A 113,970-nucleotide genomic window follows, 5' to 3' on the forward strand; every position below is an offset into this window, starting at 1 on the left:
TGAGCCTGCAGGACGTCCACGACGCGAAGCTGATCGTGATCGCCGGGCAGAACCCGGGCACCAACCACCCGCGGATGCTCATCGCGCTCGAGGAGGCCAAGCGCAAGGGCGCGAAGATCCTCGCGATCAACCCGCTGCGCGAGGCCGGTCTGGTGCGGTTCAAGAACCCGCAGAAGCCCCGCGGCCTCACCGGCAAGGGCACCGAGCTCGCCGACCTCTACCTCCCGGTCCGGATCAACGGCGACCTCGCGCTGTTCCAGGCGATCGGCTCGCTGCTGCTCGAGTGGGGCGCGGTGGACCGCGACTTCGTCGAGCGGTACACGACCGGCTTCGACGCGTGGGCCGCACACGTGCAGGACCTCGACTGGGACCTGGTGCTCGAGGCCACCGGCCTGACGCGCGCGCAGATCGAGGAGGCCGCAGCGATGTTCCGTGACTCCGACGCCACGGTGCTCTGCTGGGCGATGGGCATCACCCAGCACCGCAACGCGGTCGCGACGATCAAGGAGTTCGCGAACGTTGCGTTCCTGCAGGGCAACATCGGCAAGCCCGGTGCCGGACTCTGCCCGGTGCGCGGCCACTCCAACGTCCAGGGCGACCGCACCATGGGCATCTGGGAGCGCCCGCCCGGGCACTTCCTCGACCGGCTGCGTGACGAGTTCGGCTTCGAGCCGCCACGTGAGCACGGCCTCGACACCGTCGCGTCGATCAAGGCGCTCCACGACGGCGACGCGACGGTCTTCTTCGCGATGGGCGGCAACTTCGTCTCCGCGGCCCCCGACACCGAGGTCACCGAGGACGCGATGCGTCGCTCGGCCCTCACCGTGCACGTCTCGACCAAGCTCAACCGCTCGCACGTCGTGCACGGCCGGGAGGCGCTGATCCTGCCGGTGCTCGGCCGCAGCGAGAAGGACCGCACCGGCGGTCGCGACCAGCGGGTGACCGTCGAGGACTCGATGTCGGCGGTGCACGCCTCCCGCGGACCGCTCGACCCGGCGTCGCCGTACCTGAAGTCCGAGGTCGACATCGTCTGCTCGCTCGCCGAGGCGACGCTCGGCGACCGCCACGCCATCCCGTGGGCGGCGTTCCGCAGCGACTACACCGAGATCCGGCGCCGGATCGCGCGGGTGGTCCCCGGATGCGACGCGTACGACGAGAAGGTCGACCGCCCGGGTGGCTTCGTGCTGCCGCACCCGCCGCGCGACAGCCGGACGTTCCCGACCACGCTCGACAAGGCGATCTTCACGGTCAGCCCCACCGACGTCCTGCAGGTGCCGGACGGCCGGCTGCTGCTGCAGACCATCCGCTCGCACGACCAGTTCAACACCACGATCTACGGCCTCGACGACCGCTACCGCGGCATCTCCAACGGCCGTCGGGTGGTGTTCGTGCACCCCGACGACATCACGGCGCTCGGCTTCGCGGAGGGCGAGCACGTCGACCTGGTCAGCGAGTGGGACGGCACCGAGCGCCAGGCGACCTCGTTCCGGATCGTCGCGTACGACCAGCCGCGCGGGTGCGCGGCGGCGTACTACCCGGAGACGAACCCGCTGGTGCCGCTCGAGTCGACGGCCGAGGGCAGCAACTGCCCGACCTCGAAGTCCGTGATCATCCGGCTCGAGAAGGCCGACGGCGGCGGCAGCGGTGGCGGCGAGACCCCGCCCGGTCGCGGTGACGAGGCGAAGCGACACGTGGAACCGGAGCACCTGGCGTGAGGGGTGAGGCATGAGCAACCTGGAGGACCGGCCCGACGAGGTCGAGTGCACCGCGACGGCGGCGTCGGACGTGGAGATCATGACGCCCCGCGACGTCCCGCTCGGCGGACCCCGCGCGATGCGGGTACGCCGCACGCTGCCGCAACGGCACCGGTCGCTGATCGGCGCCTGGTGCTTCGTCGACCACTACGGTCCGGACGAGGTGGCGGACTCCGGTGGGATGAAGGTCGCCCCGCACCCGCACACCGGGCTGCAGACGGTGAGCTGGCTGTTCACCGGCGAGATCGAGCACCGCGACAGCGCCGGCAACCACGCGATGGTGCGGCCCGGCGAGGTGAACCTGATGACCGCGGGACGCGGCATCAGCCACTCCGAGGTCTCGACCGCCGCGACGAGCACGCTGCACGGCGCGCAGCTGTGGGTCGCCCTGCCCGACGCCCACCGGCACACCGACCCCGGCTTCACCCACCACGCGCCGACGCCGGTCACCGGTACGGGCTGGGAGGTGCGGGTGTTCCTCGGCTCGCTGCTCGGCGACACCTCCCCGGTGCCGACGTACTCCCCGCTGCTCGGCGCGGAGCTGCTGCTCGAGCCGGGCACCGCGCTCACCTTGGACGTCGATGCGACGTACGAGCACGGGGTCCTCGTCGACAGCGGCGTGGTCGGCGTCGACGGCACCGACGCGAAGAAGGACGACCTCGCCTACGTCCCGCCCGGCCGCTCGACGCTCGCGCTCAGGACGTACGACGCGCCCGCGCGGCTGCTGCTCCTGGGCGGACCGCCGTTCGGCGAGAGCATCGTGATGTGGTGGAACTTCGTCGGCCGCTCGCACGACGAGATCGCCGGCTACCGCACCGAGTGGCAGGGCCAGATCACCGACACCGGCCTGGTCGAGGGCCGCTTCGGCATCCCCGTCGGCGACGAGCTGCCGCCGATCCCCGCACCTCCGCTGCCCAACGCGCGGCTGAAGGAGCGGCGCTAGCCCCCCGGGTGTCGAGGTTCGGGCGACAGGGGAGATCTGTCGGCACCAGGCGCCGGAAGATCTCCGCTGTCGGCATGGTCCAGTGGCAGGAGTGCGAGGAACCATCCGCCCGGATCTGCCGATGAGCGGTCTCGCTGGGACCACGGTGCCTACTGGATCACCGCCTCGACGAGATCCCAGTTCCGTGGGCTCGCTGCCAAGAGCATCTCTCCGAGGGGTCGCCGGAAGAGCACGTGCCGGAACGAGTTCAGTCCACTGCCAAACCTCTCCGGCGACGCAATGACATCAGAGGCTGAGGCCACGGCGACGCCGCTGATCGGCGCCTCGTTCTCGCTGACCGGCAACCACTTCCATCGACCACATTGATTGCATGACGACCCCGTCGTCTCGCCGTAGTGCTGGCCATGGCGGGCTCGCACCGCACGCTCCAGATCAGCGGGGCGGTGCCAGTCCTGAGTCGTCTGGCGCGGCAGAATCTGTCTCGTTGCAGTCGGTCCGTTCCGTGGCTTGTACACCTCGCCCATGTCCACGACGAACCGCTCGCTGACCTCAGCGGCCACCCGCTCCGACACGCAGACGACGTCGAACAGCCAGTTCGGCATCCAGACTTCGGCGCTCGGAAACTTCGCGCTCTGGATCACGAGCGCCCCCGACTGATCGACAAGAGGCGTCCCGCAACCTCGACACCAACCGTCGTCGCCGTACATCGGACCCAACCCGTAGGAGTCCTCGGGCCAAGGCCAGCCCGGCGTGTAGCGCGGAGACAAGGCCACCCATTCGGTCGACGGTTCTCGCACAGACCGAGTATCTCGACGGCCTGTTAGGAACGCACTCATCTGCCGCGAGCTGCGCGGATCTGCCGAGTTGAGGGCGCGTGGCGCATCGGCGGTGAGCCAGCAACCGTTTGCATGGACCGAACGGTTGCTCGCGCACCGCTGGCCGACATTCGCCCGCTCATGCCGCGATCAGCGCGGACCCGCGCCCTCACCGTCCTGCACCGGCGATGGTCTCGAGACAGGCGCCAGCGCGCCTTCCTCGACCACCGTGCGCCCGGTGATTGAGGTGCGAGTGAAGCGAGCCTCGACACCAGCACTGTCGGCGCCCTGGGTCAGGATGGAGCCATGGGACCGCTGACCGGCGAGGACGGGATCGTGCGCTGCCCCTGGGCCGGCGGCCCAGGCGTGATGCGCGACTACCACGACACCGAGTGGGGCAACCGCGTCCACGGGGAGTCGGCGTACCTCGAGCGGCTGACGCTCGAGGCCTTCCAGTCCGGGCTGTCCTGGTCGACGATCCTCAACAAGCGCCCGGCGTTCCGCGAGGTCTTCCACGACTTCGACGCCGACGCGATCGCGGCGTTCGGTCCCGACGACGTCGAGCGGCTGATGGCCGAGCCGCGGATCGTCCGCAACCGGATGAAGATCGAGGCCACGATCACGAACGCCCGCGCGACCGTGGCGCTGCGCGACGACGTCGGGCTCGAGGCGTTCGTGCTGTCGTTCGCGCCCGACGAGTCGCCGGTCGAGCCGGCGACCACGTCTGTCGAGTCGATCGCGCTCTCGAAGGGCCTCAAGAAGCGCGGGTTCGCGTTCGTCGGGCCGACGACGATGTACGCGCTGATGGAGGCGATCGGCGTCTTCGACCCCCACCTCGTCGGGTGCTTCAGGCGAGGAAGCGGATGATCTCCGCGGCGACGACCTCGGGCCGCTCCAGCTGCATGAAGTGGCCCGCCCCCGCGACCGGCGTCGCGCCGGCCAACCGGGCGAGACCGGCCTCCATGCACCGGTCGTCGGCGCCGTGCAGCACCAGCAGCGGGTGGATCGGGTCGGCCAGCGCCGGCTTGATCCCCGGGCCGAGCATCGCGCGATAGTACGACACGACCGCCTTCGCCCGGGCCCGGTCCGGCACCGACGCCCGCAGGTGCGCGAGGTCCTCGGCGGCGTCGTACCCCGGCGACCAGAGCCGCCACAGCCGGGCGGTCAGCCACTCGAACGTCCGCTCGGCCAGGCCCGGCACCTGGTTGTAGGCGATGTACCAGGAGTGCAGCGGCTGCCGCAGCAGCGCCGGGTCCCAGCCGCTCATCGCGTTGAGCGGCGGCACCGCCAGAGCCACGTGCTTCGCGTACGGCGACACGGGGTCCGCCGCGACCGCGTTGGTCGTGATCGCGCCCCAGTCGTGGCCGAGCAGCACCGTCCGCTCGTCGCCACGGAGCAGCGCGTGGAACGCGATCGCGTCGCCCACCAGCGCCCGCACCGAGTAGTCGCGGTCGCTCGGGATGCCCGACGGCGCATACCCACGCAGGTACGGCGCCGCCACCCGCCAGCCCGCGTCCGCGAGCAGCGGCGCGACCCGCCGCCACGTCAGCGCGGTGTCGGGGAACCCGTGCAGCGCGACGACCAGCGGCCCGTCCTCGGGCCCCCACTCGAGGACGCGGACGGTGTGGGTGGGCAGCTCGACGTCGTACTCACGCGGCACCCGGCGCACGTTAGCGGAGTCCAACGTCGGACCGCGCCAGCTGCACCGCACGGTGAAGGAGTCACCGGGGGGGTTGCACAGGTCAGCTTCGACCCTCAGCGCAGTCCGGCAGCCTCCGCGGCGAGCTTCGTGATGCGGTCCCAGTCACCGGACGCGACGGCATCGGCCGGGGTCAGCCACGAGCCGCCCACGCAGCCGACGTTCGGCAGCGCGAGGTACGACGCCGCCGAGGCGGCGGTGATGCCGCCGGTCGGGCAGAAGCGTGCGGTCGGGACGGGGCCGCTGACCGACTTCAGGAACGGCACACCGCCCGCGGCCTCGGCCGGGAAGAACTTCAGCTCGGTGATGCCGGCCTCCAGCGCGGCGAGCACCTCGGAGAGCGTGGCCACGCCGGGCAGGAACGGCAGCCCGGTGTCCTGCATGGCGTGCAGCAGCGAGCCGGTGGTGCCGGGGGAGACGAGGAACTTCGCGCCGGCGTCGGCGGCGAGCTTGGCGTGACCCGGCCGGGTGATCGTGCCGGCGCCGACCAGGATCTCGGGCACCTCGTCGGCGATCGCGCGGATCGCGTCGAGAGCGGCGTCGGTGCGCAGCGTCAGCTCGATGGCGGGCAGGCCACCGGCGACGAGGGCGTGCGCGATGGCCACGCCCTCGTCGGCGGAGTTCGCGACGACGACCGGCATCACCGGTACGACGCTGAGCAGATCGACGTCATGCAAGCTGGGCAACACGGACCTCCTGGCCGGGGGCGGTGACGCCCGGGAACACACTGGCGCCGGTGTCCGCGGACCCGACGGTGGCACGGAACGCCGCGAACAGCTCGCGGCCGGTGCCGGCCCACTCCGGGCCCTGCGGCGCGCGGCCGGTGATCGGCCGCTGCTGCAGGTCCGCGGGGTCGACGTGCAGCTCGAGCCGGCCGCTGTCGGCGTCGAGCGTGATCAGGTCGCCGTCGAGCACGCGCGACAGCGGGCCGCCCAGCGAGGCCTCGGGCGTCACGTGGATCGCCGCGGGCACCTTGCCGGACGCGCCGGACATCCGGCCGTCGGTCACGATCGCGACCTTCTGGCCGCGATCCTGCAGCACGCCGAGCGCGGGCGTCAGCTTGTGCAGCTCCGGCATGCCGTTCGCGGCGGGTCCCTGGTAGCGGATCACCGCGACGAAGTCGCGGCCGTCGAGGTGTCCGTGGCCGAACGCCTCGAGGAAGTCGTGCTGGTCGTCGAAGACCACCGCCGGCGCGGTGACCAGTCGGTGCTGCGGCTTCACCGCGGACGTCTTGATCACGGCGCGGCCCAGCGGGCCGCTCAGCATCCGCAGCCCGCCGTCGGCGGAGAACGGGTCGGACGCCGGGCGCAGCACGTCGTGGTCGAGCGAGGCCTTCGGCCCCTCCTCCCACGTGAGGTCGTCGCCGCGCAGCACGGGCTCCTGCGTGTAGCGCCACAGGCCGCGACCGGCGACGGTCAGCACGTCGTCGTGGAGCAGGCCCGCGCGCAGCAGCGTGTGCACGAGGAACGCGATCCCGCCGGCGGCGTGGAAGTGGTTCACGTCCGCCTCGCCGTTCGGGTACATCCGGCTGACCAGCGGCACGACCGCGGACAGGTCGGACATGTCGTCCCACGTCAGCGTGATGCCGGCGGCGCGGGCGATCGCGACCAGGTGCATGGTGTGGTTGGTCGACCCGCCGCTGGCGAGCAGCGCGACGACCGCGTTGACGATCGCCCTCTCGTCGACGATCTCGCCGATCGGCGTCGGCTCGCCGCCCTGGCGGGTCAGCTCGGTGACGCGCCGGCCGGCGGCCTTCGTGAGCGCCTCGCGCAGCGGCGTACCCGGGTTCACGAACGACGAGCCCGGCAGGTGCAGGCCGAGCACCTCCATCAGCAGCTGGTTGGAGTTCGCGGTGCCGTAGAACGTGCACGTCCCGGCGGAGTGGTACGACGCCGCCTCGGCCTCGAGCAGCTCCTCGCGGCCGACCTTGCCCTCGGCGTACAGCTGGCGGACCTTGGCCTTCTCGGAGTTCGGCAGGCCGGAGGTCATCGGGCCGGCGGGCACGAAGACGGTCGGCAGGTGGCCGAACGACAGCGCGCCGATCAGCAGGCCCGGGGTGATCTTGTCGCAGACGCCGAGCATCAGCGCGCCGTCGAACATGTCGTGGGAGAGCGCGATCGCGGTCGACATCGCGATCACGTCGCGGCTGTACAGCGACAGCTGCATGCCGTCGCGGCCCTGCGTGATGCCGTCGCACATCGCGGGCACGCCGCCGGCGAACTGGGCGATGCCGCCGGCCCGGATCACGGCCTTCTTCAGCGTCTCGGGGTAGTCGCGGTACGGCTGGTGCGCCGAGAGCATGTCGTTGTACGACGACACGATCGCCAGGTTGGGCTTCACGTGGCCACGCAGGGCCTGCTTCTCGGTCGGCTCGGAGGCCGCGAAGCCGTGGGCGAGGTTGGCGCAGGCGAGCCGACCGCGGGCGGGGCCGGTCTGGGCGGCGGCGCGGATCCGGCGGAGGTACTCCGCGCGGCCCTCGGCGCTGCGCTCGACGATCCGCGCGGTCACGTCCTGCAGGACGGGGTGGAGGGTCACTGGTCAGGCTCCTGCCAGGTTCGGCCGTCCCGCTCGAGGAGCATCGCGGCGGCGGTCGGTCCGGTCGTGCCGGCCGGGTAGCGCTTCGGGCGGTCGGGCATCGTCGACCAGCGGCGCAGGATCGGCTCGGTCCACGTCCACGCGGCCTCGACCTCGTCGCGCCGCATGAAGAGCGTGGGGTTGCCCTTGATGACGTCCATGAGCAGGCGCTCGTAGGCGTCGGGGAGCCGCGCGTCGAACGCCGCGGCGTAGCTGAGGTCCAAGGAGACCGGGCGGAGGCGGTAGCCCCCGGGCCCGGGCTCCTTGGCGGTGAGGTGCAGGCGCATGCCCTCGTCGGGCTGGACCAGGATGTGCAGCCGGTTCGGCGCGGTGACGCCCTCGGCCCCGGGGAACATCGAGTGCGGTGGCTCCTTGAAGAACACCACGATCTCGGACGCCCGGCGGTCCATCCGCTTGCCGGTGCGCAAGTAGAAGGGGACCCCGGCCCAGCGCCAGTTCTGCACCTCGGTCTTGAGGGCCACGAACGTCTCGGTGCGCGAGCCGCTGTGGCCGAGGTCGTCGGAGTACGACGGCACGGGCGCGCCGTCGACCAGCCCGACGTCGTACCGCCCGCGCACGATGTCGCGGTCGACGGCGTCCGGCGTCATCGGCTTCAGCGCGTGCAGCACCTTCACCTTCTCGTCACGGACGGTCTCGCGGCCGACGTACGTCGGGGGCTCCATCGCGACCAGGCAGAGCAGCTGCAGCAGGTGGTTCTGCACCATGTCGCGCAGTGCGCCCGCGTGGTCGTAGTACTCGCCGCGTCCGCCGATGCCGACGGTCTCGGAGACCGTGATCTGCACGTGGTCGACCCAGCGGGAGTTCCAGAGCGGCTCGAGGAAGGTGTTGGCGAAGCGCGTGACGAGCAGGTTCTGCACGCTCTCCTTGCCGAGGTAGTGGTCGATGCGGAAGATCTGCGACTCGTCGAAGACCCGGCCCACGGCCTCGTTGACCTCGCGGGCGGAGGCGAGGTCGTGGCCGATCGGCTTCTCCAGCACGACGCGGGCGCGCTCGTCGACGACGCCGATCTCGTCGAGGCGCTGGCAGATCGAGCCGAACAGGCGCGGCGCGACGGCGAGGTAGAACACCCGGACGGCGTTCTCGGGGTGCGCGCGGTCCTTGAGGATCGTGTGGAACCGGTCCCAGTCCGCCGGGTTCTGGGCGTCCAGGCGCAGGTGGTAGAGCCGGGCGAGGAAGCGGTCGACGACCGGGGTCACCAGCTGGTCGGCCGCGACGAACGTCTCGAGCGCCGCGTGGACGGCGTCGCGCCAGCCGGCGTCGTCGAGGTCGGACATCGAGACGCCGAGGATCCGGTAGTCGGCGGGGAGCTGACCCTCGAGGTCCCGGTGGTACAGCGCCGGCAGCAGCTTGCGCAGGGCCAGGTCGCCGGTGCCACCGAAGACGGTGAAGTCGCACGAGTCGGGAAGCACGTGCGAGGTCGGATGCTGCTCCATGTCGTTCACGTTAGGCACAAGTTCGGCACGTTGCAAGCAGAACTAAGGTTTTTTCAAGATCAAACTAACGGGGTTTATGCTCTCCCGCGTGAGTCAGGTTGTCGAGACGCGGGAGACCGCGGCGCCCGCGACGGCCGGAGAGCTGCTCGACCTGGTGCGCACCGGTCGGGCCAGCACCCGGTCGCAGCTGCGCATGCTCACCGGGCTGTCCCGGACCGCGGTCACCGCACGGGTCACGGCGCTCACCTCCGCGGGCCTGCTCCGCCTCGGCGAGGAGCTGGCCTCGACCGGCGGCCGCCCGCCCGGCGCGCTGGTGTTCAACCAGGACGCCGGGGTGGTGCTCGCCGTCGCCATCGGCCGGTCCCGCAGCCAGCTGGCCGTCCTCGACCTCGACGGCCAGGAGATCTCCTCCGACTCCCGCGACCACGAGGTCGGCGTCGGTCCTGACGAGCTGCTCCCGGACGTCGTACGCCGCCTGGGCGGACTGCTCGACGGCGTCGCGCCGCCGGTGCTCGGCATCGGGCTCAGCCTGCCCGGCACCCTCGACCGCTCGCGCGGGATCAGCATCGGCTCCCCGGTGATGACCGGCTGGGACGGCGTCGAGCTGGCGCCGTACTTCGCGGACCTCGCGGACGCCCCGCTCTTCGTCGGGAACGACGCCGACGTGCTCGCCCGCGCCGAGCTGCTCGGCGGTGCCAGTGGCCTCGACGACATGCTGGTCGTGAAGGCCTCGACCGGCCTCGGGCTCGGCATCGTCGCGGGCGGACGCGTGCTCAGCGGTCACCTGGGCGCGGCCGGGGAGATCGGCCACACCACCGTCGACGCTGCCGGTGAGCAGCCGTGCCGCTGCGGCGCCACCGGCTGCCTCGAGACGATCGCGGGCGGCTGGGCGCTGGTCGCGAAGCTCGAGGAGTCCGGCCAGGCCGTCGACCACGTGCGCGACCTGGTGTCGCTGGCGCTGCAGGGCGACTCCTTCGCCCGCGGCCTGCTGCGCGACAGCGGGCGCGAGCTCGGCGAGGTGCTCGCGGTCGCGATCAACCTGCTGAACCCCGGTGCGGTCGTGATCGGCGGCGACATGGCCGCGGCGTTCGACTTCTACGTCGCCGGCGTGCGCGAGAGCGTCTACCGGCGCTCGGCCCCGCTGGCCACCCGGGACCTGCAGTTCCTGCCGGCGACGCACGGTGACCGGGCCGGGGTCGTCGGGTGCGCCGCGCTCGCGCTCGACCACGTGCTCGCGCCGGTCGCGGTCGACGCCCGCCTCGCTGCCGCGTCCCTCTGACCCGGGCGCGAGCCGCGCTACCTTGAGCGGCGTGACGCGCGTGCACGCCTTCTCCGACGACGCCCTCGGTGACCTCGACGCGGTCGGCCTGGTCGCCGCCATCCAGGACGGCGAGGTGTCGATCCCCGAGGTCGTCGACGCCGCGATCGCCCGCACCGAGCGGCTCCAGCCCGACCTCAACGCGGTGTCGTACGTCGCCTACGACCGCGCTCGCGCCGAGGCGCGCGATCCGCGCGGCGGGTTCTTCGCGGGCGTCCCGACGTTCCTCAAGGACAACGTCGACGCCGCGGGGATGCCCACCCAGCAGGGCTGCGACGCCTACCGGGCGCGCTCCCTGAAGAAGGACGGCGACTTCGCGCGGATGTTCCTCGCGACCGGCCTGGTGCCGATCGGCAAGTCCCAGCTCTCCGAGTTCGGCTTCAGCCCGTCCGCCGAGCACCCGCGGATCGGCCCGGTCCGCTCGCCGTGGGACACCGCGCGCACCGCCGGCGCCTCGTCGGCCGGTGCGGCGGCGCTCGTCGCCGCGGGGGCGGTACCCCTCGCGCACGGCAACGACGGCGGCGGCTCGATCCGGATCCCGGCGGCCGTCAACGGGCTGGTCGGTCTCAAGCCCACGCGGGACCGGTTGGCGCAGGACAAGATGAACCGGCAGATGCCGATCCGGATCGTCTCCGACGGCGTGCTGAGCAGGTCGGTGCGCGACACCGCGGCGTTCCTGCGCGAGTCCGAGCACGTCTACCGCGCCCTGCGGCTGCCGCCGATCGGCGACGTCACCCGCCCGGGCCACAAGCGGCTGCGCGTCGCCGTCCACACGGCCGGCATCGGCCGGGCGTCGGCGCCCGAGGTCGCCGAGCTCACGCTGAAGACCGCGCGGCTGCTCGAGGAGCTCGGCCACCAGGTCGAGCAGGTCGACCACCCGGCGCCGCGGACGATCCCCGAGGACTTCCTCCTCTACTGGTCGATGCTCGCGATGACGATCGTCCGCACCGGCCGCCAGCTCGGCCCGGGCTGGGACGCCGGCCGCCTCGACAACCTCACGCTCGGCCTCGAGCGGCACTGCCGCCGGCGGATGCACCGGCTGCCCGGCGCGATCGCCCGGCTGCGGCGTACCGCCCGCGTCTCCGCGCGGTTCCACGAGACGTACGACGTGGCGCTCAGCCCCACGCTCGCGCACGAGACGCCGCTGGTCGGGCACCTCGACCCGACCCTCGACTTCGACACCGTGATGGAGCGGGTCCTCGACTGGGTGGCCTTCACGCCGTGGCAGAACGCCACCGGCGATCCGGCGATCTCGCTGCCCCTTGCCGCCACCGCCGCAGGCCTTCCGCAGGGGATGATGCTCAGCGCCGGAGCCGGCCGCGAGGCCCTCCTGCTGGAGCTGGCCTACGAGCTCGAGGAGGCCCGTCCGTGGGCCTCGATCCGAGCCTGATTCTGAGCCCGGTTCTGGGCCCGGTTCTGGGCCCGGTTCTGGGCCTGGTTCGGGGCCTGGTTTTGGGCCTCAACAGGTCGGGGCGGGGCCGATTTTTCTATCTCCGCAACCCCTGTATATAGTTCTCCGTCGTTGCCCCTTTAGCTCAGTCGGCAGAGCGTCTCCATGGTAAGGAGAAGGTCTACGGTTCGATTCCGTAAAGGGGCTCTGGGTAGGGATCTTGCGCGGACCAGTTAGTCTGGTCCGCGCGGCCGTGCCCTCGTGGCGGGGTAGCTCAGGTGGTTAGAGCACACGGCTCATAATCGTGGTGTCGCGGGTTCGAGTCCCGCCCCCGCTACTCAGCACTGCGACACCAGTACCGACAACCAAGGACTTCCCGTGGCAAGCAAGAGCTCCGACGTTCGCCCCAAGATCACTCTCGCCTGCGTGGAGTGCAAGGAGCGGAACTACATCACCAAGAAGAACCGCCGCAACGACCCCGATCGTCTCGAGCTGGCGAAGTTCTGCCCGCGCTGCCGCAAGCACCAGGCGCACCGCGAGACGCGCTGATCCCAGTCTTCCCACGTTCGGCCCGCCAGGTACCTGGCGGGCCGTTCTGCGTCCCCGGGTGTTTAGCCGTTCGAGCGTGTGCCCAGACTCCCTGGATGCGGATCATCGCGCTGCTGTCCGGAGCCCTGCTCCTCGCCGCAACCGTCCCGGGAGTGGTCGCGCCGGCGACGGCCACGGCCGCCGCGTGCCCTGCGGAGGTCCTCGAGCTCCCGGCGCCGTCGTGGGCCACCGACACCTGGGCGGTGGCCATGAACGACGAGGGCTGGGTCGTCGGAACCGCGGTCGAGGAGGACGCCGGTGGCACCCGCCGCGACATCCGCCACATCACGCTCTGGCGAGACGGTGAAGCGCCACTGGACCTGGGCCGCCAGCGCAAGGGGCTCGGCCCCGGCAAGCGCCTGACCCGCGAGCCCGTCGCGGTCAACGACGACGGCGTCGTCCTCATCGCACGGACCATCTGGCGCTGGCACACCCAGAGCGAGTACACCGGCTGGCTCCGGGTCGGGAGCTCGGGAGAGCTCTGGAAGCACGGGACCACCACGTGGTTGAAGGGCACCGGTACGCGGAAGTTCGCGTGGGTGACCGACATCAACGACGACGGCCTGGTGGTCGGGTACCTCACCGACGGCTACATGCATCCCTATCCCCGCCTCTCCACCCAACCGGTGGTGTGGCGCCGCGGGGTCCTCGAGCGGCTGCCGCTCCCGCCCAGTGCGCGGGGCGACTGGAGGGCGGGCGGGGGTGAGGCCGTCGCCGTCAACAACCACGGGCTCATCGTGGGTGAGGTCGGCCCCGGCGGGCGGGCGGGGTGGTGGCGCCTCGACGGCGGGAACGGCTCGCTGCGCAAGCTCGGCGAGCACGTCATCCACGAGACCGACCTCGTCGACGACCGAGGCCGGATCTTCGGGCACCGTCCCGGCCATGTGCTGTGGCCCAGCACCCAGGGCCGACCGCGCGAGCTCGTCCCCGGCTTCGACATCGCGGCGGTGACAGCGGACGGCCGGTACGTCGTCGGCAACGGCTTCGTCGACCGGAGCGGAGACCGGGACGACGGCCCTTCCATCGCCACGACCGGCAACCCGATGCGGACTGCGCAACTGCCTGTCCCGTCCGGCTCCGACTCGAGCGGAGCCGCCGACGTCGGACGCGGTGTCACGGCGTACGCACCCCAGGGTGGCGTCACGGTCGCCGGATCCCTGGTGCGCGAGGCGCCGCGCACATACACGGCCGCCCTCTGGACGTGCGCCCAGACCTATCTCCCGTAGGTCAGAGCTCGCAGTCGGGGCCGCTCCACGACCGCACACGCGAGACATCCATCCGGATCAGCTGCGGTACGACGGGACGCCCGCCGAGGTCCTGGTAGTGCCGGGTGCCGGCCTCGCTGACGACCCACATCGAGCGCTTGCCGACCAGGGCCATGCCCTCGGCGCCGGGGACGAACCCGCGCCGCCCCGGGCCGGAGAGCACGCCGCACCGGGTGACCGACTGCGCGAACCACGGCCGCTCCGCCCACACCGCCCCCTGGGTCGCTCGAGGCGCGACGGTGTGGCCGGTCGACATCGCCTCGGTGATGTCGAGCGCGGAGGAGCCGATCAGCTCGTCGGTGTCGAACCAGTCGACCTGCGCCCTGCGGTGCGGGTGCCACCGGCCGATGCCCAGCCGGCCGTCGTCGTCGTGCAGCGCGAACGAGCCCCGCAGCGGTGACGCCAGGGCCCACGCGCGTTCGACCTCCAGCGCATCTGGGTCGATGAGCCACAGCCGCCCGGTCTCCACCAGCCACAGGCCGTGCTCGTCGCGCACCAGCCCGCCACCGTGGTGGCAGCCGACCGGCGGCCGGTCACCGACCTGTCCGGTGACCGGGTCGAGGGTGTCCAGGCGGCGGCCGGTGCGCAGGTCGATCCGCTCGATGCGGCAGAACCGGTAGCCGACCCGCGCGTTGCCGTCGAAGCCGCTGACCCACGCGGTGCGCCCCTCGACCGCGAGCCCCTGCGGCACGAACCCGCGCCCGGTGCGCAGCCACACGCCCGCGCAGGCGTCCCGGTCGTTCGGGAAGCGGGCGAGCTCGTCGGTGGCGAGGTGCTGCGGCGGCCGGCCGCGCACGTCCTCGAACGCGAGCGGGCCGCAGCTGCCGCGCACGTCCGGGCTGCCCTGCGGCGACCGCTCGCCGTCCGGCTCGTCCCCGCGGCATCCGGTGACCAGCACGCTGACGACCAGCAGCAACCCGATAGTTTGGGGCCATGCCAGTCGACCAGTCCCTCGTCGGCCGAGTCTTCCCACCCACCCGACCCTATGTGGTCACCGCGGAGGGGATCGGCACCTTCGTCGCCGCCACCGGCGGTGAGTACGACGGCGGCCCCGCTCCGGCGACGTACCCGATCGTGCTCGCGTTCGACGCGATGAACGCGTTCCTGGAGGCGGAGTCGCTCGACCTGTACCGGATCGTCCACGGCGAGCAGAAGTTCGGCTACGAGCGGCCGGTCGTGCCCGGGGACGTGCTGACCGCGACGCTGACCGTCAGCAGCCTGCGCCAGATCGGCGGCAACGACATCATCGGGACCACCAGCGAGATCACCGACGGGTCCGGTGCCCTGGTCTGCTCGACCAGCGCCACCCTCGTCCACCGAGGTGAGGCATGACCGCCCCCCTCAGTCTCGAGACGCAGACCTACACGATCACCCGCGCGGACCTCGTGGCGTACGCCGGTGCCAGCGGCGACCACAACCCGATCCACCAGGACGAGCAGGTCGCCCTCGGCGTCGGGCTGCCGGGCGTCATCGCGCACGGCATGTACACGATGGCGCTCGCGGCCCGCGCGGTCTCGTCGTGGTTCCCGGGCGCCGAGGTGGTCAGCTTCGGCTGCAAGTTCACCAACCCGGTCGTCGTCCCCGCCGAGGGTGGCGTCGACATCGAGGTCGCCGGCGAGGCGACCGAGGACGACGGGCTCACCACCGTGAAGCTGACCGTCACCTGCGACGGCCAGAAGGTGCTCGGCATGCCGAAGGCGGTCGTGCGTGCCTGAGCTGCTCGCCGACCACACCACGCTGCGGCTCGGCGGCCCCGCCGACGAGTGGGTCACGGTCACCTCGGAGGCCGACCTCGCCGCTGCCCTGGACACCGACCGCTCGGTGCTCGTCCTCGGTGGTGGCAGCAACCTCGTCGTGGCCGACGACGGCTTCCGCGGCCGCGTCGTCGAGATCGCCACCCGCGGCATCAGCCCGGACGTCGAGGACGGCGTCTCGTGCGGCGGCGTCCTGGTGACGGTCGCCGCCGGCGAGAGCTGGGACGACTTCGTCGCGCTCGCCGTCGAGAAGGAGTGGTCCGGGATCGAGGCGCTGTCCGGCATCCCGGGCTCCGTCGGCGCGACGCCGATCCAGAACGTCGGCGCCTACGGCCAGGAGGTCAGCCAGGCCATCGCCAGCGTGCGGGTCTGGGACCGCAAGCTCAACGGCATCCGCACGTTCGCCAACGCCGACTGCGGCTTCGGCTACCGCACCTCGCGGTTCAAGGCCGACCCCGGCCGGCACGTCGTGCTCGCGGTGACGTTCCAGCTCCGGCAGGGCTCCCTGGGCGGTCCGGTGGCGTACGCCGAGCTCGCCCGCGTGCTCGGCGTCGAGCTGGGGGAGCGGGCCGCGCTGGCCGACGTACGACGCGCGGTGCTGGAGCTGCGCGGCAGCAAGGGCATGGTGCTCGACCCGGACGACCACGACACGTGGAGCGCGGGCTCGTTCTTCACCAACCCGGTGATCCCGGCGGACGCCGTGCCCGAGGGCGCCCCGGCCTGGCCGCAGCCGGACGGCACCGTGAAGACCAGCGCCGCCTGGCTGATCGAGCACGCCGGCTTCGCCAAGGGGCATGGGAACGAGCGGGTCGCGCTGTCCGGCAAGCACACGCTCGCGCTCACCAACCGGGGCGGCGCCACCACCGCCGACCTGCTCGCGCTGGCGCTCGAGGTCCGTGACGGTGTGGAGCTCGCGTTCGGCATCCGGCTCGTCAACGAGCCGGTGCTGCTCGGCTGCTCGCTCTAGCGCCCCGATTCGAAGGTCCGGGTGCGCTTCGCGCAGCCCGCCCGGACACCCGACTCAGGCACTAGTCGAGCGTGCTGGTGTCGAGCGTGACCACCCACGCGATGAACGCGGCGAACGCCAGCACGCCGATGATCAGCAGCACCGTGCCGATGATGCCCATCACCTTGCCGGCGAAGGCCTGCTCGCGGCCGCTGTAGGCGCCCGGGTTCGCGTCGATCTCGCGCACCGCCTTGCCGCCGATCGCCCAGGCGAACGGTGACAGGAGCAGGGTGAGACCGCCGCAGAACAGCAGCCCGATCAGGCCGATCAGACCCAGCGCCATCGCCGTGGTCGCCGAGCTGTGCGCGGGCGGCGTCGGCGTGAAGCCGTAGCCGCCGTACGGCGGCTGGTACTGCTGCTGGAAACCCTGCTGGAAGCCCTGCTGCGGGTTCGGCTGCTGGTTCGGCGGCGGCTGGTACGGGTCGTACGGCTGCTGCGGCTGCTGCTGCGGCTCCGGGGGCGGCGGCTCGGGGTTGCTCATGGCGTCTCCTCAGTACGTCGACGTGTCGTCGAAGCCACCGCTGGCCGCGACCGCGATGATCACGATCACCGCGATGATCGCGAGCACCAGGAGGATCGTCCCGATGATGCCGAGGATGAACCCGGCCTGCGCCATCCCGCGGCCGCCGAGCTGGCCGTTCGAGCGGTCGATGCGCTTCATCGAGATCCGGCCCATGATCAGCGCGGCCGGCGCACCGAGCAGGCCGACGCCGTACAGGCACGACAGCACCAGCGCCGCGATCCCGATGATCATCGACGCCAGCCCGAGCCCCTCGGTCGGCGGAGCCACCTGGTACGGCGGGTAGCCCGGCTGTTGCGGCGGGTACCCCGACGGCGGGTAGGGCTGCTGGTAGTACGGCTGCTGCGGCGGCGCCTGGTACGGGTTGTACGGCGGCTGCTGCGGCTGCTGCGGCTGGCCGTACGGGTTCGGCGGCGGAGGCTGCTGCTCGCCGTACGGGCTCGGCTGCTCGGGGTCGGAGGAGCTCATGGGCCCATCGTGTCAGGCTCGGCGGCCAGCCATGCGTCGATGTCCGCGATGATCTCGCGCTGGAGCGTCTCGGGCGCCCTCGACGCGCGCACCGACATCCGGGCGAGCTCGGCGAGCTGGGAGTCGGGGAGCTCGTGCGCGGCGCGCATCGTGGCGTACTGGCCGGCCAGCCGGGACCCGAACAGCAACGGGTCGTCCGCGCCGAGGGCGACGGTCGCGCCGGCCGCGAGCAGCTCGGGGAGCGGCACCGACGTGAGGTCGGAGTAGACGCCCAGCGCGACGTTCGAGACCGGGCAGACCTCGAGCGCGACGCCGGCCTGGACGATCCGGTCGAGCAGCTCCGGGTCCTCGGCCGACCGGACGCCGTGGCCGAGCCGCTGGGCGTGCAGCGAGTCGAGACAGACGCGGATGTGCTCGGGCCCGCGCAGCTCGCCGCCGTGCGGCACGAGCGTCAGGCCGGCGTCCTCGGCGATGCGGAACGCACCCGCGAACTCGGTGGTGCTCCCGCGTCGCTCGTCGTTGGAGAGGCCGAAGCCGACCACGCCGCGATCGGCGTACTGCCCGGCCAGCCGGGCCAGGGTGCGGGCGTCCAGCGGGTGCCGGGTGCGGTTCGCCGCGATCACCAGCGCGATGCCGAGGCCGGTCGCCTCCGACGCGTCGCGGACCGCGTCGAGCACCAGGTCGGTGAATGCGGTGATGCCGCCGAAGCGAGCGCCGTACCCGCTCGGGTCGACCTGGATCTCGAGCCACCGGCCGCCGTCCTTGACGTCGTCCTCCGCGGCCTCGCGCACCAGGCGGCGTACGTCGCCCTCGGTGCGCAGCACCGAGCGGGCTACGTCGTACAGCCGCTGGAAGCGGAACCAGCCCTTCTCGTCGGCCGCAGAGAGGACCGGTGGCCAGTCCTCGACCAGCTGGTCCGGCAGCGCGATGCCGTCGCGCTCGGCGAGCTCGAGCAGCGTCGAGTGACGCATCGACCCGGTGAAGTGCAGGTGGAGATGCGCCTTCGGCAGCTGGTGGAGATCACGCAAGCAGTGACTCCGCCGCTGCCAGCAGCACGCACGTGGCGACGGCCTCCATGGCACCGGTCACCTCGGCGAGCGTCGGGAACGACGGCGCCAGGCGGATGTTGGTGTCGTCGGGGTCGTTCCGGTACGGGAAGGCCGAGCCGGCCGGAGTCAGCGCGACGCCGGCGTTCTTGGCCAGCTCGATCACGCGGGTCGCGGTGCCCGGCAGCACGTCGAGGCTCACGAAGTAGCCACCGCGCGGCTCGCTCCACGTCGCCACGCCGAGCCCGCCGAGCTGCTCGCTGAGGATCCGCTCGACCTCGGCGAACTTCGGCGCCAGTAGGTCGCGGTGCTTGCCCATGTGCTCGCGCACGCCGTCCGGCGAGCCGAAGAACTCGAGGTGGCGCAGGTGGTTGACCTTGTCGGGGCCGATCGAGCCGAGACCCAGGTTGTCGTGGAACCAGGAGACGGTCTCGGCGGAGCCGCCGACGAACGCGACGCCGGCGCCGGCGTACGTGATCTTCGACGTCGACGCGAACACCACCGGCCGGTGCGGGTGACCCGCGACGGCGGCCAGCGACACGATGTCGGCGCTCTTGGTCTCGTCGCGCGTCAGGTGGTGGAGCGCGTACGCGTTGTCCCAGAAGATCTTGAAGTCGGGCGCGGCGGTCGGCATCGACGCGAGCCGCTCGGCGACCTCCTGCGTGGTCACCTGGCCGGTCGGGTTGGCGTACGTCGGCACCAGCCACATGCCCTTGATCGTCGGGTCGTCGGCGACCAGCGCCGCGATCGCGTCGGCGTCCGGGCCGGTGTCGGTCATCGCGACCGGGATCATCTCGATGCCGAACCACTCGAGCAGCGTGAAGTGCCGGTCGTAGCCGGGCACCGGGCAGACGAAGCGGACCTTCTCCTCGGCGCCCCACGGGCGCTCCGAGTCGACGCCGCCCTTGAGCCAGAGGTACGACAGCACGTCCTTCATCAGCGTGAGGCTGGAGGTGCCCTGGGCGGACAGCTGAGCGACCTCGAGGCCGAGCAGGTCCGCGAACATCTCCCGCAGTGCGGTCACGCCGGCGAGGCCGCCGTAGTTGCGGGCGTCCACCCCGTCGGGCGTCGTGGTCGTCGTCGGCAGCGCGAGCAGGCCGTCGGAGAGATCGAGCTGCTCGGCGGACGGCTTGCCCCGCGTGAGGTCCAGCTTCAGGCCGGAGGCGACGAGCGCGTCGTACGCCGTCTGCTGGGTCGCGCGGAAGGACTCGATGTCGGCGCGGGAACGCTCTGTCAGCGGCGGGGAGAGGGGCTGCGTGCTCACGCGCCCATCGTGTCAGAGAGACTGGGTCCGAGGTCCACGGGGTATCGGCTCTCGATATCGGCTCCGGCAGCCGGTTTGGACGCAGCCTTCCTCGACCCCGTAGACTCCATCACTGGTGGATTCCCACAGGCTCAGTCATGCCCTCGCAGGGCTAGGCGGCACGTGGGTGGGCCACCGCGCAGGTCGCTGCGAAGGGCACTAGCTCAACTGGCAGAGCATCGGTCTCCAAAACCGAAGGTTGGGGGTTCAAGTCCCTCGTGCCCTGCAAAGGGAAATGGTCGAACGGTCTACAGGGAGCAGGTGAAGGACGTGTCGGACAGCAAGGCAGTCCGAGGTTCGCGGGGCGGGAACGCCGAGAAGCGGACCAGCCTTCCGACGTTCTACCGTCAGGTGGTCGCGGAGCTGCGCAAGGTCGTCTACCCGACCCAGGAGCAGCTGATCACCTACTTCATCGTGGTGATGGTGTTCGTGATCGCGATGATGGCGATCGTCTCGGCGCTCGACCTGGGCTTCGGAAAGCTCGTCTTCGCGATCTTCACCGGCCCGTCCAACACGTGATTCCGGCTGCCGCCGGATGACTCGGATAACTCAGCAGCAAATCGACGTTGATGGAGCAGTACGTGTCTGAGCAGGAGTACGACTCGGTGGAGACCGAGGAGACCGCGGTCGACCCGACCCTCGAGGACCAGTACGGCGAGCCCAACGACGGGCCCGACGTCGAGGACGACCCGCGTCTGGACGCCGAGGTCACCGGCGAGGACACCGACGCCGACCTGGGGCTCGACGACCACGAGGCGGCGGGCAGCTCGATCGAGCTCTCCCACGCCGAGGGTGACGAGGCTCCCGAGGACTCCGACGGCGACGCGGACGACGACGCGGACGTCGACGACAACGACCCGCTCGAGGTCTTCCGCCGCGAGCTGTGGGCCAAGCCCGGTGACTGGTTCGTCGTGCACACCTACTCCGGCATGGAGAACCGGGTGAAGTCGAACCTCGAGAACCGCATCATCTCTCTCAACATGGAGGACTACATCCACGAGATCGTGGTCCCCACCGAGGAGGTCGCGGAGATCAAGAACGGCCAGCGCAAGATGGTGCGCCGGACCGTCCTCCCCGGTTACGTCCTGGTCCGCATGGACCTCACCGACGAGTCCTGGGCCGCCGTGCGGCACACCCCGTCGGTCACCGGCTTCGTCGGCCACAGCCACCAGCCGGTGCCGCTGTCGATGAGCGAGGTCGAGAACATGCTGGCGCCCGCCGTGGTCGCCCGCGCCGAGGCCGAGGCCGTCGCCGCCGGCGTTCCGTCCACCTCGGGTGGCGCCGTCGCGAAGAAGCCGGTCGAGGTCGCCGACTTCGACGTCTCCGACTCGGTCATGGTCGTCGACGGCCCGTTCGCCACGCTGCACGCGACGATCACCGAGATCAACGCGGAGTCGCAGCGCGTCAAGGCGCTCGTCGAGATCTTCGGCCGCGAGACGCCGGTCGAGCTGTCGTTCTCGCAGATCCAGAAGGTCTGAGGCCCTGCCCGGAGCTCGCTCCGGGCAGGAGAGCCGAGAGATCGAGGAGCGTCGGCGTGACCCCGAGCGAAGCGAGGGGGCGCGCGACGCGTCTCGAGATCCAGGAGACCGGGATTTCGCGTATCGGCGAACCCGCAGCACAATAGACAGGTTGCCCGGCTCGCGAGCCGGGCGGCAGCAGCAGGTGGCAGGGGCCCACTCGTGGGCCTCGTCATGACCACGAGACAGAAAGAGAAGCAGCATGCCTCCCAAGAAGAAGATCGCCGCACTGGTCAAGGTGCAGCTCCAGGCCGGCGCCGCGACGCCCGCCCCGCCGGTCGGTACCGCTCTCGGTCCGCACGGTGTGAACATCATGGAGTTCTGCAAGGCGTACAACGCCCAGACCGAGTCCATGCGCGGCAACGTCATCCCCGTCGAGATCACCATCTACGAGGACCGTTCCTTCACCTTCATCACGAAGACCCCGCCGGCCGCGGAGCTCATCAAGAAGGCCGCCGGCCTGCAGAAGGGCTCGGGCGTCCCGCACAAGGAGAAGGTCGGCAAGCTGACCAAGGACCAGGTGCGCGAGATCGCTCAGACCAAGCTCCCGGACCTCAACGCCAACGACATCGACGCCGCCATGAAGATCGTGGAGGGCACTGCCCGCTCGATGGGCGTCACGACCGACTGAAACGTGGGAGAGCCGCGCTGGCTCGCTAACCACATCTCCTGAAAGCAGAGGAACATCATGCAGCGCAGCAAGACCTACCGCGCGGCGGCCGAGACGTTCGACAAGGACGAGCTCTACGCCCCGCTGGCCGCGATCAAGATCGCGAAGAACGGCAGCAAGAAGAAGTTCGACGAGACCGTGGACGTCGTCATGCGTCTCGGCGTCGACCCCCGCAAGGCCGACCAGATGGTGCGCGGCACCGTCAACCTGCCGAACGGCACCGGCAAGACCGCTCGCGTCCTCGTGTTCGCGAACGCCGACAAGGCCGAGGCCGCCCGTGAGGCCGGCGCCGACTTCGTCGGTGGCGACGAGCTGATCGAGAAGGTCGCCGGCGGCTGGCTCGACTTCGACGCCGTGGTCGCGACCCCGGACATGATGGGCAAGGTCGGCCGCCTCGGCCGCGTGCTCGGTCCGCGCTCGCTGATGCCGAACCCGAAGACCGGCACCGTGACGCCGGACGTGGCCAAGGCCGTGTCCGACATCAAGGGCGGCAAGATCGAGTTCCGTGTCGACCGCCACGCGAACCTGCACTTCATCATCGGCAAGGCCTCGTTCTCCGAGGTCCAGCTCGCGGAGAACTACGCCGCGGCGCTCGACGAGGTGCTGCGTCTCAAGCCGTCCAGCTCCAAGGGCCGCTACATCAAGAAGGTCAGCATCTCGACGACCATGGGCCCCGGTGTCCAGGTCGACCCGAACCGCACCCGCAACATCGCGGCCGAGGACGACGCCCAGGCCTGATCCACGCGCCACGTCGAAGGCCCGCCACCCGTCAGGGTGGCGGGCCTTCGCCGTCGTCGGTCGAGCTTGTCGAGACCCCCGCAGCCGATGCAGGGCGGCGGGGTCTCGACGACGCTCGCTGGCGCTCGCTGCTCGACCTACGACGTCGCGATTTGGCGCCGGGTCGGCTCCCCCCGTACTGTTCTCCACGAAACCAAAGACCGCCGGTTGTCCTCCTGCGCCAGCAGGAAGACCGAAGGCCCGTAGCGATACGGACGACCTGCGCAGGATTCAGAGCAAGTTCCAACGCCCTGAGCCTGTGCTCGGGGCGTTCGTCTTTCTCCGGGGCTCCGCGGTGGTCACCACCGAAAGGACACCCATGGCGCGGGCAGACAAGCAGGCGGCCGTCGCGGACATCGTTGAGTCGTTCAACGATTCCGCCGGTGCCGTGCTGACCGAGTACCGCGGTCTCACCGTGAAGCAGCTGCAGGACCTGCGGCGCTCCCTCGGTGCGAACGCCGACTACGCCGTGGTCAAGAACACGCTGGCCAAGATCGCCGCCAATGAGGCGGGCATCTCCGGCTTCGACGACCTGCTGACCGGTCCGACCGCTATCGCCTTCATCAACGGCGACGTGGTCGAGGCGGCCAAGGGTCTGCGTGACTTTGCCAAGGCGAACCCCACCCTGGTCATCAAGGGTGGCGTCCTGGACGGCAAGATCCTCGACGCGAAGGAGGTCGCCAAGCTGGCCGACCTCGAGTCGCGCGAGGTGCTCATGGGCAAGCTGGCCGGCGCGATGCTCGCGTCGCTCAGCCAGGCCGTCTACCTGCTCAACGCCCCCCTCGCCCAGGCCGCCCGTCTCGCGGGTGCGCTCCAGGCGAAGGCCGAGCAGGACCCCTCGATCCTCGCAGGTGGTGCCGGTACGCCGGTCGCCGCCGAGGAGGCTCCGGCCGAGGCAGCTGCCGAGACCGAGGCCCCCGCTGACGAGGCTCCCGCGGCTGAGGAGGCTCCCGCTGAGGAAGCCCCCGCTGCCGAGGCCGAGACCTCCGATGAGGGCGAAGCCACCGAGGCCTGAGCTACCGCTCAAGCCGACGTAACCACCACCTGAAACCCCGGCTCACCGCGACAGCGGTCAGGGCCACCGAATGGAAGGAAACGCCACCATGGCGAAGCTCAGCACCGACGAGCTCCTCGACGCGTTCAAGGAGATGACGCTGATCGAGCTCAGCGAGTTCGTGAAGCAGTTCGAGGAGACCTTCGGCGTCACCGCCGCTGCCCCGGTTGCCGTTGCGGCTGCCCCGGCTGCGGGCGGCGCGGGCGGCGACGCCGCTGCCGCGGGCGGCGACCAGGACGAGTTCGACGTCATCCTGGAGTCGGCCGGCGACAAGAAGATCAACGTCATCAAGGAGGTCCGCGCGCTGACCTCCCTCGGCCTCAAGGAGGCGAAGGAGCTGGTCGAGGCCGCTCCGAAGCCGATCCTCGAGAAGGTCGCGAAGGACGCTGCGGAGAAGGCCAAGGAGGCCCTCGAGGGCGCCGGCGCCACCGTCACCCTCAAGTGACGTCTTTCTGACGCACCTCTTCCACGAGGGGCGGTCCACCCGATCCGGGTGGGCCGCCCCTCGTCGCATTTCCGAGTCGTGGGTTCCTGGCGGAGCCAGGAACCCACGACCAGGCGAGGAGATTGAGGAGCATCGGCCGGGCGCTCGCTGCTCGACCACCGGCGGTCCAGACCCCAGGTGTAACCGCCACCACACGGGGAAGGAAACCCGCGCGTAACTTCGCGCCACCGGTCGCGTTGTTACCCAGCAGTGGGGGAGTGGTGGGGAGTGTCAGGCGGGCCCGACCCGGGAATCGGAGCGCGCGGGGTGTCGTAGGAGGGACAGGCGGGTCATGGGTGTCGAGATCAAGGTCGAGAACCTCAGCAAGTCGTTCGGCAAGCAGCTGATCTGGGGCAACGTGTCCCTGACCGTGCCGGCCGGAGAGATCTGCGTGATGCTCGGGCCGTCCGGTACCGGCAAGTCGGTGTTCCTCAAGACCCTGATCGGGCTGCTCAAGCCCGACGAGGGCTCGATCGTCATCGAGGGCACCGACATCGCGACCTGCTCCGAGAAGGAGCTCTACGAGATCCGCAAGCTGTTCGGCGTGCTGTTCCAGGACGGCGCGATGTTCGGCTCGATGAACCTCTACGACAACGTCGCCTTCCCGCTGCGCGAGCACACCAAGAAGTCCGAGTCCGAGATCCGCGACATCGTCATGGAGAAGATGGACCTGGTCGGTCTCATCGGTGCCGAGGACAAGCTCCCCGGCGAGATCTCCGGCGGCATGCGCAAGCGCGCCGGCCTGGCTCGCGCCCTCGTCCTCGACCCGGAGATCGTGCTCTTCGACGAGCCGGACTCCGGCCTCGACCCGGTGCGCACGGCGTTCCTGAACCAGCTGATCGTCGACCTCAACGCCCAGATCGACGCGACGTTCCTCATCGTCACCCACGACATCAACACCGCGCGCACCGTTCCCGACAACATCGGCCTGCTCTACCACCGGCACCTCGCGATGTTCGGACCGCGCGAGATGCTGCTCTCGTCCGAGGAGCCGGTGGTCCGCCAGTTCCTCAACGCCCAGCGGGTCGGCCCGATCGGCATGTCGGAGGAGAAGGACGCCGACGAGCTCGCCGCCGAGGAGGGCCAGGAGCTTCCGCCGCTGCCGCCGATCCCGCTGCAGCTCGACCCGTCCAACGGCATCGCCCGGCGCAGCCAGCGCCCGCCGGGCGAGTGGTGCCGCGAGAACGGCGTCACCCCGCCTCCGGGGTCGTTCGAGCAGAACATGACCATGGTGACCGGGAGCTGATCGCATGTCGTCCCTGACCGCGAGCCGCGTGCTCGCTCCGGTCGGGACCGCCGGCAACCTGTTCGCCTTCGGTCTCGACGTGGCGCGGAGCCTCTTCCGGCGCCCGTTCCAGATGCGGGAGTTCATCCAGCAGGCGTGGTTCATCGCTTCCGTCACGATCATCCCGACCGCGCTGGTCGCGATCCCGTTCGGTGCGGTGATCGCGCTGCAGGTCGGCGGACTGATCAAGCAGTTCGGCGCCCAGTCGTTCACCGGCTCCGCCGCGGTGCTCGCGGTGGTCCGCGAGGCCGGGCCGATCGCCACCTCCCTGCTGATCGCCGGCGCCGCCGGCTCCGCGATCGCGGCCGACCTCGGTGCCCGCAAGATCCGCGAGGAGCTCGACGCGATGATGGTGCTGGGCATCGACCCGATCCAGCGCCTCGTGGTCCCGCGCGTCCTCGCCTGCATGCTCGTGGCGGTCTTCCTCAACGGCCTGGTCAGCGTCGTCGGCGTCGCCGGTGGCTACGTCTTCAACGTCGTCCTCCAAGACGGCACACCAGGGGCCTACCTGGCGAGCTTCACCGCGCTCGCCCAGCTGCCCGACCTGTGGCAGGGGATGCTCAAAGCCCTGGTGTTCGGCCTGATCGCGGCGGTCGTCGCCTGCTACAAGGGCATGAACGCCAAGGGCGGCCCGAAGGGCGTCGGCGACGCGGTGAACGAGTCCGTCGTCATCACGTTCATGCTCCTGTTCGTCGTCAACTTCGTGATGAGCGCGATCTACTTCCAGCTCGTCCCACCGAAGACGGGTTGACCACGCCATGGCCAACATCCGTGCGGTGTACGACAAGCCCGCCCGTTTCCTCGACCGCCTCGGCGAAGAGCTCGCGTTCTACGTCAAGGCGCTGTCGTGGACCCCGCGGACCATCCGTCGCTACAAGAAGGAGGTCCTGCGGATCCTCGCCGAGGTGACCCTCGGCTCGGGTGCGCTGGCCGTGATCGGCGGCACCGTCGGTGTCATCACCGCGATGTGCTTCTTCACGGGCACCGAGGTCGGCCTCCAGGGGTACGCCGCGCTCAACCAGCTGGGCACCGCGGCGTTCTCGGGCTTCGTCTCCGCCTACTTCAACACCCGTGAGATCGCGCCGCTGGTCGCCGCGATCGCCCTCGCGGCCACGGTCGGCTGCGGCTTCACCGCCCAGCTCGGCGCGATGCGGATCTCCGAGGAGATCGACGCGCTCGAGGTGATGGCGATCCCGTCGCTGCCGTTCCTCGTGACCACCCGCATCATCGGCGGCCTGATCGCGATCGTCCCGCTGTACGTCGTCGGCCTGCTCGCGTCGTACTTCGCGACCCGGCTGACCGTCACCCAGTTCTTCGGTCAGAGCACCGGCACCTACGACCACTACTTCAACCAGTTCCTGCCGCCCGGCGACGTGCTGTGGTCCTTCGGCAAGGTCCTGGTGTTCGCGGTCGTCGTGATCCTGATCCACTGCTACCACGGCTACAACGCGTCCGGTGGCCCTGCCGGCGTCGGCGTCGCGGTCGGCCGCGCCGTGCGCACCAGCATCGTCGCGATCAACGTGATCGACCTGTTCCTGTCGATGGCGATCTGGGGCGCTACCACCACCGTCCGGCTGGGTGGGTGACCGATGCGCCGTACCCCCGGGCACAAGCTCCTCGGCGTCGTGTTCATCTGCCTCCTGCTGGCAGGTGTCTACTTCACGTACGCCATCTTCACCAAGAAGTACGCCGAGTACGACGAGGTCACGCTCAAGACCTCGACGATCGGCCTCCAGCTGCCGATGCGCGCGGACGTCAAGATCCGCGGTGTCCTGGTCGGCGAGGTGCTCGGCTTCGAGCCGACCGCCGACGGCGCGGAGGTGAAGCTGGGACTGTTCCCGAGCGAGGTGGACACGATCCCGGAGGACGTGTCCGGCGCGATCGTGCCGAAGACGCTGTTCGGTGAGAAGTACGTCGCGCTCCAGGTGCCCGACGAGCCGTCGTCCGAGCCGATCGCGGCCGGCGACGTCATCGAGCGCACCGAGGTCTCGACCGAGGTCGAGCAGGTGCTGTCCGACCTCTACCCCCTGCTGCGCACGGTGCAGCCCGCCGACATCAACATGACGCTGAACGCGCTCGCCACCGCCCTCGAGGGCCGCGGCGACCAGATCGGCGAGAACATCGAGACCGTCGACAGCTACCTCAAGCGGCTGAACCCCCAGATCCCGCAGCTCATCGACGACCTGCGCCTGACCGCCCGGACGTCCGACACCTACGCCGCGGTGATGCCGCAGATCGCCGACATCCTCGACGACACCGTGACCACCACCGGCACGCTCGAGGACCGCGAGGACAAGCTCAACGCGCTGTTCGTCGACGTCACGAGCTTCTCCGACACCGCGCGCGGGTTCCTCGAGCAGAACGGCGACAACCTGATCCGGCTCGGCGAGGTGAGCCAGGAGCAGCTCGCCGTGTTCGCCAAGTACGCCCCCGAGTTCGAGTGCCTCACCCGGGGCATCGTGACCGCCGGATCCCGTCAGGCCGAGGCGTTCCGCGGCTTCGTCCTGCACATCTCGCTCGAGACGCTCCCCAACCAGCCGCGCGCGTACGGTCCGCAGGACAAGCCGCACTTCGGCGAGAACCGCGACCCGCACTGCGGGAGCCTGCCCAACCCGCCGTGGAGCCAGGACAACCCGTTCCGCAACCAGCCGAACTTCGACGACGGCGTGGACGAGCCCACCGGCAAGGGGACGGGCAGGGTCGTGCCGAACCAGTTCTTCCGCAGCTCGGCCGGCACCTCGGACGAGACGGAGCTGCTCCGCTCGCTGCTCGCGCCGGCGCTCGGGGTGAGCGCCGCCGACGTACCCGACCTCGGCCTGCTCCTGGTGGGCCCGATGGCACGTGGGGCGGAGGTGTCGCTGCGATGAAGGTCCTCGACAAGCGCACCTCCCTCGACCTCACCAAGCTGCTGATCTTCATCGTGGTCACCACGATGGCGACAGCGGTCCTGGTGATGACGATCGGCAACATCTCGTTCGCGCCGAAGAACTCCTACAAAGCCGTGTTCGTCGACGCGACCGGGGTCGTGAAGGGCGACGACGTGCGGATCGCCGGCGTGAAGGTCGGCACCGTCACGGGCGTCGACATCGTCGACCGCACGCGCGCCCGGGTGACGTTCACGGTGGACGAGTCGGCGGCTCCGAGCAAGGCGACGCACGCGGCGATCCGCTACCGCAACCTCGTCGGCCAGCGCTACATCGCGCTCACCGACGAGATCGGCGACACCGACCCGCTGGAGGAGGGCGACACGATCCCGGTCACCCAGACCTCCCCGGCGCTCGACCTCACCGTGCTGTTCAACGGGTTCAAGCCGCTGTTCCAGGCGCTGTCGCCCGCCGACATCAACCAGCTGTCGTACGAGATCGTCCAGGTGTTCCAGGGCGAGGGTGGCACGCTCGAGGGCCTGCTCGCACACACGGCCTCGGTCACCTCGACCCTGGCCAGCCGCGACCAGATCATCGGTGACCTGATCGTCAACCTCAACGAGGTGCTCGACCACGTCGGCGACCGCGATGAGCAGCTCAGCCGCCTGATCACCACGTTCCGCACGTTCGTCGGCGGTCTCGCCGACGACCGCGAGGCGATCCTCGGCGCGCTCGACGACGTCTCCGAGCTGTCGGTCGAGACCGCCGAGCTCGTCGACGGCATCCGCGAGCCGTTCGTCTCCGACATCCACCAGCTCGGCCGGCTGGCCGCGACCCTCGACGCCGGGCGCGCCGAGATCGACCGGTCGCTGCAGGTGCTCCCGATCAAGCTCAACAAGATCGGCCGCACGGCGACGTACGGCTCCTGGTTCAACTTCTACCTCTGCCACTTCCAGGGCCGCGTCCGGCTCCCCGGCGGCCAGTCCGTCCCCGTCGACTACACCACCGGCTCCGACAGGTGTGACCTCGGATGAGCACTCCGTTCCGCGAGAAGAACCCGGTCGTGATCGGGGCGGTCAGCCTCGCCGTCATCGCGCTGCTGATCCTGGCCGCGTTCCGTGCCCAGGACCTCCCGCTGATCGGCGGCGGCGACACCTACTACGCCGCGTTCAGCGAGTCCGGCGGGCTCAAGCCCAACGACGAGGTGCGCATCGCCGGGGTCCGCGTCGGCAAGGTCGAGACGGTCGCCCTCGACGGCGACCACGTGAAGGTGACGTTCCGGGTGGACACCGACTCGGAGTTCGGCGACGACACGCATGCGGCGATCAAGGTGAAGACGCTGCTCGGCGCCATGTACCTCTCGCTCGAGCCGGCCGGCTCCGGCCAGCTCGACGAGGGCGCCGAGATCCCGGTCGAGCGGACCAGCTCGCCGTACGACGTGGTCGACGCGTTCTCGGGCCTCGCCGAGACCTCGGAGCGGATCGACACCGACCAGCTCGCCGAGTCGCTGACCACGCTGGCCGACCTGACCCGCAACACCCCGGAGGAGTTCCGGGCGGCGCTCGACGGCGTGTCCCGCCTGTCGACGAACATCGCCGCGCGCGACGAGCAGATCAACACCCTGCTGAAGAACCTCGAGCGGGTCTCCAGCGTCCTCGACGAGCGCGACCAGGACATCATCGGGCTGATGCAGGACTCCGACGTCCTGTTCCGCGCGCTGGTCGCGCGCCGCGAGGCCGTGCACAACCTGCTGACCTCGACGACGAGGTTGTCGAACGAGCTGACCGCCCTGGTCGAGCAGAGCCGCGCCGACCTCAAGCCGGCGCTGACCCACCTCGAGCGCGTCGTGCAGGTGCTGAACAAGAACGAGGACAACCTCGACAACAGCCTGCGGCTGATGGCGCCGTTCTACCGCGTGTTCGCCAACACGCTCGGCGGCGGACCGTGGTTCGACACCTACATCCAGAACCTGCCGCCGGTCCCGCAGGTGGGTGGCTGACATGAGCATCCTGAAGAAGGCGATCGTGCCCGCCGTCATCGTGATCGCGCTGGTGGCCGCGGCGTTCACGATGTTCAGTGGCGACGACACCAGGACCGTGACCGCGCACTTCCCACGCACGATCTCCATCTACGAGGGCAGCGACGTGCGCGTGCTCGGCGTTCCGGTCGGCACCGTCGACTCCGTGAAGCCCTCCGGCACCGACGTCGTGGTCACCATGACGTACGACGCGGACGTGAAGGTCCCGGCCGACGCGAAGGCCGCGATCATCGCGCCGTCCGTCGTGGGCGACCGGTTCGTCCAGCTCACGCCCGTCTACACCGGCGGCGACGTGCTGGCCGACGGGGAGGTGCTCGAGGAGGACCGCACCGCGGTGCCGCTCGAGCTCGACCAGATCTACACCAGCCTCGACGACCTCACCGTCGCGCTCGGCCCGACGGGCGCCAACCAGAACGGTGCGCTCTCGGACCTGCTCGAGACCACGGCCGAGAACTTCGGCGGTCAGGGGGCGAAGTTCCACCAGACCATCGAGGACTTCGGCAAGCTCAGCGCGACCCTCGACGACAACAAGGAGGAGCTGTTCGGCTCCGCCCGCGCGCTGCAGGGCTTCATCAGCACGCTGGCGCGGAACGACTCCACGGTCCGTCGCTTCAACGACTCCCTCTCCGACGTCTCGTCGATGCTCGCGGGCGAGCGGGAGGAGCTGAGCGCGTCGCTGGAGGCACTCGCCGGCGCGCTCGGCCAGGTGAAGACGTTCGTGGCGGAGAACCGCGCGGTGCTGGGTCGCAACATCACGGGTCTGAACCGGGTCTCCAAGGTGCTGGTCAAGCAGCGCGACGCGCTCGCGGAGGTCCTCGAGGCCGGCCCCCTCGCGCTCAACAACCTGGCGCTCACCTACAACCCGCAGTCCGGGACGCTCGACACGAACGCGAACCTCGGCGAGCTCGTCCACCAGATCCAGTCCGACCCGTCGACGCTGCTGTGCGGGTTCCTCTCGCAGGCCGACAGGTCCGGTGCGCTGTGCGACCTGGTGAAGACCGCGCTGCCGCGGGCCGCCGCGCTCGGCCAGGGCAAGGGCGCGACCTCCGGCGAGCGGTTCGACGCGACGCTCGGCGGATTCGTGGAGGGGGACCGATGACGACGCCGATGACGAGGCCGATGAAGCCGCTGCGCGCGCTGGCCGCCGTGCTGGCGGGGACGATCCTGCTCACCGGCTGCGACTTCGACGTCTACGAGCTGCCGCTGCCGGGCGGCACCGACGTGGGCGACGACGCGATCACCGTTACCGCCGAGTTCCAGGACGTCCTCGACCTCGTCCCGAAGTCCACCGTCAAGGTCGACGACGTCAGTGTCGGCGAGGTGACCGACGTGGAGCTCGACGGCCAGCACGCTCGGGTGACGCTGCAGCTGCGCAACGACGTCGAGCTGCCCGAGAACACCATCGCCGAGATCCGCCAGACCAGCCTGCTCGGTGAGAAGTTCGTGTCGCTGAGCCCGCCCGAGGGCATCGCCCCCGAGGGTGAGCTCGAGAGCGGGGACGTGATCCCGCTCGACCGCACCGGCCGCAACCCCGAGGTCGAGGAGGTCCTCGGCGCGCTGAGCCTGCTGCTCAACGGAGGTGGCGTCGCCCAGCTCAAGACGATCGCGACCGAGCTCAACCAGGCGCTCGAGGGCCGCGAGGACACCGCGAGCTCGGTGCTCGAGCAGGTCCGCCTCTTCATGGGCCAGCTCGACGAGAACAAGGACGACATCGTCACCGCGATCGACTCCCTCAACAACCTCGCGGTGTCGGTGAACGGCCAGATGGACTCCATCGACTCCGCCCTCGACGAGCTGCCCAGCGCCCTGCAGTCGCTGGACCAGCAGCGGGCCGACCTGGTCAAGATGCTCAAGGCGCTCGACCGTCTCGGTGGCGTGGGGGTGCGGGTCATCAAGGCGTCGAAGGACGCCACGATCGAGTCGCTGCGCCAGCTGAACCCGGTCCTCACCGAGCTCGCCGACTCCGGCGACGCGCTGGTCAAGTCGTTCAACGTCTTCCTGACCTACCCGTTCGTCGACGAGGCGGTGGGCCGCGACCCGCAGGTCGCCCGCAACCTCCACATGGGCGACTACACCAACCTCTCCATCCAGCTCGACATCGATGCCTCCGGCGGCATCAGCGGCCTGCCCACGGGCCTGCCGACCGACCTCCCGACGGTGCTGCCGACCGAGCTGGACCCGACGGTGATCCTCGGTCGCGTCGCCCGCTGCATCGCCAGCGCCGACGTGACCAGCAAGCCCTGCCGCAAGATCCTCTCGACCGTGCAGGGCCTGGCGAACATCAAGGACGCCTGTCTGAAGAAGAAGAACGCCAAGACCGTGGTCTGCCGCATCATCAACCAGATCCCGGGCCTGCCGCACCTGCCCGGCGGCGAGCTGCCCAGCGGGATCCCGACCGAGCTGCCGTCCCTGCCCGGCCTCGGCGACATCCTCGGCCTGGGGCGCGCCGGGGTCGGTCCCACGCAGGCAGCCGAGATCCCGCTCCAGGGCCCGACCCTCGGCCAGCTCAGCACGGTGTTCGACCCGGCCCTGGTCCGCCTCCTCGTCCCCGGGATGGTGACCGAGTGATCACCCGCCGGACCCGCATCCAGCTGCTCGTCTTCGTGGTGATCACGCTGCTCGGGGTCACCTTCGTCGGGGCGCGCTACGCCCAGCTCGACCGGATGCTGTTCGACGACAGCTACACCGTCGTCGCGCACTTCTCCGACTCCGGCGGCATCTTCGCCGGCGGCGAGGTGACCTACCGCGGCGTGAAGGTCGGGCGGGTCGGCGAGCTCGAGCTCACCGACGACGGCGTCGACGTCCACCTCGAGGTCGACAACGGCTACGACGACATCCCCGCGGACTCGCTGGCCGTGGTCGGCAACCGGTCCGCGGTGGGGGAGCAGTACGTCGAGCTGCAGCCGCAGGTCGACTCGGGGCCGTACCTGCGCGACGACTCCGAGATCGCCAACGAGGACACCCGCACGCCGATCCCGACCCAGAAGCTGCTCGCGGACATCTCCAACACCGTCTCGTCGGTCGACCAGGAGGCGCTGGCGACCACCGTCCACGAGATGGGCGAGGCGTTCGCCGGCACCGGCGAGGACCTCCAGCGGATCATCGACACCGGCGACTCGTTCATCAACGAGGCGAACGCCAACTTCGACGTCACCACCGCCCTGATCCGCGACAGCAACAGGGTGCTGCGCACCCAGGTCGACTCGGCCGGCGCGATCCGCAACTTCGCCAGCCAGATGAGCCTGTTCAGCGACGCGCTCGCGGGCTCCGACCCGGCGCTGCGCCAGCTCATCGACGACGGCTCCGCGGCCGCGAACGAGCTGCGGACGTTCCTCGAGGACAACGAGGTCGACCTCGGCGAGCTGATCAACAACCTCGTCACCACCGGCCAGGTCATCGTGGACCACCTGCCCGGCGTGCGACAGCTCCTGGTGGTCTACCCCTACGTCGTGGAGGGCGGCTTCACGGTCGTCTCCAAGTCGCCCGACACCGGGCTGTACGACGCGCACTTCGGCCTCATCCTCACCACGAACCCGGTCTGCCACCAGGGCTACCAGGGCACCGACACCCGCCCGCCGCAGGACGGCTCGAACCGGCCGATGAACGAGAGCGCCCGCTGCACCGAGCCGCCGGAGATGAGCAACGCCCGCGGCGCGCAGAACCTCGGCCGCGCCGGTGCGGCGTACCGCGCACCGGTCGCGTCGTACGACCCGGAGACGGGCGAGCTGCGCTGGGGCAGCAGGGCGCACCAGGACGACACGGTGGCGGCCACGCCCGCCCCGCTGAGCTTCGGAGAGGACTCGTGGAAGTGGCTATTTCTCCAGCCGTTGACCAGTATCCAGAGGTGACCGCGCCCGACCCGACCCCGAGCAACCAGCCGAACCAGCGGTTCCGGCTGGTCCTCCTGGTCGTGCTCCTCGTCGCGCTGGTCGCCTCCGCCGCGACGCTCGGGTGGCTCCTCGTCGACCGCGACAGCGGTGGGTCGAGCGACGCCCAGGCCGACCGCGAGGCCACGATGTCCCAGACGAAGCAGTTCGTCCTGCGGCTCAACACCTACGGGCCCGACCAGCTCGACGACCAGGGCCACCTCACCGAGTACCGCGACCAGGTCGCAGAGGTCATCACCCCCAAGTTCGCCAGCGACTTCGAGACCTCCGGCCTCCCCATCGCCGAGGAGACCGTCAAGACCGCCGGCTACGGCCGTGCCGTCAAGGTGTTCGGCGTCGGCGTCGAGTCGATCGACGCCGACTCCGCAACGGTGATCGTCGCCGCGGGGATCACCGGCAGCTACCCCGATCCCAAGGCCGCCGACGACGCCTCGAAGCGCGTCGACGCCGACGAGGACGTCCTGCGCTGGGAGGTCGACCTGGTGAAGACGGACGGCGAGTGGCTCGTCGACGACTACGCCCCGGTCAACCAGGACGAGGAGGCCGGCCAGTGAGCCCGACCTGGTACGACATCCTCGGCGTCGACCCCGGCGCCTCGGCCGACGAGATCCGCGCCGCCTGGCGCGCCCAGATCGCCGACCTCGATCCCACCGACCGCCGCTTCGCCGTCCTCAACCAGGCGGCCGAGGTCCTCCTCGACCCGGCCACCCGGAGGTTGTACGACACCGAGCTCGCCGCTCAGCAGGAGCCCGACCCCGCACCCGAGCCGGCTCCCGAGCCCGCACCCGAGTCGGGCCACGTCGTCGTGGCGAGCGGGCCCGTCGCCGCCGGGTCGTCGGGCGGCCGGACCATCCCGGGCTGGCTCCTCGCCGGCCTCGCCGTGGTCACGCTGGCCCTGGTCGCGGTCACCGCGGTCGTCTGGAGCCGGGAGCCGTCGTCGGCCTCGGTCGAGAGCGACACCCGCGCTGCCCAGGCCGCCGCCGAGCGCGCGGTCGTCCCGATCCTGTCGTACGACGCCCGCAACCTCGAGACCTCCAAGGCTGCCGCCCAGCCGTACCTCACCAGCGACTTCCGCGAGGAGTACGACAAGCTCTTCGACGGGATCATCGCCCAGAACGCCCCCTCGACCGGCACCGTCCTCGAGGCCTCCCTGGTCCGCTCCGGCATCGTCCGCTCCGGCGAGGACCGGGTCCAGGTCTTCGCGCTGGTCGATCAGACCCGCACGAACAAGGAGATCACCGAGCCGCAGGTCTACAAGAACTGGGTCACGATCACCATGGAGAAGGTCGGCGGCGACTGGCTGGTGGCCTCGCTCGACACCTGAGCCCGGTGGGGGTCGTGTCGAGGCTCAGGCGCCAGGGCGCCTTCGCACCTCGACCACCGATCCACCCCCTCCCAGGAGGCACGACCGAGGAGCGGGTGACCCCGCGAGGGCGTCGGCGGCGCTCACGTCGCCGACCGAGCGTGAAACCGAGGCGTGGCGGAGCGAAGCGAGGACACGGCGAGGTAGCGAGGAGGCGACGGGAGGCGCCGAAGGCGCCCGAGGACAGGACGCCAGGAAGCCGACGAGGGAGACAACGACCCGCCCCCCGCCGCCCTGCGGCGGGCCCTCCCACGGCGGGCCCGCTTGACCTGACCCGGTTCGCCGTTCATGATCGTCGCCAACGCGACCCCGAGGCGGCATTCCGGGGTTTGTGAGGTGCCCGCGTGTGCGGTAGGCTGCTTCTTTGCGTCTGCCCTCAAATGCTCTTCGGCCTGCCCGGTGGCTGATTTTGTGGTGGGTTGACGCAGATCGAAGAGCGAATCGTCGAAGGACACCTCTTGGCCGCGCGCACCACCTCTGGTAACTCCCGCCGCATCTCTTTCGCAAAGATCACCGAACCTCTCGAAGTTCCTCAGCTTCTCTCGCTCCAGACCGACAGCTTCGACTGGCTGGTCGGGAACGAGAAGTGGCAGGCCGCCGTCGAGCGCCGCCGAGCCGAGGGTGAGGACGTCTCCAGCAAGTCCGGTCTCCAGGAGATCTTCGAGGAGATCTCCCCGATCGAGGACTTCTCCGAGACGATGTCCCTCTCGTTCGAGAACCCGGTCTTCTACGACCCCAAGTACACCGTGGACGAGTGCAAGGAGAAGGACTTCACCTACTCCGCTCCGCTGTACGTCTCCGCGGAGTTCACCAACAACGACACCGGTGAGATCAAGGGCCAGACGGTCTTCATGGGCGACTTCCCGCTCATGACCGACAAGGGCACCTTCATCATCAACGGCACCGAGCGCGTCGTCGTGTCGCAGCTCGTCCGTTCGCCTGGCGTGTACTTCGAGCGGACCGCCGACAAGACGTCCGACAAGGACATCTACACCGCGAAGCTCATCCCCTCGCGCGGCGCCTGGCTCGAGTTCGAGATCGACAAGCGCGACCTGGTCGGCGTCCGTCTCGACCGCAAGCGCAAGCAGAACGTCACGGTGCTGCTCAAGGCCCTCGGCTGGACCAACGAGCAGATCCGCGAGGAGTTCGGCCAGTACGAGTCGATGATGCTGACCCTGGAGAAGGACCACACCCAGGGCCAGGACGACGCGCTGCTCGACATCTACCGCAAGCTGCGCCCGGGCGAGCCGCCGACGCGCGAGGCCGCGCAGACGCTGCTGAACAACTACTACTTCAACCCGAAGCGCTACGACCTCGCGAAGGTCGGTCGCTACAAGATCAACAAGAAGCTCGGCCTGGTCGAGGCCTTCGACCAGCAGACGCTGACCATCGACGACGTCGTCGCCGCGATCAAGTACATCGTCGCGCTGCACGACGGCCGCGAGCAGATCGAGTCGCCCCAGGGCGCGCTCGACATCTCGTCCGACGACATCGACCACTTCGGCAACCGCCGGATGCGCACCGTCGGCGAGCTGATCCAGAACCAGCTCCGCACGGGCCTGGCCCGCATGGAGCGCGTGGTCCGCGAGCGGATGACGACCCAGGACGTCGAGGCGATCACGCCGCAGTCCCTGATCAACATCCGTCCCGTGGTGGCGGCGCTGAAGGAGTTCTTCGGCACCTCGCAGCTGTCGCAGTTCATGGACCAGACCAACCCGATCGCCGGCCTGACGCACAAGCGTCGCCTCTCGGCGCTCGGCCCGGGTGGTCTCTCCCGTGACCGCGCCGGCATGGAGGTCCGTGACGTCCACCCGTCGCACTACGGCCGCATGTGCCCGATCGAGACGCCGGAAGGCCCGAACATCGGTCTGATCGGCTCGCTCGCGTCGTACGGACGGATCAACCCGTTCGGCTTTGTCGAGACGCCGTACCGCCGGGTCGAGAAGGGCAAGGTCACCGACCAGGTCGACTACCTCACCGCCGACGACGAGGACCGTTACGTCATCGCGCAGGCGAACGCCGCGCTCGACGACAAGGGTCGCTTCGCCGAGGAGCGCGTGCTGGTCCGCCAGCGCAACGGTGAGGTCTCCGAGGTCCTGGCCGACGAGGTCGACTACATGGACGTCTCGCCGCGCCAGATGGTGTCGGTCGCGACCGCCCTGATCCCGTTCCTCGAGCACGACGACGCCAACCGCGCGCTCATGGGCGCCAACATGCAGCGCCAGGCCGTGCCGCTGATCCGCAGCGACGCGCCGCTGGTCGGCACCGGCATCGAGTACCGCGCCGCGGTCGACGCCGGCGACGTGGTCGTCGCGACCGCTGCCGGTGTGGTCAAGGACGTCTCCGCCGAGATCATCGAGACGATGAACGACGACGGCACGTACTCCACGTACAAGCTGGCCAAGTTCAAGCGCTCGAACCAGGGCACCTGCATCAACCAGCGCCCGCTGGTCTCCGAGGGTGACCGGGTCGAGGTCGGCTCGCCGATCGCCGACGGTCCGTGCACCGACGACGCCGAGATGGCGCTGGGCACGAACCTCCTGGTCGCGTTCATGCCGTGGCAGGGCCACAACTACGAGGACGCCATCATCCTGAGCCAGCGCCTGGTTCAGGAGGACATCCTCACCTCGATCCACATCGAGGAGCACGAGGTCGACGCCCGCGACACCAAGCTCGGCCCCGAGGAGATCACCCGGGACATCCCGAACGTCTCCGAGGAGATGCTGGCCGACCTCGACGAGCGCGGCATCATCCGCATCGGCGCCGAGGTCACCACCGGTGACGTCCTGGTCGGCAAGGTCACGCCCAAGGGCGAGACCGAGCTGACCCCGGAGGAGCGGCTGCTCCGCGCGATCTTCGGTGAGAAGGCGCGCGAGGTCCGCGACACCTCGATGAAGGTGCCGCACGGTGAGTCCGGCACGGTCATCGGCGTCCGCGTGTTCGACCGCGAGGACGGCGACGAGCTCCCCCCGGGCGTCAACCAGCTGGTGCGCGTGTACGTCGCGCAGAAGCGCAAGATCTCCGTCGGCGACAAGCTCGCCGGTCGCCACGGCAACAAGGGCGTCATCGCGAAGATCCTGCCGATCGAGGACATGCCGTTCATGGAGGACGGCACCCCGGTCGACGTCGTGCTCAACCCGCTCGGTGTGCCGCGACGGATGAACATCGGTCAGATCCTCGAGCTGCACCTGGGCTGGCTGGCCAAGCAGGGCTGGGACCTCGACCTCCACGAGGGCGACAAGAAGTCCGACTGGAAGCAGCGCCTGATCAAGATCCACGCGGACAAGGCGGAGCCGAACACCAACGTGGCGACGCCCGTGTTCGACGGCGCTCGCGAGGACGAGATCACCGGCCTGCTCGGCTCGACGATCCCCAACCGCGACGGCGTGCGGATGATCGACGAGACCGGCAAGGCGTCGCTGTTCGACGGCCGCTCGGGTGAGCCGTTCCCGGACCCGGTCTCGGTCGGCTACATGTACATCCTGAAGCTGCACCACCTCGTGGACGACAAGATCCACGCGCGCAGCACCGGCCCCTACTCGATGATCACGCAGCAGCCGCTGGGCGGTAAGGCCCAGTTCGGTGGCCAGCGGTTCGGTGAGATGGAGGTCTGGGCGATGGAGGCGTACGGCGCCGCCTACGCCCTGCAGGAGCTGCTCACGATCAAGTCCGACGACGTGCCCGGTCGCGTCAAGGTCTACGAGGCGATCGTGAAGGGCGAGAACATCCCCGACTCCGGTATCCCCGAGTCGTTCAAGGTTCTCGTCAAGGAGATGCAGTCGCTCTGCCTGAACGTCGAGGTGCTCAACCAGGACGGCGCGCAGATCGAGCTCCGGGACGCGGAGGAAGACGTCTTCCGCGCCGCCGAGGAGCTCGGCATCGACCTGTCGCGTCGCGAGCCCAGCTCGGTCGAAGAGGTGTGAGTCAGCTGGCCCCGGGGGTTTCGAGACAGGCGCCAGGACGCCTTGCTCAACCACCGGGGCCGGCCCTCCGCCCCCACCAACTTCACTTTTCCTAGAACTACCGAAGGGTTGCAGCCACCGTGCTCGACGTGAACTTCTTCGACCAGCTTCAGATCGGCCTGGCCACGGCGGACGACATCCGCACGTGGAGCCACGGCGAGGTCAAGAAGCCGGAGACCATCAACTACCGCACGCTCAAGCCCGAGCGTGACGGCCTCTTCTGCGAGAAGATCTTCGGTCCCACCCGGGACTGGGAGTGCTACTGCGGCAAGTACAAGCGGGTCCGCTTCAAGGGCATCATCTGCGAGCGCTGCGGCGTCGAGGTGACCCGGTCCAAGGTGCGTCGTGAGCGCATGGGCCACATCGAGCTGGCCGCCCCGGTCACCCACATCTGGTACTTCAAGGGTGTCCCGAGCCGCCTCGGCTACCTGCTCGACCTGGCGCCGAAGGACCTCGAGAAGGTCATCTACTTCGCGGCGTACATGATCACCTCGGTCGACGAGGACGCCCGTCACCGCGACCTGTCCTCGCTCGAGGGCAAGGTGCAGCTCGAGCGCGAGCGCCTCGAGAAGCGTCGCGACGGCTCGCTCGAGGACCGCACCAAGAAGCTCGAGGAGGACCTCGCGACCCTCGAGGCCGAGGGCGCCAAGGCCGACGCGCGCCGCAAGGTCCGCGACGGTGCCGAGCGCGAGATGAAGCAGCTGCGCGACCGCGCGCAGCGCGAGATCGACCGCCTCGACGAGGTGTGGAACACCTTCAAGTCCCTCAAGGTCCAGGACCTGATGGGCGACGAGATGCTCTACCGCGAGATGAAGAACTGGTTCGGCAAGTACTTCGAGGGCCACATGGGCGCCACGGCGATCCAGAAGCGCCTCGAGGACTTCGACATCCCGGCCGAGGTGGAGTCGCTGCGCGACACCATCGCCAACGGCAAGGGCCAGAAGAAGGTCCGCGCCCTCAAGCGCCTCAAGGTCGTCGACGCGTTCCGCAAGACCGGCAACAAGCCGCAGGGCATGGTCCTCGACGCCGTCCCGGTCATCCCGCCGGACCTGCGCCCGATGGTGCAGCTCGACGGTGGCCGCTTCGCGACCTCCGACCTGAACGACCTGTACCGCCGCGTGATCAACCGGAACAACCGCCTCAAGCGGCTGCTCGACCTCGGTGCGCCCGAGATCATCGTCAACAACGAGAAGCGGATGCTCCAGGAGGCCGTCGACTCGCTGTTCGACAACGGCCGTCGTGGTCGTCCGGTCACCGGCCCGGGCAACCGGCCGCTGAAGTCGCTGTCCGACATGCTCAAGGGCAAGCAGGGTCGTTTCCGTCAGAACCTGCTCGGCAAGCGCGTGGACTACTCGGGCCGTTCGGTCATCGTGTCGGGTCCGCAGCTGAAGCTGCACCAGTGCGGTCTGCCCAAGCAGATGGCGCTCGAGCTCTTCAAGCCGTTCGTGATGAAGCGCCTCGTCGACCTGTCGCACGCGCAGAACATCAAGTCCGCCAAGCGGATGGTCGAGCGCGCCCGCCCGGTCGTGTGGGACGTCCTCGAAGAGGTCATCACCGAGCACCCGGTGCTGCTCAACCGTGCACCCACGCTGCACCGCCTCGGCATCCAGGCCTTCGAGCCGCAGCTGATCGAGGGCAAGGCCATCCAGATCCACCCGCTCGTCTGCTCGGCGTTCAACGCCGACTTCGACGGTGACCAGATGGCGGTGCACCTGCCGCTGTCGGCCGAGGCGCAGGCCGAGGCCCGGATCCTGATGCTGTCGACGAACAACATCCTGAAGCCGTCAGACGGCCGTCCGGTGACCATGCCGACCCAGGACATGATCATCGGCCTGTTCTTCCTGACGACCGACCGGGACGGCGTCGTCGGCACCGGCGACAACCGGGCGTTCTCGTCGGTCGCCGAGGCGATCATGGCGTTCGACCGCGGCGAGATCGCGCTCCAGACGCCGGTCAAGATCCGCTTCGACGACATCGTCCCGCCGCTGGAGCTCGGCGAGGAGCTCGAGTCGGGTCAGTCGATCACGCTCGAGACCACCCTCGGTCGCGCGCTGTTCAACGAGACCCTGCCGGCCGACTACCCGTTCGTGAACTACGAGGTCGGCAAGAAGGCCCTCGGCGCGATCGTCAACGACCTGGCCGAGCGCTACACCAAGGTCGAGGTCGCCGCTTCGCTGGACGCCCTGAAGGACACCGGCTTCCGCTGGGCCACCTTCTCCGGCGTCACGGTCTCGATCGACGACGTGACCACCCCGGGCGAGAAGGCCGAGATCCTCTCGGGCTACGAGGCCCAGGCGGCCAAGGTCCAGAAGCAGTTCGAGCGTGGTCTGGTCACCGACGAGGAGCGCCGCCAGGAGCTCATCGAGATCTGGACCCAGGCGGCCAACGAGGTCGGGAAGGCCATGGAGTCGACCTTCGACCGCGCCAACCCGATCTACATGATGGTCGAGTCGGGCGCCTCCGGAAACATGAACCAGATCCGGCAGGTCGCGGCCATGCGTGGTCTCGTGGCCAACCCGAAGGGCGAGATCATCCCGCGCCCGATCAAGTCCAACTTCCGTGAGGGCCTGACCGTTCTCGAGTACTTCATCGCGACGCACGGTGCCCGCAAGGGTCTGGCGGACACCGCGCTGCGGACCGCCGACTCGGGCTACCTGACCCGTCGTCTGGTGGACGTGTCGCAGGACGTCATCATCCGTGAGGACGACTGCGGCACCGAGCGTGGTCTGCCGAAGCGGATCGGTGAGCGTCGTGAGGACGGCACCGTGGTCAAGGCGGAGAACGCCGAGACCGCGGCGTACGCCCGCTCGGCCGCCGTCGAGGTCACCCACCCGGAGACCGGGGAGGTGCTCGCCACCGCTGGTGAGGACCTCGGTGACGTCAAGATCGGTGAGCTCGTCGCCGCCGGTATCGAGGAGGTCAAGGTCCGCTCCGTGCTGACCTGTGACGCCCGCACCGGTACCTGCGCGAAGTGCTACGGCCGCTCGCTGGCCACCGGCAAGCTCGTCGACATCGGCGAGGCCGTCGGCATCATCGCGGCCCAGTCGATCGGTGAGCCCGGCACGCAGCTGACCATGCGTACCTTCCACACCGGTGGTGTGGCCTCCGCGGACGACATCACGCAGGGTCTGCCCCGTGTGGTCGAGCTCTTCGAGGCTCGGTCGCCCAAGGGTCGTACCCCGATCTCCGAGGCCGCCGGCCGCGTGGAGATCGAGGACACCGACAAGTCCCGCAAGGTCCTCATCACGCCGGACGACGGCTCCGAGGTCCAGGAGTACCCGGTCTCGAAGCGCTCGCGCCTGAACGTCACCGACGGTCAGCACGTCGAGGTCGGCCACCACCTGACGTCCGGTACGCCGGACCCGCAGGACGTGCTCCGCATCCTCGGCGTTCGCCGGGCGCAGGAGCACCTGGTGGACGAGGTCCAGGCCGTGTACCGGTCGCAGGGTGTGTCGATCCACGACAAGCACATCGAGATCATCGTGCGGCAGATGCTGCGCCGGGTCACGGTGATCGAGTCCGGTGACACCAACCTGCTCCCGTCCGACCTGGTCGACCGGGTCCGGTTCGAGGAGGAGAACCGTCGCGTGGTCTCCGAGGGCGGCAAGCCGGCCTCGGGTCGCCCGGTCCTCATGGGCATCACCAAGGCCTCGCTGGCGACCGAGTCGTGGCTCTCGGCGGCCTCCTTCCAGGAGACCACCCGCGTCCTCACCGACGCGGCGATCCACGGTCGCTCGGACTCGCTGCGCGGTCTGAAGGAGAACGTGATCATCGGCAAGCTGATCCCGGCTGGTACCGGCCTCGAGCGGTACCGCAACATCCGGGTGGAGCCCACCGAGGAGGCCCGCGCCGCGGCGTACTCCGTCACGGGTTACGACTCCTACGACTACGAGTTCGGCAACGGCACCGGTCAGGCCGTCGCCCTGGACGACTTCGACTTTGGCTCCTACCAGAACTGAGCTCGGCGAGCGCGAAGCGCTCAACGAGCCTCAGTTCCGGTAACCAGGAGCCAGGTTGAGGGCGTCGACGTAGACCGCGCGCCAGCGCGGGATGCGTGACGCGTCTCGAAACCAAGTCGTTCAACAGATCGATCCGCAAGGCCCCATCACCCCACTGCGGGTGGTGGGGCCTTCGGCATTTCGCCGCGCGGTGGCGCGGGGGTCGTTGTCTCCTCGTCGGCCGAGACGTGCTGCGTGGTGCGCCTACGGCCACCTTCGGTGGCCGCCTCCTCGCTACCTCGCCGTGTCCTCGCTTCGCTCCGCCAGGCCTCGGTTCTACGCTCGATCGGCGGTCACCGAGGGCCTTCGGCGCACCTCTTGCGCGCCCGCTCCTCCTCGGTCGTGCCTCCTGATGTGTTGGGTGTTTCCCTCATGAGTGCCCGCCTGCGGCCGATGGGCACAGGCCGTCTCTCCTGCATGCCCCCAAGGACTCGAGGGTGAGGTGGTCGCCGCGGGACGGATCCGGCGGCGTTCCCTTCGGTACACCAGGAGACACGAATGTCCTACCGGAACCGGACGCCACGGATGGCGGCCCTCCTTCTCAGCGCGGCGCTCGGCGCTGCCTCCCTCAGTCTTGTCCCGGCCGCCGAGGCGGCCCCGCAGGTCCACGTGGCGCCCGCCCACCCGAAGGCGGGTGACACGTCGGCGACGACCATCACGCGCGTCTCGGCCACCAAGGGCTCGCCGGGCCAGATGATCATCATCGCGGGCACCAACCTCGCCGCGGAGGAGGCGGACGAGAACTTCCCTGAGCTGAAGACGTGGAAGGCCAAGACCGTGAAGTTCGGCGACACCGTCGTCGCAGCGGACCGCGTCACGGTCCTCGGGTTCAAGGGCGAGCTGATCCTGGTCACCGTGCCCAAGCACGCGAACGGGACGGTCACGCTGACCGTCGGTGACGCGGCCAAGGGCGTGAAGTTCACCTACAACGCTCCGGTGACCGTGGATATCACCCTGGATCTCCTGGAGGGTGGCACGGTCACGACCGAGACCGGTGCGACCGGCCTCACGGTCGAGGGCACCAACTTCTCCAAGACGACCAAGGTCCTCGTCGGTGGCAAGCCCGTGAAGATCACCAGCGTCGCCACGGACGGCACGAAGATCACGTTCGACGTCCCGGCGGGCCTGGTCGGGGTGCAGGACGTGCTCGTCACCGACTCGGGCACCGTCCACATCGCGGGCTTCGTGGTCTACGTGCCGGCCCAGATCGCCGTGACTGCCGCTTCGAGCGGTGCGCTCGTCGAGGCGAACACGAACATCGAGCTGACCGGGACCAACCTGGACAAGGTCACCAGCGCGACCTACGGCGGTGCCAAGGTGACGTTCAAGAAGACCACCGACGCCACCAAGCTGACCGTGACGATCCCGAAGGGCGCGGCCCTCGAGGACGGCAAGCTGACCCTGACCACCAAGTACGGCGCCACCGCGACGATCGAGATCGACCGCGCGCCGGCGCCGACGCCGACCGTCACCGCCGTCTCGACCGTCACGGCCTCCACCGCCGGTGAGATCACGCTGACGGGTACCGGCCTCACCGGCCTGAAGAAGGTCGTCATCAAGAACGAGGCCAACAAGCTGTTCGCCGGCTCGAAGTTCGTGGTGGCCGCGGACGGCAAGTCCGCCAAGGTGACGTTCCCGGCCCTGGCCGCCGGTACGTACACCGTGTCGGTGACCGCCGTGAGCGCGACCGCGTCGACGGCGTTCGAGTTCACCGTCGCCGCCAGCTGATCGCCGTCTAGCACGACCGTCGGCCCCGCCGCCCGGTTTCGGGTCGCGGGGCCGACGTGTGTTCTGGCACACCGGGCGTTCGCCGAAATCCTCATGAGGGGGGCCTCGGCGGCCGATAAGACCTGTGCCACTTCCCTACGTACACCCCTAGGTACGCGCTGGGCGGTGGCCGCCGTCGGACGGAACCGGCGGTGTTCCTATCCGTAGACCAGCAGGAGACCCCCCATGTCTAACCGGAATCGGACGCCACGGACGGCGGCCCTCTTCCTCAGCCTCGCCCTCGCCGGCGGCGCTGTTCTGACCACGATCCCGGCGGCTCAGGCCGCGGGCGCGCACGCGAAGGCCGTGACGATCGACACCGTCGTCGCCCGCCTCTCGGTCGCCAAGGCTCACGCCGGCGACAACGTGCTCGTCAAGGGCACCAAGCTCGCCACCAAGGACTCCGAGGGCGACTGGGTCGCCAAGGCCGTCAAGTTCGGCGACAAGACCGTCACCGCCTCGGACGTCACCGCCCTCTCTGGCACGACGCTCGTCGTGAAGGTCCCCACCACCGCGGCCGGCTCGGTCAACGTGACCGTCGGCGACGCCGTCAAGGGCCCGAAGTTCACCTACCTCGCCACCATCACCACCGACCAGGACGACCTGGACGACGTGGTCGTGAGCTCCGAGGCCGGCGCCGCTGGCCAGACCGTCGTGGGCAACCACATCACGAAGAGCACCAAGGTCTTCGTCGGCGGCAAGTCGGTGAAGTTCGACAAGACCACCGGTGGCCCGGCCGCCGACGGCACCAAGTTCACGTTCGACTACCCGGCCGGCCTCACGGGCGAGCAGGACGTCGTCGTCACCGACGGTGGCGAGACCGACTACCTCGGCTACGTGACCTACTCGGCCACCAAGCCGACCATCTCGGCCGTCAGCGTCGGCGAGGTCCTCGTCGAGGCCCCGACCGCCGTCACCCTGACCGGCACCAACCTCGACCTCGTCGTGAGCGCGACCTTCAACGGCACCGAGAAGGTGACGTTCGCGAAGACCACGGACAAGACGAAGCTGACCGTCACGATCCCGAAGGGCGCGGCTGTCACGGCCAAGGACCTGGTCGTCACCACCAAGTACGGCGAGACCGCGACCGAGCAGCTCGACCGCGTGGCCGCCAAGGCCCCGACCGTGACCGCCATCTCCGGCCAGAAGGCCGCCGGCGGCGAGGTCACCCTGACCGGTACCAACCTGGTCGGTCTCAAGGCCGTCAAGGTCTACAGCACCACCACGACCGTCAAGGTCTACTCGGGCTCGAAGATCTCGGTCGTCTCCCCGACCTCCGCCAAGGTGACGCTGCCGGCCCTGCCGGACGGCGCGGCCTACAAGGTCGAGGTCACCACCTGGTTCGCGACCCCGTCCACGAAGTTCGACTTCAACGTCGGCTCCGTCTCGACCCCGACCCCGGCTCCGGTCCTGACCGAGGCCAGCTACACGTTCGCGGCTGACGCCCCGGGCGGCAAGGCCACCATCGACCTCGAGGGCACCAACCTCGTCGTCGGCCAGAAGGTCCGCTACTACACCACCGCTCAGGGCCAGGCCGGCGCTGTGCAGGGCACCGTGGCGTCCATCGGCTCGGGCGGCACGCTCGGCAGCGTCGAGCTTGCGGCCGACCTGACCGACGGTGACTACCACGTCCAGATCAGCAAGGACGGTGGCACCACCTGGGAGGCCGCGGTCATCGACTTCGCCGTCGACAGCACTCCCTGATAGCAGCTCCGCGGCGTGAGCCGCACCCGACCGGCGCAGTCCCCTTGGGGGACTGCGCCGGTCCGGAATTTCGGGCAACTTTCCCGGTCATGCGAGTGTCCCAGCGGCATGAAGATCTCTCTTGTCGTGGCGGCTGCTGGTCTGGTGGTCGCCGGTCTGGTGCCGGTGGGGGCAGCGTCGGCGCAGGTCGTAGCCGCGTGCACGAATGCGGAGCTGGTGGCGTCGTACCGGTCCTCGGATGCGGGGATGAGTCACGAGTACGGGCGGATCGTGCTGAAGAACGTGTCGGACCACGCCTGCCGGACCGGTGGGTACGGCGGGCTGTCGTACGTCGGGGGTGGGGACGGGACCCAGGTCGGGGCGGCGGCGGACCGGGTGCCCGGGCACGTGCGGTCGGTCGTGGTGGGGCCGGGAGAGAAGGTCGTGAGCGCGGTGTCGGAGACCGACGCGGGTGCGTACCCGCGGCGGGAGTGCCGGCCGGAGGCGGTCGACGGGTTCCGGGTCTACCTCCCGAACGAGACCCGCTCGCAGTTCGTCGCGCACCCGACGACGGGCTGCCGCAACCGTCACGTGCACCTGATCACGCACAAGCCCTACCGGATGCCGCGGTGAGCCGCAGGGCCTGAGACAATGGGGGAGTGAGCACTCCCGCGCAGACCGACGTCCTCGTCGTGGGCGCCGGACCCGCCGGGTCGGCCGCCGCGGCGTGGGCTGCCCGCGCGGGCGCGGACGTGGTGCTCGTCGACGCCGCGGTGTTCCCGCGCGACAAGACCTGCGGCGACGGGCTCACGCCCCGGGCGATCGGCGAGCTGCAGCGGCTGGGTCTCGAGGACTGGCTGCGTGCGCACACGGTGAACCAGGGGCTGCGCGCGCACGGCTTCGGCCAGACCCTGCTGCTGCCGTGGCCCGGCGGTTCGCTGCCCGACTGGGGCTCGGCGGTCGCGCGCACCGAGCTCGACGACCACCTCCGGACCACGGCCATCAAGGCCGGCGCGGTCGCGGTCGACGGGCACCGCGCGTTCGACGTACGCCGTGACGGCGACCGGGTGAGCGCAGTGGTGTTCAAGACGGCCAACGGGCCGGTCGAGATCGCCTGCCAGCGCCTGATCGTGGCGGACGGCGTGCGCTCGCCGCTGGGCAAGGTGCTCGGGCGCGAGTGGCACCGGGAGACCGTCTACGGCGTGGCCGGGCGGTCGTACGTCGCCTCCGAGATGTCCGACGACCCGTGGATCAGCTCGCACCTCGAGCTGCGTGGTGAGGACGGCAAGATCCTGTCGGGGTACGGCTGGATCTTCCCGCTCGGGACCGGCGAGGTGAACCTCGGTGTCGGCACGCTGGCGACCGCGAAGCGCCCGGCCGACATCGCGATCAAGCCGCTGATGGCGCACTACGCCGAGCAGCGTCGCGAGGACTTCAAGCTGTCGGGTGAGCTGCGGATGCCGACGTCCGCGCTGCTGCCGATGGGTGGGGCGGTCTCGAACGTCGCCGGGCCCAACTGGGCGCTGATCGGCGACGCGGCCGCCTGCGTGAACCCGCTCAACGGCGAGGGCATCGACTACGGCCTCGAGACCGGGCGCCTGGTCGCCGAGGTCCTCGCGGAGCACCGCGACCTCGCGGAGGTGTGGCCGGCGCTGCTGCGCGAGCACTACGGCGAGTCGTTCTCGATCGCGCGCCGGCTGGCCGGGCTGGTGACGGTGCCGCGGCTGCTGCCCACGCTGGGGCCGGCCGGGATGCGATCGGACTGGCTGATGACCCTGGCCCTGCGCTGGATGGGCAACCTGGTGACCGACGAGGACCGCGACCGAGCCGCGCGGGTGTGGCGCTGGGCCGGTCGCCGCTCGATCGCCCTGGACGACCGCGCGCCCTTCAGCTGATGTCCGGGCTCCCGAAGCGACAGCGGGTCGCGGCGTACGCCGTGATCCTCAGCGGGGAGCGGATCCTGCTGAGCCGGCTGTCGCCGACCATCTCGGCCGACGAGCTCTGGACCCTGCCCGGTGGCGGGCTCGACCACGGCGAGGATCCGCGCGACGCGGTCGTGCGCGAGGTGCACGAGGAGACCGGGCTGGACGTCGAGATCGGCGAGACCGCGCGGGTGTACTCCGCGCACCTGCCGGGGGTCTGGCGCGACGGCCGCCGCGTCGACGCGCACGCGCTGCGGATCGTGTACGACGGCTGGGTGCCGGTCGACTCGCCGGCGCCGCGGGTCGTGGAGGTCGACGGCTCGACGGTCGAGGCGGCGTGGAAGCCGCTGGCCCAGGTCCTCGACGGGAGCGTGCCGGTGGCGCCGATGGTGCTCGAGGCGCTCGCCGACCACCGGCCGTACCGACACCAGCGGCTGGGCACCTACGCGCTGATCCGTCGTGCTGAGGACGGGCAGAGCGCCGTGCTGCTGGTGCGGATCTCCTCGCGCGGGTTCCACACCGGCTCCTGGACGCTGCCCGGCGGCGGCGTCGGCCACGGTGAAGCGCCGCGGTCCGCGCTGGTGCGCGAGGTCCGCGAGGAGTGCGGGGTCGAGTGCGGGGTCGGCGAGCTGGTCGCGGTGCACGACGAGCACTTCAGCGGCACGGCCCCGTCGGGGCGGTTCGAGGACTTCCACTCGGTGGGCCTGGTCTTCGACGCGACGATCCACGACGACGCCGAGCCTCGACTGACCGAGGAGGGCGGCACGACCGACGCCGTCGCGTGGGTTCCGGTCGTGGACGTCGAGTCCGGTGCGCTGCCGGTGCTCGAGGTCGTCCGGGTGGCGCTCAGGGCAGCGGAGCCGCGGCGATCTCGCAGTAGTTGAGCTCGGGGCGGGCGGTGCTGTTGCCCTTCACGTAGGACGAGAGCACCCAGGCCTTCTTCACTCCGTTCACCGACCACCAGATCCGCATCATGCCGTTGGTCGGCAGCGGGACCGGCCCGAGCATCCCGGTGAACGGGTCCTGGCGCAGGTTCTTGTAGTGGACGACGTGGTCGGCGACCGCGCCCTCCTCGGTGATGTACTCGTAGTCCATGAAGGCGTTCGGGTCGTCGGTGGCGAGGGCGACCGAGCGGGTGCCGTTGCGACCGGTCTCGCACCGCAGCTGGGCCGTGCCGAAGCCGGGGATCGGCGTGGAGCTGGAGGAGGCGCCCGAGGCCTCGGCGTCGCCGTGCCAGCTCAGCCCGAACTGGCGCTGGGTGTCCGTGCCCAGCTTCAGCGTCATCTTGCAGTACTGGCTGCCGGGGTAGGCGAACCGCTCCCACCACCAGTTCAGCTTGAAGGCCGTCGCCGGGAGCGCCAGCGGTCCGCCGCCGTTGTTCTGCCGGCCGGGACGCTGGCTGATCACGCCGTACGCCGAGCCCTTGCTGAAGTCCTCGATCGGGTTCCACTGGTTCAAGCCCTCGTGGGCCTGCCAGCCGGTGCCGCCGGTGCCGTCGTCGCCGGCGGTGTCGAACGTGTAGATGCGCAGCGTCTTGACCGCGACGACGCTGCGGTCGTTCTTGGTCTCGAACTTCGCCATCCACATCTGCGTCTCGGCGCGCCGGTCGTTGGCGCGGATCCGCAGGATCGTGTTGTTGGGGCGGCAGATCAGCTCGGTCTGGCCGATGCCGGGGACGTCGGCGACCTTCTGGTACTTCGGGCGCGACTGCTCGCCGTGCCAGACCACGCGGATCTTGTCGGACACCTGCATCCGCCGCTCGGCCGGGCGGCCCTGGTCACCGGCGTACGTCGGACCCACGCCGAGCGCCGCGAGCCCCATCAGGACCGCGGCACCCAGAGCCGAGAGACGGGTGACCCGCGAGGTCATCGCGCAGGCTTCTCGCTCTGCACCGGCTGAGCAGGCGCGGTGGCATCGTCGTCGGGAGCGACCAGCAGCGGCGCCTGGTCACCGGTGAGCCAGGCCAGCTCGAGGTCGACGGTCTCCGACGTGAGCGGCACCAGCCGGGCCTCGGCAGCGGCCTCCTGGGCGTTGCGGAGGTAGTGGGTCAGGAAGTCCCGGACCTCGCCGCGCTGCAGGGAGTCGGTGGTCGTCGTGATGAGCAGCTGGCGGGCCAGCGGGTACTCGCCGCTGACGATCGTGCGCTGGCTCGGGAAGATGCAGTTCACCTGGCCGTTGGAGTCGGTGATCTCGAACGGTCGCAGCTGGTCCTCGAAGAGGTTGTAGTAGCTGAACCGGAAGTAGGCCACGTGGCCGCGGTAGCCGGCGTACAGGCGACGGGCGGTGCTGACGCCGTTGTAGACGTGGTCCCACTCGGCGAAGCGGTCCTTGACCCGGTTGTACCGGATCCGGGCGTCGGAGAGGCGCGGGTACGCCTTGTCGACGCGCGCCTGGTCCTTGGCCTTGTCGGCCGCGCTGCGCTCGTCGCGGATGCCCTTCTCCCGCTCGGCGAGCGCGATCGCGAGCTCCTCCTTCGCGGCGAGCAGCTCGTTGCGCGCGTCCTGGACGGCCTGGTCGGCCTGGGCGCGGCGGCGGCTCACGTCGTCGAACCGGGAGGCGCGCAGCGCCAGCTGGGGGTTGCCCACGACGAAGCGGCGTGCCTCCTCGTCGGTCTGCGCCAGGAAGTAGTCCGAGCGCAGGTCGACCTGCGAGGGCTCCGGGGCGTCGAGGACGTAGCGGCCGAAGAAGCCGAAGCCGTTGTTCTCGGGGCTCGGGCCACCCACCTTGAGCGGTACGTCGTCGAAGCCGAGCGGCGGCTGGCTCCAGTTGGTCAGCGGCGAACCGGCGCGGTAGAGGTCGCGGACCTGGTCGACCGACAGGCAGTCCGCGCCGACGTCGGTCTCGGACTTGATCGCGATCACGATCGCCTCGGCGGCGACCTGGAACTGCACGACGTCGAGGCCGACGGCCTGGCAGGCCTCCCACTCGGCCCGGCTGATCGGGCGCGCCGAGTCGACGAGGTCGATCTGGCCGGAGCACAGCTCCTGGAACGCCTGGTCCTCGCCGTTGTCGGCCACCTGGATCTCGGCGGCGTTCGGGGTCGACTCGTAGAGCCCGACCTCGTAGGCGGTCAGCGAGCCACCGGTGGACCCGTCGATGCTGACGACGCCGCTCGGGCGGTCCGGGAGCGCGTCGTGCGCCCGCTGGACCTCCTGCAGCTGGGCCTGCTCGTCACGGAAGTTGGCGGCCTGGTCCTGGCTGACGGAGTCGCTGGCGTTGTCGGCCGGGTCGGAGCACGCGGTGACCAGGGAGAGACCGACCGCGCAGGCGGCGAGGCTCCCGAACAGGCGCTGGCGGCGGCTCACTGGGGAACTCCATCGGTCGGCGAGCTGGACGGCGTCTCCGACGCGGTGCCGGTCGGCGAGGACGTGCCCTCGGGTCCGACCAGCTCGCCTGCGACGGTGTCGCGGTCCGGCGGGTAGACGTAGCGGCGGCCGAGGGGCAGCACCTCGAAGTCGCTGAGCCGCAGGCCCTGCAGCTCGTTGCCGCGGATCAGGTTGTTGGTGGCGTCGCGCTGGGCGTACAGCGTCGGGACGGCGGCGCGGTCGACGACGATCGCGCCGTACGTGCGCAGGCAGGCGACGATCGCGTCGGCGAGTCGCTGCTGCAGCGCGGTCAGCTTGATCTCCTTGCCGGTGCGCGGGTCGATCGGCGCGGGCAGCACGACGTCGCGCTTGAGCCGGATCCGGGCGCCCTCGGGGATCGAGCCGTTGCGGCCGTTGCCGTCGGTCGACGAGGCCGGCGACACGAACCAACCCGCGGCCGGACCGGGCAGGCTGATCGCGAGTGCGTGCCGGATCTCGCCGGACTGCAGCTCGCGCGGCCGGATCAGGCCGGCGAACAGCGGCAGGCCCGAGCCGCGGGCGCCCTCGTGGTACGCCTCGCTGTAGCCGGGGCCGTCGAGGTCCCACTTGCGCATGTAGTTGTACGAGATCGTGTCGTCGTCCTCGCGGCGCGCGCGCCACAGGTCGTACGCCGTCGACGAGGTCGTGTCGAAGACCGTGTACCAACCGTCGTAGCGCGGGTCCGGGTCGACGTCGTCCGGGATGTTCAGCACCGTGGTGTTGGCGCCGTCTCCGCACACGAGCTGGCGGCACACCAGCGAGGTGGGCTCGCCGCCCGCCACGACCGGCACGGTCCAGCGGTCGGTGTTGATGTACAGGCCCTCGTCGATGCGCAGCTTGCGCGTGATCGTCTGGCCGGTCGGCCCTTCGTACACGCCGATCCGGTAGTGCGCGAGCTCGATCATCTGCGCGGACGTCGGCGCGATCTGGGCGGTGTCGATGCGCTGGTTCCACGGCGACTCGTCACTGAAGAACTGGCGCTCGGGCACCACGACGCCGGTGGACTCCTCCGGGTCGACGGTCACCACGACGTCGCCCGGGGTGCGGCCGCTCTCGTTGTCGTCGTCGCCACTGCCACCGCAGCCCGCGAGGAGCACGGCGAACGCGGCGGTCACGGCGGCGGCGTACTGAGCCCGCCGCCTCTGCTGGGTGCTCATGACGGATCCCCCCGACGGGCACGTGCCGAAGCCAGGGTCGACTCCGTGGTGTCGGCGACGCGCGCGACGGAGTCGCTGAACACCGACAGGCGGTGCCCCTCGCCGTCCGGGTCGTCGTCGACGTCGTCGATCTCGCCGGCGCGCATCCGCGCGGCGCTGATGATCGCGTGCGCCTCGCGGCGCGACTGGAGGCGGATCAGCTCGGCGTCGAGCTCGGCCTGGGCGGTCACCAGCTCGTAGCGACGGCTGGCCTCGACCTCCATCGCCTCGATGTGGCGCAGCACCGCCTCCTCGGCGGCGTGCATCCGGGCGATCACGCCCTCGGCGACCTCCTCGACCACCCGGGCGACGTCGCGCTGGATGACGGGTGCGACCGCCGGCGGCAGCGCTGCTTCCGGCTCGGGCTCCGGCTCCGGGTCGGGCTCCGGGTCGGGTGCCAGCTCCAGGACCGGCGTCACCACCGGCTTGCCGGCCTTCGCGGCGCGCAGCTTCTTCGCCTTGGCCGGCTTCACGACCTGGACGACGGGCTCCTCGACGACGGGCTCGGGCTCCGGCTCCGGCTCCGGCTCGACCTCGACCTCGACCTCGGGCTCGGCCTCGGCCACGGGCTCCTCGACGGGCTCGGGCTCCGGCTCCGGCTCCGGCTCGGGCTCCGGCTCGGGCTCCGGCTCGGGCTCCTCGGCCACGGGCTCGAAGACGGGCGCGGGCGACGGCGGCGGGACCCGGCGCAGCGAGGTGGCCGGTGCGGGGGCGGCGGGCTCGCGGCGCTCGGCCGGCGGCTCGCCCAGGCTGGCGGTGAAGTCGACCTGGCCGATCCGGCTGGCGTCGTCCAGCAGGGACGACAGCACGTCGTCGACGGAGGGCGGCGGCGCGATGCGCGATGCACGGTCGTCGGTCATGACGCGGCCCCTTCCTCGTCGGTGGTGGTCGTCGTGGTCGTGGTCGTCTCGGCGTCGGAGGGGCGGTAGTCCGCGGGCACACCGACGAGCACGTAGCGCGGCGTGCGGTAGACGACCTGGAGGCGCGGGTCGGACCCGGCGGCGGCCTCGGGGTAGAGCTTGTAGAGCAGGTCGCCGTTGTCGGACGTCGGGATCAGCATGTAGTCCACGTACGTGCCCGGGTCGCGGGCCGCGACCTTCCAGGGACCGTCGCTCTGGTCGACCCGGTCGAAGAAGTACTCCGGGTGGCCGGTCAGCATCATCACGGCGTACGTCTGGGCGTTGTCGGTCAGGATCGAGTCGTCGCGCGTGACGTTGTTGCGGATGTACGTCGCCATCGCCTGCTCGGACTCGACGCCGACCTTCTCCCGGTTGAGCGTCTCGGCGCCCTCCTGGGACTCGCCGGTCGTGAGCGCGGCCGCGAACGGCGCCTCGAGGTTCTGGTAGCGGTACGTCTTCATCTGCTGCAGCGTCCACGGGATGCTGATGACCAGCCCGACCACGAGGAGGGCGGCCACGAGGGTGCTGCCCTCGTCGGCCGACCGGGCCAACCAGATCGCCCCCACGATGGACAGCAGCAGGATCGGCAGCGCGTTGCGCATCAGCATCGGCGAGTCGGTCAGCCGGAGCACGATCGCCATCGCGGGCGTCAGGATCGCCGCGCCCAGCAGGACGCCGAGCCACAGCGCGAACGGGTTGCCGCGCGCGAAGCCCGCGAAGATCAGCGCCGGGAGCACGATGATCGCGATCGGAGCGCCGTACAGGACCAGCTCGCCGGTGGCCTTGAGCAGCTCCACGCCGGAGAACTGGTCGAGGCCGCCGGATGCGGCAGAGTCGCTGCTGCGGGTGATCCAGGCGAACGGCCGGCCCAGCAGGATCAGGTTGAACACGGTCCACAGCGCGATCACGTAGACCGTGGGTGCACCGAAGCCGACGACGGTGCCCTCGACCTCCGTCCCGTCGGCGCCGAGCCGGGCGAGGACCGCACCGATCATGATCGCGCTGAGCACGAAGAACACCAGGCCCGAGTAGCCGGACAGCACGGCGAAGGCGTAGGCGATGCCGGCGAGCATCACGAACCGCACGTCCGCGGTGATGTACCAGGCGAACAGCGCGCCCAGGCCCGTGACGACGAACGCGATCCAGACGAAGTGGCGGGTGCCCGTGGTGGCGTACAGCAGCACCAGCGGGTTGGCGCCGAGGGCGAGCAGCACGGCGTAGCGCAGCGGGCCGCTGACCAGCGCCCGGCGCATCATCGTGTTGAACGCGACCATCGTGATCGCGGCGAACATCGCCGAGGCGACCGGCACGACCACCATCGAGGTGACGAAGCTGCGGAACACCGCCAGCGGCGCGATGAGCAGGGTGGCGAGCGGCGGGTAGTCGAAGCCGATCGCGGACAGCTTGGCCGGGTCGTTGTGCCAGACCATCAGCGCGCGGTTCAGCCGGTCGAGCGTCTCGAAGCCGACCACGTGCATGTCGACGACCACCCAGTGGCCGATCAGCGTGTACGCGACGGTGAAGAACGCGAAGACCAGGAAGCTCTCCCACCAGCGGCGCGGCACGTCGTTGTTGCGGCGGCCGACGACCTGGACGACGCCGCTCAGGCGCTCCTTGGTGTGGACGACGGTGACGGTGCTGGTGGTGGTGCTCATGAGTGCGACCCGTCGTCGAGACCGTGCGTGGTCTTCTCCCAGTAGAACGGGTTCGTGAAGAGCTGGATGAAGCCCTTCCAGGCCGCCCAGCTCATCAGGCCCCAGTAGAGCGGGGCCAGGAGCGCGGTCCGCGTCAGGCTGAACTCACCGCGCTGCAGGCTGCCGGCGAGGCTGAGGTAGACGAACACGAAGTTGCCGATGAACAGCAGCGCGCTGGCGGTGTAGAAGATGACGCCCGGGAAGAGGTTCTCGATGAACCCCGCCTGCGTGAACACGTACAGCGTCGTGAGGGCCCAGAAGATCGGGTTGAGCAGCAGCACGAACGCGCTGCCCATCGTCAGGTTGAAGCTCATGAACCCGCGCAGCCCGGTCTGGGACATCAGCGCGAACGGGTGCCGCATGTGCACCAGCCACGTCTGGATGTAGCCCTTGTTCCACCGGCTGCGCTGACGGATCCAGTTCGGGATCTGGGAGTTGGCCTCCTCCAGCGTGGTGGAGTCGATCATCGCGGTCCGGTAGCCCTCGCGGTGCAGCCGGATGCCGAGGTCGGCGTCCTCGGTCACGTTGAACGGGTCCCAGGCGCCGAGCTCGCGCAGCTTGGCGGTGACGAAGTGGTTGGAGGTGCCCCCGAGCGGGATCGGCGACTCGGCCGCACCCATCGCGGGCAGGATCAGCTCGAAGTGCATCGAGTACTCGTTGGCGAACCACGCCGTGAGCATGTTCTGGTCCTGGTTGAAGTGGTTCAGCTTCGCCTGGACGCACACGACGTTGTCGGGGACCCGGCTGAACGCGATGATCGCCTTCTTCAGCTGATCGGGGTCCGGCCGGTCCTCGGCGTCGTAGATGACGGTGAACTCGCCGGTGGCGAGCTGGAGGCCGTAGTTGCACGCCTTCGGCTTCGTCTTCGGCTGGCTGTCCGGTACGACGACGAGGTGGAAGTGCGGCGGGAGCTGCATCGCGCGGATCTTGTCGACGGTCTCCTCGTCGTCCTCCTCGCACAGCAGCTTCACGTCGAGGCGGGTGCGCGGGTAGTCCAGCGCGTTGATGTCGCGCACCAGGCGGGGGACGATCGCGGCTTCCTTGTAGAGCGGGACCAGGATCGTGTACATCGGCAGGTGCCGCTCGTCGAGTGCCGCGATCTCCTCGTCGGTGACGTCGGTCTCGAGGTGCGTGCCGAGGGCGCGCAGCGTCAGGCGGAACTTGTAGAACGACACGACGAGGTAGAGCAGGCTGCAGAAGCCGACGACGCCGATCGCGGTCTCGAGCGGCCAGATCACGGCGCAGACCACGATGGCGATCAGCAGCATCACCAGGCCGGCCTTCTGGCCGCCGGAGATGACGACGTGGGCGGAGTCCTCGGGACGGGTCTCCATCAGCAGCCGGGTCGAGACCTCGGCGTAGTGCCGGGCGTGGACCCGCTGGATCAGCTGGTCGAGCTCGGTCCGGTTCGCCAGCAGCTGGCGGAACGGGGAGCCGAGCGCCTCCTCGACCTCGGCCGCCTGCTCGGTGTCGAGCGGGCGGGCGACGGCGAGCAGCACCAGGTCGTCGGTGGCGGCGACGGGCACGGCCTGGAACGCCTGGGCGAGCGGCTCGGGCAGCCGGCGAGCGACCTCGAGGTCGGGCGTGAACTCCGACAGGCCGACGCGCTGCATCTGGTACATCTCCGACAGCGCGGCGACCAGGACGTCCTCGGAGATCGCCTCGTGCGAGACGAGGATGTCGCCCAGCGGGTCGCCGGTGCGGGAGTACTCGAGCATCGCGCGCTGCAGCTGGTCGTCGGTGATCAGCCCGCTGCGGGTGAGCATCTGGGCCATCTGCATCCGGGTGCGGCGCGCCTCGGGCGTCTCGACCTCGGTCTCCTGCGGCGGGTACACCGAGTCGATCGCGGCGACGATCTCGTTGACGGTGTGCCGGACCAGCGTGACCGGGCGGTCGATGCGCTCGGCGACCACGTGGGCGGTGATCTTGTCGTCGGCGTCCGCGGCGGCCACCAGGACGGTGCCGTCGACGGAGGCGTACGGCATCACCCGGAACGTGCGGCAGATGCCCTCGGGGATGAGGAAGCGCAGGTCCTGGGCGATCCCGTCGGTCAGGCGGGGATTGGTGCGGGTCTGGATGGTCGTCACGAGGCACCAGCTCCGAAGCCGTGCGAGGCGGCGCCGGGCTGACGCGGCTCACCGGGGGCCGCGGGCGCGCTCGACTTCTTGCCGCTGCGCGGACGCCACACGACGTACGCGAGGTAGGCGAGGCCGAGGGCCACGAGCGGCGCGATGAGGAACGCGAGCAGGATCGCGATGCAGATCACGAGGGTGATCACGAGGTTGACGAACGCCGCACCGATCGACTTGGTCGCGGAGCGCGACGAACTCGCCTGCACCGTCATGATGCGTCCCCCCTGCTCGGTGAAGCCTCCCCCGAGACTTCCGCCTTTCATGCTGACACGCATGGCCGCGTGCCGTTCACCGAATGATGAGTCCGATGCGGTAAACGTAGTCCCCTTGCCGACGGCTCCTGGGCCGGTCTGGTCCAGCGTTGGGAATCTGTGGCAGAAGCGTTGCCCAGCCGTTCATCGGGTGTGGATTTCGGAGACGTGAGGGCCCGTCACCTGCTCTGGTGGCCGGCCATCCAGTCTCGGGCGAGGCGGCCGTACGCCGTCGGCCGGCCCTTCTCGTCGGCGACCAGCGCCATCGGGTCCGCGGGGTGGTCGGCCCACACCCAGAACAGCGCGCCGAGGTTGTGCTCGTCGGCCCACGCCAGGTAGTCGTCGACGTACCCGTCGAGCGGGTCCTCGGCGCCGAGCTCGGAGGTCAGCACCGGGACGCTGTCGGCGAGCTGCCCGATCACGTCGTTCCAGCACTCCTTCGTGCCGCACTCCTTGAAGTCGTAGGAGTGGAACGCCGCGATCAGCTGGTCGTCGTCGGGAGCGAACTCCTGCCAGTGCGACAGGTCGTTGGAGTAGTCGAGGCCGCCGAGCAGGATCGGCTGGGTCGCTCCGGTGTTGCGGATCGCGCTGACCATCGCGTCCATGCCCTGCACGACGTAGGTGACGCGGGCGACCGTGGCGCTCTGGTCGTCCTCGATCGGCGCGCGGCAGCCGCCGTCGCGCCAGCACTGCCAGGTCAGGTCGAAGAGATAGCGGGTGCTGCTCGCGTTCCAGCGCGAGTACGGCTCGTTGAACGCGTCGAACAGCACCGACGGGTTGTCCTGGTAGGCGGTGGCGACCGAGGTCCAGAACGCGATCGACTCCGAGTCCGGCATCGCGAGGTTGCCGAACTCCGGCTGGCCGATCCGCTTGCGGCTGTGCAGGTCGAGGATCACGACGATGCCCTCGCGGTTGAGCGCGGTGATGAAGTCGTGGACCTCCGTGCGGTAGCCCTCGACGGTGCGCTCGACGTACTGGTCGCTGACCGGGGCGCCACGGGTGCCGAGCCAGCAGTCCTGGTTCAGCGGCAGCCGCACGGTGTTGGCGCCCCACTGGGCGATCGACTTCGCCTGGGCGGCGGCCGGGTCCTGGGCGACGACGTTGTCGAGCGACGACATGCCCCAGCCCTGCGCGCAGGCGTACTCGAAGCTGCTCCAGTTGACGCCGCGCGGCACGAACTCGCGTTCGCTGCGGGCGTCGACGATCCGGTTGCCCTGCACGACGGGGTGGGCGGCTCCGGTCTCGACGACGCCGCCGGAGGACACCGGCGGGCGCATCTGGGCGTACAGCGCACCGCCCGACAGCAGCACGATGACTGCGGCCAGCGCGATCCAGCGCGCGTATCGCATGGAGCCCCCCCTCGAAGCACGGCAATCGTACGGGCTGCCCGGGCCGTTATGTTGGTCGAATGAGCGAGACCGTCTTCACGTACGCCGCTCCCGCGCTCAAGTTCGGCACCGGTGCGTCCGGGGAGGTCGGCCACGACCTCGCGGCCTACGGCGCCCGGCGGGTGCTGCTGGTCACCGACCCCGGGGTGGCCGCGACCGGTCACCCCGCGCGGATCGCGGAACAGGTGGCCGCCCGCGGCGTCGAGGTGACGACGTACGACCAGGTCCAGGTGGAGCCGACCGACGACTCGATGAACGCGGCGATCGCGTTCGCGCGTGACGCCGGGCCGTTCGACGCGATCCTGGCGGTCGGCGGCGGCTCGTCGATCGACACCGCCAAGGCGGTGAACCTGCTGACGACCAATCCCGGCGAGCTGATGGACTACATCAACGCGCCGGTCGGGAAGGCGCTCGCGCCGAGCCAGCCGCTGCTGCCGCTGGTCGCGGTGCCGACCACCACCGGGACCGGTGCGGAGAGCACCACGATCTGCGTGCTCGACGTGCTCGCGCTGCACGTGAAGACCGGCATCAGCCACCCGGCCCTGCGGCCGACGCTCGCGGTGGTCGACCCCGCGCTGACCATGAGCCAGCCGACGCTGGTGACCGCCGCGTCCGGCATGGACATCCTGTGCCACGCGCTCGAGAGCTACACCGCGCGGTGGTACGGCGACTTCGACGCGAAGCAGCCCGAGCAGCGGGTGCCGTACTGCGGCGCGAACCCGATCGCGGACATGTGGTCGGAGAAGGCGCTGTCGCTGCTCGCCGGCGCGTTCCGCACCGCCGTGCGCGACGGCGGCGATGCCCGGGCCCGGGAGCAGATGGCGATGGCGGCGACCTTCGCCGGGCTCGGCTTCGGCAACGCCGGCGTGCACATCCCGCACGCGAACGCGTACCCCATCGCCGGCCGCGTGCGCGACTACCGGCCCGCGGGCTATCCCGACGTGATGGTGCCGCACGGGATGGCGGTCTCGCTGACCGCGCCCGAGGCGTTCCGGTTCACGTTCGAGGCCGCTCCCGAGCGGCACCTGCGCGCGGCCCGGCTGCTCGACCCGTCGGCGTCGCAGGACGGGCCCGACACGCTGCCCTCCGTGCTGACCGCGCTGATGCGGGACATCGGCATCCCGAACGGCCTCTCGGAGGTCGGGTACGGCGAGGCCGACGTCGCGGACCTCGTGGGTGGGGCGGTGCAGCAGCAGCGGCTGCTCGCGACGGCGCCGCGGCGTCCCACGGATGACGACCTGGCGTCGGTGTTCCGCGGCTCGATGGAACACTGGTGACGTGACCTCCGACCTCCTCGCTGCTCTCCGTGAGCGGGGAGTCACGGACGTCGACGACTCGACGCTCACGCGCGCGCTGTACTCGTCGGACGCCTCGCTCTACCGCGTGGTCCCGCAGGTCGTCGTCCGGCCGCGGCACCCCGATGAGCTCGACGCGATCCTCGACGCCTCCGTGGCCACGGGCGCGCCCGTGACGATGCGGGGGGCGGGGACCTCGATCGCGGGCAACGCCGTCGGCACCGGCATCGTGGTCGACACGCTCAAGCACCTGAACAACGTCGTCTCCATCGACCGCGAGGCGCGGACGGCGCTCGTGCAGCCCGGCGTCGTGCACGCCGACCTGCAGCGCGCGGCCGCGCCGTACGGACTGCGCTTCGGGCCGGACCCCTCGACGCACACCCGCTGCACGATCGGCGGGATGATCGGCAACAACGCCTGCGGCTCCCGCGCGCTCGGCTACGGGCGGACGTCGGACAACGTGATGGCGATGGACGTCGCGTACGGCCCGGGCGCGGCGGACGTCGAGGCGCAGCTCGGAGCCCTGGTCGACCAGCACCTCGGGCACATCCGCACGTCGTTCGGCCGGTTCACCCGCCAGGTCAGCGGCTACTCGCTCGAGCACCTGCTGCCCGAGAACGGCCGCAACCTCGAGCGGTTCCTGGTCGGCTCGGAGGGCACGCTCGCCGTGGTGCGCTCGGCGACCGTCCGGCTCGTCGAGGACGACCCCGACCGACACCTGGTGGTGCTCGGCTACCCGTCGATGGCCGAGGCCGCCGACGCGGTGCCGGCGCTGCTCGCGGTCGCGCCGGGGATGACCGCCTGCGAGGGCCTCGACTCGCGGATCGTCGACCTCGTGGTCGGCGCGCCCGCGCTGCCGCGCGGTGCCGGCTGGCTGTTCGTCGAGGTGCCGGCCGCCGAGACCGCCGCGGTGATCGCTGCGGCCGGCGCGCTCGAGCACCGGCTGGTGGAGAACGCCGCGGAGGCGGCCGCGCTGTGGCGGATCCGCGAGGACGGCGCCGGGCTGGCGGCCCGGTCGCTGTCGCGGCCGGCGTACTCCGGCTGGGAGGACGCGGCGGTGCCGCCCGAGAAGCTGGGCGCCTGGCTGCGCGACTTCGACGCGCTGCTGAAGGAGCACGGCCTCGACGGCGTGCCGTACGGCCATTTCGGCGACGGCTGCGTGCACGTGCGCATCGACTTCATGTTCGACGACGGCGGCCGGTCCTTCCGCGAGTTCCTGACCGCGGCCGCGCTCAAGCTCAAGGAGCACGGCGGCTCGCTCTCGGGCGAGCACGGCGACGGCCGGGCCCGCTCGGAGCTGCTGTCGACGATGTACGACGAGGAGTCGCTGCGGCTCTTCGGTGCGGTGAAGGCGATCTGCGACCCCGGCAACCTGCTCAACCCGGGCAACATCGTCGACCCCGCGCCGCTCGACGCGGACCTGAGGCCGGCCAGCCCCCGGCCGACGATCCCACTCGCCGACGCGATCCACCGCTGCACCGGCGTCGGCAAGTGCGTGGCTCCGAAGACCAACGGCGTGATGTGCCCGTCGTACCTCGCGACCCGCGACGAGAAGGACTCCACGCGCGGCCGCTCGCGGGTGCTGCAGGAGGCGCTCGACGGCTCGCTCGTGAAGGGCTTCGCCGACCCGGCCGTGCACGAGGCGCTCGACCTCTGCCTGGCCTGCAAGGGCTGCGCGTCGGACTGCCCGACCGGCGTCGACATGGCGACGTACAAGGCCGAGGCGCTGCACGCGACGTACTCCGGCCCCGACGCGAAGCGCCGCCCGCGCAGCCACCTGCTCCTCGGCAGGCTTCCGAAGTGGGCCCGGATGGCCGCGCCGGTCGCGCCCGTCGCGAACCGGGTGATGCGGTTCGGCCCGATGGCGCGGATGGCCAAGGCGACCGCGGGCATCGACCAGCGGCGCAGCATCCCGGCGTTCGCGCCGAGGACGCTGCGGCGGACGACGGGGGTGCCGGAGCTCGTGCCGGACGTGTGGATCTGGGCGGACTCGTTCACCGACCACTTCCTGCCGAGCACCGGCCTGGCCGCGATCGAGTTCCTGGCCTCCGTCGGCGTCACCGCGCGGGTGATCCGCGACGACGCGTGCTGCGGCCTCACCTGGGTGACCACCGGCCAGCTCGACGAGGCGCGCGCGATCATGACGCGCACCGTGCGGACGCTGAGGCCGTACGTCGAGTCCGGTGTTCCGGTCGTCGGGCTGGAACCGTCGTGCCTGGCCACGCTGCGCAGCGACGTCCCGGAGATGATCGGGGAGCACCTCGACGTGCTGTCGTTCGCGGAGCTGCTGGAGCGGCTCGACGTGCCGCTGCCGTCGCTCGCGGGCGTCGACGTGGTGGCGCAGCCGCACTGCCACCACGCCTCGATCATCGGCTGGGCGGCGGACAAGCGACTGCTCGAGAAGGCCGGCGCGAACGTGACCCAGGTGGCGGGCTGCTGCGGCCTGGCCGGGAACTTCGGCATGGAGAAGGGGCACTACGAGGTGTCGGTCGCGGTGGCCGAGACGCACCTGCTGCCCGCCGTGCGTGCGAACCGCGACGCGGTGGTGCTCGCGGACGGCATGTCGTGCAAGGTCCAGCTCGACGACCTCGCCGACGTCCCGGCGATGCACCTCGCGGAGCTGCTCGCTTCCAAGGTGCGCTGACCGTCGCATCGCCTGCGGGGCGCCGTCCACCACGCACGCCGGACCGCGTCGTCGCCAGTCGCCGGGACTCCGTCCCGCCTCCCTCCTCCGCCTCGCGGGCGCACGCGTCGGCCGACGCCCCTCGACGGCCCTGCTCCGGCCAACGCGCCTAGGATCAAGGCGTGAACCCCCGCCAGCGCCGCCTCGTCATCCCTGTCGCACTGGTCGCGCTGCTCCTGATCGTGATCATCGCGGCGGTCATCTGATGAGTGAGCCGCTGCTGCGCGCGCTGAACCGGATGCGTGGCTTCATCCTCGACCCCGACGTGCTGGTCAAGGCCATGGCCTCGGGCAGGCAGAAGGGCGAGCAGCCCACCTGGCGCCGCGTCGAGCTGCGCTACGTCGACCTCAAGGCCGGGCGGCACCTGCAGGTCACGTCGTACGACGCCACGCAGGCGCACACCGCGAACCATGCCGTCGGTGACGCCGCGCGCGATGCCGTGGACGCCCTGCTCGACGAGCCGTTCGGCAACTGGCACATCGACACCACCACGCAGTCGCACCAGGTCCGGGTGACCAAGAAGCTCGAGGCGGTCGTGCACACCACCGACCGGACGGAGGAGGTCGAGGCCGACCGCGGCCACGACCGCGACAAGCCGCGGCTGCTGGCCGAGGACGACCCGGTGTTCATCGCGCTGGGCATCTCCGACGCGAACGGCAGGCTCAAGCCGAGCCGGCAGGCGAAGTACCGCCAGGTGGAGGAGTTCCTGCGGCTGCTGGACGCCTCGATCACCGAGGCCCGGCAGAAGGGGCACCTGCGCAAGCCGACCGCCGAGGACCCGCTGCGGATCGTGGACCTCGGCTGCGGCAACGCCTACCTGACGTTCGCCGCCGAGCGGTTCCTCTCGCAGCGGCTGCCGGTCCGGCTGACCGGGGTCGACGTGAAGGAGCAGTCGCGCGAGCACAACGCCGCGGTCGCTGCCGAGCTCGGCATCGACGCTGACTTCGTGGTGGGCACGATCGGCGGTGTGCAGCTCGAGCAGGCGCCCGAGGTGGTGCTCGCCCTGCACGCGTGCGACACCGCGACCGACGAGGCGCTGGCGCGCGCCGTCGAGTGGGACGCCCAGCTGGTGCTGGCCGCGCCGTGCTGCCACCACGACATCTCCGCCCAGCTGCGCAAGGCGCCCACGCCCGCGCCGTACCAGATGCTCACCCGGCACGGCATCCTCCGCGAGCGCCTCGCCGACACCCTCACCGACGGCCTGCGCGCGTCGCTGATGCGGCTGCGGGGCTACCGGGTCGACGTCGTGCAGTTCGTCGAGAGCCAGCACACCCCGCGCAACACCATGCTCCGCGCGGTCCGGACCGGCGCCCCGGTCAAGGGCGGGTCGGCGCTCAAGGAGTACGACGAGATGGTCACGACCTGGGGCCTGCAGCCGAAGCTCGCCGAGCTGCTGGGCTGATGCTGGACAGGGTCCTCGGGCTGGTCTCGCTCGTCCCGTTCGCGATCGGCTCGATGGCCGCGCCGGCGACGGCACCCTCGTCGGTCGACCTGACCTTCCAGGACCCGGCGATCGTCGAGTCCAGCGGGCTCGTGGTGCGTGACGGCCTGTTCCTCACCACCAACGACTCCGGGGACGGCGGCCGCGTGTTCGTGGTCGACGGCACCGGCAGGACGGTCGGCTCGACGTCGTGGGGTCCGGAGCCGCGGGACGTCGAGGCCCTCGCCCCGGCGGAGCCCGGCTACGTGTGGGTCGCCGACATCGGCGACAACTCCGCGGCGCGGGAGACGATCACCGTGCTGCACGTGCCCTACGCCCGGAAGGACCAGGAGGTCGAGCCCACGTCGTACACGCTGGTCTACCCCGACCACGAGCACGACGCCGAGACGTTGCTGGCGAATCCCCGGACGGGACAGCTGTTCGTGGTGTCGAAGAACGTCTTCGGCGGCACCGTGTACGCCGCGCCGCGCACGCTCTCGGAGTCCGAGCCGAACGAGCTGCGCGAGGTCGCCGACAACGTGAAGGGCGTGGCGACCGACGGGTCGTTCTTCCCTGACGGGCGGCACTACGTGCTGCGCGACTACGTCGGGGCGACCGTCTACACGTTCCCCGGGCACGAGCCGCTCGGGTCGTTCACGCTGCCCGCGCAGCGGCAGGGCGAGGGGATCGCGGTCGACGAGCGGGACGTCGTGCACGTCAGCACCGAGGGCCAGTTCACCGAGGTGCGGTCCGTCGAGGTCCCGCCCGAGCTGCAGCGGGCGATGGACCCGCCCGCATCGCCGGAGCCGGAGCCGGAGGCCGAGTCGCAGGGCCAGGAGGCGACCTCGGACGAGCCGATCTGGCCGTGGTTCCTCATCGGCGGAGCCGGGGCCGGGTTTGTGCTGCTGGTCCTGAGGAAACTCACCCGGCATGGTGCGGCTTCGTAGGACGTCTCCCGACCAGCCCGGCTGGTCGCGCCGGCGCGCCGGTCGCGGCTTCGTCTACCTCGACGAGCAGGGCGACCGGCTGCCCGAGGAGGACGCCCAGCGCGTCCGCGACCTGGTGATCCCGCCGGCCTGGACCGACGTGTGGGTCACGCCGTACGAGAACGGCCACCTGCAGGCGGTCGGCACCGACGACGCCGGGCGGAGGCAGTACCTCTACCACCCGGACTGGCGGGCGCGGCGCGACGCGGAGAAGTTCGACCGGATGTTCGCGTTCGGGAAGGCGCTGACCAAGGCGCGCGAGCTTGTCGTCGCCGACCTCGGCCGCGAGGGGATGCCGCTGGAGCGGGCCTGCGCGGTCGCCGTACGCCTGATGGACCTGGGGTACTTCCGGATCGGCAACGACGTCTACGCCGACACCAACGGCAGCTTCGGGCTCACCACGCTCGAGCGGCGGCACGTGCGCCGGTGGCAGGACCGGCTGGTGTTCACGTTCGTCGGCAAGTCCGGTGTCGAGCACCGGATCGAGATCGACGACGTGGTCGTGATGGAGGCGATCGACGTGATGCGCCGGCGGCGGGGCGATGACCTGCGGCTGCTGTCGTACAAGCTCGGCCGCGACTGGCGCTCGCTGCTGCCGGACCTCGTCAACGACTACGTGCGCGCCTCGACGGGTCTCGAGGCGACGGCCAAGGACTTCCGCACCTGGCACGCCACGGTGCTCGCGGCCGCCGCGCTCGCCGAGACCCCGGAGCCGGGGCAGTCGAAGGCCTCGCGCAAGCGCGCGGTGGCCGGCGCGATGAAGGAGGTGGCGTCGTTCCTCGGCAACACCCCGACGCTGGCGCGATCGGCGTACGTCGACCCTCGCGTCATCGACGCCTACGAGGAGGGCCGCACGATCGCGCGGGCCACCAGCCGCACCTACGACAGCACCGACGAGCGACAGGCCGCGCTCGAGCGTGCGACGCTTCGTCTGCTGAAGGAGGGCTGATGCGGGTCACCGTCGTGCAGGGCGACATCACCACGCAGCAGGTCGACGCGGTCGTGAACGCCGCGAACCGGGCGATGCGCGGCGGTGGTGGCGTCGACGGCGCGATCCATCGGGCCGGCGGCCCGGCGGTGCTCGAGGACTGCGTGGCCCGGTTCCCCGGCGGGCTGGCCACCGGCGACGCCGGCTGGACGACGGCGGGGGAGATGCCCGCGCGGTGGGTGATCCACGTGGTCGGCCCGAACTTCACCGCCGGTGAGCGCGACCGGGCGCTGCTGCTGTCCTGCTACACCCGCGCGCTGGAGGTCGCCGACGAGCTCGGCGCCGCGACCGTGGCGTTCCCGCTCGTCTCGGCCGGCGTCTACGGCTGGCCCAAGGACGACGCGATCGCCGCGGCCCTGGAAGCACTCCGCGCCTCGGCCACATCGGTGACCGAGGCGCGGATGGTCGCGTACGACGCTGCGACGTACGCCCAGCTCCTGTCGGCTACTGGAGCGTGACCGCCTTGGTCTGGACCGCCTCCGCGTAGCCGAGCTTGGGGACGTACTTGATCGTCACCGTCCCGGACGCGGCCGGCTTGATCGTGCCCTTGTAGTCACCGGTCGCGTTGGTGGTGACGTTCACGGTGCCGGTCTTGCCGCCCGCGAGGGGGTAGGTGATCGTGATCCGCGACGACTTGAACGGCACCATGTCGGCGCCGACGGCCTGGGTGAGCTTGCCGGTCACCGTGAGCGCCGTGCCGACCGTGAACGTGCTCGCCGAGATCGCCGAGGTCAGCTCGGTGCCCCGCGGGGTGACCGTCAGGCTGACGTCCTCGCTGGCCGACGCGGTGACGACACCGGTCTTCCCGGCGTACCGGGCCTGCAGGGTCGCCGTCCCGAGCGGCTTGATCACGGCCTTGTAGGTACCGTCCGCCAGCGTCGTGGTGGAGCCCGCGGTGACCCACTTGGTGGAGCCCGGGTACTGGTACCAGAACGTCACCTTCTCGCCCGCAGCCGTGGCCTCGTCCGCACCGGGCGGGGTGCGGGTCAGCGTGCCGGTCACCGTCACGGGGTCGCCCGCGTTGGTCGTGTCGTCGTCGACCTCGGCCGTGACCGCCGTCGCGCAGGCGCCCGCGGGGATCGTCACCACGATCTCGGAGCTGGCGACGCTCGGGACCGCCTTGGTGAGCGTGGTCGCGACCGAGTACTTGGCCGCCACCATCGCGACCGGCTTCGACGTCGCGACGCCGTTGACGTCGGTCGTGGCGGTGCCCGCGCTCGCCGGCTTCGTCGCCGTGGCCGTCTGCTTGCGGAACGTGACGCCGATGCCCTTCACGCCGACGCCGGTCGTCTGGTCGACGACCTTCGCGCTCAGCACGCCCTTGCCGCCGACGCAGGTGACGTAGGCAGCGTCGGCCGCGCCGTCGATCTTGAACGTCGGCGCCACCGTGCGGGCCGTGAGCGAGAACGTGATCGGGATCGTGCGCACGAGCTTCTCGCCGGTCGAGTCGGTGACCGTCGCGGTCACGGTCGACGCGCTCAGCGTCTTCGCGTCGCAGGTCACGGTCGTCTGCACGGCGGTCGGGTCGGCGAACACGCAGTCGCGTCGCTTCGACGTCCAGGCGATCGTCGTCGTCCGTCCCGCCGGCACCTCGAGGTTCAGCGCGACCTGGGTCGGCAGGCCCGCGACGGCCGGGTTGTTGACCGTCATCGTGCCGCCGAGCTTGGTGGGTACGCCGGAGGTGCCGCCGCCGGAGCCGTTGCCGCCGCCGATCAGGAACTGCGAGTCCGCAGCGTTCCAGTGCGTGGCCAGCCAGGACCCGGCCGGCGGGTAGGTCGAGTAGTAGTCGTCGTCGTTGCAGTCCAGGAGGGACTCCTGGTCGGCCGCGCAGATCTGCTGCATCGCCTTGCCGCCACCGTCGGCGTAGCACATGGTGTCGGACTCGTCGTAGCAGTGACCGGCGTTGGTCCCGTGCGGAGCGTCGCTGAACACCGAGCCCATCGTGTGCGCGAGCTCGTGCGCCTCGACGGAGTGCGAGGTCGCCGTACCGCCCTGGCCCCAGCAGGGGGCGTCGGTGCGCGCGTACTGCGGGTAGAGGCCGTTGTTCGGGTTGCTCTGGCCGGCCGTGCTGTACGGGTAGGTCAGCGCGATGCCGCAGATGTTGAAGCCGCTGCCGTCGACCCACATCAGGTACTTGCGCGCCGGGTTCGAGTAGCCGAGCGCCTTCAGCGCGTTGATCGAGGAGTCGAACGTCTTGAACGATCCCGCCGGGACCGTGACGTTGAGGACCTTCGCGGAGCAGGTGCCGTCGCCATTGTCGTCGGTCACGTAGCGGACGTTGCGCACGCCGCCGGTCTTGGCGGCGGACAGGTTGAACACGGTGTCCACGCCGGCCGCCCACTGCTGGATGTCGTCGGCCACGTCGGTGTAGCGGTTCGGCTTGTCGGCGGTCACCACGTACATCGCCTGCACCCGGAAGCCGGAGGCCCCGTCGCCGTCGCACTCGACCTCGTCCGACGCGGCGGCGACCTGCGCCGGAACCGGGATGCCCTCGTCCTCCGCAGCGGCGGCGGCGCCGGGAGCGGCGCCTGCGCGCGTCTCGAGCACCGAGGTCGGGACGTACTTGTCCAGGTCCACGCCCATCGGGGGCTCGTCGGCGTGCGCGCAGCCGTCAGGGACGCCAGGGTCCGACGAGACGATGATCTCGTCGCACTGCGCCCACATGTCCGAGGTGGCGGCGTACGTGCCGGTGCGCGAGTGGTCGCCGAGCGTGCCGGCGCTCACGGCGAGGCCGGCGACGGCGAGCGCGGTGGCCGCGAGGAGCGCGACGATGCGACGAGGGGACGACGTGGGCGAATTCATCCGTGAACTCCGTGACTGTCCGAACGACTCATCCGTGAGTCGTCTGCTAGATCGTCTATCGGCGGCGGGCGGTCGCGACTTGAGGCGAAACCGTGACCGACCTGCTGCTCACCGGACCAGGATGCGGACCCGACGGGTCAGCTTCTTCCCGGCGGCGTCGTACGCCGTGAGGTTGAGGTAGGTGCTCAGCGGCGCGCTGACCGTGCCGGCCAGCGTGACCGTCGCGGTGTCCGTGCCCGTGAGCGTCAGCCCCGAGGGGAGCGCGCCACCCGCCTGCCAGCGGTACGGCGCGGTCCCGCCGGTGACGGTCATCGCGAGGCTGGCGGCCTGCCCGGCGGTGCCGGACAGCGTCGCGTTGGTGCCGACCCACTGCAGCGGCGGCGGTGCCACCGTGATCGAGAAGGGCACCGCTGCGACGTACTCACCGCTGGCCACCGTCGCGGTCCCGGTCAGGGTCCCGGCGGCGGTCGCGAGGACGGTGAGGGTGCCGTTGGCGGCGAGGGTGACGCCGGTGGGCAGCTCGCTTCCCGACCAGGCGTACTTGCCGTTCCCGCCGGTGATCTTCAGGCGGCCGGTGCTCTTCTTCGTCGCGATCGCCTTGAGGCTGTTGCTGACGGGGACCAGGAAGGGCCACGAGATCGTGAACGTCATCGTCGACGTCACCGAGTGGATGCCGGTGGCCTTCGTGCCCGTGCTCGCGGTGATGGTCGCGACGTACACGCCGCCCGCCGTCGGGGTGCCGCTCAGCAGGCCGGCCGTGTTGAGCCGGAGCCCGGGCGGCAGGCCGCGGTACTTGTAGGTGACTGTGCCGGTCCCACCGGTCGCGGAGAGCTGCCGGCTGAACGGCTGCTTGGCGCGCATCGAGGCCGACGTGAGGCTCAGGGCGAGAGTCTGCCCGGCGGCCGGCGCGGCCACGGCGACCGGGGAGATCCGGATCGGGACGGTGAGGGTCGTGGTGCCGTCCGTGACGTTGGCCGACTGCGACACCGTGGTGGTCGTCGTCGGCGTCCCGGTCAGTCGCCCGTCCGAGGTCAACGTGAGCCAGGTCGGCCAGTTCTTGGAGGGCTTCGGGGTCCATCCGTACGTGCCCGACCCGCCCGTGACCGGCAGCTTCACGTCGATGGCGCGGTTCACGACCGTGTAGACCTTGGCGCCGTCCGCGGCCAGCGGCGTGGCGTCCTCGGGGTCCGGGTCCGGCGTCGGCGTGGTGCCGTCGCCGTCGGCCACGGTGAGGGTGTAGGCACCCAGCGAGGCGTAGTCGGAGTAGCTGGTCGCGCCGACGCCCTCGACCAGCACGGTGGCCGCACCGGTGCCGGTCCAGGTGGCGTCCATCCCGGTCGCGAAGGACTCCGAGGCGCGGGTGGCGGCCGGGTTCACCGTGTTGAGCACAGTGCCGGAGCCGTCGAGCACCCGCAGCCGGATGTCGAGGTCGGCGTACGTCGTCGGGGTGGCGGAGACGGTGAGGGACTGGTCCGGGTCGACGGAGAAGGCGTCGACGTCCGCGGTGGCGCCGATCAGGCCCTTCTTGGTGGCGCCCGTGGCGACGGCGGTCGCGGTCCCGACGGTGTCGCCGTGGTCGTCGGCGAGCACGGGGATCTTGGCGGCGATGATCGAGAGGTCGTCCTCGGGGTTGTTGGCGCCGGTGTACTCACCCTTGCTCCACTGCGTCACCGGCTGGCCGTAGCCGGAGCCCATGATCGGCGCCCAGGGCGACGAACCGCTGTAGTACGTCACGCTCGCGGTGCCGTCGTGGTGGAGCCCGAAGGTGTGGCCGGCCTCGTGTGCGGCGACCTCCCCGATGCCCTTGCCGCTCATCCCGGCGGCGTTCGCGAACGCCCAGGCGACGTTGTACGCGTCTCCGGTCGCGTCGAACGTGCCGACGTACGCGACCCCACCGCAGCCGCACTTGCTGGCGATCGGGCCGCCGTTGGTGACGACCACCCGGATGCCGTACTGGGTGTCGGCCGAGCTGCTGCGGGTGATCGCCGCGGCGCCCGGGTCCTGGGTCGTGACGTTGACGTCGAACGGCGCGTAGTCCTCGGCGACGATCTGCCAGGCCTGCTGGACCGCGGTCAGCTCGGCGTCGGAGAAGCTCGTCGACGTGGTGCCGTCGAGCGTGAACGGGGTCGCGTTGATCGTGGCGCCGTACGTCCCGTTCCAGGACGTCGAGGTGACGACCTCGCCCAGAAAGTCGAGGTAGATGGTCCGCGCCGCGCCCGGGCGCGAGCTGAGCATGAACGTGTTGGCCAGCGGCGCCACCAGGCCGTTGCTGGTCGCGGCCCGGGCGGGCCGGGCGCGCTCCACGTAGAACGGGGCGGCGCAGGCGTCGAGCCAGAGGCTGGCGTCGTCGTCGAGCTCGGTCAGCGGCTCGTCGAGAGCGTCGCGGGCCGCGTCGAGCGCCTCGTCCTGCGTCGCGTCGGACAGGCCGATGCCGGCGACGGCGGTCTGGAGCCGGACCGGCTCGCGCAGCACGGGGTCACCGCACGAGGCGGTGATGGTGGCGACGGCGTCGGCCGTGGGCACGGCGCCGAGCAGTCCGGTACCGAGGGCGGCCGCTGCGACCAGCGCGGCGATGCGCGAATTCATCCGTGAACTCCTGGCTGTCCAGGGGCTCGTCCGTGAGCCCCCTCCATCGTCGCTTTCGGTCGTCGAGCGGCCCGACTTGAGGGCTGGGCGTCATGATGCTGGTGTGAAGCTCGTCCTCGCCCTGCTCGCGCTGGTCCTCCTGACGGCCTGCTCGTCGTCCGACGCCCAGACCCCCGCCGAAGGCCCCACCGAGGCCGCCCCGACCTCCTGGCTCGGGATGCAGCCGGGTGACGCCCGCGCCTTCGACGGTCCCGGCGGTGAGCTGGTGCTGATCTATGTCGACGAGACCTACGACGTCGGCGCCGATGACTACGCCTCCGCCACCACCCTGTCGCACGGCGACCACTACACGACGGACTACTGGATCCAGGACGACGACGGCACCGTCTGGTGGTACGGCCGCAAGGGCGAGTGGCGCGCCGGCAGGAACGGCGAGGAGCCCCGCGAGGTCAGCCTCGCCGGCGGCACGGCGACGTTCGGCGACGTCGTCATCACGCTCTCCGGCGACGGCCCGACGCAGGTCGAGACGCCGCACGGGGTCTACACCCCCAGCTGACGGGAGCCCCCACCGGTCACGGTGAGGAGCGCAGGCTCGTTGTCGCTGAGCTGGCCGGGCAGCCGAGCAGCGCACGGTGGTGCCGAGACAGGCGCCAGGCGCCTTCCTCGACCACCGCCTTCAACCGTCCCGCGAGTGGTGGCAGCGGGGGTCTCGACAGGCTCGACCACCGGCGGCCCGCTCGCGCCTCGACCGCCGGGACCGATCAGCTGTGCTCGATCACCCAGTCGATGCAGGCGGTGAGGGCCTCGACGTCGGCGGGGTCGACGGCGGGGTACATCGCGATGCGGAGCTGGTTGCGGCCGAGCTTGCGGTAGGGCTCGGTGTCGACGATGCCGTTCGCGCGCAGGGTGGCAGCGACGGCGGCGGCGTCGATGGACTCGTCGAAGTCGATGGTGCCGATGACCAGGGAGCGGTGGTCGGGGTCGGTGACGTACGGGAAGGCGTACGACGACTTCTCGGCCCAGGTGTAGAGGGCGTCGGAGGAGGCGGTGGTGCGCGCGACCATCCCGGCGAGCGCGCCGTTCGCGTTCATCCAGTCCAGCTGCTCGGCCATGAGGAACAGCGTCGCGACCGACGGGGTGTTGTAGGTCTGGTTGATCGCGGAGTTCGTGATCGCGGTCGGCAGGTCGAAGAAGGCCGGGACGTGCCGGCCCGACTCCGCGATGGAGGCAGCGCGAGCAAGAGCGGCCGGCGACATGATCGCGATCCAGAGGCCGCCGTCGGAGGCGAAGCACTTCTGCGGCGCGAAGTAGTAGACGTCGGACTCGCGCAGGTCGACGGGCAGCCCGCCCGCGCCCGAGGTCGCGTCGATGAGCACCAGCGAGTCGGGCGAGGCCCCGGAAGGACGCACCACCGGCGCCATCACGGCGGTCGACGTCTCGTTCTGGGCCCAGGCGTAGACGTCGACACCGTCCTCCGCGACCGCCACCGGACGCGACCCAGGGGAGGACGTGATGACCGACGGGTCGGAGAGCCACGGCGCGGCCGCAGCAGCCGACGCGAACTTCGCCGAGAACTCGCCGAACGACAGGTGCTGGCTCTTCTCCTGGATCAGCCCGTACGTCGCGATGTCCCAGAACGCCGTGGCGCCACCGTTGCCGAGCACGACCTCGTAGCCGTCCGGCAGCGAGAACAGGTCGGCCAGCCCGGACCGGACCCGGCCGACGACCTCGCGGACCGGCGCCTGCCGGTGCGACGTACCCATCAGCGACGAACCGGTCGCGGCGAGCGCGTCCAGGTGCGAGGTCTGGATCTTCGAGGGCCCGGCTCCGAACCGGCCGTCGGCGGGGAGGAGGTCCTGAGGAATCTGGAGGGCGTCGCTCACGGTGCCTATTCTGTCAGCCTCGGATCCAGACACTCGGGGGATGACAGATCATGAACAAGCGGACGCCCGGCCAGACCCTCCTGCTCGTCGTGGGAACGATCGTCCTCCTGGGCGGTCTCGTCTGCGTCGTCGCCGGCTTCAGCGGCTTCATCGGCTCGTCGGACGACCTGAGCGGCGACAGCGGCAACGGCAGCATGATGCTGTTCGCCGCTGGCGGCCTCTCCATGGTCATCGGCCTCGGCATCGTTGCCTTCACCCGGGCGTCGATCATGACCAGCAACGGTGGATACGCGCGGGTGACCATCGAGCAGGGTTCGGCCCCGCGCCGCGGGCGGTTCTGCTCCAGCTGCGGTGCGTCGCTCACCCCCACCGCGCAGTTCTGCGACTCGTGCGGTGTCGCGGTTGGCTGATCTCGAGATCCACCGGGTCGACTACGGCCACCCCGACGCGGCCCTCCTCATCGAGGAGGTCCAGGCCGAGTACGTCGTCCGGTACGGCAGCCGCGACGAGACCCCGCTCGACCCGCTGATGTTCGAGCCGCCCGACGGCAGCTTCTACGTGGCCTACCTCGACGGCGTCCCGGTGGCGACCGGTGCGTGGCGCCGCTCGACGGTCCGGGCGTTCGGCACCAGCCGGACCGCCGAGATCAAGCGGATGTACGTCGTACCCGCGGCTCGCGGCCGCCGCGTCGCGCGGCGGATGCTCGCCCACCTCGAGGCCGACGCGGCCGCGCACGGCGCCGAGGCGATCGTGCTGGAGAGCGGGCTGCGCCAGCCCGAGGCGATCGAGCTGTACGAGTCGAGCGGCTACACGTCGATCCCGTCGTTCGGCTACTACCAGTACGCGCGCCTCTCGCGCTGCTACGGCCGCCGCCTGCCGACCACGACGTAGCGCTCGTCGTCGATCCGCCTGCCCCAGTACGCCGGGTCCGCGAGCGACCGGACGGTCGCGGTGAGCCCGGCCTCCTCGACCAGCGCGGAGGTGCGCTCGGCCGTCAGGCCGGTCCCGGTCGACCACTGCCCCTCGATCAGCAGCAGCCGCCCGTCGCGGTCCAGCAGGTCGACCCACCGGGCGAGCGCGGCGGCCTGGTCGGGCATCGCCCACAGGACGTGCCGGCACAGGACCACGTCGTACGCCCCCTGGTCGAACGGCGGCTCGGCCGCGTCGCCGACGACGAACCCGACGCCGGGGAACGTGCCGGCCTTGGCGTTCGCGCGCCGCACCATCTCGGGGGAGAGGTCGATGCCGTCGACGCGGTGCCCCTCCTCGGCGAGCAGCAGCGAGAGCGTCCCGGTGCCGCAGCCGAGGTCGGCGACGCGGCACGGTGCCGGCGGCGTGAGCCCGACCATCAGGCTCTTCCACGCGTCGTGCACCTGCGGGTCGCGCAGCCCGTGGTCGGGCTCGTCGTCGAACGTCGCCGCCTCGGCGTCCCAGAAGTCGCGCTCGGAGGAGGTCATCCCCCCACACTAGGCTCGGTTCGTGCTCCTGCCTCCCAAGGTCGCCCACGGGGTCGCCGACGGCTCGGTCACGCTGGCGTTCCGGCGCTGGCGCAAGCAGGACGTCCAGCCGGGGTCGGAGTTCCGCACGGTCGCCGGCGTGGTCCGCGTCGACGCAGTCGAGGTGGTGGACGACGTCACCGACGAGGACGCGGTCGCGGCGGGCTGGCCGGACGCCGCGCGGCTGCGCAAGCAGCTCGACAATGTCGAGGGCGACGTCCCGACGTACAAGGTCACGCTGTCGTGGGCCGGCCCCGACCCGCGGGTCGCGTTGCGGGAGAGCGCCGCCCTGACCGACGCGGACGTCGCTGCGATCGACGCCAAGCTCGAGCGGCTCGACCGGGCGAGCAGCCACGGCGCCTGGACGATGGCGACGCTCGACCTCATCCGGCGCCGCCCGCACACCCGCGCGCCGGACCTCGCGGCCGAGATGGGGCGCGAGCGCGACCCGTTCAAGATCGACGTGCGCAAGCTCAAGAACCTCGGCCTGACCCGCAGCTTCGAGGTCGGCTACGAGGTGTCCCCGCGCGGTCTCGCCTACCTGGAGCGCACGAACCGGACGTAAGGTCTTCGTCCATGCGCCTTCTCGGGATCGCTGTCCTGCTGTCCACCCTCCTCATCGGCCCGCCCGCGTTCGCGGGCTCCGACATCGAGGACTACGCGTCGTACGAGCCCTCGTCGAAGTGCCATCCCAAGGCCCGGCCCGGCACCGACCACCTCGCCCACTGGATGGTGCACAAGTACGGCGGCGGCTTCGGCGGCACGTCGCGCCCGTGCGACCGCAAGGCGACCTCGGAGCACCAGAACGGTCGCGCCTTCGACTGGAGCCTGGACGCCACCCGGCGCGCGGATCGCCTGCGCGCCCAGGAGTTCATGGCCCGCATCTTCCAGACCGACGGCCGCGGCAACACCCACGCGTGGGCACGCCGGATGGGCGTCATGTACGTCATCTGGAACGACCGGATGTACGCCGCCTGGGACCGCTTCGACCCCGAGCCGTACCTCTCGTCGAGCTGCCACAAGCGCAAGAAGTGCTCGAAGACCCTGCGCCACCGCGACCACCTGCACCTCTCGCTGAGCGCGAAGGGCGCTCGCGGCGTCACCAGCTGGTACGACGGCCGCCTCTAGCGCCGCCCGCCCCGCTGCCACAGGTGCGACTCCACCACCGCGATCCGGGAGAGGGCCCCACGGGCGGCCTCCTCGGTCGCGGCCAGAGCGGCCGCGCCCAGCAGGCGGGTCGCGTCGTCGGAGAGCAGCGGACCGAAGCCGGCCAGGTCGGCGCGCGGCGCCGGCAGGTCGTCGTACGGCTCGGGCCGGTCGAGGAAGCCGATCGCGAGGTACCCGCCGGTGACCGACGGGTCGAGCGACTGCCAGGAGGTCCGTCGCAGCAGCACGTCGCGGTAGGCGCCGGCCTGGTAGCTCGGCTCGTCGAAAACGAACGCCCGCGCCGCGGCCACGTCCGGAACCTCGACGACGTGCACGCTGCCGGTGAGCGTGTCGTCGTCGAGGAACGTCGGGCCGCGCGCGATCAGCTCGAAGCGGTCCATGTAGGACCAGTGCTCCTCGACCATCGCGGCGCGCAACGGCGTCGAACCGCTGCGGTCCCGGTGGTAGCAGAAGAACTGCACCGCGCTACTGGCCCCACTCCTCGCGCCAGCCCGCGACCTCGGCGGCCGGGCGTGCCGACGGGCCGGTGTAGATCGCGGACGGGCGGATCAGCCGGCCGGTGCGCTTCTGCTCGAGGATGTGCGCCGACCAGCCGCCGGTGCGGGCGCAGGTGAACATCGACGTGAACATGTTCGCCGGCACCTCCGCGAAGTCGAGCACGATCGCGGCCCAGAACTCGACGTTCGTCTCGAGCACCCGGTCCGGGCGACGCTCGCGCAGCTCGGCCAGCGCGGCCTTCTCCAGCGCCTCGGCGACCTCGTAGCGCGGCGCGTCCAGCTCGCGCGCCGTACGCCGGAGGACGCGGGCGCGCGGGTCCTCCGCGCGGTAGACCCGGTGGCCGAAGCCCATCAGCCGCTCGCCGCTGTCGAGCAGCTCCTTGACGTAGACGCGGGCGTCGCCGCGCTGCTCGACGTCCTCGATCATGCCGAGCACGCGCGACGGGGCACCGCCGTGCAGCGGCCCGCTCATCGCGCCGATCGCGCCGGAGAACGCCGCCGCGACGTCGGCGCCGGTGGAGGTGATGACCCGCGCGGTGAACGTCGAGGCGTTCATGCCGTGCTCGGCCGCGGACGACCAGTAGGCGTCGATCGCCTTGACGTGCTTGGGGTCCGCCTCGCCCTTCCAGCGGATCAGGAACTTCTCCGCGAGCGTCGTGCCCTCGTCGACGACCTTCTGCGGGACCACGGGCTGGTTCAGGCCGCGCGCCGACTGGGCGGCGTACGACAGCACCATGACCGCCAGCCGGCCGATGTCCTCGCGGGCCTGCTCGTCGCTGATGTCGTAGGTCTGGCCGAACCCGAACGCCGGCGCGAGCATGGCGACGGCCGCCTGCACGTCCACGCGGACGTCACCGGTGTGCACCGGCAGGTTGTAGGGCTCGGCCGGGGAGAGGCCGGGGGTGTAGGCCCCGTCGATCAGGAGGCCCCAGACGTTCTCGAACGGCACCCGGCCGACGATGTCCTCGATGTCCACGCCCCGGTAGCGAAGGGCGGAGCCCTCCTTGTCCGGCTCGGCGATCTCGGTGGCGAAGGCGACGACGCCTTCCAGTCCATGCTGTACGTCGGTCACGGTGGGGAGTCTAGATGGGCGAGTCCGAGGGGCGTGCCAGCGAGCGGCGCCCGGCGCCGCGCTGGCAAGGCGCGGGAGCGATGTCGTACCTGACCGTCCTTCGAGCGACCGCAACGCAGCCAGCGTGGATGCCGGGCGACGCGTAGCGTGCGAGCCGTAGGACGTGGTCATCTAGGGTCGGCCGCATGGACCTTGCGTCGCTGCGGGAGGAATACGGGCGTGCGGGGCTGGACGAGGGCGACCTCGCACCGGACCCGATCACGATGTTCGAGGCCTGGATGCGCGACGCGGTCGACGCCCAGCTGTACGACCCGAACGCGATGGTCGTCTCCACCGTCGGAGCCGACGGCGCACCCTCGGCACGGCTGGTGCTGCTCAAGGGCCTCGGCCCCGACGGCTTCGTGTTCTACACGAACACCCACTCCCGCAAGGGCGAGGAGCTGGCCGGCAACCCGCGGTGCGCGCTGCTGTTCCCCTGGCACCCGCTCGAGCGGCAGGTGCGCGTCGACGGCGTCGCCGAGCGGTTGCCGCAGGAGGCCGTCGAGGCGTACTTCGCGGTCCGCCCGCGCGGCTCCCAGCTCGGCGCGTGGGCGTCGCCGCAGTCGCGGGTGGTGACCCGCGACGACCTCGCGGAGGCGTACGCCGCCGCGGAGGAGCGCTACCCCGACGCGGTGCCGGTGCCGGACGAGTGGGGCGGGTACGTCGTCCGCCCCGACGCGGTGGAGTTCTGGCAGGGCCGGCCGGGGCGGATGCACGACCGGCTGCGGTACCGCCGTACCGACGGGAGCTGGGCCGTGGAGCGCCTCGCGCCGTGACCTATCGGGGTAGTCCCTGACGATTCCGGGGTCCCGACCGGCGTGTCGACCCCGGAAACGTCAGGGAGTACCCGAAATGCATTTGTGAGTGAGTGCTCACTCACTCTAGGCTCGCGGGCATGTCACCCCGAGCCCGGCCGATGTCGCCCGAGGAGCGCCGCGCCGCGCTGACCGACGTCACCCTGCGGCTGCTGCGCGTGCACGGCCGCGACGTCACCACCCGGCAGATCGCCGAGGCCGCCGGCATCGCCGAGGGCACGGTGTTCCGGGCGTTCGCGTCGAAGGACGACCTGCTGGACGCCGCGATCTCGCGGGCGTTCGAGCCGGGGGACCTGGTCGTGCGGATCGAGGAGATCGATCCCGCGCTGCCGCTGCGCGACCGGCTGGTCGTGCTGGCCTCGATCCTGCAGCAGCGGTTCCGCGCGACGTTCGACCTGATGCAGAAGATGGGCCTGGTCCGACCGCCCGGGCACCTGCACGACTCCGCCGGCGCGGCCGCGTGGCGCGCCCGCCTCGAGGAGCTGCTGGGCGGGGTGGTCGGAGACGACGCCGACCAGCTCGCCGTACCCCTCGACCACTTCATCCACGTGTTCCGGCTGCTCACCTTCGCGGGCAGCCACGAGCACATCGCCGACGGGCGCCTGCTGACGCCCGACGAGATCGTCGACACCGTCCTCCACGGACTCGGGAGAACCTGATGCTGACCCGCTTGCTGCGCGAGCGCCTCGCGCCGTACAAGACCTGGATCGCGCTCGTGGTGCTGTTCCAGTTCCTCGGCGTCGTCGCGATGCTGTACCTGCCCAGCCTGAACGCCGACATCATCGACAAGGGCATCGCCACCGGCGACACGGACTTCATCCTGCGCACCGGCGCCGAGATGCTCGCGATCTCGTTCGGCCAGATCATCTGCTCGGTCTTCGCCGTCTGGTTCGGGGCTCGGACGGCGATGTCGTTCGGCCAGGACATCCGCATCTCGCTGTTCCGGCGGGTCGGGACGTTCTCGACGCGCGAGGTCCAGCAGTTCGGGGCGCCGTCGCTCATCACCCGCAGCACGAACGACGTGCAGCAGGTGCAGATGCTGGTGCTGATGGCCTGCACCATCGCCGTCCAGTCGCCGATCATGATGGTCGGCGGCGTGATCATGGCGCTGCGCGAGGACAGCGGCCTCGGCTGGATCGTCGTGGTCGCGGTGCCGGCGCTGTTCCTCTGCGTCGGGTTCGTGGTGAGCCGGATGGTCCCGAGCTTCCGGGTGATGCAGGCCCGCATCGACGAGGTGAACCGGGTGCTGCGCGAGCAGATCTCCGGCATCCGCGTGGTGCGCGCGTTCGTGCGCGAGCCCCACGAGGCCAAGCGGTTCGGGAAGGCGAACGACGACCTGACCGACGTCGCGATCAGCGCCGGGCGGTGGATGGCGACGATGTTCCCGCTGGTGATGCTGGTGCTCAACGTCTCCAGCGTCGCGGTGATCTGGTTCGGCGGCCACCGCATCGACAACGGCGAGATGATGCCGGGCGCGATGACGGCGTTCCTGTCGTACCTGATGCAGATCCTGATGTCGGTGATGATGGCGACGTTCATGTTGATCCAGATTCCGCGGGCGGCCGTCTGCGGTGACCGGATCGCCGAGGTGCTCGACACGAGGACGTCCGTCGAGCCGTCGGCCGAGCCCGTGACGCCGGACCCGTCGCTGCGCGGGCACCTCTCGTTCGACGGGGTCACGTTCGCGTACCCCGGCGCCGAGGAGCCGGTCCTGTCCGACGTGTCCTTCGAGGCGCGGCCCGGGCAGGTGGTCGCGGTCATCGGCTCCACCGGCGCCGGCAAGACCACGCTGGTCAACCTGGTGCCGCGGCTGTTCGACGCGACGTCGGGATCGGTGCGGGTCGCCGGCCAGGACGTGCGCGACCTCGACCCCGACGTGCTCTGGGACCAGCTCGGACTGGTGCCGCAGAAGGCGTACCTGTTCAGCGGGACCATCCGCAGCAACCTCGAGCACGGCAAGGGCGACGCCACCGAGGAGGAGATGTGGGCGGCGCTCGAGGTCGCGCAGGGCCGCGACTTCGTCGAGGCGCTGCCGGAGGGGCTCGACTCCCCGGTGGCGCAGGGTGGCACGAACTTCTCGGGCGGCCAGCGGCAGCGGCTCGCGATCGCCCGGGCGCTGGTGCGCAAGCCCGGGATCTACCTGTTCGACGACTCGTTCTCGGCGCTCGACCTGGCCACCGACGCCCGGCTGCGCGCCGCGCTGATGCCCGAGACCGTTGACGCGACGGTCGTGATCGTGGCCCAACGGGTCAGCACCATCAAGGACGCCGACCTGATCCTCGTGCTCGAGGACGGCCGGGTCGTCGGCAGGGGCACGCACCACGAGCTGCTCGGCGACTGTGCGACGTACCAGGAGATCGTCACCTCCCAGATGACGGTGGAGGAGGCGGCCTGATGGCGAAGACCCAGGAGTTCAAGGCGACCGAGCGCATCCAGGCGCCGCAGGGCGGCCCCGGCCGCGGCCCGATGGCCGGCGGCATGGTCGGCCAGAAGGCGATGGAGTTCGTCCCGTCCGGCAAGCGGTTGGCCGCGCGGATGCGGCCCGACGGCGGCAAGGCGGTGCTGGTCGTGCTGCTCGGCGTGGTCAGCGTCGCGCTGATGTCGATCGGCCCACGCATCCTCGGCCACGCGACCGACATCGTGTTCAACGGCTTCATCGGCAAGCAGATCCCGCCCGGTACGCCGGAGTCCGAGTGGCCGAAGGCCGTGCAGGGCATGGACGTCGTGCCCGGCGAGGGAGTCGACTTCGACGCGGTCGCGCACGTGCTGATGATCGTGCTCGCGATCTACGTCGGCGCCTCGCTGCTCGGGTGGCTGCAGGGATTCATCCTGAACACGGTCGTGCAGAACACCGTCCGCACGCTGCGCCAGGACGTCGAGGACAAGATCAACCGGCTGCCGCTCGGGTACTTCGACCGGTCGCCGCGCGGCGAGCTGCTGTCGCGCGTCACGAACGACATCGACAACGTGTCGACGACGCTGCAGCAGACGATGAGCCAGCTGCTCACGTCGGTGATGACCGTGTTCGCGGTGCTCGCGATGATGTTCTGGATCTCGCCGCTGCTGGCGCTGGTCGCGCTGGTCACGGTCCCGCTGTCGCTGGTGGTGACCGCGCAGATCATGAAGCGGTCGCAGGGTCAGTTCGTCGCCCAGTGGCGGCGTACCGGCGCTCTGAACGCGCACGTCGAGGAGTCGTTCTCCGGCCACGCGCTGGTCAAGGTCTTCGGCCGTCAGGCCGAGGTCGAGGCGAAGTTCGCCGAGGAGAACGACGAGCTCGCGCGGGTCAGCTTCGGCGCGCAGTTCGTGAGCGGGCTGATCATGCCGTCGATGATGTTCATCGGGAACCTCAACTACGTCCTGGTCGCCGTGATCGGCGCGCTGCGGGTCGCGCACGGACAGCTGTCGCTGGGGGAGGTGCAGGCGTTCATCCAGTACAGCCGGCAGTTCACGCAGCCGCTCACCCAGCTCGCGTCGATGGCGAACCTGCTGCAGTCGGGCGTCGCCTCGGCCGAGCGGGTGTTCGAGCTGCTCGACGCCGACGAGGAGCCGGTCGACGCGACCGGTGCACCCGCGGCGGGTCGTCGCGGCGAGGTCGCCTTCGAGCACGTGTCGTTCCGGTACGACGAGGACCGGCCGCTGATCACCGACCTGTCGCTGGTCGCGCGCCCCGGCCAGACCGTCGCGATCGTCGGCCCGACCGGTGCCGGCAAGACCACGCTCGTGAACCTCGTGATGCGGTTCTACGACATCGACGCCGGTCGGATCACGCTGGACGGGGTGGACATCGCGGCGATGCCGCGCGCCGCGCTGCGCAGCCAGATCGGCATGGTGCTGCAGGACACCTGGCTGTTCGCCGGGACGATCCGCGACAACATCGCCTACGGACGCCCGGACGCCACCGAGGACGAGATCCTCGCGGCCGCGCGGGCGACGTTCGTCGACCGGTTCGTGCACTCGCTGCCCGACGGCTACGACTCGCTGATCGACGAGGAGGGGTCCAACCTCTCCGCGGGCGAGCGCCAGCTGATCACCATCGCGCGCGCGTTCCTCACCGACCCGGCGCTGCTGATCCTCGACGAGGCGACCAGCTCGGTCGACACCCGCACCGAGCTGCTGCTCCAGCACGCGATGGCCGCGCTGCGCACCGACCGGACGTCGTTCGTGATCGCACACCGGCTCTCCACGATCCGCGACGCCGACCTGATCCTGGTGATGGAGGACGGCGCGATCGTCGAGCAGGGCACGCACGAGGAGCTGCTCGCCGCCGGCGGTGCCTACGCCCGGCTGTACCAGTCGCAGTTCACCGCGGCGACGGTCGACTGACGTCGCTGGCGTCGTGCGGGTCTCGGCTGCCAGGTAGGCGCTCCGGAGCCGACGGCCGGGCGGTTAATGCCTTGAACGGCGTCCGACGGCGGCCTACCGTGAACTCACACGGGAAAGGAGGTGGTCCGAAGAATGAGTTCTTTCAGGACGCGTGAGGTGACTGCCCGCTAGCAGTCCATCAGCAGTTGGCTGCTGGTGAATCCCAAGCAGTCGCCCGACCCGCAGACGATCCGGCCTTCACGTCCGCCGGAGTGGCCCCGATCAGGGGGCCGCGTCTGCGGGTCGCTGCATTTCCTCCTCGAGGCGCGCGGCCTCCCGCGCGGCCTCGGCCTCCGCCTCGGCGTCGGCGATCGCCTTCTCGGCGGCACGGATCGCGGCCTCGTTGGCGGCGACCGCACCTCGCGAGAGGTTCGCGACCAGGGCGCAGCCGGCCCAGGCGGCGAGCAGGCAGAGCAACAGCCGCTGGTACGCCACGTCCGGGGACAGCGTCCCGTCGACCTGGGCAGCCCACAATGCCGGCCACCCCATCAGCAGGGTGCAGGCCACGACGGGGAGCGACCAGGGCATCATGCGTGGACGAGCCTCTGCTCGGCTCCGACGACGCCCTCGGAGCGGATCTGGTCAGCCCCGGTGAGCTCCTGGTAGGAGAGCACCGCCAGGCGCGGGGCCATCGGGTTCACCAGGCGGTGGACCGCGGCCCGGATCTGCGGCGCACACACGAGCACCGGACGGATGTTGCGGTTCTCGACGTCGGCGGCCATCTGCGCGAGGTTGGTGAGCAGCGCCTGGCTGGTGTCCGGGTCGAGCGCGATCGCATGACCGTGCTCGGAGGGGCGCAGCGACTCCAGGATCCGCTGCTCGAGCTGCGGGTCCAGCGTGATGACGTGCAGGGCCTTGTCGACCAGGTACGGCGCCACGATCGCCGGGCCGAGCGCCATGCGGGCGGCCTCGACGAGCGGGTCGAGCTCCTTGGTGCGGGCCGCGCGCAGCGACAGCGCCTCGAAGATCCGGACCAGGTCGCGGATCGAGACACCCTCCTCGAGCAGCGACTGCAGGACGCGCTGGACCTCGCCGAGGCTGAGCTGGGCGGGGGTGAGCTCGTCGACGACGACGGGGTGGGTGCGCTTGACGACGTCGGTGAGCATCCGGACGTCCTCGCGGCCGAGCAGCCGCGCGGCGTGCGCGGTGATGACCTCGGCGAGGTGGGTCGTGATGACCGACGCGCGGTCGACGACCGTGGCGCCGGACAGCTCGGCCTGGCTGCGCAGCTCGGCCGGGATCCACTTGGCCTCGAGGCCGAAGACCGGCTCCTGGGTGGGGACGCCGGGCAGCGAGCCGAGGTAGTCGCCGATCGCGAGCACGGTGCCCGGAGGGGCCTCGCCGCGGGCGACCTCGACGCCGAACAGCATGATCGCGTAGGTCCGCGACGGCAGCTGCAGGTTGTCGCGGGTGCGCACCGGCGGCGCGACGATGCCGAGGTCGGTGGCGATCTTGCGGCGCAGCGACTTCACGCGGTCGAGCAGGTCGCCACCGCTGGACGGGTCGACCAGGTCGATGAGGTCCGCGGAGAGCTCGAGGCCGAGCGGGTCGACCTGGATCTGCTCGGCGAGCAGCTCCGGGGTCTCCGGCATGGCGAGCGCGTTGGACGGGGCGTCGGTCGCGGCCACGGCCTCGACCTCGTCGTCCTTGGGGATCCGGGCCGAGAAGATCAGCATGACGCCGCCGGCCAGGATGAACGGGATCTTGGGCAGCCCCGGGATCAGGCACAGGCCGAGGGAGGCGAAGCCGGCGACGCGCAGCGGCATCCGGTTCGCGCCGAGCTGGCGGATGATGTCGGAGCCCATGTCGGACTTGCTGACCGAGCGGGTCACGATCAGACCGGTCGCGACGGAGAGCAGCAGCGCGGGGATCTGCGAGACCAGGCCGTCGCCGATCGACAGCAGGCTGTAGGTCTCGATCGCCTCGCCGAACGACATGCCCTGCTGGGCGACGCCGACGGCGAAGCCGCCGATCAGGTTGACCAGCGTGATGATGACCGCCGCGATGGCGTCACCCTTCACGAACTTGGAGGCACCGTCCATCGAGCCGTAGAAGTCGGCCTCGGCGTGCACCTCGGCGCGCCGCACGCGGGCCTCGTCCTCGGAGATCAGGCCGGAGTTCAGGTCGGCGTCGATCGCCATCTGCTTGCCGGGCATCGCGTCGAGGGCGAAGCGGGCCCCGACCTCGGCGACGCGGCCGGCACCGTTGGTGATGACGACGAACTGGATGACGAGCAGGATCGCGAACACGATCATGCCGACGATCAGGGAGCCGCCGACCACGAAGTGGCCGAACGTCTCGATCACCTTGCCGGCGTACCCGTCGAGGAGGACCAGTCGGGTGGCGCTGACGTTGAGCGCGAGCCGGAACAGCGTCATCACCAGGATGACGGCAGGGAACCCGGCGAAGTCGAGAGGCCGGTTCACGAACATGGCGACGAGGAGGACCAGGAGCGCGCCGGTGATGTTGAACGCGATCAGCAGGTCCAGCACCACGGCAGGGAGCGGCACGACCAGCATCACGATGATCATCACGATGCCGACCGGTACGGCCAGCTGGGACAGCCGCTTCAAGGGCACGGAACGCCTCCATGAGTCGATTCGACGAGCGCCGTCCCTGGCACCACACTCCGACTCCGTCCTGGCGTCAGGAGTCTCATCGGCTGGCGCTGACCTGATCTGAAGCATTACGGCGACCCGGTCGCGCGACCTCCGGCAGCGGCGCGTCGATGCGCGGGCTCTTGTGCTCGCCGCCGCGCTGTCCCTTGGTACGCCGGCTGATGACGAACGCGAGCACCTGGGCGACGGCGCCGAACAGCTCGACCGGGATCTCCTGCCCGACGGTCGTGCTGTGGTACAGCGCGCGCGCCAGCGGCACGTCGCGCACCAGGGGCACCTCGGCGTCGGTCGCCTTCTCGCGGATGTTCTGCGCGATCACGCCGGCGCCACGGGCGACGACGCGCGGTGCGCCCTTCTCGGCGTCGTACTTCAGCGCCACCGCGAAGTGGGTGGGGTTCACGAGGACGACGTCGGCCGTCGGGATGTCGGCCATCATCCGGTTGCGGGCCATGGCCAGCTGGCGGGAGCGGATCGCGCCCTTGAGCAGCGGGTCTCCGTCGGACTGCTTGTGCTCCTGCTTGATGTCTTCCTTCGACATCTTGGTCTGCTTGCCGGTCTTGTGGCGCTGGAAGCCGTAGTCGGCGAGCGCGAGCAGGACGCCGATGAGCGCGACGTTGCGGAGCATCCCGAGGGCGTTGTCGGCGAAGCCGTTGATGACGGCGTCCATCGGCACCATGCCGCCGACGTACGGCAGCATCGCCTTGATCGACATCCAGACGAGGAACGCGACCAGGCCGCTCTTCAGCAGCATCTTCGCGCCGTCCCAGAGCAGCCGCATGCCGAACATGCGCTTGAACCCGGCGAGCGGGTTGATCTTGCTGAGCTTGGGCTTGAGGGACTTGGTCGCGAGGAAGAACCCGCCCTGCGCGAGGGCTCCGGCGACGCTCACCAGCATCACGCCGGCGCCGAGCAGCAGCAGCGCGAGCAGCACGTGGGTGAGTCCGCGGCCGAGCAGCTCGAACGCCAGGGAGACGTCGGCCTCGCCGGCGGACGACAGACAGGTCGCCATCAGCTCCTCGAGCACGCCGATCTCGTGGCCGAGCAGCTTGGGGATGACGCCCGCGAACAGGAGCAGGGCCGCCCAGGCGCCGACCTCCTGGCTCCGGGGGACCTTGCCCTCCTTGCGGTTCTCCTTGTTCTTCTTCGCTGTGGGCTTCTCGGTCTTCTCACCGCTCATCGGTCGCTCACCCCGCGCCCGACATCGTGGACATCGCCTGCGTGGAGAGCTCGACCAGGTGGTCGATCGCGCCGGGGAGCACGGGGAACGTCAGCCCGACGAGCAGCAGGGTCAGCCCGATCTTGACCGGGAACATCACGTTGATCGCGTTCAGCTGCGGCGCCACCTTCGTGAGCAGTGCGAGGCCGATGTCGGCGATGAACAGCACCGCGATGATCGGCAGCGCGATCTGCACGGCGGTGGTGAAGAACAGGTCGAACGCCGTGAGCAGCACGCCCTCGAAGGTGTGCCACTCGGGAGAGGTTCCGAGAGGGAGGAACTCGAAGGTCTTGAGCAGGCCACCGATCACGATCAGGTAGCCGCCGCTGATGAACAGCAGCACCGTCGCGAGCATCTGGTGGAACTTGCCGAACACCGTGGTGTTGTTCATCGACATCGGGTCGAAGCCCGAGGCGAGGGAGAAGCCGCCGAACACGTCGATGAGGGATCCCGCTGCGGCGATCGCCTCGAAGAGGAGTCGGCAGATGAAGCCCATGGAGACGCCGATCAGCACCTGGGTGAACACGTTGATCAGCAGGCCGATCGTGGTCGCCGGGATCTGCTGGCCGCTGGGGGCCACCGCGAAGGCGAGACCGAGCGAGAGCACGGCCTTGGCCATCGGCGGGACGCTCCTGCCGGAGAACGGCGGGACCACGGCCATCCAGGCCGCGATCCGCACCGACGCGAGCAGGAACGCGATCAGTGGCTCGCCGGCGACGGTGAGCGTCATCGGCCGGTCAGTTGAGCATCGCGGGCAGCCCCGCGAACAGGTCGTTGGTGAACGTCACCAGGGTGTGCATCATCCAGTTGCCGCAGAACAGCAGCGCGATGCCGACACCGAGGAGCTTCGGCACGAACGACAGCGTGACCTCCTGGATCTGGGTCAGCGACTGGAAGAGCGAGATCGTGAACCCGATGACGAGCGAGGTGACCAGGATCGGCGCGGAGAGCTTCAGTGCGACGACCATGGTGTGCAGCGCGATCTCGATGATGGCGGTGTCAGTCATGGGGACCCCTAGGTTCCGTAGCTGGAGACGAGGGCCTTGATGACCAGCGCCCAGCCGTCGACGAGGACGAACAGCAGCAGCTTGAACGGCAGCGACACCATGACGGGCGGCATCATCATCATGCCGAGCGCCATCAGCGCCCCGCTGACGACCAGGTCGATGACCAGGAACGGGATGAAGATGATGAAGCCGATGATGAACGCCTGCTTGAGCTCGGTCAGCACGAACGCGGGGATCAGCGTCGTCATCGACACCTCTTCCCGGTTGGCCGGCAGCTCCCGGTCCGCGACGTTCGTGAGCAGCACCAGCTCGTCGTCGTCGGTGTTGTCGAGCATGAAGTCCTTGAGCGGCTCGGTGCCCGCCTCGATCGCCTGCGACGCGGTCTTGTCGCCGTTGAGGTAGGGCTGGAGCGCGACCTCGTTGATCTCGGAGAGCACCGGGCCCATCACGAACAGGCTGAGGAAGAGCGCGAGGCCGGCGAGGACCTGGTTCGGCGGGGTCTGCTGGAGACCGAGCGCGTTGCGGGTCAGGCCGAGGACGATGAAGATCTTGGTGAACGCCGTGCAGCTGAGCAGGATCGCCGGCAGCAGCGAGATCAGCGTCAGGCCGATCAGCACCACGACCGAGTTGCTCGGGTCGTTGGTGATGCCGTCCAGGTTCACGGTGACGTCGGAGCCTCCGGTCCCACCGCTCGGGCCGTCCGGACCGTTCGGGCCGCCGGGGGCCGCGTTCGCGACGGCCGGGAGCAGGAACACCGTGACGAGGAGGGTCGCGGCGACGAACAGGGCCCGGCCGAGCTTCCGCCCGATCACGACGCCCTCTTGGTCGCGGCCGCGAGGGCCTGCTTCCAGGTGTCGACGCTCAGGACCGAGCCGGCGAGCGGCGAGGTCGATCCCTGGGGGAGCGAGATCATGGGCTTCTTCGGAGCGTCGTCCTCGACAGCCTCCTCGAGCTCGGGGAGCTCGATCTCGTCGGGGTCGAGCTCGGTGAGCACGCGGACCTGGTGCTCGGTGGTGCCGAGGACCAGGACCTTCGACCCGACCGACACGACGGAGATCGTCGAGCCGCGGGTGATGTGCTGGCGGTGCAGGATCTGCACCATCGCGCCGCTCTTGCCGCGGAACTTGCGGCCCCCGACGCGGGCGAGGAGGAGCAGCAGGCCGAGGACGAGCGAGAGCGAGAGGACCAGGCGTACGGCGAGCTCGACCACGTCAGCTCGCCGCGCCGTCGGTGAGGATCTCGGTGATGCGCAGGCCGTAGTCCTCGTCGATCACGACGACCTCGCCGCGGGCGATCAGCCGGCCGTTGACCAGGAGGTCGGCCGGGCTGCCGGCGGCGCGGTCCAGCTCGAGGACGGTGCCGGGAGCCATGTCGAGCAGCTCGCGCACGGTCATCCGGGCGCGGCCGATCTCGACGGTGACCTCCATGTCGACGCCGTGCAGCATCTCGATGCCGCGCGACTGCGTGGCGCGCGGCGCCGCGTTCTCGGTGACAGGCGCGGCGATCGGCGCGGGGGCGGACGGAGCCGGGGACGCGAAGGCGGCGTCGAGCAGGACGGCCTCGGGGACCAGGATCGCGGCGGCGGTCTCGGTGCCGTTGAGCGGGATCGTCACGAACGGGAAGCCGACGTCTCCGACGACCAGCGACGGGTCGAGCTGACGGGCGGCGCCGACGCGGGCGCCGAGGGCCTCCGCGAACGCGTCGAGCGTCGGCTGGATGGCAGCGGCCAGGTCGAGCCCGCCGAGCGGGCTGGAGGCGAGCGCGGTGACCAGGTCGTCGCCGACCAGCACGGCCACGCGACCGGTCGCGTCGCCCTCGAGGTCCGCGACGACCGCACCGGCGAACGGCTCGGCCACGCCCTCGCCACCCTGCAGCGGCGTACCCGCCGTGAGCGGCTCGGCGGCCGGCAGGACGGCGGCCGCGGCGCTGGCCGCGGTGATGGCGATCTGGATGTCGGCGGTCGGCGCGGTGGTCATGCGTTCTCCTTCGAGGTGCCCACGATGAGGGCGGCGAGTCGGTGTCCACTGGCACCGGCGGTGGCGTGGGCGAAGTTGATGCCGTCGACGACCACCTCGAGGGGGGCCGCGGCGGGGTGGGCGAGCCGCAGGGCGTCGCCGGGCTTGAGGGCGGCGAGGTCGACCGGGCCGAGGTTGGTCGGCCGGAGCCGGACCGCGACGTCGACCGGGACCCGCTGGAACTGCTGCTTGAGCTCGGCGGCGGCACGCTCGCGCTTGACCCGCTCGTGGTCGGAGAGCTCGGCGGGGGCGCCGGCGCGGACCAGGTGGGGGAGCAGGCCGGAGAACGGCATGCAGAGCGTCATCCGGAAGCTGCGCTCGTTGATCTTGAGCTCCAGGGCGGCAGCGACCATCACGTCGGCCGCGCCCGCCACCTGGGCGAACTGGGGGCTGTACTCGACCCCGCGGACCTTCGGCTGGAACGAGCCGATCGTCGCCATCGAGTAGCGCATCTCGCCGAGCAGCCGCTCGACCATGCCGCCGGCGACGCCGGCCTCGATCTCGGTCAGGGGGCGCTCGGGCTGGTCGATGCGACCCGGGCCACCGAGCATGTGGTCGACGCAGGTCATGATCGCGACCAGCGGGACCTCGAAGACGCCCTGCGCGAAGAGCGGGTCGGCCGAGAAGATCGTCAGGTACGTCGAGCTGTCGAGCGAGTCGATGTACTCGGCGTAGGTGCGCTGGTCGACCGACGTGAGGGTGACGACGCAGACGGTGCGCAGCGACGACGTGAACACGGTCGTCGCCTGGCGGCAGAACCCGTCGAGCGCGAGCTGCAGCATCCGCGAGTGCTCGCGCGACAGCTGGATCGGCTGCCGGAAGTCGTACGGCTGCGGCTCGGGACGCCGGTCGGCGCGGGCAGGCTCAACCGCCTCGGGGTGCGCGGTGAGCTCTTCGGTGGGGGGCACACCCAACCATTCGGCGCTGGGGACGCCGACTTGAGTGGATTCGAGGATCCGCCCGAAGTGTGACCCAGATCACACCGTGTCCGGGTGAGGGTCACGCCTCGGGGTACTGGGAGCTCCTAGGGGCCTTCCTAGGGGGTCACTGGGTGACGAAGTCGGTGAAATACACCTCCAGCACCTCACCGTGGTACGCGTGGTCGAGCTCCTCCTCGAGCTCCTCCTTCAAGTGCTTGCGCTCCTTGGCGGTCTGGACCTCTTCCATGGACTTGCCGCTGAACAGCTCGATGGTGGCGTCCAGTGCCTTGCTGCCGTCGACCTCGTGGGCGCCCTCGACCAGCTGCAGGGCCAGGCCGAGGCGCAGGTAGTGCCCCTCCTCGAGGTTGATCTGGATGGCCTCGAGAGGCACCACCTCACCGGGGACGGGCGCGGCCTCGGCGCTGGACGGCTTGAGGAAGAACCAGTAGCCGGCGCCCCCGACCAGCACCAGCACGAGGGCGATGATGATCAGCTTCTTCTTGCTCTTCTTGGGCTTCTCGTCGCCGTCGGCGGTGGCCTCGGGCGCTTCCTTCGTCTTGGTGCTCATCCTTCAACTCCCTGGTTGGCGCCCGATCGGGCGTTGATGACGTCGTCGATCAGCTGGCTCGACATGGCGTCGGTTCCCGGGAGGACGACGATGTCGACCCGCTTGTTGATGTCTTGAGACGCGGGCAGGCTCGGGTCGATCAGTGGTTCGGTGTGGCCGAAGGCGGAGGCCGACAGCCGGCTCTGGGGGATGCCGTGGAGCTCGTTCAGCCGGCGCAGCACCGTCACGGCGCGCGCGGCCGACAGGTCCCAGTCGGTGGCGTAGAGGCGGGGGCGGACCGGCTCCTGGTTGGTGTGACCATCGAGGCGGAGGGCGTTCGGGATGTCCGCGAGCACCGGCGCCAGCGTGTCCACGACCTGCTGGCCGCGCGCGCTCAGCGACGCGATGTCCGGCTGGAAGACCACGTGCCGCGACACCAGGCTGACCACCAGGCCGCGCTCGTCGATGATCGTGCGGACGTCGTCCTGCAGACCCTTCGCCTTCAAGGCGCCCAGCAGCTTCACCTCGACCGCCTTGAGGTTGCTCGCCTCGGCGCGTGCCGCGGCGAGCTGGCGCTGGCGCTCGGTCTCCGCGTCGGACGTGACGGGGTTCCCGGGCGGGGTGTCGAGGCTGTCGATCAGCGAGCCGGTGACCAGGTCGGGCTCGACCGCGGCGTCGTTGTCGTCGAGGATCGACTTGCTGCCCTGGAGCACGTTGGACTCCGCGCCGAACCCGACGGACAGGCTGTCGCGCAGCGCCTCGTACTTGGTCTGGTCGACCTGGCTCATGGCGAACATGACGATGAACAGCACCATCAGCAGCGTGAGCATGTCGGCGTACGTCACGAGCCACCGCTCGTGGTTCTCGTGCTCCTCGTGGTCCTCTTGCCTGCGGCGCCGGCTTCGGGGGGCTGACATCAGGCGGCCTCCTCCTCGCGTTGGCTCGCCGGGAGCAGGGAACGCAGTCGCTGCGCGACCAGACGCGGGTTGGAGCCGGCCTGCAGTGCGCCGACGCCCTCGATCACGAGCTCCATCTGGGCGACCTCGAGCTCACCGAGCCGGGTGATGCGGGCGCCGACGGGCAGGAAGATCGCGTTGGCCGACAGCACGCCCCACAGGGTGGCGACGAACGCGCCGGCGATCAGGTGGCCGAGCTTCTCGGGCTGGGCGAGCTGCTCCAGCACGTGGATCAGGCCCATGACGGTGCCGACGATGCCGATGGTCGGCGCGTAGCCGCCGGCGGAGTTCCAGAACTTGGCGGCCTGCTTGGTCTCCGCCTTCTTGGCGTGGACCTCGGCCTCCAGGATGTCGCGGAGCTCCTCGGGGTCGGTGCCGTCGATGGCCATCGTCAGTGCCTTGACCAGGAACGGGTCCTCGAGGTCGCTGACGTAGTCCTCCAGGGCCAGCAGGCCCTCGCGGCGGGCCTTGTCGGCGAGGGTGACCAGCTCGGGCACCAGCTTGGCGCCGCTCGGCGCGGGGCTGGTGAACGCCTTGATCAGGCCACGGAACGAGAGCTTCGCGTCGGCCATCGTGCCGCCCGCCAGGCAGATCACGAGCGTGCCGCCGAACACCAGGAGCATCGGCGGGATCAGGATCATCGCCATGGGGTTTCCACCCTCCATGACGTTCACCACCACGACGATGACGAACGCGAGGAGGATGCCGATCAGGGTTGCCGGATCCATCAGCTTTCCGTCCCATCGACTCGGTGGAGCTCGGTCACGGTGCCGAGGTGGCTAGGACTGGGCTCCTGCCACGGCTCGACGTCGAGGAGGGTGCTCAGGGCCAGGACCTCACCGCGGTGACGGCGCACGGCGGAGACGACGTCCTCGAGGGCGTCCACGACGACGTACTTCTTGCCGTCGACCAGCGTGATGACCGTGTCCGGCGTCGCGTCGATGCGCTCGATCAGGTCGGAGTTCAGAGCGAACACCGTTCCGGAGAGTCGCGTGAGCGTGATCATGGGTACCGTCCTTGGGCTGTGGTGCGAGCGGCCGTCCGTGGCTGCTCGGGGTATTCATCGGCCTGCCTGGTCCAGACCTGAGATGTACGTCCGAAAAAGCGAGCGCCCGGCACCGCCTCCTGTGGAGGAGTCGGTGCCGGGCACGCGGTGCGCCGGCGGTCGGCCGTCAGCGCTTGATGTTGACGAGCTCCTCGAGGACCTGGTCGGAGGTCGTGATGACCCGCGAGCTGGCCTGGAAGCCGCGCTGGGCGAGGATCAGGTTGGTGAACTCCTGCGCGAGGTCGACGTTCGACATCTCGATCGCGCCGGAGACCATCGAGCCGCGGGTGCCCTGGCCGGAGACGCCGAGCTGGACGGCGCCCGAGGCGGTGCTCTCGCCGAAGCTGGTCTCGCCGGTCTTGTTCAGGCCCATCGGGTTGGCGAAGTCGGCGATCGCGATCTGGGCGATGACCTCCTTCGAGCCGTCCTCGAACGTGCAGGTGACCTTGCCGTCGCGGCCGATCTCGTACGACTGCAGGTCGTAGGTGCCGGTCGAGTCCTGGGTCGGCAGCGTGATCTTGCCGAGGTCGCTGGCGTCGGACGGCGAGCTCATGACCGGGTCGCCGGCGGCGTCGACCGCGTAGCCCTGGACGTAGCCGCCACCCGGGTTCACCAGGTCGCGGTTCGGGTCGAAGTTGAACGCACCGGCGCGGGTGTACGTCGTGGTGCCGCCGCGGTTGATGACGTAGAAGCCGTCGCCCTGGAGCATCAGGTCGGTCGGGCGGCCGGTGGTCTGCGCCGAGCCCTGGTTGAAGTTGGTGTTGGTCGCCGCGACCTGGACGCCGAGGCCGACCTGGATCGGGTTGGTGCCGCCGGCGCCGCCAGCGGCGTTCGGCGCGGAGCTGTTGGTCAGCATCTGGGACAGGGTGTCCGAGAAGACCGTGGAGCTGGACTTGAAGCCGGCGGTGTTCGCGTTGGCGATGTTGTTGCCGGTGACGTCGAGCATGGTCTGGTTCACGCGCAGGCCGCTGATGCCGGCGAAGAGGGAGCGAAGCATGTGGATCTCCTGGGGGGTGTCAGTGGATCTGGGGGGTCAGGGGTCTGAGGTTCAGGGAGCGGGCGTGTCGCCCGTGGTGTCACCCGTGGTGGTGTCACCGGTGGAGGTGTCGTCGGTCGGGGTCGTCGGGGTCGTCGGGGCCGGCGGGGTCCCGACGGACTGGACCTGGCCGAGAGAGACGCTCTGGCCGCCGATCTGGAGCATCGGCCCGGTGGCGTCGAAACTGACCGAATCGACCACACCGGAGATCGGCTTGCCGTCGGCGTCGATGTAGGTGACGTTGCGACCGACCATGTTGCTGGCGCCGAACGACACCGAGGTGGCGAGGAGCGCCGCGGTCTGGTCGGCGACGTCCTGCATCTTCTCCAGCGACGTGAACTGCGCGGACTGCGCGAGGAACTCGCCGGAGTCGGCCGGGTTCAGCGGGTCCTGGTAGCGCAGTTGGGCGACCATCAGGTTGAGGAACATCTCCTTGTCCTCGCTGCTGGACTGGTTGGCGGGCGTGTACAGCCCGGGCTGCGTCGTCGTACCGACGGCTTCAGTGGCCCCTACGGTCACGGTGGCTCCTCACATCGTCACGTCGAGGCCCGTACGGGCCTGCGTGACTGACTCGGTGGGCCGCGACGGGTTCGTCGGGGCCTGGGTGCCGTCCGTGGCGTTGTTGCTTCCGTTCGTGTGGTTCCGGGACTGGCCGCCGGTGGCGTTCTCGCCACCCGGGCGCCCGGTCCAGCTGCCGGCTCCGCCGGCGAGGTCGGTGGGTACGCCGGAGCCGCTGGACGCGGCCGCGGGCTGGCTGACCGTCGTGCCGGGCTGGGCGCCGAGCAGGTCGCGGACCACGATGCGCGAGTCACCGCGGCCGACCAGGTCGAGCAGGCGGTGCAGCTCGGAGGCGCCCTCGGTGAGCGCCGCGCGGGCGTCGGCGCCGGCCGCGAGGCTGACCTCGAGGTTGCCGCCGCGGCTGGTCAGGACGACCCGGACCTCGCCGAGCGCCTCGGGGTTCAGCTTGATGGTGACCCGCTGCGGACCGTTCGGGTTGTTGACCACGCGGACGACCTCGGGGAACACCTGCCGCGTGACCTGGCTGGCGTCGACCGGTGCGGCCGACGACGTGGTCGTGACCGGAGCGGTGCCGGCGACCGGAGCCACGGTGGTCGTGGCCGGTGCGGTGGCGGAGCGCTGCTCCGAGGTGGCCGGGCGCTGTTCGACACCGGCGACGGCGACGTCGGGGAGCTCGGCGTCCGGCGCCGAGGTCGGGGCCGTTCCCGTGGCAACGGTGGGCTCGTCGGCCTTGGCCGACGCGGGCCGATCGGCGACGGGGGTCGTCGGCAGCGCCGCGGGGGTGGCGACCGCGGCGGTGACGGCCGGGACGGCGGCCACCGCGGGCGCCGCGGTCGCGGTGGCGGCAGACGCCTGCTCGGCCGGCGGGGCCTGGATCGTCACCGGCGCGAGGACGGGGACGACCGCGGCAGCGGCGGTGTTGATGTCGGGGAGTGAGGTCGTGGGCACGTCGACGGCCGGGGCGTCCGGGACGACGGTGGCGAGCTGAGCGTCCTCGGTGGCCGGCTTCACCAGCGCGTCGATGACGTCGGCGGTCGCCGCGGTGGAGCCCTCGACAGGCAGCTGCACCGGCTCCTGGCCGGGCACGGCCGCGGCGAGGTCGCCGCCCGGCTGCGCCGCGCCGTCGAGCAGGCCCTGGACCAGGGCGAGGAAGGCGTCGCCGGTCGAGCCGGTCGAGCCGGACGTGCCGGCCTGCCCGGTGGACTGCCCGGCCTGCCCGGGGACGAGACCCGGGAACAGACCGATCGGGGTGGTGGTCATGCGGCCTCCAGCTTGGACATGATGGAGCGGACGTAGTTGGTGGTCTCCGTGTACGGCGGGATGCCGTCGTAGCGCAGCACCGCACCCGGACCGGCGTTGTACGCCGCCAGTGCGAGCTCGGTGCTGCCGAACCGGTCGAGCAGCCCGCTCAGCAGGCGGGCGGCGCCGTCGACGGCCTGGGCCGGGTCGTAGGGGTTGGTGACCCCGAGGCCCTGCGCGGTCGCCGGCATCAGCTGCATCAGGCCCTGGGCGCCGGCCGGGCTGGTGGCCTGCGGGTTGAAGCCGGACTCCTGGCTCGCGACGGCGGCCAGCAGCTTCGAGCTCACGCCGTACCGCTGCGAGGCCTGCTCGAAGAGCGCGGCGTACGGCGTGCCCGCGGCGACCCTGCCGCTGGGGGCGGTCAGGGGACTCACCGCGGCGGACGGGTCCGGGAGGATCCGGCGGATCGCGGTGGGGGTCTCGTAGACCGAGCTGACCTTGACGTCCTGGCCCGGACGCGGCGCCTCGATCATCTGGTTGCCGCCGATGTAGATGCCGACGTGGTGCACCGGCGAGCCGAACGCCAGGATGTCGCCGGGCTGGGCATTGGCGAGCCCACCCTCGACAGGGCGGCCGGCCTCGGCCTGCTGGTACGACACCCGCGGCAGCTCGTAGCCGAGGTCCTTGTAGACCCGCTGGACCAGGCCGGAGCAGTCGAGCCCGGTGTTCGGGTCGGTGCCGCCCCAGACGTAGGGCACGCCGATGTACTTGCGCGCCGCGTTGACCACGGCCTCGCCCTGGCTGCTGCCGGTCGCGGTCGTGGTGCCGTCGGTGACCTGACTGAGTTGGTCGGCGAACTGGGTGCCGGTGGTGCTCGTGGTCTGCCGCGGCGCGAGCGCCGCCAGCTGCGACTGGATCTGTGCGATCCGGCTCGTCACTTCCTGAACACTCACGACGCCTCCATCTCACTCTGGGCGCGGCGCCAGAGGTCGGTGCCGACCTCGTCCTGCTCGCGGTCCTCGCGACGACGGCGCTCCTGGAGCGCGGCGGCGACGCGGCGGGCGACCAGGGACTCGACAGCGGCGAGCCGGCTGCGGTCCTCGATCCAACGGTTGCGGGCCAGGAGGGTCAGCCCCTGGGCGGACTCGAGGCCGGCGCGGGCGGCGACCAGCGCGTCGCCCAGGGCCTCGCGGTGGTGCTGACGAGCCTGGAACGACGCGACGTCGGTCGTGGCGTGGGTCGACACCGCGGCCAGCTGGCGCTCGAGCTCGGCGATCTGGTCGAGGACGGCGCGCTCCTCGGCGAGGGCGGCCGCGAGACCGATCCGGCTGTCGCGCTCGCGCACGCTGCGGAGGCGGACCAGGCCGCGGAGGTTCGAACCGGCGCGCTTCATGAGGCCATCAGCTCGCGCAGGGCCGACCAGGTGTCGGCGGCGGGCGTGGTGTCGTCCATGTCCTGGCGCAGGAAGTCGTTGATCCGGGGGAGCAGGGCGATCGCCGCGTCGGCATCGGCGTCCGCGCCGGCGACGTACGCGCCGATCTCGACGAGCTCCTTGACCGAGCGGTGCGCGGCCAGCAGCCGGCGCATCCGGTTGGCGTCCTGCTTGCTCTCCGGGGTCGTGATCGCCGAGGCGACGCGCGAGATCGACTCGAGCACGTCGATGCTCGGGAAGTGCGCGGACGTCGCCAGCTCGCGAGACAGCACGACGTGGCCGTCGAGGATCGAGCGGGCCGCGTCACCGATCGGGTCCTGCAGGTCGTCGCCCTCGACGAGGACGGTGTACAGGCCGGTGATGCTGCCCTCGGGCGACGTACCGGCACGCTCGAGCAGGCGGGGGAGCAGGGCGAACGCGCTGGGCGGGAAGCCGCGGGTGGCCGGCGGCTCGCCCGCGGACAGGCCGATCTCACGCTGGGCGAGGGCGACGCGGGTGAGGCTGTCCATCATCAGCACGACGTGGCGACCGCTGTCGCGGAACCACTCGGCGATCCGGGTGGCGACGAACGCGGCACGCAGGCGGACGACGGGGGGCTCGTCCGAGGTGGCGACGACGACGATCGACCGGGCCAGGCCCTCGGGGCCGAGGTCGTTCTCGAGGAACTCCCGGACCTCGCGGCCACGCTCACCGATCAGGGCGATCACGGAGATCTCGGCGTCGGTGCCGCGGGCGATCATCGAGAGCAGGGAGGACTTGCCGACGCCGGAGCCGGCCATGATGCCGAGGCGCTGGCCGCGCCCGCAGGCGATCAGGGAGTCCATGGCGCGTACGCCGAGGCCGAGCTGGGTGTCGATCCGCGGACGGCTGAGGGCGGCGGGCGGGGTGTTGTCGACGACCACGCTGTCGAGGTGGCCGAACGCCGGGCCGCCGTCGATCGGGCGGCCGAGGCCGTCGAGCACGCGGCCACGCAGGGCCTCGCCCACGGGGATCCGCAGGCCCTCGCCGGTCGCGCGGACGTGGTCGCCGGCGCGCAGGCCGGTGGTCTCGGCGAGCGGGAGGCAGGTCAGCAGGTTCTTGTCGCTGGCGACGACCTCGATCGGCACGATGCCGGCAGCGCCGTCGACCTCGAGCAGGTCGCCGAGCGCAGCGGAGACGCCGGCGACCGTGACGCGCAGGCCGAGCAGGCCGACGACGCGACCGCGCTGGGCGGGACGCACGGCGACGCGGGCCCGGTCGACCCGGGCCTCGGTGAGGACGGTCATCGCAGTGCCTCCCGGAGCCGCGTGAGGGCGGTGCCCACGCGCAGGTCGATGGCGCTGGTCTCGGTCTCCACGACGGCGTCGTGGCGTGCGAGGTCGGGGTCCACCACGAGGCGGACACCGTGCTCGTGAAGGGCGGCGACCGCGTCGCTGTGGACGACCGTGGGGTGCAGCCGGACCGTGGTGGTGGGGTCGTCGGGCAGCACGGCCAGCACGCGGCTGACGGTGGACGCGCCGGGGTAGGCCTCGACCGTGAGCTCGTGCCCGAGGATCGTCTCGGTCAGCTCGAACGCGAGGTCGACGGCCTGGTCGGCGATCCGGGTCGCGACCTCCTGGGCGGCGGAGCTCAGCTTGTCGGCGGCAGCGACCAGCGCGAGGAGCGCGGCCTGGTGCTCGCGCTCGCGGCGCAGCTCCTCCTCCTCGTGGCGCTGCTCGACCAGGGTGGCCGTGACGGCCGCCAGCTCGAGCGCCTCCCGGCGTCCCTCGGCCCAGCCCACGGAGTAGCCCTGGGCGCGCGCGGCGTCCCGGGTCCGCTCGGCGAGGACGCCGAGGGCAGCCTCGGTGACCTCGTCGCCGAGGACGGCGTGGTCGCCGAGGCGGGTCCACGTTCCGGTGCGCAGGTCGGGCCGGACCACGGTCTCGTAGCCGGCCTCGCCCAGGTCAGACGACAAGCTCATCGTCACTGCCCCGGTGGATGGTGATCTGGCCCTGCTCCTCGAGCTGACGGATGACGCGGATCACCGACTGCTGAGCCTCTTCCACCTGCACGAGGCGGACGGCGCCGAGCAGCTCGATCTCCTCGACGAGGTTCTCGGCGGCCCGGGTCGACAGGTTCGCGGTGATCTTGTTGCGGACCGCCTCGCTGACACCCTTGAGGGCGAGGGCGAGGTCGGCCTCGACGACCTGGCGGACGACGAGCTGGATGGAGCGGTCCTCGAGGTGGACGATGTCCTCGAACATGAACATCCGGCTGCGGACCTCGTCGGCCAGCTCGGCGTCGAGCGCCTCGAGGCCCTCGACGATCTGACGCTCGGTCAGGCGGTCGGACCGGTTGATGATGTTGACCAGCGGGTCGACGCCGCCGACGCGGGACATCTCGCTGGGCTGCAGCACCGACGACAGCTTGCGCTCGAGGTTGGCCTCGACCGACCGGATGATCTCCGGCGAGGTCCGGTCCATGACCGCGATGCGGTGGGCGACTGCGGCCTGCTGGCTCGACGGAAGCCCGGACAGCACCAGCGACGCCTTGTCCGGCGTCATGTGGGCCAGCACCAGCGCGATCACCTGGGGGTGCTCGTCGGCGATGAAGGTCCGCAGCTGGACCGGGTCGGCCCGGTGCAGGAACTGGAACGGCATCTGGATGGCGGCGGCCTGCAGCCGCTCCATGATCTCGGCGGCCTTCTCGGCGCCGAGCGACTGCTCCAGCATGTTCTTGGCGAAGCCGAGACCACCCTGCGCCCAGTTGGCGCGGGCCTTGGCCATCTCGCGGAACTCCTCGAGGACCGAGGTGCTCTCCGCGGAGTCGACGTACTCCAGTCGGGCGATCTCGGCCGAGATGGCCTCGACCTCGCTGTCCGACAGGTGGCTGAGCACCTGGGCGGCAGCGTCCTTGCCGAGCTGGATCAGGACGATGGCGGCCTTGCGGACGCCCATGGTTGCCACGTTCACGGTCATCAGGAGCGCTCCACCAGCCAGCCGCGCAGCAGCGTGGCGACGTCTTCGGGCTGGCCGTCGGCGAGGTTCGCGAGCTCGAGCCGCATCTCGTCGGCCGCGTTGTGCTCAGCAGCCTCCAGCGCAGCCAGCGCCGGGTTGGGCTCGATCGCGACCGCCGAGGCGGCGCGGTCGGCTGCGTCGAGACGCAGCTGCTCGACGAGGTAGGCGGTCTGCTCCTCCTTCTTCTTGGCGCGGCGGCGAGCGCTGAGCCAGGCGAGCAGGACGATCAGCAGGATCGCGACGCCGATGCCGAGGTTGCGGGCCAGCTTCCAGGTCTCCGCGTCCTTCGCAGCCTTGGCGGCGGCAGCCAGCTCGGCGGCCGCGGCCTCGTCGGCGGTGCGGTCGAACGGCATCGTCGAGACCTCGACGGTGTCGCCGCGCTTGAGGTTGATGCCGAGAGTGCCCTCGATGAGCTCCTGGACGTCGGCGACGTTGACCGCCTGGGCGGCCGTGGTGTCGAGGACGGCGCCGACGTGCATCGAGTTCACGCTGCCGGGAGCGGTCTCCCGGTGCTCGACGGTCTTGCCGACGCCGTTGTCCAGGGTGATGGAGCGCTTCTGGTACGCCGAGTTGCCGCCGGTGCCGTTCGTGAACGAGTCCATCTGGCCGTCCGGGCCGACGACGCCGGTCGCGCCACCGGCGCCGGCCGGGCCGCTGTACTTCTCGGTGTTCTCGCTGGAGGAGATCACCGGGGCGTCGTCCGCCTTGTCGTACGTGGTGGACTCCTGGATCGACTTGTCGAAGTCGAGGTCCGCGGTCACCTGCACGATCGAGTTGCCCGGGCCGAGGACGGTGTCGAGCATCGTCTGGATCCGCTTGACGGTGGCCTGCTGGAAGTCGTTGAGCTGCTGGTCGCGCGAGCTCGCACCCATGGCGCCGCCGTCGTCGCCGTTCGAGAGCACCTTGCCCGACGCGTCGGTCACGGTGACGTCGGCCGGGTCAAGGCCGTCGATGCTGGAGGCGACCAGGTGGACGACACCCTGGACCTGCTCGGGCTCCAGGGTGGTGCCGGCGCTGGTGTCGATCAGGATGGACGCGGTCGGCGGGTCCTGCTCGTCGGAGAAGACCTCCTTCTCCGGCAGCGCGAGGTGGACGATCGCGGTGTTCACGCCGTCGACGGCCTCGATGGTGTTGGCGAGCTCGCCCTCCATCGCGCGCTTGAAGTCGGTCTGCTCCTGGAACTCCGAGGTGGAGATGTCCTGGCCGTCGAGGAGCGAGTAGCCGGTGTCGCCACCGGACTCGGGCAGGCCCTTGCCGCTCAGCGCGATCCGCGTCGAGTAGACGTCGTCGCGCGGCACCATGATCGTGCCGCCGCCGTCGGCGAGCTGGTACGGCGTGCCCTCGGCGGCGAGCTCGTCGACGATCGCCGACGCGTCCTCGGACGCCAGGTTGCTGTACAGGGGTGCGTAGTTCGGGGTCGAGACCCAGCGGAAGACCATGAACGCCGCCAGCACGAGCGCGGCCACACCGACGACGGTGATGACGCGCTGGCCCGGCGTGAACGCCATGAACGTGGTACGGACGCGCGTGAGCGTCCGGTTGAGGTTCTGCTTCATCCGATCGGCATCCGCATGATCTCGTTGAAGGCCTCCATGGCGCGGTTGCGCACGGCGACCGTGAGCTGCGCGGTGACGGAGGCTTCAGTGGCGGCGACGGTGTAGTCGTGGATGTCGTCCAGGTCGCCGGTCGCGGCCTGCACGGCCAGGCGGTCCGACTTGTCCTGGACGGCCTCGAGGCGGTCCAGGCCCGAGACGAGCATGTCGCCGAAGGCGGCGCCGCCGGTCTTCGAGGTCTCGTTCACCGCCTCGGTGCCCGCGGGCATCACGGGGGCGACGCTCGGCGTGAAGCCGAGAGCCTCGATCGCGTTCACACTCATCAGGCACGTCCGATCTGAAGCGCAGCGCCGTAGGTCTCCTGCGCGTCCTTGGTGACCTGGGCGGCGGCCTGGAAGCCGCGCTGCGCCATCACCAGCTGGGTCATCTGGGAAGAGAGGTCCATCTCGGGGGCTCGCACGTAGCCGTCGGCGTCGGCGAGCGGGTTCGACGGGTCGGAGACCAGTCGCCCGGCCGGGTCGCTGACCGCGAGGCCGGCGACCTCGACGCCACCGTCCTGCGACGCGCGCATGATCAGCATCTGGGCCTGGAACGCGTCCTGGTCGGTGCTGGTGACGGTGTTGACGTTCGCGATGTTCGACGCGAGCGTGTCGAGCCACGTCTGGTGCGCACCGAGCGAGGAGCTCGCGATGCGCAGCGTGTCGAAGGCGCCCATTACTGAGCGACCGTCTTCATCAGGTCGAAGCGGTCGGTCGTCGCCCGCGTCATGATCTGGTACTGGAACTGGGTCTGGACGGCGGCCATCGTCTCCTTGCGGAGGTCGACGTTGTTGCCGTTGGCACCCACCGGGGTATCCGTCGCGAGGAGCGCGGGCTGGAGGTCGGCGGTGTACTCGCCGGAGCTGATCGCTGCGCGCAGGCTCGTCTCGAAGTCGACGTTCACGGCGCGGTAGCCGGGGGTGTCGACGTTCGCGATGTTGTCAGCGATGACCCGCTGGCGCTGGGCGATACCGTCCAGTGCTGAGTCGAGCACCGCACCGACCGGACCTGAAATGGCGAACGACACGCCAACCTCCGTTGATACGAGGGTGGTGCCGGTCCATCGGCCAGGGGGAGAGCAATCCGTCGCTCACTGGTTACTTCGGCGTCTGATCGCTCGACTTGAGAAGATGTCGAGGGAGATTCGCCCTGTTTTGAGCCGGATCAGGCGTCGATGTCGAGGTAGAGCGACGGCCGGCTGCGGCCATTGGTCGCCCGGTCGACGCGCGCGGCGAACTGGTGCTGCCGGCGGGTGCGGTCGACCACGTGGGACAGGGCGCGCTCGGCGCGCTCCTGGCGCTGGCGGATCTCGATCGCCCGGTCGACCAGGTCGGCGGGGATGGGGCCGGCCAGCTGCGGCTCGTCCCACGGGTCCAGCGCCTCGTGGTCGGACTCGGGGTCGACGAGGAGCCGCTCCACGTAGATCACCTCGAGCTCGAGGCGGTCGAGGGCGGTCTCCCAGTGCAGGTGGTTGCGCGCGTCGAGCGCGCCCGGCTGCAGGTCGTCTGCGGTCAGCCGGGTCACCCGGCGGTGCGCGGTGGTGCTCATGCCGACGCCTGGAGCAGCGACATGGCGGCATCACGCCAGGTGTCACGGAGCTGCGCGACCAGGGTCAGGCAGGACTCGGTGATCGTGAGGTCCTTGGCCATGTTGGCCTTGACCAGCTGGCCGTGGAGGAAGTCGTAGATGGCAGCCAGGCCCGGTCCGCCCTCCCAGGCGTCGACCTTGAGGCTGGCCCGCAGCTCGAGCACGATCTCCTGGGCGTGCAGCAGCGGCGCGTGGGCGTCGCTCGGACGGCCCGAGCGCAGTGCCTCGGCGGCCCGCTCCAGGTCGAGGTTCAGCCGCTCGCACAGCATGACCAGCAGCTGGGCGGGGCTCGCCGTCTGCACGGTCGCGGCCAGATAGGTGTCTCGCGGGTTCTGCATGCTCATCGGTGGTTACCTCACGACCAGCTCGGGAGACCGGCGATCTGGCTGGCGAGCCAGTTGCCCTGGCTCTGCAGGCCAGACAGTGCGGTCTCGAGTGCGGAGTACTGCTTCTCCAGCGCCGCCCGGCGAAGCTCCAGACGGTCGTCCCAGTCGGCGATGGACTTGGTGAAGCGGGTGACCGTCGCGTCGCGGCTCGAGATCGCCGAGGTGAGCGTGCCGCTCACCCGGTCGCAGGCCACGGTCGCGGTCGCCTTGAGGCGAGCGGCCCAGCCGTCGGTCGCGGTCGTCGCGCCGGACGTGAACATCGCGGCCACGGCATCCGGGTCCTTGGCGTAGGCCTCCTTGAACTTGGCCTCGTCGAACACGAGCTTGCCGTAGCGGTCGGTCTGGATGCCGACGTCGGCCATCGTGCTGGTGCCACCCTTGATGAACACCGTCTCGAGGAGCGAGTTGCGGACGGCGCGCGCGGTCGAGTCGCCGGCGAGGCTTCCGGCCGCCGAGGTCGCGGTCTTGGTGGCGGTCAGGCTGTCGATCCCGCCCAGCAGGGAGTTGAGCTGGGTGACGAGGGCCTTGACCGTGTCCGTGATCGTGGTGGGGTCCTGGGCGATCGTGATGGTCGCCTTGGAGCCGATCGCGGCGGTCGGGTCGAGGGTGACGTCGACGCCGGGGGCCAGGTTCGTGAACGTGTTGCTGCTCGACGTCGCGGTGATGCCCGCGCCCAGGCTGATCTGCGCGTCGGCGCCGGCCGAGACGGTCGCGCCGCCCATGAGATCGCTGCCGTCGTCGTTGGTCAGCGTGAAGTCGGTGGTGGCGCCCGTCGCGGTGGACTGCGCGAGCAGGCGGTAGGTGCCGTCGGCGGTCTTGACCGCGGTCGCGGAGACGCCGGTGTCCTTGCTGGAGGCGTTGATCGCGGCGACCAGGTCGGTCAGCGTGCCGTCGCCGGTCGCGATGTCGTGCTCGGTGCCGTCGTGGCTGGTGATCTTCACGCTGGACCCGGTGACGACGACGTCGTTCAGGTCCGCGGAGTCGGTGAAGCCGAGCTGGTGCTTGGCGGCCAGCTTGTCGACGGTGATGGCGAACGAGTTGGCAGCCGCGCTGCCGGCGACCTTGACGGTCACGCCGGTAGCGCCGGCACCGGTGACGGTGCCCTTCACGGTCTGCCAGGTGGTGGCCTTCGAGAGGATGTCGGCCTTGTCGCGCAGCAGCGTCGTGTCGGTGTTGGTCGCACGGAGCGCAGCGAGCTTGGCCTTCTCGGCGGCCTGCTGGGTCTCGAGTCGCGTCTGCGGAAGCGCCTCCAGCTGCATGAGCTGGTCGATGATGTCGGCGGTGTTGAGGCCGCTCGCCAGTCCGCTGATGCTGCTCGTTGCCACGAGATCCTCCTGCTTGTCAGAAAAGGTGGGCAGGTCTAACTGCCCGGAATCCCCGGGGGAGTGGTGACACTCCCCCGGGGATCCATGGGAACCGTCGGTGAATCAGCCGGTGGTTGATCCACCTACGAGATCAGCGCAGCAGGGAGAGAACGCCCTGCGGGGCCTGGTTCGCCTGCGCCAGCATGGACGTGCCAGCCTGCGACAGGATCTGCGAGCGGGTGAAGCTCATCATCTCCTGGGCCATGTCGGTGTCGCGGATGCGGCTCTCCGACGCGGACAGGTTCTCGATCGCGGTGTTGACCGAGTTGATGGTGTGCTCGAACCGGTTCTGCAGGGCACCGAGCGACGCACGCTGCGTGGAGATCGAGTTGATCTCGGTCTGCACCGTGGTGGAGTCGGTGATGACCGCGCCGGAGACGTCGAACGCCTTGAGGGCGGCCGCACCGTCGACGGTGATCGTGTCGGCGGTGTCGTAGCCGACCTGGAAGGTCAGGTCAGCGTCGTTGAACAGGGCCACACCGTTGAACTTGGTGTTGTCCTTGATCCGGACGATCTCCGAGTGGAGAGCGTCGAACTCGCCCTGCAGGGCGGCCTCGGCGTCGGCGTTGCCGGTGACCGCACCGCTCTGGTACTGGACCGAGAGGTCGTTCATGCGCTGCAGCATGGAGTGAACCTCGGTGAGCGCACCTTCAGCGGTCTGCACGACCGAGATGCCGTCCTGGGCGTTGCGGGCGCCGACCTTGAGGCCGCCGACCTGGGCGCGCAGGCCCTCGGAGATCGCGAGACCGGCGGCGTCGTCGCCGGCACGGTTGATCCGGTAACCGCTCGACAGCTTCTCGAGCGACTTCGACAGCTGGCCCTGGGTGACCGAGAGGTTCCGGTACGAGTTGAGGGCGTCGACGTTCTGGTTGATGCGGAGTGCCATGAGGGGGGTTCCTTCCTTGGGGGGTGTGACTGCTGGACCCCATCCGTGGGATCCGTCAGAGGGTCTATCGGCGCCTGCTGAGGAGGCTTGAGGGGGATTCCGAGAAAAGTTTCAGTTTTTTCTGGAGGCCCACTCGGCAGGCACCGAAAGCGGGGGGACGGGCGATGCCGGGGTGATGCCGGGGTGGTGCCGGGGTGGTGCCGGGGTGTCGCTGGGTGGGTCGTCAGCTGGCGTTGTACGTCGCGGCCGGGGTGGGCCTCATCTGGCCGCGCAGGCCGGCGGCGTGCCGGTCGGCGACGGCCGAGAAGTACGCCTCGCGGCGGCGCGCAGCGCAGCCGTTGGGTCGGGCGGCCGGCGCGACCAGCTCGGGGTCGAGCGCCATGTTGAGGGCGTCGCGCAGCAGCACCATCGCCTCGGCCCGCAGCTGCGAGACCCGGGACTCGGTGACGCCGAGGGTCTCGGCGATCTCGCCCATCGGGCGCTCGGCGAGGAAGTACTGCTCGACGACCAGCCGCAGCCGGTCGGGGAGCTCGGCGATGGCCTCGGTCAGGTAGGTGAGCCGCTCGCGGTGCTCGAGCATCGCCTGCGGGTCCGGGGCGCTGCTGACCAGGCGCTCGCCGATGGCGTCGTCCTCGGAGGCGCTGAGCGACAGCACCTGGGCCCGCGACACGTCCTCGTCGTTGGCGATCACCTCTTCGATGGTGATGCCGGCGGCCTGGGCCACCTCGGCGGGGCTCGCGGTGCGGCCCAGCACGGTGGCCAGGTTGGCGCGGGTCATGTCGAGCTCGCGGGAGCGGCGGCGCACGGAGCGCGAGGCCCAGTCGATGCTGCGCAGGTCGTCGACGATCGCACCGCGGATGCGGGTCGCGGCGTACCGGTTGAACGGCACACCTCGCTCGGGGTCGTAGGCGTTGGCTGCTTGGACGAGTGCGGTCAGTCCGGCGGAGGTGAGGTCGTCGCGGTCCACGTGGGACGGCACACGGGACATGGTCTCTCGGACGATGTGTCCGACCAGGGCCATGTGCTGCACGATCAACGCCTCGGAGCCCGGCGGGACGTCGTTATTCGGGGGAGTCACGCCGGAAAGCGTGCAGAGAAAATCAAGCGTTGTCATCCAATACGGGGGAATTCGATCCGATTTCGACAAGTGGGCTGAATCACCCTCAAGTCCCCCTAAAACCCTGCCGATGCATGACCCAGGAAACTCTCGCACTCATGGGTGAATTCGGGTGTTCTGAGGCCCTTCTGAGCCTCCTCCCGTCACGCGTGCGTCACGCGTACTAATACGCCCCGCCGACGCCTGCGAAACCTTGGGCAAAATCCCTCAACACCGCCCTGCGCTGTCCGATCAGTGATCTAGACCAAGAAATCACCATCGATGGGAGCAGGGCACGTGGAGAAGCTGACGTGGGTCCTCTGGAGAGAGCGGGAGCTCCTCGAAGGTCTGCTGTACCGGCTCGAGCTCGAGGAGCTGGTGATGTCCAGCGGCCGCACCCGCTGGATCGCCGCTTCGGCGCGCGACGTCGAGGAGGCGGCCCGTCAGATCCGTGAGGTCGAGGTGCTCCGCGCCGTCGCCGCGGACGAGGCCGCCGAGACCGTCGGCCTGTCGCCGAACCCGAGCCTGAGCGCTCTCGCCACCGCGGCGGACGAGCCCTGGGCCACGATCCTCACCGAGCACCGCGACGCGCTGATGGTGCTCAGCGACGAGATCATCAAGGCCGCCGCGACCAACCGCGGCCTGATCTCCTCCGGCCTGCGTGCCGCGCACGAAACCCTCCTCGGCCTCGGCAACGGGGCGAAGACCTACACCGCCGACGGCGCTGTAGCGGTCGGACAGACCCGCTCGGCCGTCCTCGATCGGAGCCTCTGACCCACATGGCCGGCACTTTCTCCTCCATCAACACCGCGCTGACCGCACTGCGCTACCAGCAGGTCGCGCTCGACATCGCGAGCACCAACGTCGCGAACGTCGGCACGGACGGCTACGTCCGTCGCCGGGTCGTCGGTGAGACCCTCGGCGCGGCCAGCGGCCCGGCGCTGTGGGCACGCTCCAACGAGACCGCCAGCGGTGTGCAGACCTCGCGGGTCGACCGGATGACCGACGCGCTGCTCGACGTGCGCGTCCGTCGCGAGCACGGCCGCCAGGCCAACCTCGACATGCGGGCGCTCTCCCTGGCCCGCGTGGAGACCGGCCTCGCCGAGCCCGGTGACAACGGCGTCGCGCACGCCCTCGGCAAGTTCCGCGCCGCCATCGGCGACGCCGGCAACGCCCCGGGCAGTGACGCCGCGCGCAGCCAGGTCCTGGCCGCCGCCAACACCGTGGTCGACGCGATCCGGCTCCAGTCCACCCACGTCAACGACGAGATCTCGGACCAGCAGGCGCACCTCGACGTCAGCGTCACGGAGATCAACACGCTCACCAAGAACCTGGCGGAGACCAACCGGACGATCGCAGCCGCCAAGGCCGGTGGCTCCGACACCACGACGCTGATGGACGCGCGGGACGCGATCGCGCTGCGGCTCTCGACCCTCACCGGCGCCAAGGCGACCGAGGGCGCGGACGGCCTGATGAACGTCACGCTCGACGGCCAGGAGCTCGTCACGGGCTTCGAGGCCGCGACCATGACGGCGACCGCCGGCCCGCCCGCCACGTCCTTCGAGCTCGACCCCGACGCCACCGGCGCGACCGTCTCGCTCGTCACCGCGAGCATCGGCGGTGACCTCGGTGCCACGGCCGAGCTGCTCGACAACGACCTGCCGCAGTACCTCGCGGACCTCGCGGTGGTCGCCCAGGACCTGGCCGACCACGTCAACGCCCAGCACACCGCGGGCTACGACTCGAGCGGTACGGCGGGCGGCAACATGTTCACGTACGACCCGGCGGACGTGCTCGGAACCCTCGCCGTCGCGATCACCGACCCGAGGGAGCTCGCGCTCTCCGAGGTGCCGGGCGGCGGCAAGGACGGCAACAACGCCCTCGCGCTGTCCAAGTCGGTCGACGTCGACGACTCCTACCAGCGACTGGTCAACGGCTTCGGCAGCAAGGTCAACTCGGCCAAGCAGCTCGCCGACAACCAGCAGGCGCTGACCACCCAGGTCGACAACGCCCGCGAGCAGCTCGCGGGCGTCAGCCTCGACGAGGAGACCGTGAACATGGTCAGCGCGCAGCGCGCCTACGAGGCCGCCGCGCGCGTGATGTCCACTCTCGACGAGGTGCTCGACACCCTGATCAACCGAATGGCGAGGTGATCGCATGCCCACCGTGCGCATGACGCAGTCGATGATGAGCCACCAGGCGATGGGTGGCATGCAGCTCGGCCTCAACCGGCTCGCGAAGGTGCAGGAGCAGCTCGCGACCGGCCGGATCATCAACCGGCCGTCCGACGACCCGACCGGTGCGACCTCCGCCATGCGGATCCGCACCTCGGTCGCGTCCCAGGAGCAGTTCGTCCGAAACGGCGAGGACGCCATGGGCTGGCTCAACCAGCTCGACTCGAGCCTCGCCGACAGCACCGACCTGGTACGCCGCGCGCGCGAGCTCGCGATCCAGTCGACCAGCGGTGCCGTGGGGCAGCCGTCCCGCGACGCGCTCGCCGGCGAGATCGACCAGATCATCGACGGTCTGATGACCACCGCGAACGCGACGTACCTCGACCGACCGGTGTTCGGCGGCGTGACGCCCGACAAGATCGCGTACCACAAGGTCGCGGGTGCCGTGGAGTACGCGCCGACCGCGACCGGATCGCAGGGCGTGCTCCGCACCGTCGGCGACGGCGCGACCGTGCGCGTCGACATGGAGGGCCCGGATGCGTTCGGGCCCGAGGGCGACTCGGTGTTCGACCACCTCGCCGCTCTCGCGGCGGCGCTGCGCTCGAGCGACCCGGCCGGCGTGACCGCCGCGGCGGACGCGCTCGAGCTCGACGGCCAGCGGCTGATCAACTCGCAGGCCGAGATCGGTGCCCGCACCAACCGCGTCGAGTACTCGCTCACCGCCGCGACCGACGCCGGCCTGCGCCTCACGTCGTCGCTCTCGGAGATCGAGAACACCGACATGGTGAAGGCGACCGTCGACCTCCAGCTGCAGACCGTGGCGTACCAGGCCGCTCTCGGTGCGACCGCCAAGGTCATGCAGCCCAGCCTGCTGGACTTCCTGCGATGATGACCGCGACCCTCACCGGGGAGTCCCGGACCTCCCGACCCGATGGAGACACCGTGACCGTGACCGACATGGCGACCGAGACCGAGCTGCCGGTGATCGAGCTCGTGCACCCGATGCCCGGGTTCCCCGATCTCCACAAGTTCGCCCTGGTCCAGCTCGACGACACGGGCCGGCTGTCCAGCCTGACCTCGCTCGAGCAGCCCGACCTGCGCTTCCTCGTGGCGCCGCCGGCGCCGTTCTTCCCCGACTACGAGCCCGAGGTCGACGACGAGGTCGTCTCCGAGCTCGGCATCGAGGAGGTGGAGGACGTGCTGCTGCTCGTCGTCCTGAACGCCGGCCGTTCGCTGGCCGAGACGACGGCCAACCTGGCCGCCCCGGTGCTGGTGAACACGGTCACCCGACGAGCGGCTCAGGTGATCTTGGACCGTCCGGGCCTGCCCGTCGCTGCGCCTCTCATCGCCTGAGTGGGTACCGTGGGCACATGCTGGTTCTGAGCCGCCGTGCCGGGGAGAGTGTCGTGCTCGGTGAGGACATCACCGTCACCGTTCTCGAAGTGCGTGGCGACGTCGTACGCATCGGCATCGATGCCCCGCGTTCGCTGAAGGTCCACCGCGCCGAGCTGCTCGCGCAGCTCGAGGAGAGCAACCGGCAGTCGGCGTCCCCCAGCGAGGACGTCGTGGCGGAGCTCTCGAAGGCCCTCGGCCGCGACCAGGACTGACCCGCTCCACCCCGCGTCATCGAAGCGCCCGCCAGCAGGCGGGCGCTTCGCTTCGGGAATATAGTTGTCATCGTCAACCTTATAGACCGTCGTGAAGAGAGAATCAGTGCCCCAGTCGCCCGCCGAGTCCGGACAGATGACCCACCGCGAGATCCTCGAGGCGCTCAGTGGGCTCCTGCTCGCGATGTTCGTCGCGATGCTCTCCAGCACCGTCGTGTCGAACGCCCTGCCGGTGATCGTCAGCGACCTCAAGGGCAGCCAGACCGGCTACACCTGGGTCGTGGTCGCCACCATGCTGGCGATGACGGCCAGCACGCCGATCTGGGGCAAGCTCTCCGACCTGTTCAGCAAGAAGCTGCTGGTGCAGCTCGCCCTGGTGATCTACATCGTGGGCTCGGTGATCGCGGCGTTCGCCCCGTCGATGGAGATCCTGATCGGCGCCCGCGTCGTCCAGGGCCTGGGGGTCGGCGGCCTCACCGCGCTGGTGCAGGTGGTCATCGCGACGATGGTCTCCCCGCGCGAGCGCGGCCGCTACTCCGGCTACATGGGTGCGGTCTTCGCGATGGCGACCGTCGGCGGGCCGCTCATCGGCGGCGTCGTGGTCGACTCCGCGCTCGGCTGGCGCGGCTGCTTCTTCATCGGCCTGCCGTTCGCGGTGATCGCCTTCTTCCTCCTGCAGAAGACCCTGCACCTCCCGGTCGTCAAGCGCCCGGTGAACATCGACTACGTCGGTGCCACCCTGATCACCGCCGGCGTCTCCACGCTGCTCGTGTGGGTCTCGCTGGCCGGCAACAACTTCGACTGGGTCTCCACCACGTCCGCCCTCCTCGTCGGGGTCGGCGTGCTGGTGCTGGTCGCGGCGGTGTACGTCGAGGCCAAGGTCGCGGTCGATCCGATCATCCCGATCCGGCTCTTCAAGGACCGCACCATCGCGCTGGCGACCGTCGCCTCGGTGATGATCGGTGTCGCGATGTTCGGCTCGACGGTCTACCTCAGCCAGTACTTCCAGATCTCGCGCGGGATGACCCCGACCGAGGCCGGCCTGATGTCGATCGCGATGGTCGGCGGCCTGTTCGTGTCGAGCGTCGTCTCCGGCCGGATCATCACCACGACCGGTCGCTGGAAGCGCTTCCTCGTCGGCGGCATGGTCTGCGTCGTCGTGGGCCTGGCGCTGCTCAGCACCATCGACGACACCACCAGCCTGGTCGCGATCGGCGGCTTCATGCTGATCCTCGGCCTCGGGCTCGGCGCCACCATGCAGAACCTCGTGCTCGCGGTGCAGAACAACGTGTCGATGTCCGACATCGGCTCGGCCAGCGCGGTCGTCGCGTTCTTCCGCTCGATGGGCGGCTCGATCGGCATCTCCGCGCTCGGCGCGGTTCTCAGCTACTCCGTCGCCGAGAAGGTCACCTCCGGGCTGGCCGCGATCGGGATCGAGACCGACGGCCACGAGAGCCACTCGGTGCCCGACATGAGCTCGCTGCCCGAGCCGGTCCGCGTCGTCTTCGAGCACGCCTTCGGGATGGCCTTCGGCGAGCTGTTCCTCATCGCCGTGCCGTTCGCGGTGGTCGCGCTGATCTGCGTGGTGCTG

109 protein-coding genes and 3 tRNA genes (2 of these 112 only partly in view) are annotated in these 113,970 nt (G+C 70.5%); 58 read left to right on the plus strand and 54 right to left on the minus strand.

Annotation, left to right across the window (positions count from 1 at the left end):
* A protein-coding gene (locus MJ604_RS00865; protein WP_243056387.1) for an FdhF/YdeP family oxidoreductase crosses the window boundary here: on the plus strand, positions 1–1,715 show its 3' portion. Its footprint begins 643 nt before the window's first position; 1,715 of the gene's 2,358 nt are visible here — the last part of the coding sequence; the start codon falls outside the window, past its left edge; it ends in the stop codon at positions 1,713–1,715.
* A 10-nt stretch (positions 1,716–1,725) separates the two neighbouring features.
* Positions 1,726–2,697 (plus strand): pirin family protein, encoded by a 972-nt coding sequence (locus tag MJ604_RS00870; RefSeq protein WP_243056388.1) that lies wholly within the window; start codon positions 1,726–1,728, stop codon positions 2,695–2,697.
* Between the two features lie 149 nt (positions 2,698–2,846).
* On the opposite strand, the gene MJ604_RS00875 is transcribed toward MJ604_RS00870, so the two are convergent.
* Complete coding sequence (locus tag MJ604_RS00875) at positions 2,847–3,338, minus strand: hypothetical protein (RefSeq protein ID WP_243056389.1); 492 nt, start codon at positions 3,336–3,338, stop codon at positions 2,847–2,849.
* Positions 3,339–3,818: 480 nt separating this feature from the next.
* On the opposite strand from MJ604_RS00875, the gene MJ604_RS00880 reads away from it, so the two are divergent.
* Positions 3,819–4,379 carry a DNA-3-methyladenine glycosylase I gene (locus MJ604_RS00880; RefSeq protein WP_243056390.1) on the plus strand — a complete coding sequence of 187 codons (561 nt, stop codon included), beginning with the start codon at positions 3,819–3,821 and terminating at the stop codon, positions 4,377–4,379.
* Here MJ604_RS00880 and MJ604_RS00885 read toward each other — a convergent pair.
* From MJ604_RS00885 to zwf, 4 genes are all read right to left on the minus strand, one after another.
* On the minus strand, positions 4,360–5,172 hold the full coding sequence (locus MJ604_RS00885) for an alpha/beta fold hydrolase (protein ID WP_243056391.1): 813 nt from the start codon (positions 5,170–5,172) through the stop codon (positions 4,360–4,362). The two genes, MJ604_RS00880 and MJ604_RS00885, sit on opposite strands and share 20 nt — an antisense overlap.
* A 95-nt stretch (positions 5,173–5,267) precedes the next feature.
* Complete coding sequence (gene eda, locus MJ604_RS00890) at positions 5,268–5,897, minus strand: bifunctional 4-hydroxy-2-oxoglutarate aldolase/2-dehydro-3-deoxy-phosphogluconate aldolase (RefSeq protein WP_243056392.1); 630 nt, start codon at positions 5,895–5,897, stop codon at positions 5,268–5,270.
* Complete coding sequence (edd, locus tag MJ604_RS00895) at positions 5,881–7,746, minus strand: phosphogluconate dehydratase (protein WP_243056393.1); 1,866 nt, start codon at positions 7,744–7,746, stop codon at positions 5,881–5,883. Before edd ends, eda begins: the two co-directional genes overlap by 17 nt.
* Positions 7,743–9,239: a glucose-6-phosphate dehydrogenase gene (zwf, locus tag MJ604_RS00900; protein WP_243056394.1), complete on the minus strand. Its 1,497-nt coding sequence runs from the start codon at positions 9,237–9,239 to the stop codon at positions 7,743–7,745. The genes edd and zwf overlap by 4 nt, the downstream gene beginning before the upstream one ends.
* An 88-nt stretch (positions 9,240–9,327) precedes the next feature.
* Between zwf and MJ604_RS00905 the strand changes: the two genes are divergently transcribed.
* The 6 genes from MJ604_RS00905 to MJ604_RS00930 all read left to right on the plus strand — a co-directional run bounded on the left by MJ604_RS00905 (position 9,328) and on the right by MJ604_RS00930 (position 13,761).
* Entirely contained in the window at positions 9,328–10,518 is a 1,191-nt protein-coding gene (locus tag MJ604_RS00905; protein WP_243056395.1) for an ROK family protein, read from the plus strand.
* A gap of 31 nt (positions 10,519–10,549) precedes the next feature.
* Positions 10,550–11,947 carry an amidase gene (locus MJ604_RS00910; protein ID WP_243056396.1) on the plus strand — a complete coding sequence of 466 codons (1,398 nt, stop codon included), beginning with the start codon at positions 10,550–10,552 and terminating at the stop codon, positions 11,945–11,947.
* A gap of 134 nt (positions 11,948–12,081) precedes the next feature.
* A tRNA-Thr gene (locus MJ604_RS00915) sits at positions 12,082–12,154 on the plus strand.
* Positions 12,155–12,210: 56 nt separating this feature from the next.
* Positions 12,211–12,284, plus strand: a tRNA-Met gene (locus MJ604_RS00920).
* Positions 12,285–12,325: 41 nt separating this feature from the next.
* Positions 12,326–12,496, plus strand: a complete 171-nt coding sequence (gene rpmG, locus MJ604_RS00925; protein ID WP_017932999.1) for a 50S ribosomal protein L33 — start codon at positions 12,326–12,328, stop codon at positions 12,494–12,496.
* A gap of 95 nt (positions 12,497–12,591) precedes the next feature.
* A complete protein-coding gene (locus MJ604_RS00930; protein ID WP_243056397.1) occupies positions 12,592–13,761 on the plus strand; it encodes a hypothetical protein in 1,170 nt (389 codons plus the stop codon).
* 1 nt (position 13,762) lies between these two features.
* Here the strand turns inward: MJ604_RS00930 and MJ604_RS00935 are convergent, their stop codons facing one another.
* Positions 13,763–14,716 carry a hypothetical protein gene (locus MJ604_RS00935; protein WP_243056398.1) on the minus strand — a complete coding sequence of 318 codons (954 nt, stop codon included), beginning with the start codon at positions 14,714–14,716 and terminating at the stop codon, positions 13,763–13,765.
* A 17-nt stretch (positions 14,717–14,733) separates the two neighbouring features.
* On the opposite strand from MJ604_RS00935, the gene MJ604_RS00940 reads away from it, so the two are divergent.
* From MJ604_RS00940 to MJ604_RS00950, 3 genes are read left to right on the plus strand one after another with little or no spacing between them, the layout of a single operon-like run.
* Positions 14,734–15,132 (plus strand): MaoC family dehydratase N-terminal domain-containing protein, encoded by a 399-nt coding sequence (locus MJ604_RS00940; RefSeq protein WP_243056399.1) that lies wholly within the window; start codon positions 14,734–14,736, stop codon positions 15,130–15,132.
* Positions 15,129–15,515, plus strand: coding sequence for a MaoC/PaaZ C-terminal domain-containing protein (locus MJ604_RS00945; RefSeq protein WP_243056400.1), 387 nt, complete (start codon positions 15,129–15,131; stop codon positions 15,513–15,515). Before MJ604_RS00940 ends, MJ604_RS00945 begins: the two co-directional genes overlap by 4 nt.
* Entirely contained in the window at positions 15,508–16,521 is a 1,014-nt protein-coding gene (locus tag MJ604_RS00950; protein ID WP_243056401.1) for a UDP-N-acetylmuramate dehydrogenase, read from the plus strand. Before MJ604_RS00945 ends, MJ604_RS00950 begins: the two co-directional genes overlap by 8 nt.
* A 61-nt stretch (positions 16,522–16,582) precedes the next feature.
* Here the strand turns inward: MJ604_RS00950 and MJ604_RS00955 are convergent, their stop codons facing one another.
* Genes MJ604_RS00955 through MJ604_RS00970 form a run of 4 tightly spaced genes read right to left on the minus strand, consistent with a single transcriptional unit; the run spans position 16,583 to position 19,858 of the window.
* Complete coding sequence (locus tag MJ604_RS00955) at positions 16,583–17,041, minus strand: DUF4190 domain-containing protein (RefSeq protein ID WP_243056402.1); 459 nt, start codon at positions 17,039–17,041, stop codon at positions 16,583–16,585.
* 9 nt (positions 17,042–17,050) lie between these two features.
* Entirely contained in the window at positions 17,051–17,548 is a 498-nt protein-coding gene (locus MJ604_RS00960; protein WP_243056403.1) for a DUF4190 domain-containing protein, read from the minus strand.
* Positions 17,545–18,576 (minus strand): adenosine deaminase, encoded by a 1,032-nt coding sequence (locus MJ604_RS00965; protein ID WP_243056404.1) that lies wholly within the window; start codon positions 18,574–18,576, stop codon positions 17,545–17,547. Before MJ604_RS00965 ends, MJ604_RS00960 begins: the two co-directional genes overlap by 4 nt.
* Positions 18,569–19,858, minus strand: a complete 1,290-nt coding sequence (locus MJ604_RS00970) for an aminotransferase class I/II-fold pyridoxal phosphate-dependent enzyme (protein ID WP_243056405.1) — start codon at positions 19,856–19,858, stop codon at positions 18,569–18,571. Before MJ604_RS00970 ends, MJ604_RS00965 begins: the two co-directional genes overlap by 8 nt.
* 192 nt (positions 19,859–20,050) lie before the next feature.
* On the opposite strand from MJ604_RS00970, the gene MJ604_RS00975 reads away from it, so the two are divergent.
* The 25 genes from MJ604_RS00975 (at position 20,051) to MJ604_RS01095 (ending at position 50,052) form a co-directional block, all read left to right on the plus strand.
* A tRNA-Trp gene (locus tag MJ604_RS00975) sits at positions 20,051–20,123 on the plus strand.
* 44 nt (positions 20,124–20,167) lie between these two features.
* A complete protein-coding gene (gene secE / locus MJ604_RS00980; protein WP_243056406.1) occupies positions 20,168–20,416 on the plus strand; it encodes a preprotein translocase subunit SecE in 249 nt (82 codons plus the stop codon).
* A 50-nt stretch (positions 20,417–20,466) separates the two neighbouring features.
* On the plus strand, positions 20,467–21,375 hold the full coding sequence (nusG, locus tag MJ604_RS00985; protein ID WP_243056407.1) for a transcription termination/antitermination protein NusG: 909 nt from the start codon (positions 20,467–20,469) through the stop codon (positions 21,373–21,375).
* A 241-nt stretch (positions 21,376–21,616) separates the two neighbouring features.
* On the plus strand, positions 21,617–22,045 hold the full coding sequence (gene rplK / locus MJ604_RS00990) for a 50S ribosomal protein L11 (protein WP_028637305.1): 429 nt from the start codon (positions 21,617–21,619) through the stop codon (positions 22,043–22,045).
* Positions 22,046–22,102: 57 nt separating this feature from the next.
* A complete protein-coding gene (rplA, locus tag MJ604_RS00995; RefSeq protein WP_243056408.1) occupies positions 22,103–22,822 on the plus strand; it encodes a 50S ribosomal protein L1 in 720 nt (239 codons plus the stop codon).
* Between the two features lie 358 nt (positions 22,823–23,180).
* Positions 23,181–23,876 (plus strand): 50S ribosomal protein L10, encoded by a 696-nt coding sequence (rplJ, locus tag MJ604_RS01000; RefSeq protein ID WP_243056409.1) that lies wholly within the window; start codon positions 23,181–23,183, stop codon positions 23,874–23,876.
* An 88-nt stretch (positions 23,877–23,964) separates the two neighbouring features.
* A complete protein-coding gene (rplL, locus tag MJ604_RS01005; protein WP_243056410.1) occupies positions 23,965–24,360 on the plus strand; it encodes a 50S ribosomal protein L7/L12 in 396 nt (131 codons plus the stop codon).
* A 331-nt stretch (positions 24,361–24,691) separates the two neighbouring features.
* Complete coding sequence (locus MJ604_RS01010; RefSeq protein ID WP_243056411.1) at positions 24,692–25,645, plus strand: ABC transporter ATP-binding protein; 954 nt, start codon at positions 24,692–24,694, stop codon at positions 25,643–25,645.
* Positions 25,646–25,649: 4 nt separating this feature from the next.
* Positions 25,650–26,435, plus strand: a complete 786-nt coding sequence (locus tag MJ604_RS01015) for an ABC transporter permease (protein WP_243056412.1) — start codon at positions 25,650–25,652, stop codon at positions 26,433–26,435.
* A gap of 7 nt (positions 26,436–26,442) precedes the next feature.
* Positions 26,443–27,270 carry an ABC transporter permease gene (locus MJ604_RS01020; protein ID WP_243056413.1) on the plus strand — a complete coding sequence of 276 codons (828 nt, stop codon included), beginning with the start codon at positions 26,443–26,445 and terminating at the stop codon, positions 27,268–27,270.
* A 3-nt stretch (positions 27,271–27,273) separates the two neighbouring features.
* Positions 27,274–28,551 (plus strand): MCE family protein, encoded by a 1,278-nt coding sequence (locus tag MJ604_RS01025; protein ID WP_243056414.1) that lies wholly within the window; start codon positions 27,274–27,276, stop codon positions 28,549–28,551.
* The gene (locus MJ604_RS01030) at positions 28,548–29,582 is read left to right on the plus strand and encodes an MCE family protein (protein WP_243056415.1); all 1,035 of its coding nucleotides are present in this window, start codon (positions 28,548–28,550) and stop codon (positions 29,580–29,582) included. The genes MJ604_RS01025 and MJ604_RS01030 overlap by 4 nt, the downstream gene beginning before the upstream one ends.
* Positions 29,579–30,547, plus strand: a complete 969-nt coding sequence (locus MJ604_RS01035; protein ID WP_243056416.1) for an MCE family protein — start codon at positions 29,579–29,581, stop codon at positions 30,545–30,547. Before MJ604_RS01030 ends, MJ604_RS01035 begins: the two co-directional genes overlap by 4 nt.
* Position 30,548: 1 nt before the next feature.
* A complete protein-coding gene (locus tag MJ604_RS01040; RefSeq protein WP_243056417.1) occupies positions 30,549–31,685 on the plus strand; it encodes an MCE family protein in 1,137 nt (378 codons plus the stop codon).
* The gene (locus MJ604_RS01045; protein WP_243056418.1) at positions 31,682–33,154 is read left to right on the plus strand and encodes an MCE family protein; all 1,473 of its coding nucleotides are present in this window, start codon (positions 31,682–31,684) and stop codon (positions 33,152–33,154) included. Before MJ604_RS01040 ends, MJ604_RS01045 begins: the two co-directional genes overlap by 4 nt.
* Positions 33,151–34,434, plus strand: a complete 1,284-nt coding sequence (locus tag MJ604_RS01050) for an MCE family protein (RefSeq protein WP_243056419.1) — start codon at positions 33,151–33,153, stop codon at positions 34,432–34,434. Before MJ604_RS01045 ends, MJ604_RS01050 begins: the two co-directional genes overlap by 4 nt.
* The gene (locus MJ604_RS01055) at positions 34,431–35,027 is read left to right on the plus strand and encodes a hypothetical protein (protein WP_243056420.1); all 597 of its coding nucleotides are present in this window, start codon (positions 34,431–34,433) and stop codon (positions 35,025–35,027) included. The genes MJ604_RS01050 and MJ604_RS01055 overlap by 4 nt, the downstream gene beginning before the upstream one ends.
* A complete protein-coding gene (locus tag MJ604_RS01060) occupies positions 35,024–35,797 on the plus strand; it encodes a J domain-containing protein (protein ID WP_243056421.1) in 774 nt (257 codons plus the stop codon). Before MJ604_RS01055 ends, MJ604_RS01060 begins: the two co-directional genes overlap by 4 nt.
* A gap of 497 nt (positions 35,798–36,294) precedes the next feature.
* The gene (rpoB, locus tag MJ604_RS01065; RefSeq protein ID WP_243056422.1) at positions 36,295–39,759 is read left to right on the plus strand and encodes a DNA-directed RNA polymerase subunit beta; all 3,465 of its coding nucleotides are present in this window, start codon (positions 36,295–36,297) and stop codon (positions 39,757–39,759) included.
* 119 nt (positions 39,760–39,878) lie between these two features.
* The gene (locus MJ604_RS01070) at positions 39,879–43,757 is read left to right on the plus strand and encodes a DNA-directed RNA polymerase subunit beta' (RefSeq protein ID WP_243056423.1); all 3,879 of its coding nucleotides are present in this window, start codon (positions 39,879–39,881) and stop codon (positions 43,755–43,757) included.
* Between the two features lie 537 nt (positions 43,758–44,294).
* On the plus strand, positions 44,295–45,524 hold the full coding sequence (locus MJ604_RS01075) for an IPT/TIG domain-containing protein (RefSeq protein WP_243056424.1): 1,230 nt from the start codon (positions 44,295–44,297) through the stop codon (positions 45,522–45,524).
* A gap of 225 nt (positions 45,525–45,749) precedes the next feature.
* A complete protein-coding gene (locus tag MJ604_RS01080) occupies positions 45,750–47,267 on the plus strand; it encodes an IPT/TIG domain-containing protein (RefSeq protein ID WP_243056425.1) in 1,518 nt (505 codons plus the stop codon).
* A gap of 108 nt (positions 47,268–47,375) precedes the next feature.
* Positions 47,376–47,879 (plus strand): DUF4232 domain-containing protein, encoded by a 504-nt coding sequence (locus tag MJ604_RS01085; RefSeq protein WP_243056426.1) that lies wholly within the window; start codon positions 47,376–47,378, stop codon positions 47,877–47,879.
* A 26-nt stretch (positions 47,880–47,905) separates the two neighbouring features.
* The gene (locus MJ604_RS01090) at positions 47,906–49,141 is read left to right on the plus strand and encodes a geranylgeranyl reductase family protein (protein ID WP_243056427.1); all 1,236 of its coding nucleotides are present in this window, start codon (positions 47,906–47,908) and stop codon (positions 49,139–49,141) included.
* The gene (locus MJ604_RS01095; RefSeq protein ID WP_243056428.1) at positions 49,141–50,052 is read left to right on the plus strand and encodes an NUDIX hydrolase; all 912 of its coding nucleotides are present in this window, start codon (positions 49,141–49,143) and stop codon (positions 50,050–50,052) included. Before MJ604_RS01090 ends, MJ604_RS01095 begins: the two co-directional genes overlap by 1 nt.
* Here MJ604_RS01095 and MJ604_RS01100 read toward each other — a convergent pair.
* The 8 genes from MJ604_RS01100 to MJ604_RS01135 form a co-directional block, all read right to left on the minus strand.
* Complete coding sequence (locus MJ604_RS01100) at positions 50,015–51,037, minus strand: hypothetical protein (RefSeq protein ID WP_243056429.1); 1,023 nt, start codon at positions 51,035–51,037, stop codon at positions 50,015–50,017. The genes MJ604_RS01095 and MJ604_RS01100 overlap by 38 nt on opposite strands.
* A complete protein-coding gene (locus MJ604_RS01105) occupies positions 51,034–52,473 on the minus strand; it encodes a PstS family phosphate ABC transporter substrate-binding protein (RefSeq protein WP_243056430.1) in 1,440 nt (479 codons plus the stop codon). The genes MJ604_RS01100 and MJ604_RS01105 overlap by 4 nt, the downstream gene beginning before the upstream one ends.
* Positions 52,470–53,669, minus strand: coding sequence for a hypothetical protein (locus MJ604_RS01110; protein ID WP_243056431.1), 1,200 nt, complete (start codon positions 53,667–53,669; stop codon positions 52,470–52,472). The genes MJ604_RS01105 and MJ604_RS01110 overlap by 4 nt, the downstream gene beginning before the upstream one ends.
* Positions 53,666–54,568 carry a hypothetical protein gene (locus MJ604_RS01115; protein WP_243056432.1) on the minus strand — a complete coding sequence of 301 codons (903 nt, stop codon included), beginning with the start codon at positions 54,566–54,568 and terminating at the stop codon, positions 53,666–53,668. Before MJ604_RS01115 ends, MJ604_RS01110 begins: the two co-directional genes overlap by 4 nt.
* Positions 54,565–56,262 (minus strand): hypothetical protein, encoded by a 1,698-nt coding sequence (locus MJ604_RS01120; protein ID WP_243056433.1) that lies wholly within the window; start codon positions 56,260–56,262, stop codon positions 54,565–54,567. Before MJ604_RS01120 ends, MJ604_RS01115 begins: the two co-directional genes overlap by 4 nt.
* Positions 56,259–58,388 carry a glycosyltransferase gene (locus tag MJ604_RS01125; protein WP_243056434.1) on the minus strand — a complete coding sequence of 710 codons (2,130 nt, stop codon included), beginning with the start codon at positions 58,386–58,388 and terminating at the stop codon, positions 56,259–56,261. The genes MJ604_RS01120 and MJ604_RS01125 overlap by 4 nt, the downstream gene beginning before the upstream one ends.
* A complete protein-coding gene (locus tag MJ604_RS01130) occupies positions 58,385–58,645 on the minus strand; it encodes a hypothetical protein (protein ID WP_243056435.1) in 261 nt (86 codons plus the stop codon). Before MJ604_RS01130 ends, MJ604_RS01125 begins: the two co-directional genes overlap by 4 nt.
* A 218-nt stretch (positions 58,646–58,863) precedes the next feature.
* A complete protein-coding gene (locus tag MJ604_RS01135; RefSeq protein ID WP_243056436.1) occupies positions 58,864–60,033 on the minus strand; it encodes a cellulase family glycosylhydrolase in 1,170 nt (389 codons plus the stop codon).
* A 59-nt stretch (positions 60,034–60,092) separates the two neighbouring features.
* Between MJ604_RS01135 and MJ604_RS01140 the strand changes: the two genes are divergently transcribed.
* From MJ604_RS01140 to MJ604_RS01165, 6 genes are all read left to right on the plus strand, one after another.
* Positions 60,093–61,349, plus strand: coding sequence for a hydroxyacid-oxoacid transhydrogenase (locus MJ604_RS01140; RefSeq protein ID WP_243056437.1), 1,257 nt, complete (start codon positions 60,093–60,095; stop codon positions 61,347–61,349).
* A complete protein-coding gene (locus MJ604_RS01145; protein ID WP_243056438.1) occupies positions 61,303–64,011 on the plus strand; it encodes an FAD-binding and (Fe-S)-binding domain-containing protein in 2,709 nt (902 codons plus the stop codon). The genes MJ604_RS01140 and MJ604_RS01145 overlap by 47 nt, the downstream gene beginning before the upstream one ends.
* A 244-nt stretch (positions 64,012–64,255) precedes the next feature.
* Positions 64,256–65,452 (plus strand): SAM-dependent methyltransferase, encoded by a 1,197-nt coding sequence (locus MJ604_RS01150; protein ID WP_243056439.1) that lies wholly within the window; start codon positions 64,256–64,258, stop codon positions 65,450–65,452.
* Positions 65,452–66,417: a hypothetical protein gene (locus MJ604_RS01155; protein ID WP_243056440.1), complete on the plus strand. Its 966-nt coding sequence runs from the start codon at positions 65,452–65,454 to the stop codon at positions 66,415–66,417. Before MJ604_RS01150 ends, MJ604_RS01155 begins: the two co-directional genes overlap by 1 nt.
* Positions 66,401–67,405 carry a DNA topoisomerase IB gene (locus MJ604_RS01160; protein ID WP_243056441.1) on the plus strand — a complete coding sequence of 335 codons (1,005 nt, stop codon included), beginning with the start codon at positions 66,401–66,403 and terminating at the stop codon, positions 67,403–67,405. The genes MJ604_RS01155 and MJ604_RS01160 overlap by 17 nt, the downstream gene beginning before the upstream one ends.
* Positions 67,402–67,902 (plus strand): O-acetyl-ADP-ribose deacetylase, encoded by a 501-nt coding sequence (locus MJ604_RS01165; protein WP_243056852.1) that lies wholly within the window; start codon positions 67,402–67,404, stop codon positions 67,900–67,902. The genes MJ604_RS01160 and MJ604_RS01165 overlap by 4 nt, the downstream gene beginning before the upstream one ends.
* Here MJ604_RS01165 and MJ604_RS01170 read toward each other — a convergent pair.
* Positions 67,889–70,246: a hypothetical protein gene (locus tag MJ604_RS01170; protein WP_243056442.1), complete on the minus strand. Its 2,358-nt coding sequence runs from the start codon at positions 70,244–70,246 to the stop codon at positions 67,889–67,891. The genes MJ604_RS01165 and MJ604_RS01170 overlap by 14 nt on opposite strands.
* A 108-nt stretch (positions 70,247–70,354) precedes the next feature.
* Positions 70,355–72,832, minus strand: coding sequence for a M12 family metallo-peptidase (locus MJ604_RS01175; RefSeq protein ID WP_243056443.1), 2,478 nt, complete (start codon positions 72,830–72,832; stop codon positions 70,355–70,357).
* A gap of 103 nt (positions 72,833–72,935) precedes the next feature.
* Here MJ604_RS01175 and MJ604_RS01180 point away from each other — a divergent pair, with 103 nt between their 5' ends.
* Positions 72,936–73,388 carry a hypothetical protein gene (locus tag MJ604_RS01180; protein ID WP_243056444.1) on the plus strand — a complete coding sequence of 151 codons (453 nt, stop codon included), beginning with the start codon at positions 72,936–72,938 and terminating at the stop codon, positions 73,386–73,388.
* 205 nt (positions 73,389–73,593) lie between these two features.
* Here the strand turns inward: MJ604_RS01180 and serC are convergent, their stop codons facing one another.
* Positions 73,594–74,715, minus strand: a complete 1,122-nt coding sequence (gene serC / locus MJ604_RS01185) for a phosphoserine transaminase (RefSeq protein WP_243056445.1) — start codon at positions 74,713–74,715, stop codon at positions 73,594–73,596.
* A 50-nt stretch (positions 74,716–74,765) separates the two neighbouring features.
* Here serC and MJ604_RS01190 point away from each other — a divergent pair, with 50 nt between their 5' ends.
* Both MJ604_RS01190 and MJ604_RS01195 read left to right on the plus strand, forming a co-directional pair.
* The gene (locus MJ604_RS01190; RefSeq protein WP_243056446.1) at positions 74,766–75,125 is read left to right on the plus strand and encodes a zinc ribbon domain-containing protein; all 360 of its coding nucleotides are present in this window, start codon (positions 74,766–74,768) and stop codon (positions 75,123–75,125) included.
* The gene (locus MJ604_RS01195; protein ID WP_243056447.1) at positions 75,118–75,606 is read left to right on the plus strand and encodes a GNAT family N-acetyltransferase; all 489 of its coding nucleotides are present in this window, start codon (positions 75,118–75,120) and stop codon (positions 75,604–75,606) included. The genes MJ604_RS01190 and MJ604_RS01195 overlap by 8 nt, the downstream gene beginning before the upstream one ends.
* Here MJ604_RS01195 and MJ604_RS01200 read toward each other — a convergent pair.
* Positions 75,576–76,172: a class I SAM-dependent methyltransferase gene (locus tag MJ604_RS01200; RefSeq protein WP_243056448.1), complete on the minus strand. Its 597-nt coding sequence runs from the start codon at positions 76,170–76,172 to the stop codon at positions 75,576–75,578. The two genes, MJ604_RS01195 and MJ604_RS01200, sit on opposite strands and share 31 nt — an antisense overlap.
* 22 nt (positions 76,173–76,194) lie before the next feature.
* Between MJ604_RS01200 and MJ604_RS01205 the strand changes: the two genes are divergently transcribed.
* Positions 76,195–76,776, plus strand: coding sequence for a hypothetical protein (locus MJ604_RS01205; RefSeq protein WP_243056449.1), 582 nt, complete (start codon positions 76,195–76,197; stop codon positions 76,774–76,776).
* An 11-nt stretch (positions 76,777–76,787) separates the two neighbouring features.
* Complete coding sequence (locus MJ604_RS01210) at positions 76,788–77,339, plus strand: hypothetical protein (protein WP_243056450.1); 552 nt, start codon at positions 76,788–76,790, stop codon at positions 77,337–77,339.
* Here MJ604_RS01210 and MJ604_RS01215 read toward each other — a convergent pair.
* Together MJ604_RS01215 and MJ604_RS01220 are read right to left on the minus strand one after the other, a co-directional pair.
* Positions 77,336–77,839, minus strand: coding sequence for a YciI family protein (locus MJ604_RS01215; protein WP_243056451.1), 504 nt, complete (start codon positions 77,837–77,839; stop codon positions 77,336–77,338). The two genes, MJ604_RS01210 and MJ604_RS01215, sit on opposite strands and share 4 nt — an antisense overlap.
* A gap of 4 nt (positions 77,840–77,843) precedes the next feature.
* On the minus strand, positions 77,844–78,947 hold the full coding sequence (locus tag MJ604_RS01220; RefSeq protein WP_243056452.1) for a citrate synthase 2: 1,104 nt from the start codon (positions 78,945–78,947) through the stop codon (positions 77,844–77,846).
* A 185-nt stretch (positions 78,948–79,132) separates the two neighbouring features.
* Between MJ604_RS01220 and pdxH the strand changes: the two genes are divergently transcribed.
* The 4 genes from pdxH (at position 79,133) to MJ604_RS01240 (ending at position 84,124) form a co-directional block, all read left to right on the plus strand.
* On the plus strand, positions 79,133–79,762 hold the full coding sequence (pdxH, locus tag MJ604_RS01225) for a pyridoxamine 5'-phosphate oxidase (RefSeq protein ID WP_243056453.1): 630 nt from the start codon (positions 79,133–79,135) through the stop codon (positions 79,760–79,762).
* Between the two features lie 119 nt (positions 79,763–79,881).
* On the plus strand, positions 79,882–80,460 hold the full coding sequence (locus MJ604_RS01230) for a TetR/AcrR family transcriptional regulator (RefSeq protein ID WP_243056454.1): 579 nt from the start codon (positions 79,882–79,884) through the stop codon (positions 80,458–80,460).
* Positions 80,460–82,196 carry an ABC transporter ATP-binding protein gene (locus tag MJ604_RS01235; protein ID WP_243056455.1) on the plus strand — a complete coding sequence of 579 codons (1,737 nt, stop codon included), beginning with the start codon at positions 80,460–80,462 and terminating at the stop codon, positions 82,194–82,196. Before MJ604_RS01230 ends, MJ604_RS01235 begins: the two co-directional genes overlap by 1 nt.
* Positions 82,196–84,124: an ABC transporter ATP-binding protein gene (locus MJ604_RS01240; RefSeq protein WP_279235232.1), complete on the plus strand. Its 1,929-nt coding sequence runs from the start codon at positions 82,196–82,198 to the stop codon at positions 84,122–84,124. The genes MJ604_RS01235 and MJ604_RS01240 overlap by 1 nt, the downstream gene beginning before the upstream one ends.
* Before the next feature lie 261 nt (positions 84,125–84,385).
* Here the strand turns inward: MJ604_RS01240 and MJ604_RS01245 are convergent, their stop codons facing one another.
* The 30 genes from MJ604_RS01245 to MJ604_RS01390 form a co-directional block, all read right to left on the minus strand.
* Entirely contained in the window at positions 84,386–84,694 is a 309-nt protein-coding gene (locus MJ604_RS01245; protein WP_243056456.1) for a hypothetical protein, read from the minus strand.
* Positions 84,691–86,742 (minus strand): flagellar biosynthesis protein FlhA, encoded by a 2,052-nt coding sequence (flhA, locus tag MJ604_RS01250; protein ID WP_243056457.1) that lies wholly within the window; start codon positions 86,740–86,742, stop codon positions 84,691–84,693. Before flhA ends, MJ604_RS01245 begins: the two co-directional genes overlap by 4 nt.
* A gap of 76 nt (positions 86,743–86,818) precedes the next feature.
* Complete coding sequence (locus MJ604_RS01255) at positions 86,819–87,958, minus strand: flagellar biosynthesis protein FlhB (protein ID WP_243056458.1); 1,140 nt, start codon at positions 87,956–87,958, stop codon at positions 86,819–86,821.
* 7 nt (positions 87,959–87,965) lie between these two features.
* Complete coding sequence (locus MJ604_RS01260) at positions 87,966–88,727, minus strand: flagellar biosynthetic protein FliR (RefSeq protein WP_243056459.1); 762 nt, start codon at positions 88,725–88,727, stop codon at positions 87,966–87,968.
* 7 nt (positions 88,728–88,734) lie between these two features.
* Positions 88,735–89,004 (minus strand): flagellar biosynthetic protein FliQ, encoded by a 270-nt coding sequence (locus MJ604_RS01265; protein WP_243056460.1) that lies wholly within the window; start codon positions 89,002–89,004, stop codon positions 88,735–88,737.
* An 8-nt stretch (positions 89,005–89,012) separates the two neighbouring features.
* Positions 89,013–89,816: a flagellar type III secretion system pore protein FliP gene (gene fliP / locus MJ604_RS01270; RefSeq protein ID WP_243056461.1), complete on the minus strand. Its 804-nt coding sequence runs from the start codon at positions 89,814–89,816 to the stop codon at positions 89,013–89,015.
* Entirely contained in the window at positions 89,813–90,214 is a 402-nt protein-coding gene (locus MJ604_RS01275; RefSeq protein WP_243056462.1) for a flagellar biosynthetic protein FliO, read from the minus strand. The genes fliP and MJ604_RS01275 overlap by 4 nt, the downstream gene beginning before the upstream one ends.
* A gap of 1 nt (position 90,215) precedes the next feature.
* Positions 90,216–90,980, minus strand: a complete 765-nt coding sequence (fliN, locus tag MJ604_RS01280) for a flagellar motor switch protein FliN (protein WP_243056463.1) — start codon at positions 90,978–90,980, stop codon at positions 90,216–90,218.
* Positions 90,977–91,927: a flagellar motor switch protein FliM gene (locus MJ604_RS01285; protein ID WP_243056464.1), complete on the minus strand. Its 951-nt coding sequence runs from the start codon at positions 91,925–91,927 to the stop codon at positions 90,977–90,979. Before MJ604_RS01285 ends, fliN begins: the two co-directional genes overlap by 4 nt.
* A 136-nt stretch (positions 91,928–92,063) precedes the next feature.
* Positions 92,064–92,507: a flagellar basal body-associated protein FliL gene (fliL, locus tag MJ604_RS01290; RefSeq protein ID WP_243056465.1), complete on the minus strand. Its 444-nt coding sequence runs from the start codon at positions 92,505–92,507 to the stop codon at positions 92,064–92,066.
* Positions 92,504–93,403: a flagellar motor protein MotB gene (locus MJ604_RS01295; RefSeq protein ID WP_243056466.1), complete on the minus strand. Its 900-nt coding sequence runs from the start codon at positions 93,401–93,403 to the stop codon at positions 92,504–92,506. Before MJ604_RS01295 ends, fliL begins: the two co-directional genes overlap by 4 nt.
* On the minus strand, positions 93,403–94,170 hold the full coding sequence (locus MJ604_RS01300) for a motility protein A (RefSeq protein WP_243056467.1): 768 nt from the start codon (positions 94,168–94,170) through the stop codon (positions 93,403–93,405). The genes MJ604_RS01295 and MJ604_RS01300 overlap by 1 nt, the downstream gene beginning before the upstream one ends.
* Complete coding sequence (locus MJ604_RS01305) at positions 94,170–94,448, minus strand: flagellar FlbD family protein (protein ID WP_243056468.1); 279 nt, start codon at positions 94,446–94,448, stop codon at positions 94,170–94,172. The genes MJ604_RS01300 and MJ604_RS01305 overlap by 1 nt, the downstream gene beginning before the upstream one ends.
* A 166-nt stretch (positions 94,449–94,614) precedes the next feature.
* Positions 94,615–95,484 carry a flagellar hook-basal body complex protein gene (locus MJ604_RS01310; RefSeq protein WP_243056469.1) on the minus strand — a complete coding sequence of 290 codons (870 nt, stop codon included), beginning with the start codon at positions 95,482–95,484 and terminating at the stop codon, positions 94,615–94,617.
* Between the two features lie 51 nt (positions 95,485–95,535).
* A complete protein-coding gene (locus tag MJ604_RS01315; RefSeq protein WP_243056470.1) occupies positions 95,536–96,042 on the minus strand; it encodes a flagellar hook assembly protein FlgD in 507 nt (168 codons plus the stop codon).
* Positions 96,043–96,051: 9 nt separating this feature from the next.
* Complete coding sequence (locus tag MJ604_RS01320; RefSeq protein ID WP_243056471.1) at positions 96,052–97,302, minus strand: flagellar hook-length control protein FliK; 1,251 nt, start codon at positions 97,300–97,302, stop codon at positions 96,052–96,054.
* Positions 97,299–98,219: a transglycosylase SLT domain-containing protein gene (locus tag MJ604_RS01325; protein WP_243056472.1), complete on the minus strand. Its 921-nt coding sequence runs from the start codon at positions 98,217–98,219 to the stop codon at positions 97,299–97,301. Before MJ604_RS01325 ends, MJ604_RS01320 begins: the two co-directional genes overlap by 4 nt.
* Before the next feature lie 11 nt (positions 98,220–98,230).
* The gene (locus tag MJ604_RS01330; protein WP_243056473.1) at positions 98,231–98,674 is read right to left on the minus strand and encodes a flagellar FliJ family protein; all 444 of its coding nucleotides are present in this window, start codon (positions 98,672–98,674) and stop codon (positions 98,231–98,233) included.
* The gene (locus tag MJ604_RS01335; RefSeq protein ID WP_243056474.1) at positions 98,671–99,978 is read right to left on the minus strand and encodes a FliI/YscN family ATPase; all 1,308 of its coding nucleotides are present in this window, start codon (positions 99,976–99,978) and stop codon (positions 98,671–98,673) included. Before MJ604_RS01335 ends, MJ604_RS01330 begins: the two co-directional genes overlap by 4 nt.
* On the minus strand, positions 99,975–100,652 hold the full coding sequence (locus MJ604_RS01340) for a FliH/SctL family protein (protein ID WP_243056475.1): 678 nt from the start codon (positions 100,650–100,652) through the stop codon (positions 99,975–99,977). Before MJ604_RS01340 ends, MJ604_RS01335 begins: the two co-directional genes overlap by 4 nt.
* Positions 100,636–101,649: a flagellar motor switch protein FliG gene (fliG, locus tag MJ604_RS01345; protein ID WP_243056476.1), complete on the minus strand. Its 1,014-nt coding sequence runs from the start codon at positions 101,647–101,649 to the stop codon at positions 100,636–100,638. The genes MJ604_RS01340 and fliG overlap by 17 nt, the downstream gene beginning before the upstream one ends.
* Positions 101,649–103,244, minus strand: coding sequence for a flagellar basal-body MS-ring/collar protein FliF (gene fliF / locus MJ604_RS01350; RefSeq protein ID WP_243056477.1), 1,596 nt, complete (start codon positions 103,242–103,244; stop codon positions 101,649–101,651). The genes fliG and fliF overlap by 1 nt, the downstream gene beginning before the upstream one ends.
* Entirely contained in the window at positions 103,241–103,564 is a 324-nt protein-coding gene (gene fliE / locus MJ604_RS01355; RefSeq protein ID WP_243056478.1) for a flagellar hook-basal body complex protein FliE, read from the minus strand. The genes fliF and fliE overlap by 4 nt, the downstream gene beginning before the upstream one ends.
* Positions 103,564–103,956, minus strand: coding sequence for a flagellar basal body rod protein FlgC (locus MJ604_RS01360; RefSeq protein WP_243056479.1), 393 nt, complete (start codon positions 103,954–103,956; stop codon positions 103,564–103,566). The genes fliE and MJ604_RS01360 overlap by 1 nt, the downstream gene beginning before the upstream one ends.
* Positions 103,956–104,306 (minus strand): flagellar basal body protein, encoded by a 351-nt coding sequence (locus MJ604_RS01365; RefSeq protein WP_308194102.1) that lies wholly within the window; start codon positions 104,304–104,306, stop codon positions 103,956–103,958. The genes MJ604_RS01360 and MJ604_RS01365 overlap by 1 nt, the downstream gene beginning before the upstream one ends.
* Positions 104,307–104,443: 137 nt before the next feature.
* Complete coding sequence (locus MJ604_RS01370) at positions 104,444–104,827, minus strand: hypothetical protein (protein WP_243056480.1); 384 nt, start codon at positions 104,825–104,827, stop codon at positions 104,444–104,446.
* On the minus strand, positions 104,824–105,210 hold the full coding sequence (gene fliS / locus MJ604_RS01375) for a flagellar export chaperone FliS (protein ID WP_243056481.1): 387 nt from the start codon (positions 105,208–105,210) through the stop codon (positions 104,824–104,826). Before fliS ends, MJ604_RS01370 begins: the two co-directional genes overlap by 4 nt.
* A gap of 11 nt (positions 105,211–105,221) precedes the next feature.
* Positions 105,222–106,577, minus strand: a complete 1,356-nt coding sequence (fliD, locus tag MJ604_RS01380) for a flagellar filament capping protein FliD (protein WP_243056482.1) — start codon at positions 106,575–106,577, stop codon at positions 105,222–105,224.
* A gap of 130 nt (positions 106,578–106,707) precedes the next feature.
* Positions 106,708–107,502 carry a flagellin gene (locus tag MJ604_RS01385; protein ID WP_243056483.1) on the minus strand — a complete coding sequence of 265 codons (795 nt, stop codon included), beginning with the start codon at positions 107,500–107,502 and terminating at the stop codon, positions 106,708–106,710.
* Between the two features lie 223 nt (positions 107,503–107,725).
* The gene (locus MJ604_RS01390) at positions 107,726–108,580 is read right to left on the minus strand and encodes a sigma-70 family RNA polymerase sigma factor (protein ID WP_243056484.1); all 855 of its coding nucleotides are present in this window, start codon (positions 108,578–108,580) and stop codon (positions 107,726–107,728) included.
* A gap of 300 nt (positions 108,581–108,880) precedes the next feature.
* On the opposite strand from MJ604_RS01390, the gene flgN reads away from it, so the two are divergent.
* The 6 genes from flgN to MJ604_RS01420 all read left to right on the plus strand — a co-directional run.
* Complete coding sequence (gene flgN / locus MJ604_RS01395) at positions 108,881–109,372, plus strand: flagellar export chaperone FlgN (protein ID WP_279235234.1); 492 nt, start codon at positions 108,881–108,883, stop codon at positions 109,370–109,372.
* 5 nt (positions 109,373–109,377) lie between these two features.
* The gene (flgK, locus tag MJ604_RS01400; protein WP_243056486.1) at positions 109,378–110,751 is read left to right on the plus strand and encodes a flagellar hook-associated protein FlgK; all 1,374 of its coding nucleotides are present in this window, start codon (positions 109,378–109,380) and stop codon (positions 110,749–110,751) included.
* A gap of 4 nt (positions 110,752–110,755) precedes the next feature.
* On the plus strand, positions 110,756–111,661 hold the full coding sequence (locus MJ604_RS01405; protein WP_243056487.1) for a flagellin: 906 nt from the start codon (positions 110,756–110,758) through the stop codon (positions 111,659–111,661).
* A gap of 68 nt (positions 111,662–111,729) precedes the next feature.
* Positions 111,730–112,125 (plus strand): flagellar assembly protein FliW, encoded by a 396-nt coding sequence (gene fliW / locus MJ604_RS01410; protein WP_243056488.1) that lies wholly within the window; start codon positions 111,730–111,732, stop codon positions 112,123–112,125.
* A 17-nt stretch (positions 112,126–112,142) separates the two neighbouring features.
* A complete protein-coding gene (csrA, locus tag MJ604_RS01415) occupies positions 112,143–112,379 on the plus strand; it encodes a carbon storage regulator CsrA (RefSeq protein WP_243056489.1) in 237 nt (78 codons plus the stop codon).
* 106 nt (positions 112,380–112,485) lie between these two features.
* Positions 112,486–113,970 carry the 5' portion of an MDR family MFS transporter gene (locus MJ604_RS01420; protein WP_308194103.1) on the plus strand. The gene runs 81 nt beyond the window's last position, so only the first 1,485 of its 1,566 coding nucleotides appear in the window; the start codon lies at positions 112,486–112,488; the stop codon falls past the right edge of the window.

The organism is Nocardioides sp. SR21, from assembly GCF_022761125.1.
Lineage (GTDB): Bacteria > Actinomycetota > Actinomycetes > Propionibacteriales > Nocardioidaceae > Nocardioides.

Excerpts from the sequence above, each read along its gene's own strand:
- MJ604_RS00870 (WP_243056388.1), top strand. The coding sequence starts at position 1,726 with ATGAGCAACCTGGAGGACCGGCCCGACGAGGTCGAGTGCACCGCGACG.
- MJ604_RS00880 (WP_243056390.1), top strand. The coding sequence starts at position 3,819 with ATGGGACCGCTGACCGGCGAGGACGGGATCGTGCGCTGCCCCTGGGCC.
- zwf (WP_243056394.1), bottom strand. The coding sequence starts at position 9,239 with ATGGAGCAGCATCCGACCTCGCACGTGCTTCCCGACTCGTGCGACTTC.
- MJ604_RS00930 (WP_243056397.1), top strand. The coding sequence starts at position 12,592 with ATGCGGATCATCGCGCTGCTGTCCGGAGCCCTGCTCCTCGCCGCAACC.
- MJ604_RS00940 (WP_243056399.1), top strand. The coding sequence starts at position 14,734 with ATGCCAGTCGACCAGTCCCTCGTCGGCCGAGTCTTCCCACCCACCCGA.
- MJ604_RS00945 (WP_243056400.1), top strand. The coding sequence starts at position 15,129 with ATGACCGCCCCCCTCAGTCTCGAGACGCAGACCTACACGATCACCCGC.
- MJ604_RS00955 (WP_243056402.1), bottom strand. The coding sequence starts at position 17,041 with ATGAGCAACCCCGAGCCGCCGCCCCCGGAGCCGCAGCAGCAGCCGCAG.
- MJ604_RS00960 (WP_243056403.1), bottom strand. The coding sequence starts at position 17,548 with ATGAGCTCCTCCGACCCCGAGCAGCCGAGCCCGTACGGCGAGCAGCAG.
- nusG (WP_243056407.1), top strand. The coding sequence starts at position 20,467 with ATGGAGCAGTACGTGTCTGAGCAGGAGTACGACTCGGTGGAGACCGAG.
- rplK (WP_028637305.1), top strand. The coding sequence starts at position 21,617 with ATGCCTCCCAAGAAGAAGATCGCCGCACTGGTCAAGGTGCAGCTCCAG.
- rplA (WP_243056408.1), top strand. The coding sequence starts at position 22,103 with ATGCAGCGCAGCAAGACCTACCGCGCGGCGGCCGAGACGTTCGACAAG.
- rplJ (WP_243056409.1), top strand. The coding sequence starts at position 23,181 with ATGGCGCGGGCAGACAAGCAGGCGGCCGTCGCGGACATCGTTGAGTCG.
- rplL (WP_243056410.1), top strand. The coding sequence starts at position 23,965 with ATGGCGAAGCTCAGCACCGACGAGCTCCTCGACGCGTTCAAGGAGATG.
- MJ604_RS01010 (WP_243056411.1), top strand. The coding sequence starts at position 24,692 with ATGGGTGTCGAGATCAAGGTCGAGAACCTCAGCAAGTCGTTCGGCAAG.
- MJ604_RS01015 (WP_243056412.1), top strand. The coding sequence starts at position 25,650 with ATGTCGTCCCTGACCGCGAGCCGCGTGCTCGCTCCGGTCGGGACCGCC.
- MJ604_RS01020 (WP_243056413.1), top strand. The coding sequence starts at position 26,443 with ATGGCCAACATCCGTGCGGTGTACGACAAGCCCGCCCGTTTCCTCGAC.
- MJ604_RS01025 (WP_243056414.1), top strand. The coding sequence starts at position 27,274 with ATGCGCCGTACCCCCGGGCACAAGCTCCTCGGCGTCGTGTTCATCTGC.
- MJ604_RS01030 (WP_243056415.1), top strand. The coding sequence starts at position 28,548 with ATGAAGGTCCTCGACAAGCGCACCTCCCTCGACCTCACCAAGCTGCTG.
- MJ604_RS01035 (WP_243056416.1), top strand. The coding sequence starts at position 29,579 with ATGAGCACTCCGTTCCGCGAGAAGAACCCGGTCGTGATCGGGGCGGTC.
- MJ604_RS01040 (WP_243056417.1), top strand. The coding sequence starts at position 30,549 with ATGAGCATCCTGAAGAAGGCGATCGTGCCCGCCGTCATCGTGATCGCG.
- MJ604_RS01045 (WP_243056418.1), top strand. The coding sequence starts at position 31,682 with ATGACGACGCCGATGACGAGGCCGATGAAGCCGCTGCGCGCGCTGGCC.
- MJ604_RS01075 (WP_243056424.1), top strand. The coding sequence starts at position 44,295 with ATGTCCTACCGGAACCGGACGCCACGGATGGCGGCCCTCCTTCTCAGC.
- MJ604_RS01080 (WP_243056425.1), top strand. The coding sequence starts at position 45,750 with ATGTCTAACCGGAATCGGACGCCACGGACGGCGGCCCTCTTCCTCAGC.
- MJ604_RS01085 (WP_243056426.1), top strand. The coding sequence starts at position 47,376 with ATGAAGATCTCTCTTGTCGTGGCGGCTGCTGGTCTGGTGGTCGCCGGT.
- MJ604_RS01095 (WP_243056428.1), top strand. The coding sequence starts at position 49,141 with ATGTCCGGGCTCCCGAAGCGACAGCGGGTCGCGGCGTACGCCGTGATC.
- MJ604_RS01100 (WP_243056429.1), bottom strand. The coding sequence starts at position 51,037 with ATGACCTCGCGGGTCACCCGTCTCTCGGCTCTGGGTGCCGCGGTCCTG.
- MJ604_RS01110 (WP_243056431.1), bottom strand. The coding sequence starts at position 53,669 with ATGAGCACCCAGCAGAGGCGGCGGGCTCAGTACGCCGCCGCCGTGACC.
- MJ604_RS01115 (WP_243056432.1), bottom strand. The coding sequence starts at position 54,568 with ATGACCGACGACCGTGCATCGCGCATCGCGCCGCCGCCCTCCGTCGAC.
- MJ604_RS01120 (WP_243056433.1), bottom strand. The coding sequence starts at position 56,262 with ATGAGCACCACCACCAGCACCGTCACCGTCGTCCACACCAAGGAGCGC.
- MJ604_RS01130 (WP_243056435.1), bottom strand. The coding sequence starts at position 58,645 with ATGACGGTGCAGGCGAGTTCGTCGCGCTCCGCGACCAAGTCGATCGGT.
- MJ604_RS01135 (WP_243056436.1), bottom strand. The coding sequence starts at position 60,033 with ATGCGATACGCGCGCTGGATCGCGCTGGCCGCAGTCATCGTGCTGCTG.
- MJ604_RS01140 (WP_243056437.1), top strand. The coding sequence starts at position 60,093 with ATGAGCGAGACCGTCTTCACGTACGCCGCTCCCGCGCTCAAGTTCGGC.
- MJ604_RS01145 (WP_243056438.1), top strand. The coding sequence starts at position 61,303 with ATGACGACCTGGCGTCGGTGTTCCGCGGCTCGATGGAACACTGGTGAC.
- MJ604_RS01150 (WP_243056439.1), top strand. The coding sequence starts at position 64,256 with ATGAGTGAGCCGCTGCTGCGCGCGCTGAACCGGATGCGTGGCTTCATC.
- MJ604_RS01155 (WP_243056440.1), top strand. The coding sequence starts at position 65,452 with ATGCTGGACAGGGTCCTCGGGCTGGTCTCGCTCGTCCCGTTCGCGATC.
- MJ604_RS01160 (WP_243056441.1), top strand. The coding sequence starts at position 66,401 with ATGGTGCGGCTTCGTAGGACGTCTCCCGACCAGCCCGGCTGGTCGCGC.
- MJ604_RS01170 (WP_243056442.1), bottom strand. The coding sequence starts at position 70,246 with ATGAATTCGCCCACGTCGTCCCCTCGTCGCATCGTCGCGCTCCTCGCG.
- MJ604_RS01175 (WP_243056443.1), bottom strand. The coding sequence starts at position 72,832 with ATGAATTCGCGCATCGCCGCGCTGGTCGCAGCGGCCGCCCTCGGTACC.
- MJ604_RS01190 (WP_243056446.1), top strand. The coding sequence starts at position 74,766 with ATGAACAAGCGGACGCCCGGCCAGACCCTCCTGCTCGTCGTGGGAACG.
- MJ604_RS01200 (WP_243056448.1), bottom strand. The coding sequence starts at position 76,172 with ATGACCTCCTCCGAGCGCGACTTCTGGGACGCCGAGGCGGCGACGTTC.
- MJ604_RS01210 (WP_243056450.1), top strand. The coding sequence starts at position 76,788 with ATGCGCCTTCTCGGGATCGCTGTCCTGCTGTCCACCCTCCTCATCGGC.
- pdxH (WP_243056453.1), top strand. The coding sequence starts at position 79,133 with ATGGACCTTGCGTCGCTGCGGGAGGAATACGGGCGTGCGGGGCTGGAC.
- MJ604_RS01230 (WP_243056454.1), top strand. The coding sequence starts at position 79,882 with ATGTCACCCCGAGCCCGGCCGATGTCGCCCGAGGAGCGCCGCGCCGCG.
- MJ604_RS01235 (WP_243056455.1), top strand. The coding sequence starts at position 80,460 with ATGCTGACCCGCTTGCTGCGCGAGCGCCTCGCGCCGTACAAGACCTGG.
- MJ604_RS01240 (WP_279235232.1), top strand. The coding sequence starts at position 82,196 with ATGGCGAAGACCCAGGAGTTCAAGGCGACCGAGCGCATCCAGGCGCCG.
- MJ604_RS01245 (WP_243056456.1), bottom strand. The coding sequence starts at position 84,694 with ATGATGCCCTGGTCGCTCCCCGTCGTGGCCTGCACCCTGCTGATGGGG.
- MJ604_RS01255 (WP_243056458.1), bottom strand. The coding sequence starts at position 87,958 with ATGAGCGGTGAGAAGACCGAGAAGCCCACAGCGAAGAAGAACAAGGAG.
- MJ604_RS01260 (WP_243056459.1), bottom strand. The coding sequence starts at position 88,727 with ATGACGCTCACCGTCGCCGGCGAGCCACTGATCGCGTTCCTGCTCGCG.
- MJ604_RS01265 (WP_243056460.1), bottom strand. The coding sequence starts at position 89,004 with ATGACTGACACCGCCATCATCGAGATCGCGCTGCACACCATGGTCGTC.
- fliN (WP_243056463.1), bottom strand. The coding sequence starts at position 90,980 with ATGACCACCGCGCCGACCGCCGACATCCAGATCGCCATCACCGCGGCC.
- fliL (WP_243056465.1), bottom strand. The coding sequence starts at position 92,507 with ATGAGCACCAAGACGAAGGAAGCGCCCGAGGCCACCGCCGACGGCGAC.
- MJ604_RS01295 (WP_243056466.1), bottom strand. The coding sequence starts at position 93,403 with ATGTCAGCCCCCCGAAGCCGGCGCCGCAGGCAAGAGGACCACGAGGAG.
- MJ604_RS01300 (WP_243056467.1), bottom strand. The coding sequence starts at position 94,170 with ATGGATCCGGCAACCCTGATCGGCATCCTCCTCGCGTTCGTCATCGTC.
- MJ604_RS01305 (WP_243056468.1), bottom strand. The coding sequence starts at position 94,448 with ATGATCACGCTCACGCGACTCTCCGGAACGGTGTTCGCTCTGAACTCC.
- MJ604_RS01310 (WP_243056469.1), bottom strand. The coding sequence starts at position 95,484 with ATGCTTCGCTCCCTCTTCGCCGGCATCAGCGGCCTGCGCGTGAACCAG.
- MJ604_RS01320 (WP_243056471.1), bottom strand. The coding sequence starts at position 97,302 with ATGACCACCACCCCGATCGGTCTGTTCCCGGGTCTCGTCCCCGGGCAG.
- MJ604_RS01330 (WP_243056473.1), bottom strand. The coding sequence starts at position 98,674 with ATGAAGCGCGCCGGTTCGAACCTCCGCGGCCTGGTCCGCCTCCGCAGC.
- MJ604_RS01335 (WP_243056474.1), bottom strand. The coding sequence starts at position 99,978 with ATGACCGTCCTCACCGAGGCCCGGGTCGACCGGGCCCGCGTCGCCGTG.
- MJ604_RS01340 (WP_243056475.1), bottom strand. The coding sequence starts at position 100,652 with ATGAGCTTGTCGTCTGACCTGGGCGAGGCCGGCTACGAGACCGTGGTC.
- fliG (WP_243056476.1), bottom strand. The coding sequence starts at position 101,649 with ATGACCGTGAACGTGGCAACCATGGGCGTCCGCAAGGCCGCCATCGTC.
- fliF (WP_243056477.1), bottom strand. The coding sequence starts at position 103,244 with ATGAAGCAGAACCTCAACCGGACGCTCACGCGCGTCCGTACCACGTTC.
- fliE (WP_243056478.1), bottom strand. The coding sequence starts at position 103,564 with ATGAGTGTGAACGCGATCGAGGCTCTCGGCTTCACGCCGAGCGTCGCC.
- MJ604_RS01360 (WP_243056479.1), bottom strand. The coding sequence starts at position 103,956 with ATGGGCGCCTTCGACACGCTGCGCATCGCGAGCTCCTCGCTCGGTGCG.
- MJ604_RS01370 (WP_243056480.1), bottom strand. The coding sequence starts at position 104,827 with ATGAGCACCACCGCGCACCGCCGGGTGACCCGGCTGACCGCAGACGAC.
- fliS (WP_243056481.1), bottom strand. The coding sequence starts at position 105,210 with ATGAGCATGCAGAACCCGCGAGACACCTATCTGGCCGCGACCGTGCAG.
- MJ604_RS01385 (WP_243056483.1), bottom strand. The coding sequence starts at position 107,502 with ATGGCACTCCGCATCAACCAGAACGTCGACGCCCTCAACTCGTACCGG.
- flgN (WP_279235234.1), top strand. The coding sequence starts at position 108,881 with ATGGGAGCAGGGCACGTGGAGAAGCTGACGTGGGTCCTCTGGAGAGAG.
- flgK (WP_243056486.1), top strand. The coding sequence starts at position 109,378 with ATGGCCGGCACTTTCTCCTCCATCAACACCGCGCTGACCGCACTGCGC.
- MJ604_RS01405 (WP_243056487.1), top strand. The coding sequence starts at position 110,756 with ATGCCCACCGTGCGCATGACGCAGTCGATGATGAGCCACCAGGCGATG.
- fliW (WP_243056488.1), top strand. The coding sequence starts at position 111,730 with ATGGCGACCGAGACCGAGCTGCCGGTGATCGAGCTCGTGCACCCGATG.
- csrA (WP_243056489.1), top strand. The coding sequence starts at position 112,143 with ATGCTGGTTCTGAGCCGCCGTGCCGGGGAGAGTGTCGTGCTCGGTGAG.